At 65.1% G+C, this 115343-nt stretch carries 100 protein-coding genes and 1 riboswitch (2 of these 101 running past the window's edge); of the genes, 42 read left to right on the forward strand and 58 right to left on the reverse strand.

Annotation, left to right across the window (positions count from 1 at the left end; all coding sequences use genetic code 11):
• Positions 1-177, forward strand: the end of a protein-coding gene (locus Q0030_RS11820; RefSeq protein ID WP_298366779.1) for an adenylate/guanylate cyclase domain-containing protein. Its footprint begins 1611 nt before the window's first position; only the last 177 of its 1788 coding nucleotides appear in the window; its start codon lies beyond the left edge, outside the window; its stop codon occupies positions 175-177.
• 91 nt (positions 178-268) lie between these two features.
• Here Q0030_RS11820 and Q0030_RS11825 read toward each other — a convergent pair whose 3' ends face one another.
• Positions 269-1819, reverse strand: coding sequence for a glycosyltransferase family 39 protein (locus Q0030_RS11825; protein ID WP_298367309.1), 1551 nt, complete (start codon positions 1817-1819; stop codon positions 269-271).
• Between the two features lie 226 nt (positions 1820-2045).
• Here Q0030_RS11825 and Q0030_RS11830 point away from each other — a divergent pair, with 226 nt between their 5' ends.
• The 5 genes from Q0030_RS11830 (at position 2046) to Q0030_RS11850 (ending at position 6390) form a co-directional block, all read left to right on the forward strand.
• A complete protein-coding gene (locus Q0030_RS11830; RefSeq protein WP_298366781.1) occupies positions 2046-3782 on the forward strand; it encodes an adenylate/guanylate cyclase domain-containing protein in 1737 nt (578 codons plus the stop codon).
• 162 nt (positions 3783-3944) lie between these two features.
• A complete protein-coding gene (locus Q0030_RS11835; RefSeq protein WP_176529489.1) occupies positions 3945-4172 on the forward strand; it encodes a hypothetical protein in 228 nt (75 codons plus the stop codon).
• A 210-nt stretch (positions 4173-4382) separates the two neighbouring features.
• Complete coding sequence (locus Q0030_RS11840; protein WP_298366787.1) at positions 4383-5582, forward strand: molybdopterin-dependent oxidoreductase; 1200 nt, start codon at positions 4383-4385, stop codon at positions 5580-5582.
• Between the two features lie 11 nt (positions 5583-5593).
• A complete protein-coding gene (locus tag Q0030_RS11845; RefSeq protein WP_298366789.1) occupies positions 5594-5905 on the forward strand; it encodes a cytochrome c in 312 nt (103 codons plus the stop codon).
• Positions 5906-6189: 284 nt separating this feature from the next.
• The gene (locus Q0030_RS11850; protein ID WP_021079749.1) at positions 6190-6390 is read left to right on the forward strand and encodes a cold-shock protein; all 201 of its coding nucleotides are present in this window, start codon (positions 6190-6192) and stop codon (positions 6388-6390) included.
• Between the two features lie 316 nt (positions 6391-6706).
• Here Q0030_RS11850 and Q0030_RS11855 read toward each other — a convergent pair whose 3' ends face one another.
• Both Q0030_RS11855 and Q0030_RS11860 read right to left on the reverse strand, forming a co-directional pair.
• Complete coding sequence (locus Q0030_RS11855; RefSeq protein ID WP_298366792.1) at positions 6707-7357, reverse strand: hypothetical protein; 651 nt, start codon at positions 7355-7357, stop codon at positions 6707-6709.
• Positions 7358-7448: 91 nt separating this feature from the next.
• Positions 7449-7913 (reverse strand): Lrp/AsnC ligand binding domain-containing protein, encoded by a 465-nt coding sequence (locus Q0030_RS11860; protein WP_223977468.1) that lies wholly within the window; start codon positions 7911-7913, stop codon positions 7449-7451.
• A gap of 125 nt (positions 7914-8038) precedes the next feature.
• Between Q0030_RS11860 and putA the strand changes: the two genes are divergently transcribed.
• From putA to Q0030_RS11875, 3 genes are all read left to right on the forward strand, one after another.
• On the forward strand, positions 8039-11050 hold the full coding sequence (gene putA / locus Q0030_RS11865; protein ID WP_298366796.1) for a bifunctional proline dehydrogenase/L-glutamate gamma-semialdehyde dehydrogenase PutA: 3012 nt from the start codon (positions 8039-8041) through the stop codon (positions 11048-11050).
• A 300-nt stretch (positions 11051-11350) separates the two neighbouring features.
• On the forward strand, positions 11351-12556 hold the full coding sequence (locus Q0030_RS11870; protein WP_298366798.1) for a CoA transferase: 1206 nt from the start codon (positions 11351-11353) through the stop codon (positions 12554-12556).
• A 188-nt stretch (positions 12557-12744) separates the two neighbouring features.
• Positions 12745-13389 carry a glutathione S-transferase family protein gene (locus Q0030_RS11875; RefSeq protein ID WP_298366801.1) on the forward strand — a complete coding sequence of 215 codons (645 nt, stop codon included), beginning with the start codon at positions 12745-12747 and terminating at the stop codon, positions 13387-13389.
• 61 nt (positions 13390-13450) lie between these two features.
• On the opposite strand, the gene Q0030_RS11880 is transcribed toward Q0030_RS11875, so the two are convergent.
• The 3 genes from Q0030_RS11880 to Q0030_RS11890 all read right to left on the reverse strand — a co-directional run bounded on the left by Q0030_RS11880 (position 13451) and on the right by Q0030_RS11890 (position 16409).
• Positions 13451-13615: a hypothetical protein gene (locus tag Q0030_RS11880; RefSeq protein WP_223977455.1), complete on the reverse strand. Its 165-nt coding sequence runs from the start codon at positions 13613-13615 to the stop codon at positions 13451-13453.
• A gap of 100 nt (positions 13616-13715) precedes the next feature.
• Positions 13716-15263 carry a hypothetical protein gene (locus Q0030_RS11885; RefSeq protein WP_298366804.1) on the reverse strand — a complete coding sequence of 516 codons (1548 nt, stop codon included), beginning with the start codon at positions 15261-15263 and terminating at the stop codon, positions 13716-13718.
• Between the two features lie 90 nt (positions 15264-15353).
• The gene (locus tag Q0030_RS11890; RefSeq protein ID WP_298366807.1) at positions 15354-16409 is read right to left on the reverse strand and encodes a hypothetical protein; all 1056 of its coding nucleotides are present in this window, start codon (positions 16407-16409) and stop codon (positions 15354-15356) included.
• A gap of 204 nt (positions 16410-16613) precedes the next feature.
• Here Q0030_RS11890 and Q0030_RS11895 point away from each other — a divergent pair, with 204 nt between their 5' ends.
• From Q0030_RS11895 to Q0030_RS11910, 4 genes are all read left to right on the forward strand, one after another.
• The gene (locus Q0030_RS11895) at positions 16614-16988 is read left to right on the forward strand and encodes a cyclic nucleotide-binding domain-containing protein (protein WP_298366808.1); all 375 of its coding nucleotides are present in this window, start codon (positions 16614-16616) and stop codon (positions 16986-16988) included.
• The gene (locus Q0030_RS11900) at positions 16985-17794 is read left to right on the forward strand and encodes an MBL fold metallo-hydrolase (protein ID WP_298366811.1); all 810 of its coding nucleotides are present in this window, start codon (positions 16985-16987) and stop codon (positions 17792-17794) included. The genes Q0030_RS11895 and Q0030_RS11900 overlap by 4 nt, the downstream gene beginning before the upstream one ends.
• Before the next feature lie 125 nt (positions 17795-17919).
• Positions 17920-19233, forward strand: a complete 1314-nt coding sequence (locus Q0030_RS11905) for an MFS transporter (protein WP_298366813.1) — start codon at positions 17920-17922, stop codon at positions 19231-19233.
• A 165-nt stretch (positions 19234-19398) separates the two neighbouring features.
• Positions 19399-20013 carry a glutathione S-transferase family protein gene (locus tag Q0030_RS11910; protein ID WP_298366814.1) on the forward strand — a complete coding sequence of 205 codons (615 nt, stop codon included), beginning with the start codon at positions 19399-19401 and terminating at the stop codon, positions 20011-20013.
• 206 nt (positions 20014-20219) lie between these two features.
• Here Q0030_RS11910 and Q0030_RS11915 read toward each other — a convergent pair whose 3' ends face one another.
• Genes Q0030_RS11915 through Q0030_RS11925 form a run of 3 tightly spaced genes read right to left on the reverse strand, consistent with a single transcriptional unit; the run spans position 20220 to position 22262 of the window.
• Positions 20220-20717, reverse strand: a complete 498-nt coding sequence (locus Q0030_RS11915; protein WP_298366816.1) for a TPM domain-containing protein — start codon at positions 20715-20717, stop codon at positions 20220-20222.
• 4 nt (positions 20718-20721) lie between these two features.
• The gene (locus tag Q0030_RS11920; RefSeq protein WP_298366818.1) at positions 20722-21624 is read right to left on the reverse strand and encodes a YgcG family protein; all 903 of its coding nucleotides are present in this window, start codon (positions 21622-21624) and stop codon (positions 20722-20724) included.
• 23 nt (positions 21625-21647) lie between these two features.
• Positions 21648-22262, reverse strand: coding sequence for a LemA family protein (locus Q0030_RS11925; RefSeq protein ID WP_229169276.1), 615 nt, complete (start codon positions 22260-22262; stop codon positions 21648-21650).
• A gap of 158 nt (positions 22263-22420) precedes the next feature.
• Between Q0030_RS11925 and Q0030_RS11930 the strand changes: the two genes are divergently transcribed.
• Genes Q0030_RS11930 through Q0030_RS11940 form a run of 3 tightly spaced genes read left to right on the forward strand, consistent with a single transcriptional unit; the run spans position 22421 to position 25638 of the window.
• The gene (locus tag Q0030_RS11930) at positions 22421-23278 is read left to right on the forward strand and encodes an enoyl-CoA hydratase (protein WP_298366824.1); all 858 of its coding nucleotides are present in this window, start codon (positions 22421-22423) and stop codon (positions 23276-23278) included.
• Positions 23279-23282: 4 nt separating this feature from the next.
• On the forward strand, positions 23283-24428 hold the full coding sequence (locus Q0030_RS11935) for an acyl-CoA dehydrogenase (RefSeq protein ID WP_298366827.1): 1146 nt from the start codon (positions 23283-23285) through the stop codon (positions 24426-24428).
• Positions 24429-24441: 13 nt separating this feature from the next.
• Entirely contained in the window at positions 24442-25638 is a 1197-nt protein-coding gene (locus Q0030_RS11940) for an acyl-CoA dehydrogenase family protein (RefSeq protein ID WP_298366830.1), read from the forward strand.
• Positions 25639-25839: 201 nt separating this feature from the next.
• Here Q0030_RS11940 and Q0030_RS11945 read toward each other — a convergent pair whose 3' ends face one another.
• The 6 genes from Q0030_RS11945 to Q0030_RS11970 form a co-directional block, all read right to left on the reverse strand.
• Positions 25840-28164 (reverse strand): xanthine dehydrogenase family protein molybdopterin-binding subunit, encoded by a 2325-nt coding sequence (locus Q0030_RS11945; RefSeq protein ID WP_298366832.1) that lies wholly within the window; start codon positions 28162-28164, stop codon positions 25840-25842.
• Positions 28165-28274: 110 nt separating this feature from the next.
• Positions 28275-29150, reverse strand: a complete 876-nt coding sequence (locus Q0030_RS11950; protein ID WP_298366835.1) for a dihydrodipicolinate synthase family protein — start codon at positions 29148-29150, stop codon at positions 28275-28277.
• On the reverse strand, positions 29143-30099 hold the full coding sequence (locus Q0030_RS11955; RefSeq protein ID WP_298366838.1) for an NAD(P)-dependent oxidoreductase: 957 nt from the start codon (positions 30097-30099) through the stop codon (positions 29143-29145). The genes Q0030_RS11950 and Q0030_RS11955 overlap by 8 nt, the downstream gene beginning before the upstream one ends.
• Positions 30100-30123: 24 nt before the next feature.
• Positions 30124-31764 carry a phosphoglucomutase (alpha-D-glucose-1,6-bisphosphate-dependent) gene (gene pgm, locus Q0030_RS11960; protein ID WP_298366840.1) on the reverse strand — a complete coding sequence of 547 codons (1641 nt, stop codon included), beginning with the start codon at positions 31762-31764 and terminating at the stop codon, positions 30124-30126.
• 137 nt (positions 31765-31901) lie between these two features.
• Positions 31902-33554 carry an acetolactate synthase large subunit gene (locus Q0030_RS11965; protein WP_298366842.1) on the reverse strand — a complete coding sequence of 551 codons (1653 nt, stop codon included), beginning with the start codon at positions 33552-33554 and terminating at the stop codon, positions 31902-31904.
• Between the two features lie 78 nt (positions 33555-33632).
• A complete protein-coding gene (locus Q0030_RS11970; protein WP_298366844.1) occupies positions 33633-36299 on the reverse strand; it encodes a M1 family metallopeptidase in 2667 nt (888 codons plus the stop codon).
• A gap of 238 nt (positions 36300-36537) precedes the next feature.
• On the opposite strand from Q0030_RS11970, the gene Q0030_RS11975 reads away from it, so the two are divergent.
• On the forward strand, positions 36538-37992 hold the full coding sequence (locus tag Q0030_RS11975) for a GH1 family beta-glucosidase (protein WP_298366846.1): 1455 nt from the start codon (positions 36538-36540) through the stop codon (positions 37990-37992).
• Between the two features lies 1 nt (position 37993).
• Here Q0030_RS11975 and Q0030_RS11980 read toward each other — a convergent pair whose 3' ends face one another.
• A complete protein-coding gene (locus tag Q0030_RS11980; protein WP_298366849.1) occupies positions 37994-39061 on the reverse strand; it encodes a maleylacetate reductase in 1068 nt (355 codons plus the stop codon).
• 21 nt (positions 39062-39082) lie between these two features.
• Positions 39083-40063 carry a helix-turn-helix domain-containing protein gene (locus Q0030_RS11985; RefSeq protein WP_298366850.1) on the reverse strand — a complete coding sequence of 327 codons (981 nt, stop codon included), beginning with the start codon at positions 40061-40063 and terminating at the stop codon, positions 39083-39085.
• Positions 40064-40228: 165 nt separating this feature from the next.
• Here Q0030_RS11985 and Q0030_RS11990 point away from each other — a divergent pair, with 165 nt between their 5' ends.
• Positions 40229-40954 (forward strand): alpha/beta hydrolase, encoded by a 726-nt coding sequence (locus Q0030_RS11990; RefSeq protein ID WP_298366852.1) that lies wholly within the window; start codon positions 40229-40231, stop codon positions 40952-40954.
• Here Q0030_RS11990 and Q0030_RS11995 read toward each other — a convergent pair.
• Together Q0030_RS11995 and Q0030_RS12000 are read right to left on the reverse strand one after the other, a co-directional pair.
• The gene (locus Q0030_RS11995; protein ID WP_298366854.1) at positions 40951-42444 is read right to left on the reverse strand and encodes an NAD(P)/FAD-dependent oxidoreductase; all 1494 of its coding nucleotides are present in this window, start codon (positions 42442-42444) and stop codon (positions 40951-40953) included. The genes Q0030_RS11990 and Q0030_RS11995 overlap by 4 nt on opposite strands.
• Before the next feature lie 216 nt (positions 42445-42660).
• Entirely contained in the window at positions 42661-43110 is a 450-nt protein-coding gene (locus Q0030_RS12000) for a cupin domain-containing protein (protein WP_298366857.1), read from the reverse strand.
• A 264-nt stretch (positions 43111-43374) separates the two neighbouring features.
• On the opposite strand from Q0030_RS12000, the gene Q0030_RS12005 reads away from it, so the two are divergent.
• From Q0030_RS12005 to Q0030_RS12020, 4 genes are all read left to right on the forward strand, one after another.
• The gene (locus Q0030_RS12005; protein WP_298366858.1) at positions 43375-44397 is read left to right on the forward strand and encodes an AraC family transcriptional regulator; all 1023 of its coding nucleotides are present in this window, start codon (positions 43375-43377) and stop codon (positions 44395-44397) included.
• 97 nt (positions 44398-44494) lie between these two features.
• Positions 44495-45361: a S1C family serine protease gene (locus Q0030_RS12010; RefSeq protein ID WP_298366860.1), complete on the forward strand. Its 867-nt coding sequence runs from the start codon at positions 44495-44497 to the stop codon at positions 45359-45361.
• Positions 45358-45732: a helix-turn-helix transcriptional regulator gene (locus Q0030_RS12015; protein WP_298366861.1), complete on the forward strand. Its 375-nt coding sequence runs from the start codon at positions 45358-45360 to the stop codon at positions 45730-45732. Before Q0030_RS12010 ends, Q0030_RS12015 begins: the two co-directional genes overlap by 4 nt.
• A gap of 365 nt (positions 45733-46097) precedes the next feature.
• Positions 46098-46310: a hypothetical protein gene (locus Q0030_RS12020; RefSeq protein WP_298366862.1), complete on the forward strand. Its 213-nt coding sequence runs from the start codon at positions 46098-46100 to the stop codon at positions 46308-46310.
• Positions 46311-46389: 79 nt separating this feature from the next.
• Here the strand turns inward: Q0030_RS12020 and Q0030_RS12025 are convergent, their stop codons facing one another.
• The gene (locus Q0030_RS12025) at positions 46390-47751 is read right to left on the reverse strand and encodes a metallophosphoesterase (protein WP_298366864.1); all 1362 of its coding nucleotides are present in this window, start codon (positions 47749-47751) and stop codon (positions 46390-46392) included.
• 315 nt (positions 47752-48066) lie between these two features.
• Here Q0030_RS12025 and Q0030_RS12030 point away from each other — a divergent pair, with 315 nt between their 5' ends.
• The 6 genes from Q0030_RS12030 to Q0030_RS12055 all read left to right on the forward strand — a co-directional run bounded on the left by Q0030_RS12030 (position 48067) and on the right by Q0030_RS12055 (position 55715).
• Positions 48067-49485: a M20 family metallopeptidase gene (locus Q0030_RS12030; RefSeq protein WP_298366865.1), complete on the forward strand. Its 1419-nt coding sequence runs from the start codon at positions 48067-48069 to the stop codon at positions 49483-49485.
• Positions 49486-49894: 409 nt separating this feature from the next.
• Positions 49895-51685 carry a peptide ABC transporter substrate-binding protein gene (locus Q0030_RS12035; protein WP_298366867.1) on the forward strand — a complete coding sequence of 597 codons (1791 nt, stop codon included), beginning with the start codon at positions 49895-49897 and terminating at the stop codon, positions 51683-51685.
• Positions 51686-51933: 248 nt separating this feature from the next.
• Positions 51934-52890, forward strand: coding sequence for an ABC transporter permease (locus Q0030_RS12040; RefSeq protein WP_298366868.1), 957 nt, complete (start codon positions 51934-51936; stop codon positions 52888-52890).
• On the forward strand, positions 52856-53773 hold the full coding sequence (locus Q0030_RS12045) for an ABC transporter permease (RefSeq protein WP_298366870.1): 918 nt from the start codon (positions 52856-52858) through the stop codon (positions 53771-53773). The genes Q0030_RS12040 and Q0030_RS12045 overlap by 35 nt, the downstream gene beginning before the upstream one ends.
• Entirely contained in the window at positions 53770-54750 is a 981-nt protein-coding gene (locus Q0030_RS12050; protein WP_298367311.1) for an ABC transporter ATP-binding protein, read from the forward strand. Before Q0030_RS12045 ends, Q0030_RS12050 begins: the two co-directional genes overlap by 4 nt.
• Entirely contained in the window at positions 54747-55715 is a 969-nt protein-coding gene (locus Q0030_RS12055) for a dipeptide ABC transporter ATP-binding protein (protein ID WP_298366871.1), read from the forward strand. Before Q0030_RS12050 ends, Q0030_RS12055 begins: the two co-directional genes overlap by 4 nt.
• A 188-nt stretch (positions 55716-55903) precedes the next feature.
• On the opposite strand, the gene Q0030_RS12060 is transcribed toward Q0030_RS12055, so the two are convergent.
• A complete protein-coding gene (locus tag Q0030_RS12060) occupies positions 55904-56866 on the reverse strand; it encodes a LysR family transcriptional regulator (RefSeq protein WP_298366872.1) in 963 nt (320 codons plus the stop codon).
• 99 nt (positions 56867-56965) lie between these two features.
• On the opposite strand from Q0030_RS12060, the gene bla reads away from it, so the two are divergent.
• The 3 genes from bla (at position 56966) to glyA (ending at position 60396) form a co-directional block, all read left to right on the forward strand.
• Complete coding sequence (bla, locus tag Q0030_RS12065) at positions 56966-57865, forward strand: class A beta-lactamase (protein ID WP_298366874.1); 900 nt, start codon at positions 56966-56968, stop codon at positions 57863-57865.
• Positions 57866-58000: 135 nt separating this feature from the next.
• Positions 58001-58915, forward strand: coding sequence for an ankyrin repeat domain-containing protein (locus tag Q0030_RS12070; protein WP_298366876.1), 915 nt, complete (start codon positions 58001-58003; stop codon positions 58913-58915).
• An 83-nt stretch (positions 58916-58998) separates the two neighbouring features.
• Positions 58999-59084, forward strand: a riboswitch (ZMP/ZTP riboswitch).
• Positions 59085-59118: 34 nt separating this feature from the next.
• Positions 59119-60396 (forward strand): serine hydroxymethyltransferase, encoded by a 1278-nt coding sequence (gene glyA / locus Q0030_RS12075; RefSeq protein ID WP_298366878.1) that lies wholly within the window; start codon positions 59119-59121, stop codon positions 60394-60396.
• Between the two features lie 132 nt (positions 60397-60528).
• Here the strand turns inward: glyA and Q0030_RS12080 are convergent, their stop codons facing one another.
• The 17 genes from Q0030_RS12080 to Q0030_RS12160 all read right to left on the reverse strand — a co-directional run bounded on the left by Q0030_RS12080 (position 60529) and on the right by Q0030_RS12160 (position 79985).
• Positions 60529-61095, reverse strand: coding sequence for a c-type cytochrome (locus Q0030_RS12080; RefSeq protein ID WP_298366881.1), 567 nt, complete (start codon positions 61093-61095; stop codon positions 60529-60531).
• A gap of 218 nt (positions 61096-61313) precedes the next feature.
• Positions 61314-63023 carry a PQQ-binding-like beta-propeller repeat protein gene (locus Q0030_RS12085; protein WP_298366883.1) on the reverse strand — a complete coding sequence of 570 codons (1710 nt, stop codon included), beginning with the start codon at positions 63021-63023 and terminating at the stop codon, positions 61314-61316.
• 448 nt (positions 63024-63471) lie between these two features.
• Positions 63472-64962 (reverse strand): ABC transporter substrate-binding protein, encoded by a 1491-nt coding sequence (locus tag Q0030_RS12090; RefSeq protein ID WP_298366884.1) that lies wholly within the window; start codon positions 64960-64962, stop codon positions 63472-63474.
• Between the two features lie 56 nt (positions 64963-65018).
• Positions 65019-66053, reverse strand: coding sequence for an oligopeptide/dipeptide ABC transporter ATP-binding protein (locus tag Q0030_RS12095; protein ID WP_298366887.1), 1035 nt, complete (start codon positions 66051-66053; stop codon positions 65019-65021).
• A complete protein-coding gene (locus Q0030_RS12100; protein ID WP_298366889.1) occupies positions 66050-67054 on the reverse strand; it encodes an ABC transporter ATP-binding protein in 1005 nt (334 codons plus the stop codon). Before Q0030_RS12100 ends, Q0030_RS12095 begins: the two co-directional genes overlap by 4 nt.
• A 2-nt stretch (positions 67055-67056) precedes the next feature.
• The gene (locus tag Q0030_RS12105; RefSeq protein WP_298366892.1) at positions 67057-67953 is read right to left on the reverse strand and encodes an ABC transporter permease; all 897 of its coding nucleotides are present in this window, start codon (positions 67951-67953) and stop codon (positions 67057-67059) included.
• Complete coding sequence (locus Q0030_RS12110; protein ID WP_298366895.1) at positions 67950-68900, reverse strand: ABC transporter permease; 951 nt, start codon at positions 68898-68900, stop codon at positions 67950-67952. Before Q0030_RS12110 ends, Q0030_RS12105 begins: the two co-directional genes overlap by 4 nt.
• Before the next feature lie 76 nt (positions 68901-68976).
• A complete protein-coding gene (locus Q0030_RS12115) occupies positions 68977-70407 on the reverse strand; it encodes an amidase (RefSeq protein ID WP_298366897.1) in 1431 nt (476 codons plus the stop codon).
• Positions 70408-70525: 118 nt separating this feature from the next.
• Entirely contained in the window at positions 70526-71464 is a 939-nt protein-coding gene (locus Q0030_RS12120) for a carbohydrate kinase (RefSeq protein WP_298366900.1), read from the reverse strand.
• A gap of 14 nt (positions 71465-71478) precedes the next feature.
• Positions 71479-73131: an FGGY-family carbohydrate kinase gene (locus tag Q0030_RS12125; RefSeq protein WP_298366902.1), complete on the reverse strand. Its 1653-nt coding sequence runs from the start codon at positions 73129-73131 to the stop codon at positions 71479-71481.
• 27 nt (positions 73132-73158) lie between these two features.
• The gene (locus Q0030_RS12130; protein ID WP_298366904.1) at positions 73159-73932 is read right to left on the reverse strand and encodes an SDR family oxidoreductase; all 774 of its coding nucleotides are present in this window, start codon (positions 73930-73932) and stop codon (positions 73159-73161) included.
• A gap of 84 nt (positions 73933-74016) precedes the next feature.
• Positions 74017-75024 (reverse strand): ABC transporter ATP-binding protein, encoded by a 1008-nt coding sequence (locus Q0030_RS12135; protein ID WP_298366906.1) that lies wholly within the window; start codon positions 75022-75024, stop codon positions 74017-74019.
• 16 nt (positions 75025-75040) lie between these two features.
• A complete protein-coding gene (locus Q0030_RS12140) occupies positions 75041-75871 on the reverse strand; it encodes a carbohydrate ABC transporter permease (RefSeq protein ID WP_298366909.1) in 831 nt (276 codons plus the stop codon).
• Positions 75872-75875: 4 nt separating this feature from the next.
• Positions 75876-76748, reverse strand: a complete 873-nt coding sequence (locus tag Q0030_RS12145) for a sugar ABC transporter permease (RefSeq protein WP_024583852.1) — start codon at positions 76746-76748, stop codon at positions 75876-75878.
• A gap of 136 nt (positions 76749-76884) precedes the next feature.
• A complete protein-coding gene (locus Q0030_RS12150; RefSeq protein WP_298366912.1) occupies positions 76885-78198 on the reverse strand; it encodes a sugar ABC transporter substrate-binding protein in 1314 nt (437 codons plus the stop codon).
• 158 nt (positions 78199-78356) lie between these two features.
• Positions 78357-79310 carry a sugar-binding transcriptional regulator gene (locus Q0030_RS12155; protein ID WP_298366915.1) on the reverse strand — a complete coding sequence of 318 codons (954 nt, stop codon included), beginning with the start codon at positions 79308-79310 and terminating at the stop codon, positions 78357-78359.
• A gap of 9 nt (positions 79311-79319) precedes the next feature.
• A complete protein-coding gene (locus Q0030_RS12160) occupies positions 79320-79985 on the reverse strand; it encodes an HAD family hydrolase (protein WP_298366917.1) in 666 nt (221 codons plus the stop codon).
• Positions 79986-80100: 115 nt separating this feature from the next.
• Between Q0030_RS12160 and ybaL the strand changes: the two genes are divergently transcribed.
• Positions 80101-81834: a YbaL family putative K(+) efflux transporter gene (gene ybaL / locus Q0030_RS12165; protein ID WP_298366919.1), complete on the forward strand. Its 1734-nt coding sequence runs from the start codon at positions 80101-80103 to the stop codon at positions 81832-81834.
• Between the two features lie 39 nt (positions 81835-81873).
• Entirely contained in the window at positions 81874-82107 is a 234-nt protein-coding gene (locus Q0030_RS12170; protein WP_298366921.1) for a hypothetical protein, read from the forward strand.
• A gap of 4 nt (positions 82108-82111) precedes the next feature.
• Here the strand turns inward: Q0030_RS12170 and Q0030_RS12175 are convergent, their stop codons facing one another.
• From Q0030_RS12175 to Q0030_RS12195, 5 genes are all read right to left on the reverse strand, one after another.
• Entirely contained in the window at positions 82112-82336 is a 225-nt protein-coding gene (locus Q0030_RS12175; protein WP_016843345.1) for a hypothetical protein, read from the reverse strand.
• Between the two features lie 28 nt (positions 82337-82364).
• On the reverse strand, positions 82365-82640 hold the full coding sequence (locus tag Q0030_RS12180; RefSeq protein ID WP_176529426.1) for a chaperone modulator CbpM: 276 nt from the start codon (positions 82638-82640) through the stop codon (positions 82365-82367).
• Positions 82637-83539: a J domain-containing protein gene (locus tag Q0030_RS12185; RefSeq protein ID WP_298366929.1), complete on the reverse strand. Its 903-nt coding sequence runs from the start codon at positions 83537-83539 to the stop codon at positions 82637-82639. Before Q0030_RS12185 ends, Q0030_RS12180 begins: the two co-directional genes overlap by 4 nt.
• Positions 83540-83663: 124 nt before the next feature.
• The gene (locus tag Q0030_RS12190) at positions 83664-83846 is read right to left on the reverse strand and encodes a hypothetical protein (RefSeq protein WP_298366931.1); all 183 of its coding nucleotides are present in this window, start codon (positions 83844-83846) and stop codon (positions 83664-83666) included.
• Positions 83847-83933: 87 nt separating this feature from the next.
• Complete coding sequence (locus Q0030_RS12195) at positions 83934-85325, reverse strand: hypothetical protein (protein WP_298366933.1); 1392 nt, start codon at positions 85323-85325, stop codon at positions 83934-83936.
• Positions 85326-85981: 656 nt separating this feature from the next.
• Here Q0030_RS12195 and clpB point away from each other — a divergent pair.
• The 5 genes from clpB to Q0030_RS12220 all read left to right on the forward strand — a co-directional run bounded on the left by clpB (position 85982) and on the right by Q0030_RS12220 (position 91234).
• Positions 85982-88594 (forward strand): ATP-dependent chaperone ClpB, encoded by a 2613-nt coding sequence (gene clpB, locus Q0030_RS12200; protein ID WP_298366935.1) that lies wholly within the window; start codon positions 85982-85984, stop codon positions 88592-88594.
• Positions 88595-88696: 102 nt separating this feature from the next.
• The gene (locus tag Q0030_RS12205; protein WP_021077122.1) at positions 88697-88963 is read left to right on the forward strand and encodes a DUF2171 domain-containing protein; all 267 of its coding nucleotides are present in this window, start codon (positions 88697-88699) and stop codon (positions 88961-88963) included.
• Positions 88964-89083: 120 nt separating this feature from the next.
• The gene (locus Q0030_RS12210) at positions 89084-90145 is read left to right on the forward strand and encodes a Dyp-type peroxidase (RefSeq protein ID WP_298366937.1); all 1062 of its coding nucleotides are present in this window, start codon (positions 89084-89086) and stop codon (positions 90143-90145) included.
• Positions 90138-90953 carry a family 1 encapsulin nanocompartment shell protein gene (locus tag Q0030_RS12215; RefSeq protein WP_298366940.1) on the forward strand — a complete coding sequence of 272 codons (816 nt, stop codon included), beginning with the start codon at positions 90138-90140 and terminating at the stop codon, positions 90951-90953. Before Q0030_RS12210 ends, Q0030_RS12215 begins: the two co-directional genes overlap by 8 nt.
• Before the next feature lie 86 nt (positions 90954-91039).
• Positions 91040-91234, forward strand: coding sequence for a hypothetical protein (locus Q0030_RS12220; RefSeq protein WP_298366943.1), 195 nt, complete (start codon positions 91040-91042; stop codon positions 91232-91234).
• 9 nt (positions 91235-91243) lie between these two features.
• On the opposite strand, the gene Q0030_RS12225 is transcribed toward Q0030_RS12220, so the two are convergent.
• From Q0030_RS12225 to Q0030_RS12240, 4 genes are all read right to left on the reverse strand, one after another.
• Positions 91244-92533: an MFS transporter gene (locus Q0030_RS12225; protein ID WP_298366945.1), complete on the reverse strand. Its 1290-nt coding sequence runs from the start codon at positions 92531-92533 to the stop codon at positions 91244-91246.
• Positions 92534-92650: 117 nt separating this feature from the next.
• A complete protein-coding gene (locus tag Q0030_RS12230) occupies positions 92651-93727 on the reverse strand; it encodes a cellulase family glycosylhydrolase (RefSeq protein ID WP_298366948.1) in 1077 nt (358 codons plus the stop codon).
• A complete protein-coding gene (locus tag Q0030_RS12235; RefSeq protein WP_298366950.1) occupies positions 93673-94962 on the reverse strand; it encodes an O-antigen ligase family protein in 1290 nt (429 codons plus the stop codon). Before Q0030_RS12235 ends, Q0030_RS12230 begins: the two co-directional genes overlap by 55 nt.
• 74 nt (positions 94963-95036) lie before the next feature.
• Complete coding sequence (locus tag Q0030_RS12240) at positions 95037-95861, reverse strand: WecB/TagA/CpsF family glycosyltransferase (RefSeq protein WP_298366952.1); 825 nt, start codon at positions 95859-95861, stop codon at positions 95037-95039.
• A 486-nt stretch (positions 95862-96347) separates the two neighbouring features.
• Between Q0030_RS12240 and Q0030_RS12245 the strand changes: the two genes are divergently transcribed.
• Positions 96348-97478 (forward strand): GNAT family N-acetyltransferase, encoded by a 1131-nt coding sequence (locus Q0030_RS12245; protein WP_298366954.1) that lies wholly within the window; start codon positions 96348-96350, stop codon positions 97476-97478.
• A 28-nt stretch (positions 97479-97506) separates the two neighbouring features.
• On the opposite strand, the gene Q0030_RS12250 is transcribed toward Q0030_RS12245, so the two are convergent.
• Positions 97507-98727, reverse strand: a complete 1221-nt coding sequence (locus Q0030_RS12250) for an FAD-dependent monooxygenase (protein ID WP_298366956.1) — start codon at positions 98725-98727, stop codon at positions 97507-97509.
• Between the two features lie 499 nt (positions 98728-99226).
• On the opposite strand from Q0030_RS12250, the gene Q0030_RS12255 reads away from it, so the two are divergent.
• Positions 99227-100573 carry a polysaccharide biosynthesis C-terminal domain-containing protein gene (locus Q0030_RS12255; protein WP_298366958.1) on the forward strand — a complete coding sequence of 449 codons (1347 nt, stop codon included), beginning with the start codon at positions 99227-99229 and terminating at the stop codon, positions 100571-100573.
• 90 nt (positions 100574-100663) lie between these two features.
• Here Q0030_RS12255 and Q0030_RS12260 read toward each other — a convergent pair whose 3' ends face one another.
• On the reverse strand, positions 100664-102787 hold the full coding sequence (locus tag Q0030_RS12260) for a GumC family protein (protein WP_298366960.1): 2124 nt from the start codon (positions 102785-102787) through the stop codon (positions 100664-100666).
• Between the two features lie 277 nt (positions 102788-103064).
• On the opposite strand from Q0030_RS12260, the gene Q0030_RS12265 reads away from it, so the two are divergent.
• Both Q0030_RS12265 and Q0030_RS12270 read left to right on the forward strand, forming a co-directional pair.
• Positions 103065-104255: a glycosyltransferase family 4 protein gene (locus tag Q0030_RS12265; protein ID WP_298366963.1), complete on the forward strand. Its 1191-nt coding sequence runs from the start codon at positions 103065-103067 to the stop codon at positions 104253-104255.
• A 15-nt stretch (positions 104256-104270) separates the two neighbouring features.
• A complete protein-coding gene (locus tag Q0030_RS12270) occupies positions 104271-105827 on the forward strand; it encodes a hypothetical protein (RefSeq protein ID WP_298366965.1) in 1557 nt (518 codons plus the stop codon).
• Between the two features lie 123 nt (positions 105828-105950).
• Here the strand turns inward: Q0030_RS12270 and Q0030_RS12275 are convergent, their stop codons facing one another.
• From Q0030_RS12275 to Q0030_RS12315, 9 genes are all read right to left on the reverse strand, one after another.
• On the reverse strand, positions 105951-107153 hold the full coding sequence (locus Q0030_RS12275) for an ABC transporter substrate-binding protein (RefSeq protein WP_298366967.1): 1203 nt from the start codon (positions 107151-107153) through the stop codon (positions 105951-105953).
• Positions 107154-107208: 55 nt separating this feature from the next.
• On the reverse strand, positions 107209-107910 hold the full coding sequence (locus Q0030_RS12280; RefSeq protein ID WP_298366970.1) for an SDR family NAD(P)-dependent oxidoreductase: 702 nt from the start codon (positions 107908-107910) through the stop codon (positions 107209-107211).
• 39 nt (positions 107911-107949) lie between these two features.
• A complete protein-coding gene (locus tag Q0030_RS12285; RefSeq protein WP_298366972.1) occupies positions 107950-108756 on the reverse strand; it encodes a glutathione S-transferase in 807 nt (268 codons plus the stop codon).
• Between the two features lie 24 nt (positions 108757-108780).
• Positions 108781-109941: an iron-containing alcohol dehydrogenase gene (locus Q0030_RS12290; protein ID WP_298366975.1), complete on the reverse strand. Its 1161-nt coding sequence runs from the start codon at positions 109939-109941 to the stop codon at positions 108781-108783.
• 41 nt (positions 109942-109982) lie between these two features.
• Positions 109983-110756: an enoyl-CoA hydratase-related protein gene (locus tag Q0030_RS12295; RefSeq protein WP_298366977.1), complete on the reverse strand. Its 774-nt coding sequence runs from the start codon at positions 110754-110756 to the stop codon at positions 109983-109985.
• A 12-nt stretch (positions 110757-110768) separates the two neighbouring features.
• Positions 110769-111779, reverse strand: coding sequence for a nitronate monooxygenase family protein (locus Q0030_RS12300; protein ID WP_298366980.1), 1011 nt, complete (start codon positions 111777-111779; stop codon positions 110769-110771).
• 21 nt (positions 111780-111800) lie between these two features.
• A complete protein-coding gene (locus tag Q0030_RS12305) occupies positions 111801-112988 on the reverse strand; it encodes an acetyl-CoA C-acyltransferase (protein ID WP_298366982.1) in 1188 nt (395 codons plus the stop codon).
• Positions 112989-113003: 15 nt separating this feature from the next.
• The gene (locus tag Q0030_RS12310; protein WP_298366985.1) at positions 113004-114134 is read right to left on the reverse strand and encodes an acyl-CoA dehydrogenase family protein; all 1131 of its coding nucleotides are present in this window, start codon (positions 114132-114134) and stop codon (positions 113004-113006) included.
• A gap of 71 nt (positions 114135-114205) precedes the next feature.
• Positions 114206-115343, reverse strand: partial view of an acyl-CoA dehydrogenase family protein gene (locus Q0030_RS12315; protein ID WP_298366987.1) — the 3' portion only. 44 nt of this gene lie beyond the right edge of the window; only the last 1138 of its 1182 coding nucleotides appear in the window; its start codon lies beyond the right edge, outside the window — the gene reads right to left on this strand; its stop codon occupies positions 114206-114208.

A 115343-nucleotide genomic window follows, 5' to 3' on the forward strand; every position in this document is an offset into this window, starting at 1 on the left:
CTAGCCCTCGCCGGATCTCTGGAGGAAGCACAAGCCGCTGCGCGCGCGGGATTTGCATTCGATCCGGATTTTGCGATTCGCCGAACGAAGGGGCTTTTCTTGAGTACTGACCCGACCTTTCGTGCCGGAAGCAAGCGCATCCGCGACGGAATGCTGATGGCCGGGATTCCTGCATAGTCATCGCGTTCTGGCTCGGAAGCAGTCGTCACGAACTCGCTTGGGTGAGGGATATCCATCCACGCGCACCTCGCCCGCGGAGACATACCCCTCATCCGGCAGCCTTCGGCTGCCACCTTCTCCCACAAGGGGAGAAGGTGATCTCGCAAGATCCCCTCAGCATCGCCAGCACACGCCAGCGGAAGAACGTGGTGTCCGGCGGCGGCGACAGATCAGGTGTCCAGCCGCTGATCTTGTCCAGCGAATAAGTATCCATCATCATGCCGCGCCAGCTCCGCGGCACGCGTTCCAGCGGCTGGCGCACCGCTGAGGTCTCGTTCCATAGCGGCAGGTTGTTCTCGGGCTCGCGCCCGACATAGATGCCGACGTGATCCCTGATCATGCCGATGCCGGGATCGGCAAAGCCCTGGAAGCGGCCGCGCTCGTTGACCTCGACGACCGGCACGCGCCCGCGCAGCATCCAGCGCAGCATCGCATAGGTGCGGTAATCCGTGGTCGCGACCCAGGTCGCGCCGGTCGCCTGCACCTGCGCCAGGGTATGCGCAGCCACCACGTCGTAGCCCGATTCAGTGCCGATCGGATCGGTGCGGCCGATCAGATTCCACGGCGCGAACATGTAATAGAGGAACACGCAGACCACGAAGGCGATGCCCGATGTGATCGCGGTCCGCGCCCAGGACACGGTCGATTTGACGAGCCCGACCGACCAGCCCTCGAACGGCATCCGCGTGACATTGATGGCGACCGCCGCAAATCCCGCCGGCCACAGGAACATCGGCCAGGTGTCGCCGACCCGCAAGGTCAGCGACTTCCAGAGGAAATAGACGAACGGCACCAGCACCGCGGTTGCCAGCAGGATCGCGACCGGCTCGCGCCTGGCATAACCGCGCCACGCCGTCAGCACTGTGCCGAACAGCGTCACCGGCAGCAGCACGAAACCGACCAGGCCGAATTGCATGCCGATGAACTCGCCGAGCGTGCGGAACGTAAGATCGCGCTCGACGGTGGCGCGCACCGCCTGGAAGCGGAACGAAGCCCAGTCATGCTCCGCGTTCCAGATCAAGACCGGCGAGAACGCGACGATCGCGATCAGCGCAGCCAAGTACGGATACGGACTGCGCAGCCAGCGCCAGCGCCAGTCCGGCACCAGCGCGAAGGCGAGCACCGCCGGCGCGAACATGATCGCGGTGAATTTCGACAGCAGCGATAGCCCGGCGAACAGCCCCGCGGCGAGCCACCAGCGCCCGTCATTGCTCTGCGCGAGCCGCACCAGCGACCACAGCATCGCGACCGAAAACGGGATCAGCGCGGTGTCGGGCGCGACCTTGGCCATTAATAATCCGTAATAGAGCGCTGCCTCCGGCAGCAGCAGCGCCAACATCACGGCACGGACATTGTTTGATGTCACGCGGCGGACGATGTCCGCGAGCAGGAGCTGGGTGGCCAGCATCGCCACGATGCCACCGAGGCGGACGCCGAGATTGGTGTCGCCGAGGATCGCGGTGCCGAAGCGGATGAACCAGGCGACCATCGGCGGATGGTCGAGGAACGACAGCACGTTTTCCTTCGACCAGGTCCAGTAATAGGCCTCGTCGGTGCGCAGATCGAGCGCATGGGCATAGACCAGCCGCATCGCGGTCATGGCAACGATAACGGCGATGGCGCCACGCCAATCCGGCGCGCGCGCACGGGCCGGCTTAACGCTGATGTTATCGGCTCCGGATTGGGCTTGGGCTATCGTCACGGCACCTTTTGTTCGACTCTTAACGGAGTGTCAACGTGCCGCACGGCCCGCTACCGCGGCCCGTCCGGACTCGCGGCGGTGTTCAGCGCGGGAATTAAGCACTAGAATTGCCGATATGAATCACATGGCCTCCCCCTCGCGCGAACATTTGCAGGAAATGGCCCGCGGCATCGGCCAGCGGCAGGTTCGCCTGGTCACGGGGGCGATCATGTTCGCCTACCTGATCAGCCATTTCCTCAACCACGCGCTCGGCAATATCTCGACGGACGCAATGGCCATCGGGGTGCACTACCACACCGAATTCTGGCAGTTCCTGCCGGTCGCGATCGTGTTCTACGGCGCCTGCCTGGTGCACACCGGCCTCGGCGTCTGGGCGCTGTATCAGCGCCGCGAGTTCCGCTGGAAGGCGATCGAGCCGCTGCAGCTGGTGCTCGGCCTGAGCATCCCGGTCTTCATCATCATCCACATCCTCGGCGTGCGGCTCGGCCAGACCCTGTACGGGCACGAAAAGCTCTACCCGCAGGAGCTCTACACCTTCTTCATCGCCTCGCCGGTCCGGCTCTGGCTGATGTTCGCGGTGCTGCTGATTGCCTGGGTGCATGGCTGCATCGGGCTGTATTTCTGGCTGCGGCTGCGCGCGTTCTTCCAGTGGGCCGCGCCGTTCCTGCTGGCCACAGCCGTGCTGATCCCGACGCTGGCAATGCTCGGCATCTATCAGGGCGGCCGCGCCACCATCGAGGACTATCAGGATCCCGACTGGCGGCGCGAGGAGCTCTCGGTGCAGAAGCTCGGCACGGCGGCCCAGGCTGCCACGCTCGGGAAGATCACGGATGATCTGACGATCGGCTATCTCGGCCTGCTCGGCCTTGTGCTGCTGGCGCGCGGCGCGCGTGCCCTGCTTGAGCGCCGCGGCGGCACGATCGCGCTGTCCTATGGCAACGGCCGCACGCTCCGGGTGCCGAAGGGACTGAGCGTGCTGGAAGCGAGCCTGCGCTACAACGTTCCGCATGCGAGCGTCTGCGGCGGCCGTGCGCGCTGCTCGACCTGCCGCATCCGGATCATCGGCGATCACGCCCAACTGCCCGAGCCCTCGCCGCGCGAAGCCTTCGTGCTGCACCGGGTCGGCACCGACGATCCGTCGATCCGGCTGGCCTGCCAGCTGCGGCCGACCGGCGACCTGACCTTCTTCCAGTTGTTCCTGCCGCACACGATGTCGGCGAACGCACAGGCCGCCAATCCGACACGGGTCGGCCAGGAGCGTTACCTCGTCAGCATGTTCGTCGACATGCGCGGCTCGACGCAGCTTGCCGAGAAGCGGCTGCCGTTCGACACCGTGTTCATCGTCAACCGCTTCCTCGGCGCGGTGTCGCAGGCGGTGCTGGAAGCCGGCGGACGGCCCAACCAGTTCATCGGCGACGGCATGCTGGCGCTGTTCGGGCTCAGCACCGACCGGCAGGTGGCCTGCCGCCAGGCGCTGCGCGCAGCAGGGCTGATCGCAGCCAATATCGACGAGCTGAACCAGTTTCTGAGCCACGATTTGCGCGAGCCGATCCGCTTCGGCATCGGCATCCATGGCGGCGAGGTGATCGTCGGCGACATCGGCTATCGCGATCACATGGTGTTCACCGCGCTCGGCGACGCCGTCAACGTCGCGGCACGGCTGCAGGACATGACGAAGGCGCTGGCCTGCGAGGCGGTCATCTCCGACGAGGTGCGTGCCACCGCAGGGCTCGCCGACGATGCCCTGCCGGCACAGGAGGTCGCGATCCGCGGCCGCAACGAGCCGATGACCGTGCGCACCGTCGAGGCGACGCGCGTCCTGTCCGCGCTGGTCGACGACCGGCGTGCCGTCGCGGCCTGACCGGTTCATCTCCCCCTTTACCGAATGTGACCTGCCGCACATCCGAAGCTGCGTTCAGCAGAGATGCTCGAACGCGCCCGGTGCCGGATGCGACTGACTGGCGATGGGTAACACTGCAACCGCGCCGCGACAGCGTTCAACGCGCATCTGAAGGAGACGACCATGCTTCGCAAAGTCACGCTTGCTCTCGCGACTGCCGCAACGCTCGCTGCCGCCGCGCTGGCGCCGACCTCGGCTTCGGCCAAACCGTTCTTCTGGCATCCGTATCACCATCACTTCTGGGGCGGCCCGGGCATCTCCGTCGGCTTCGTCGACTCCGGCTGCTACGTCACCCGCCTGGTGATGACGCCCTACGGCTATCGCTATCGCACCGTGAACGTCTGCTACTGATCGAGCCTTCTGCCTGGATGGAAATGCCCCGGTCGCCAAATGCGACCGGGGCTTCTCGTTGTTGCGACGCAACGCTGCGAAAGCTCAATTGACTTGCAGTTGTCAGGTGCGACATTTGTCGCCGCGCGCATTCCATGATGCGAAGGCGCGCAAGGCAAGGTGAGCCTGGTGATGACCAGCTCACGACAGAACAGCTTCGGAGGAAGCGGAATGCTCGATCGACGAGACTTGATGAAGCGCGCCGGGTTGGCCGCTTTGGTGACGGGGCTGGGATCAAGGGGCGCATTGGCCCTCGACACCGTGACGCTGCCCTTCGGCAATGGCGAACGGCCGCTGGTGCGCTACCCGCAGAAGCGCCCGATGATCGGCCTGACCGCCCGGCCGCCGCAGCTGGAAACGCCGTTTGCGGTCTTCAACGACGGGCCGCTCACACCCAACAACGCGTTCTTCGTCCGCTATCACCTCGCTGGCATCCCCTACGATCTCGATCCGGACAAGTTCACGCTGGAGATCAAGGGCAAGGTCGACAAACCGCTGAAGCTATCGCTGAAGGATATCCGGAAGCTGAAGGCGACCGAGCTCGTCGCCGTCAACCAGTGTTCCGGCAACAGCCGCGGCTTCTTCAATCCGCGCGTCGCCGGCGGCCAACTCGGCAACGGCGCGATGGGCTGTGCACGCTGGCACGGCGTACCTCTGAAGACCGTGCTCGACATGGCCGGTGTGCAGGCCGGCGCCAAGCAGGTCACCTTCAATGGCATGGATGGCCCCGTGATGGAGACGACGCCTGACTTCGTGAAGGCGCTCGACATCGACCATGCGCGCGACGGCGAGGTGATGCTGGCCTGGGGCATGAACGGCGAGGACCTGCCGTTCCTCAACGGCTTCCCGCTCCGCCTCGTGGTGCCCGGCTATTACGGCACCTATTGGGTGAAGCACCTCAACGAGATCACCGTGATCGACAACGTCTTCGACGGCTTCTGGATGAAATCCGCCTACCGGATTCCGGATACGCCGAACAACGCGGTCGAGCCCGGCACCGCGCCGAAGGCGACGATCCCGATCAATCGATTCACGGTGCGCTCGTTCATCACCAGCGTTGCCGACGGCGCCAAGCTGAAGGCCGGCCGCACCACGCTGCGCGGCATCGCCTTCGACGGCGGCAAGGGCATCAAGGAGGTCGTGGTCTCGACTGACGGCGGCAAGAGCTGGACACCGGCCAAGCTCGGCAAGGATCTCGGCAAGTATGCCTTCCGGGAATGGAAGCTGAAGGTCGCGCTCCCGGCCGGCCCCTCGGACCTGAAGGTGCGCGCCACCAACAATGCCGGCGACACCCAGCCGATGGATCCGTTGTGGAATCCCGCCGGCTATCTGCGCAACGTCGTCGAAACCGTGCGCGTCACCGCGGCGTGAGGAGAAGCATCATGACCAGCAAGCTGCTTCCCTGCCTCGCCGCGATCGCCATGCTGTCGATCGGGGCTACGATGGCCGCACCCGTCAACTACACGCTTCCAGAGGAGACCGCGGCCTTCAAACCGGGTCCCAACCTCGACGTGGTGCAGAACAACTGCACCGCCTGCCACTCGGCCGACTACATCAAGACCCAGCCGCAGGGCGAGAAGTTCAAGAAGGACTTCTGGCAGGCCGAGGTGACCAAGATGATCAAGGTCTACGGCGCGCCGATCGACCAGGCCGACGTCGGCAAGATCGTCGAGTATCTCTCCGCGACCTATTGAAGCGCGATTGGTTCATCCCCGCGCGCCGGCCGAAGGCCCGCGCGCGGGGCCACCGATCCAATTCGGTTCAGGGGAACCGATCTCTTTTTTGCAGCGCATCAATTGACCACGAAACAGGCAATCCGGCGCCTAAACCCTGCAAAGCGGGTTGTTTCCGGGCAAAAACACACCGTGGTTTGATCTACCCAGCTTTTTTCAAACTGCTATCCTGTGAGGTACGGACAAGCCGGTTTGTGCGGGGACCGACTGGTCTGTTTTCGATTGATTCCGCGGAGACGACTGGAATGCCCAAAGGTACAGTGAAGTGGTTCAACCCGACCAAGGGTTATGGATTCATCCAGCCCGCTACAGGCGGCAAGGACATTTTCGTTCATATTTCAGCAGTTCAGAAGGCCGGTCTTCAGAGCCTCAACGAAGGCCAGTCTGTTGAATACGAAGAGATTGCCAATCGCGGCAAGACATCAGCCGAGAACCTCAAGGTCTAGCGCATCGCGCGAGATCCAGCGGCGCACTCTCGGACACGATCCGGGAGTGAGGGCCGATCCAACATCACACGACGTGACGTTCGGCGGAGCGGGCACGGCGCCCGCGCGCCACGGCGTTGAATTTTTTCGGCCGCCATCGATCGCGTGCCGCTATTGGCCATTTGACCGTCACATCCGGTACCGCCCAATTGCTGTGGCCCGCTGCGCGTGAGCCTCACCGACAATCGCGGGATGTGTCTTTCTCCGTCATGCCCTGGGCTTTGACGAAAAATGCTGCGCCGTGAACGGAACGCGTGCGGCAGGAACGTTCAACCGTTCAGTCTTCCGTCACCCACTTGGCGACGGTCATGACGTCAGGCGGTTGCAGATAGCCGCGGGGCCAGAGATCGACGGCCCATTCCACCTTGGTTGCGCGCTCGAGCAGAACCGCGGTGTTATGCGGCGTTTGCCCCAACGAAAATCCGCGGTAGTGGGGATCTCCGACGTCGTGGAACTTGAACAGATTCCACGACTGCATCACCAGCATCAGGCTGGTCGTGTTGCGCGTGGTGTCCCAGCAATCGTAATTGTGCTTGTCGTCGTTGGCGCGGAAGTCCGCTTTCGCCACGCGCTTGTCGGTGCCGAGGATCGGCCCCATCCGGCGGTCGAACCAGATCACGGCCTTCTGCACGGCCGCGCGTTCGGCGGCTGCGTTGGCGCGGCCCGTGGCCATGATCCTAGCCAGGGCCGCCCTGTCGGCCGCGCCGAAGTCGAGCATCTCGCGGCGCCGGCAGACGAAGCCGTAACACACCGTCATCGTCGAGGCCGACGGCGGATAGATCGAGACCGACGTATAGAGCTGCATGATGCCGGAGCTGAGCTCGGCCGCGCGGGACGGCGCCATCGCGGACAGCGACAAGATGGCTGCGCATAACGCGCCGGCAAGCTCGGTTCGCTTCGCACGTATCGGCTGATTGGCATCGTCCATGTCGCGGCCCCCAATTGGGGGGAGAATTATCGCGGGCGCGTCACGATGCCAAGACATCCTGCGCATGGCTGTGGATCAGATCCGGAGCATATCAGCCGACCGGCAGCGGGGCGTCGCGCTTGACTTCCTCCATCACCGCGTAGGTTCGCGTCTCGCGCACACCCGGCAGCGCCAGCAGGGTCTCGCCGAGAAACCTGCGATAGGCGGTCATGTTGGCGACGCGCGCCTTGACCAGATAGTCGAAGCCGCCGGCCACCATGTGACACTCCAGCACTTCCGGCGCGGTCTGAACCGCCTTGGCGAAGCGCTCGAACACATCGGGCGTGGTCTTGTCGAGCAGCACCTCGACGAACACCAACAGACCGAGCCCGAGCCGGTGCGGATTGAGCCGCGCCCCATAGCCCTCGACGAAGCCGTCGCGCTGCAGCCGCTTCAGCCGTTCGCCGACCGAGGTCGGCGACAGACCGATCCTCTCGGCCAGTTCCACATTGGCAATCCGGCCATCCCCTTGCAGGATCGAGAGGATTTTGCGGTCTATCTTGTCTATCTCTGTCATATTCACGGCAATAATTGAATTGATCCTTATTTTCTAAGGCAAATCTGCTAATTTGTCTATCGAACTACGGTGCGACCGCGCGTAGGTGTTCCCGTGCAGCCTCAAGGAACCGCCAAGGAACCATCATGCCAGACCCGTCCCCGCTCCCGCCGTCATTCAGCGCGTCCTACGTCCCCGATGACACCGCGATCGCCGGCCGCCTGCGCCAGGATGCCAGGCTCGGCGCAGACCAGGAGGCCAGGGTCGACCGCACTGCGCGGCGCCTGATCGAGGCGATCAGAGCCAACGACGATCCACTCGGCGGGGTCGAGGACATGCTGCGCGAGTTCGCGCTGTCGACCAAGGAGGGCCTGGCGCTGATGGTGCTGGCGGAGGCGCTGCTCCGGGTGCCCGACGCGCGCACCGCCGACCAGTTCATCGAGGACAAGCTCGCCCAGGGCGACTTCGTCAACCACGAGACCAGATCGAGCGCGTTCATGGTCAATGCCTCGGCCTGGGCGCTCGGCATGTCGGCCCGCGTGATCCAACCCGGCGAGACGCCGCAGGGCACGATCGGGCGGCTGACCAAGCGGCTCGGCGCGCCGGCGGTGCGCGCCGCGACGCGGCAGGCGATGCGGCTGATGGGCAGCCATTTCGTGCTCGGCGAGACCATCGAGGCGGCGCTGTCGCGGGCGCAAGCACACACGGCGCGCGGCTCGCGCTATTCCTTCGACATGCTTGGCGAGGGCGCCCGCACCGCCGACGATGCCCGCCGCTATTTCGAATCCTACGCCCGCGCGATCGACGCAATCGGCAAGGCGGCCGGCGATCAGGCCCTGCCCGACCGGCCCGGCATCTCGGTCAAGCTCTCCGCGCTGCATCCGCGCTTCGAGGCGGTCAGTCACGCCCGGGTGATGACCGAGCTGGTGCCGCAACTGATCGATCTTGCGCGCCGCGCCAAGGCGTTCGACCTCAACTTCACCGTCGATGCCGAGGAAGCCGACCGGCTGGAGTTGTCGCTCGACGTCATCGCCGCCGCGTTCGCCGATCCGTCGTTCGCCGGCTGGAGCGGCTTTGGGCTTGCGATCCAGGCCTATCAGAAGCGAGCGGCTGAGGTGATCGACTATATCGATGCGCTGACGCGCGCGCTCGACCGCAGGATGATGGTGCGCCTGGTCAAGGGCGCCTATTGGGACACCGAGATCAAGCGTGCGCAGGAGCGCGGGCTCGACGGCTATCCGGTGTTCACCCGCAAGGCGATGACCGATCTGAACTATGTCGCCTGCGCGCGAAAGCTGCTGGCGCTGCGGCCGCGACTGTTTCCGCAATTCGCCACCCACAACGCGCTGACGGTCGCGACCATCCTTGAACTGTCAGACGATCCCGCGAGTTTCGAATTCCAGCGGCTGCACGGCATGGGCGAAGCGCTCTACGCCCAGCTCGGCGACGACAGGCCGGAGATCGCCCATCGCACCTATGCCCCGGTCGGCAGTCACCGCGACCTGCTCGCCTATCTGGTGCGCCGGCTGCTCGAGAACGGTGCCAACTCGTCGTTCGTGGCGCTGGCGGCGGACAATCGCGTATCCATCGTGGACCTGCTGCGCCGCCCGGCCGAGATCATCGGCGCCGACGACTACGCGGCCCACTCGGGAATTCCGCTGCCGGCCGATCTCTATCGGCCGCAGCGCGAGAATTCGCACGGCATCGAATTCGGCGAGCGAAAGGCGCTCGACGCACTGACGTCTTCGATTGCCGTCGAACCCAAGGCGGCGTCAGGCATGGTCGCGACATCGACGGTCGAACAGGCGAATGCCGCGGTCGCTGCCGCCCGCGGTGGCTTCAAGGCGTGGGATGGCACGCCGGCCGCCCAACGTGCGGCGATCCTCGACAAGGCCGCGGACCTGCTCGAGCAACGCCGCGCGCACTTCCTCGCCTTGCTGCAGAGCGAAGGCGGCAAGACGCTCGACGACGCACTCTCAGAGGTGCGCGAGGCGATCGACTTTTGCCGCTACTACGCAGCGCTCGGCCGGAAGCTGTTCGGGCAGGGCGAGGCGATGCCCGGACCGACCGGCGAAAGCAACATGCTGGAATTGCGCGGCCGCGGCGCCTTCGTCGCGATCTCGCCGTGGAATTTCCCGCTCGCGATCTTCCTCGGCCAGGTGACGGCGGCGCTGATGGCCGGCAATGCGGTGATCGCAAAGCCGGCCGAGCAGACCCCGCGCATCGCAGCCGAGGCCGTCGCCCTGCTGCATCAGGCCGGCGTGCCTGAAACGGCGTTGCATCTGGTCCAGGGCGACGGCACGGCCGGCGCCGCGCTGGTCAGCCATCCCGCCATTGCCGGCGTGGTCTTCACCGGCTCGACGGAGGTGGCGCGATCGATCAACCGGACGCTTGCGGCCAAGGACGGCCCGATCGTGCCGCTGATCGCCGAGACCGGCGGCATCAATGCGATGATCGTCGATGCCACCGCGCTGCCCGAGCAGGTTGCCGATGACGTTGTCACCTCCGCGTTCCGTTCCGCCGGTCAGCGCTGCTCGGCGCTGCGGCTGCTGTTCGTGCAGGATGACGTCGCCGACCGTATGATCGAGATGATCGCGGGCGCCGCACGCGAACTGAAGATCGGCGATCCCACGCAACCGTCGACGCACATCGGACCGGTGATCGATGCGGAAGCCAAGCAGCGGCTCGACGCGCATATCGCGCGGATGAAGCAGGAAGCACGGGTGCATCTCGCCGGCGAGGCGCCGGCCGGCAATTTCGTCGCCCCGCATATCTTCGAACTGTCGGCGGCAAGTCAGCTGCGTGAGGAGGTTTTCGGCCCGATCCTGCATGTCGTGCGCTACCGCGCCGAGCGGCTCGGCGACGTGCTGGCTGCGATCGAGATAACTGGATTTGGGCTGACGCTCGGCATCCATTCGCGCATCGACGACACGATCGAGCACGTGATCGACCGTCTCCAGGTCGGCAACATCTATGTCAACCGCAACATGATCGGTGCAGTCGTCGGCGTGCAGCCGTTCGGGGGCAGCGGCCTCTCCGGCACCGGCCCGAAGGCCGGCGGCCCGCACTACCTGACGCGCTTCGCCACCGAGCAGACGATCACAATCAACACCGCCGCCGCGGGCGGCAATGCCGCGCTGATGGCGGGCGTGGAGTGAGAGGCGCACCCTCCCCTGGAGGGGGAGGGTCGGATCACAATGAGCGAAGCGAATGTGAGACGGGGTGGGGTGATCTCTCAACACGGACACTGTTCACGTGGAGAGACCGTCACCCCACCCCGCCGCTCATTTCATTCGCGTCGACCCTCCCCCTCCAGGGGAGGGTGAAAAAGAGGGTAAGAAAGTGCCGTTGCATCGTGCCCCCGAGATGGGTCAAATGGCGATCCGATCGGGATCATCGCACACGATAATTCCAGCTACCGGAAAAACACCAACAAGCGCCACGGGAGCGACGGCACGATGGAAAAAGGCATTTTTGACGGGCTCAAGGTCCTGGATTGCGCGAGCTTCATCGCGGCGCCCGCGGCCGCCACCGTGCTGTCCGACTTCGGCGCCGACGTCATCAAGATCGAGCCGCCCGGCGCCGGCGACCCCTACCGCAATCTGCCCAACCTGCCCGGCTATCCCGCGAGCGAGCACAATTTCGCGTGGATGCTCGAGGCCCGCAACAAGAAGAGCCTCGCGCTCGACCTCACCAAATCAGACGCCCAGCAAGTGCTCTACAAGCTCGTCGCCGAAGCCGACGTGTTCATCACCAACATGCCGCCGCAGGTGCGCCAGAAGCTCGGCATCACCTACGATCATCTTGCCCATCTCAACGACCGGCTGATCTATGCTTCCTTCACCGGTTACGGCGAGAAGGGCGAAGAGGCCAACAAGCCCGGATTCGACTCCAACGCCTATTGGGCCCGCTCCGGCCTGATGGATCTGGTACGCGCCGACGAGGACACCACGCCGGCCCGCTCGGTCGCCGGCATGGGCGATCACCCCTGCGCGATGGCGTTCTACGGCGCGATCGTCACCGCGCTGTTCCAGCGCGAGAAGACCGGCAAGGGCTCGCATGTCTCGACCAATTTGATGGCCAACGGCATCTGGGCCAACGGCGTACTGGCGCAGGCCAAGCTCGTCGGCGCCAAGTTCAAGAAGCGCAAGCCGCGCGAAGAGGCGCTGAACGCGGTCACCAACCACTACAAATGCAAGGACGGTCGCTGGCTGATCCTGTCGCTGCTCAACGAGGACCGGCAGTGGCCGACCTTGGCGCGCTGCATGGGCCGCGAGGACCTCGTCGCCGATGCGCGCTTCGCCACCAAGGCGGACCGCCATGCGCGCTCGGTCGAGCTGATCAAGATCTTCGACGAGGTGTTCGCCGGCAAGGACCTCGCCGAATGGCGCAAGATCCTCGACGGCAACGGCCTGGTGTTCGGCGTCGTCGGCATCCTCGACGACATCCCAAACGACAAGCAGATGATCGAGAACGAAGTGCTGGTGCGCTTCGAGAACGACACCATGCTGACCGTCAACAGTCCGATCTTCATCGACGGCGCCAGGAAGGTGCAGCCGCGCAAGCCGCCCGAGGTCGGCGAGCACTCCGACGAGATCCTGCGCCAGGCCGGCTACGACGAAGCCACGATCCAGAAGCTGCGCGCGTCCGGCGCGGTGGCGTAGCCACATCAACCTCGGTCGTCATTGCGAGTGATGCGCGCGATCGCTCCGCACAACGACATCTGTAGCCCGGATGCAGCGAAGCGAAATCCGGGGCCCGCCTTGCAACCAGATCGAGCCGTCCCGGATTGCGCTGCGCTCCATCCGGGCTACGTAGTCCGCGAGTTTTCCTTCATCGGAAGGCGCCCAACATGCCCCGCTATCGCCTGCACTACTTCCCGGAATCCGGCAACAGCTACAAGCTCGCGCTGATGCTCACGCTGTGCGGCGAGACGTTCGAGCCGGTGTGGACCGATTTCGGCGGCGGCGTGACCCGGACCGCGCAATGGCGCGCCACCGTGAACGAGATGGGTGAGATCCCGGTGCTCGAGGTCGACGGCGAACGGCGCACCCAGACCGCGCCGATCCTGCTGCAGCTTGCCGAGCAATACGGAAAATTCGGAGGCGAAACGCCGGCGGAGACATTCGAGCTGTTGCGCTGGCTGTTCTGGGACAACCAGAAACTCTCCGGCTACATGGCGACCTACCGCTTCATGCGCACCTTCACGCCGTCAGCCGATCCGAAGGTGCTGAAATATTTTCGCGCGCGGCTCGACGATTTCCTCGGCATCCTCGACCAGCATGTCGGCGACAACGCCTTCATGATCGGGGCGCGGCCGACGGTGTCGGATTTCTCGATGATGGCCTATCTGCATTATCCCGGCGACGAGACCGGCTACGATTTCGCGACCAGCCATCCCAACATCAGCGCCTGGCTCGGCCGCATCGCCGCCCTGCCCGGCTGGAAGTCGGCCTATGACCTGCTGCCCGGCCCGCGCCTGAAGCACTATGCTTGAGTCTTGACGCGTTTTCTTCACGCGAACCGGTGCCCACCTCGCTTGAAAACGCTATGGCGAATCAGCGCTTCAGCCAGGACCAGACAACGGCCACAACGATGATGCCGATGATGACCGCAAGCCCGATCGCCCAGCTGCTGACGCGGACGGCGCTGACCGCCTGACGCTCGGCCTCGTTGGCCGCGATCTCGCGGTTGCGCTGCTTGTCCTGCTCGGGAGCACTCATCGGCCGGTCTCCGCTGAAGGGCTGGGCTGTTCGGGTCGTGGTCGCGAACCGCAATGTAGCATCAAATAATGACGCGCAGCCGCTTCGGCTCCGGCTGGAATTACCGCCCCTTCACGAAGCACATCCCCATGCGTGAGGTCTTCCCCGCGACCTGGCACGCGAGGCCTTCGGCGCAGGTCCAGCCGCGAAAGCTGCGGTCGGTCTCGGCCGGCCTGGCGCCCGGCAGATAGCAATGCGCGCCCCAGCCATCGCTGTATTCGGTGCCGGCGAGCTCGGCGCTGGCGCGCAGTTGCGGCCGGTTGGAGAAGCCGCGCGAGAAGTCCGGCGCCTTGCCGTCGCGGAAGCTTGCGAGGATGTCGCGGCGGCGGACCTGATCGCCGAAGAAATGCGGCGAGGCCGGCACCACGGTGGAGTTCGATGGCTTTGCCGCCATCCAGTCGACGCCGGGGAAATGGAAGCCGCCAATGCCGCGGGTCTGGTGGCAGCCGGCGCAGGTGACATCGTTGAGGCGCCGCTCGAAGCCGGCCAGCGACTGGATGTTTTGCAGCTTCGTCCCGTTGGCCGCGGCCTTCTGCAACGCGCCGACAACGTCACCTTCCGAGAACACCGCCGGGCCGGCCGTCCCCTCGCCCTGCACCATCCCGAACTCCGGCTCCAGCTCACTGACGTCGAAACCGGTCGGGGTCGGCGCAACCGCGCCGCGCGCGAGGAATTTGTCGGGAATCAGCAAGATGCCGCGATCGAGCTCGGCAAAATGCCTGGGATCGAGCAGCCACGCCTTGAAGGCGCGCTTCAGCGCCTCGTCAGCCAGAATGCGATCGCGGTCGATCTGGTTCTCCAGCGGCGCCTCGGCAAAGCGTTTTGCCGCGCCGTCATAGTCGAACACTTTCAGGAGATAGTCGGTACGGAAGTCGCGCACCGCGGATTTCGGCGCGTGCGCGATCTGCAGATTGGTCTCGATGCGATCGATATTCCGCGCATCGACCAGGTCGAGCGGCCCGTCCTTGCCGAACAGGCTGTCCATCGCCGGCGGCGCGCTGGCGGTCGCGAGCCAGCGCCGCGCGATGTCGCGGCAGCTGAGCGAGGCATCGTTGCCGTCGCCCTTCGCCTTCAGCACCAGGTTCAGCGTCATCGGCAGCCGCTGCGACACCGCGTTCTCGCCGATCAGTGGGACGTCGGTGCGGGTCAGCCGATAGATCAGCCGGATCTCGCCGCAATCTTTCGGCGCCACATAGGCGCGGTCCATGCGGTTGACGATGCCTGACAGCACGAAGCGAACATCAGGGGATTCAAACAGCGCACGGTCGAACAGCTGGAATGCAAAGCCATCGCCGACGCCGATGCTCTCGTTCGGCAAGCCTGCCTTGTGCTTCGCGATATAGCGATCGAACTCGCGGTCGAGCGCCTCGCGCACCGGCACCATCGCAGGCAACCCGAACAGATCGCGGTTCGACAGCGGCGCATCGGCGGAACGTTCCGGCGCGAGCATCCGGCCGAGACCGAAGCGGCCATGATCGAGCTCGCGCAGGATCGCGGGATCGATCACCGCCGTGCCGCGCTCGAGCGCGCGATCCTCGGCGGCACGCGCCGGCACGGCGCCACCGAGCAGAACGGACATCACGAGGAGGCATTTCAGCGCGCGGCTCATGCCCCACTAACACCGCACGGCAAACCCTATTCAAGAAAAAAGGCGCTTCACATCGCGGTGAAGCGCCTTGGTATCGTCGCGTTTAGTCGATCAGCGGGAGACGATCAGGCCCTTGCTGGTGACGACCACCCAACGGCCGTCCTGCTTGCGGATGGCGTCGACGCGGCCGAGGCCGGGGACGGGATCGCCGGCATAAACCTCATAGATGCCGCCGCGGCCCTCGATCAGGGCGCCGCCATTGCCGACGTCGCGCAGCGCCCAGCCGTCAACCACCGGCATACGGCCGACTTCCGGCCTGGGGGCGGCCGGTGCTGCCGCGGCAGTCGCCGGGGTGATCGAGCCCGTGACCTCGCGGGCGGGCGTCGCCGCGGCAACGGTCGTCTGCGGGGCGCGGAGCTTGTCGACGGTCTCGCTGAGCTTGTTGAGCCTGGCGATCGGCTCGGCCTGCGCCTTCTCGACCTTCTCGATCCGGTCGCTGGCCTTGCTGAACTGGGCCTGGCCGGATTTGGCAGTCTGCTCCACGCTGGCCTTCAGCGCGGCGATTTCGGATTCGATCCGGGCGAGCGCAGCGTCGGCCGCTTCCTTGGCGGCGGCGTCCTTGGCGGCCACATCCCTGATGGAGGCAGCGGCGGGGGCGGCGAGATGGCCAAGGCCGGCGGTCGCGAGCGCGCCGCCGATGGCCCCGGCCACGGTCGCCAGCGTAATCACCGCGGCCATCGCCCCGAACCGGCGCGTGCCGGCCGGCTTGCCTGCTGTCTTGGCGCCCTGCTCGGCGCCCTGCTTGGAGGCGGTCGCCTCATGGTCCCAGGTCCGGTCGCCGGGCGCCATGATCATCAGCTTGCCCGGGAAACGCGGCTCTTCCCGCTTGCCGGTCTCGACCTTGGGCACCTCCATGTTGGTCGGCTCGATCTTCGCGTCGATCTTGGCCTCGATCATGGGATCGAGCCGGGAGGGCTCAACCTTGGGGGATTCAACCTTCGGCGCGTCCATCCTGGGCGCGTCGGCCTTTGGCGAGGTCTCTTCCTGCTCGGGCGCAAGCCTGACAGCCTCGACACCGGCCGCGGCCATCGCGGGCTCGCTCTTCGCCGCCATCTCGGCGCCGGCTTGACCGCTGACCGGCTCGCTCTGCTGCTCACTCACGTTCAAAGTCTCCAGACTGGGTTGACAATTCGGTAACTTTTATTGCTTGCGAAATGGTTACCCCGCTCCGCCATTACCTAAATTTTAGGGAGTTTTCCGGGCCGGATTTGGGCGATGTTGCCATGCGGCAATCTGCGTCAGCTCCGTTTGCGCGCGGCGCTTTCCCGATTAACATACCGCCATCTTCCAGCCAGAAGGCAGGAGAGCGCCATGACGATCGAGAAATGCATCAATGAATTTGGTGTCGATGACGTCATTTTTGAGGAAGGCTCGACCGGTCGCGAGCTGTTTGTCGTGCTCGACGGCACCGTCGACATCGCCAAGATCGATGGCGGACACAAGACGGTCATCGTCAGCCTCGGCAAGGGTGAGTTCTTCGGCGAGATGGCCGTGATCGACGGTTCGGCGCGCTCCGCAACCGCGATCGCCTCCGCGCCCGCGACGCGGGTGATGCGGATCAATCACGCCCGCTTCGTCTATCTGGTCAGCCAGCAGCCGGCCTTCGCGCTGATGGTGATGGATGCGCTCTCGAAACGCCTGCGCGCGTCCAACGCAGTCACTTACCGAGCGGCGGCTTCCCCATGAGCGAGCGCAAACCGAGCCCCTTCAAGACGCTGTTCGAGGCCGACGTCGCCACGCTGATCCAGGCGGCCGACGACGTCTACCAGATCCGCTTCAAGAACCGTGCGGCGAACGCCTATCTCGTGCGCGGCAGCAAGCGGACCATCATGATCGACGTCGGCCTGTCGACCAATTATCCGTCGCTGGTCGCGTGCCTCAACCATCTCGGGGTGACGCCCGACATGATCGACATGGTGGTGCTGAGCCACGAGCATCTCGATCACATCGGTGCGGCCTATCATTTCCACGGCAGCGCCTACATCGCCGCGCACCGGCTCGCCGCCAACAAGATCATGTTGCGCGACGACTTCTCGATGCTGCGCAAGATGTTCAACGAGCCGAACGTGCCGATCGACATCGACATCTGGCTCGAGGAAGGCAACCTGATCGACCTCGGCAATTTCCGCCTCAACGTGATGTACACGCCAGGCCATACCTCGGCCTGCATCTCGCTGTTCGATCCGGACAAGGGGCTGTTGTTCGCCGCCGACACGCTGATGCCCGGCGGCGTGATGGGCGGCGTGTTCGGCTCCGGTTCGATCGCCGACTACATCCAATCGCTGGAGCGGCTGAAGGGCCTCGATTCGAAGATCCTGCTGTCGGGTCACGGCCGGCTCTCCGACACGCCACAGGACGACGTGCGGATCGCACTGCAACGCTCGCATGCGCTGCTTGAGGACACTGCGCAACTGTTCGATGCGCTGGATGCGCGGTCGAATTTCGAGCCGATCATGCAGTCGGTGCGCGACCTCAACAAGCTTGACGATTGACGCCCGGACCCAGGCAGGGCCACCCGTTGTGGCCCGCCATGACTTTGCATTAGGATCGGCTCGCAACGATAAGAATCATGGGCAAGGCGATGCAGCCCTTGCCGGCAGCGGGGGAGACGAAACCAATGCAGGCTGACACGATGGCGCAGATGCGCCGCCGGGTGGTGATCTCCTCCACGATCGGCAATGCGCTGGAATGGTTCGACTTCACTGTCTTTGGCCTGTTCGCCGGCATCCTGAGCAAGCTGTTCTTTCCGGCGGACAATCCGCATTCCTCGCTGCTGCTGACCTTCGCGACATTCGGGATCGCCTTTGCGGCCCGGCCGTTGGGTGGCCTGGTGTTCGGGCTCTATTCCGACAAGCACGGCCGCAAGAAGGCGCTGGTCGTGATGATATCGCTGATGGCTGTCGGCACCGGCCTGCTCGGCTTGCTGCCGACCTATGGCGCGATCGGAATCGCGGCGCCGCTGTTGCTGCTGCTGGCGCGGCTGATCCAGGGTTTTTCCGCCGGCGGCGAGTTCGGCAGCGCCAGCGCGATGCTGATCGAATTCGCGCCACCCGGCCGGCGTGGCTTCTACGGCTCATTCCAGATGGTGTCGCAATCGCTGGCATTTGGCCTCGGTGCCGCGATGGCGATCGGTCTCAATCTCGGCCTGTCGCCCGACGCCTTCGCGAGTTGGGGTTGGCGCGTGCCGTTCATCCTCGGCATTCTGATCGGGCCGACCGGATGGTACCTGCGCCAAAGGTGCGACGAGTCGCCCGAATTCAAGGCGTATCTCGCCGAGAAGGCCGCGACGGCGCAGCCGAGCAGGCAGACCACGCTCGGCCAATTGTTCTCCGAACATCCACGCGAGTTGATCGCCTCGTTCTGCCTGATCGCGGCCGGCACGGCGATCAACTATGTCAATGCGATCTTTCTGCCGACCTATGCGGTCGCCGAGCTGAAGCTGCCGATCCTGAATGCGCAGCTCGGCCTGCTCGTCGTCAGCCTCATCAATGCGGCGGTGGCGGTGGCCTGCGGTGCCCTCTCCGACCGCATCGGTCGTCGCGCGGTCCTCGTTCCGGCGCTGATCGTCTACAGCCTGCTGTTCTATGTGATCTTGCAGCGGCTCGTCGCCGCCCCGACCACCGCCAACCTCTGGCAGTTGCAGATCGTTGCGGTCCTGCTCGGAGCCTTGGCCGGCCCGATGCCGGCCTTCATGACCGAGATATTTCCCGTCGGCGTACGCTCGACCGGAGCATCGCTGATGTACAATCTCGCCGTGATGCTGTTCGGCGGCCTGGCGCCGTTCATCAACACCTGGCTGGTCCAGGTGACGGGCGACAAGGCGGCTCCCGTCTACTACATCCTGTTCGCCGCGGCCGTGGGTCTCGTGGGTCTGGCGGTCTATCGCGGGCGGCCGTCCGTGCCGGGGATCGCAACTCAACCAGCGCAATGACCTCTGTCGGCAGATGACAGGCAGACCATGCGGTCGGCGCACGACCGGTGCGACGACTGACGCCGGCGCGTGCGCGACCGGACATATGACGCTTCATTTGACAAATCCGCGCGTGGCCTGTTCAACAACGGCAAGAACAACGCTGAAGAACAGGGAGCGAGGACCATGAAGCTTTACGACTCGATCGGACCCAATCCGCGCATCGTGCGCATGTTCATGGCGGAGAAGGGCATCGAGATACCCAAAGAGACCGTCGACCTGCGCAAGGGCGAGAACCGCGAGGCAGCGCATCTGAAGCGCAATCCGCACGGCCAGATGCCGGCGCTCGAGCTCGACTGCGGCAACTACCTCTCGGAGATCACGGCGATCTGCGAATATCTCGAGGAGAAGCACCCCTCGCCCGCGATGATCGGCACCACGCCGGAAGAGCGCGCGGAATGCCGGATGTGGACGCGCCGCGTCGATCTCAACATCGCCGAGCCGCTCGCCAATGGCTACCGCTTCGGCGAGGCGCTGAAGTTCTTCGAGAAGCGCATTCCGGTCGCGCCCGAGGCCTCGCCCGGGCTGAAGATGATCGCCGCCAACCGCATCAAATGGCTTGATAACCAGATGGCCGACGGCCGCGACTACATCTGCGGCAAGCGCTTCACCCTCGCCGACATGCTGCTCTACTGCTGGCTCGATTTCGGCAACCAGGTCGGCCAGCCGCTGGACCAGTCGAACGCCAACATCGTGGCCTGGTTCAACCGCGTCGGCGCGCGGCCGTCGGTGAAGGCGTAGGCCTCAAGCACCCTCCCCTGGAGGGGGAGGGTCGGCTCACATTGAGCGAGAGCGAAATGTGAGACGGGGTGGGGTGAAGGTCTCTCATAGCGCGCGGTGCCCGAGTGGAGAGATCACCCCACCCCGTTTTGCATTGCGCTTCGCTTCATGCAAAACGACCCTCCCCCTCCAGGGGAGGGTGTAGAGACCTCGACAACGCCTCGCCCTTAAATCACCACGGGCTTATCCGGCAGCTCGTTCGGGCCTCCGGCGACATGCGGAAAAAACTGCGCCAGCTCCCGCGAGACCGCCTCAATCCCCCTGATCACGCCCTGCTCGAACCGGCCTGCCCGAAAGTCCGTTTCCATCGCGCGGCAAATCGCTTCCCAGCCGGCGCGACCGACCTTCGCATCGATGCCACGATCGGCGACGATCTCGACGTCGCGGTCGGCGAGCAAAAGATAAATCAGAACGCCGTTGTTGTGATGGGTGTCCCAGATCCGCAGATGCGCGAATACGTCGAGCGCCCGCTCCCGCGCCGGCTGGTCGCGGAACAGTGGCACGCCGTCGAGCGCGCCCTCGACGACGAAGCGGATCTGGCCGGAATGGGTGGCCTCGCCGGCCTTGATCGCCTGCTCGATGGCATCGAGCACGCGCGGCGGAAACTCGCGCCGCACGCGCCAGCGATGCTCGAGCAGATGCTTGCCGATGCGCTTGATGCTCATATGCCTACCAGCTCCCCGAAGCGCCGCCGCCGCCGAAGCTGCCGCCTCCACCGCTAAAGCCGCCGCTGTCGCTCGAGCTCGAGCCGCTGCTCCAGCCCCCGCCGCCGCCGCCCGACCAGCCGCCGGAATAACCGCCTCCACGCCGGTACGGTCCCGAGCCGGCCGCCGGACCGCCGAAATTCAATCCACCAAAGATCAATGCCGCCACGGCCGCGAACAACCCGATCACCAGGGCGGTGGCGAGCGAGCCGGCGACCATCCAGGTGAAGACACCAACGATGCCGCCTGTCGCGGCCGAGCCCAATAGCCGCCCCAGCATCGCGCGCAACACGCTTGCCACGATGATGACGACAAAGATCGTCACCGGATTGGCGAGATCGACGAGATTGGGGCCTTGCCAATGCTCGGGCTCAGGCGCCGGCAGGTGCTCGCCATTGATCAGGCGGATCATGCGGTCGACGCCGGCCGAGATGCCGCCGGCGAAATCGCCGGCCTTGAATTTCGGCGTGATGTCCTCGTCGATGATCCGGTGGGCGACGACGTCGCTCAGCACGCCTTCGAGGCCATAGCCGACCTCGATGCGCAGATGCCGGTCGTTCTTGGCGACGACGAACAGCGCGCCGTCGTCGATCTTCTTGCGCCCGATCTTCCAGGCCTCGGCAACACGGATCGAGAACTGCTCGATCGTTTCCTCGCCCGTGGTCGGCACGATTAGGACCGCGATCTGGCTGCCCTTGCGGGTCTGCAGATCCTTCAGCCTGTCGTTCAACGACGCCACGTCGCTCGCCGAGAGCGTCCCGGTCTGATCGACGATGCGGCCGGTGAGCTGAGGCACCGCGACCTCGGCCCACGCCGGGCACACGAAGCCCAGCAGCAAAGCGAGCAGAATGACGCGTGCGGCGGTCATCGCGGTAAGCGCTCCCGCCGACGCTATTTCGACGGCGCGGGCGCCGGCGCCGGATTGAAATCGACCTTCGGCGCGGTCGAGATCTCCTTCTCGTTGTCGACCGTGAAGTTGGGCTTCTCCTTGTAGCCGAACGCCATCGCGGTCAGATTGTTCGGAAAGGTGCGGATGCCGACGTTATAGTCCTGCACCGCCTTGATGTAGCGATTGCGCGCCACCGTGATGCGGTTCTCAGTGCCTTCAAGCTGCGCCATCAGATCGCGGAACAGCGCATCCGATTTCAGCTGCGGGTAATTCTCCGTCACGACCAGGAGCCGCGACAGCGCGCTCGTGAGCTCACCCTGCGCCTGCGTGAACTTCTGGAACGCGGCCGGATCGTTCAGCACCTCGGGCGTCGCCTGGATGCTGCCGACCTTGGCGCGCGCGTTGGTGACACCGAGCAGCACGTCCTTCTCCTGCTGCGCAAAGCCCTTCACCGAGTTGACCAGGTTCGGCACCAGATCGGCGCGCCGCTGGTACTGATTCACCACCTCCGACCAGCTCGACTTGACCGTCTCGTCATTGGTCTGGATCGCGTTGTAGCCGCAGTTGGTCAGGCTCAATGTCGCCAGCGCTGCCAGCACGGTCCAAAGCTTGCGCATGAAGATGGTCCTCCCGGTGGATTCTCAATCAGAGTAACAGATTTTCGCCCGACAATCCCGCGTGGCGGGATTCGCGGCCGGTTTTGCCGATGATGGCCCTTGCCTATCCCTCCCCGCGCCGTTCATCATGCCAAGAAAATTGATCCTGGGAGGATCCATTGGCGTCTGAACAATTCGAGACGATTGTCGTCGAACGGCCCGATCCTGCGATTGCGCGGATCGTGATGAACCGCCCCGAGGCCCGCAACGCCCAAAACCTGCAGATGACCTACGACCTCAACACCGCTTTCGACCAGGCGGTGCAGGACGACACCGTCAAGGTCATCATCCTCGCCGGCAACGGCCCGCATTTCTCGGCGGGTCACGATCTCAGGCCAGCGGGGAAGAACCAGGCGGGCGTCGATTTCCCGCCAGTCGGAAATTGGGGCGGCTTCGCCGAACCCAACGCGCATGGTCGCTTCGCGCGCGAGCAGGAGATCTACCTGCAGATCACAAGGCGCTGGCGCAATTTGGCAAAACCGACGATCGCGGAGGTGCATGGCAAGTGCATCGCCGGCGGGCTGATGCTGGCCTGGGCCTGCGACCTGATCGTCGCGAGCAGCGATGCCGAGTTCTGCGATCCCGTGGTGACGATGGGCGTCTGCGGCGTCGAGTGGTTCGTACATCCCTGGGAACTCGGCGCGCGCAAGGCCAAGGAGATGCTGTTCACCGCCGACGTCTGGAGCGCCGACGAGGCGCATCGCCTCGGCATGGTCAATCACGTGGTGCCGCGCGGCGATCTCTCCTCCTTCGCGCTGGCGCTGGCGCGGCGGATCGCAGCAAAGCCGGCCTTTGCGCTGAAGCTCTCCAAGGAGGCGGTGAACCGCTCGATCGACATCATGGGACAACCGGCTGCGATCGATCAGGCCTTCGCGCTGCATCAGCTCTGCCACGCGCATAATCTCCAGGAATTCGGAATGGTGGTGGACCCCGCGGGTCTGCATCCCTCCGTCAAGAAAACCGCCAACGTGAAGTGAACAGATGGACCTCACCCTCAGCGACGAGCAGCGCCTGCTGCGCGAAAGTGCCGACCGCTTCGTGGCGGAAACGTTCACATCAGAGCATCGCAAGAAGGCCGCGAACGATCCGCTGGGTTATTCACCCGCGATCTGGAAGCAATTCGCCGAGCTCGGCTGGCTGGCGCTGCCGATCAGCGAAGCCCATGGCGGGCTAGGCGGCGGGGCGATCGAGATCGGGCTGTTGATGGAGGCATTCGGGCGCGGACTGGTGTCCGAGCCATTCCTCTCCACCGTTGTGATCGGCGCTGCGCTGGTCGCCGAATGCGGCACCGAGGCGCAGCAGCAGGCGATCCTGCCCAAGGTCGCCGAGGGCGCGCTCACGCTCGCCTTCGCGCATGCGGAGCGCGCCGCGCGTTTCGACCTCGCCCATGTCGACACGACGGCGACGAAAACCGCCGACGGCTGGCGGCTGAACGGCAGCAAGATCGCCGTGCTCGACGGCGCTGCCGCCAGCCAGATCATCGTCTCCGCCTGCATTGCCAATGCCGACGGCGCATCCGGCAAGCTCGGCCTGTTCCTGGCGCCCGCCGGTACGCCGGGTCTTACCTTGCGCGACTACGCGCGGCTCGGCGGCGGGCGCGGCTGCAACCTCGATCTCAGGGATGTGCAACTGCCCGCCGGCGCGCTGCTCGGCGACGGGCAGGATGCGCTGCCCGCGATCGAGACCGTGGTCGACCGCGCGATGGCCGCGCTCGGCGCCGAGGCGGTCGGCATCATGCAGACGCTGCTCGACACCACGCTCGAATACACCAAGATTCGAAAACAGTTCGGCCGGCCGCTATCGGCCAACCAGGTGATCCGCCATCGCCTTGCCGATGTCGCGATGCAGGTCGACGAGGCGCGCTCGATGGCGCTGCGGGCGGCGCTGATGGCCAACGCCGAGCCCGTGGCGCGGAGCCGCGCGGCGTCCGGCGCCAAGGCGAAGATCGGCAAATGCGCGCGCTTCGTCGCCGAACAGGCGGTGCAGCTGCATGGCGCCATGGGCGTCACGGAAGAACTCGACATCGGCGCCTATTTCAAGCGGCTGCTCGCCTTCGACACGCTGTTCGGCGGCAGCGCCCATCATTATCGCCGCCACGCCGCGCTGAGCGGCCGCGCCCACGCCTAACGGAGAGCGCACCATGGATCTCACCTTCAGTGCCGAGGAACGCGCTTTCGAAAAGGAAGTCCGCGACTACATCGCCAGTAGCCTGACGCCGGAAATGAAGCGCGCCACCGCGCTGACGCCGTCGGTGTTCTCCGATCCCGATATCGGCATGGCCTGGCAGCGCGCGCTGCACAGGAAGGGCTGGGGCGCGCCGGGCTGGCCAGTCGACCATGGCGGGCCGGACTGGACGCCGGCGCAACGCTGGATCTTCGAGGCCGAATGCGCCCGCGCCGGCGTGCCGAATGTCAACGTGATGGGCGTGAAGATGGTCGGCCCCGTCATCATCGGCTTCGGCTCGCCCGAGCAGAAGAACTTTTACCTCCCGCGAATCCTCTCGGGTGAAGACTACTGGTGCCAAGGCTATTCCGAGCCGGGTTCGGGCTCCGATCTTTCGTCGCTGAAGACCCGCGCGGTGCGCGACGGCGACGACTACATCATCAACGGCACCAAGATCTGGACCACGCATGCGCATCACGCCAACCGCATGTTCGCGCTGGTGCGCACCAGTGACGGCGAGCGGCAGCAGGACGGCATCAGCTTCATCCTGATCGACATGAAGACGCCGGGCATCACCACGCGCCCGATCCTGACCATCGGCGGCGACCACGAGGTCAACCAGGTGTTCTTCGACGACGTGCGCGTGCCCGTCGCCAATCGCGTCGGCGAGGAAGGCAAGGGCTGGACCTATGGCAAATATCTGCTCGAATTCGAGCGCGGCTCCGGCATCGCGTCGGCCAAGCTGCGTGAGGCGCTGAAGACGATCTCCGATCTCGCCGCCTCCGAAGTCACCGGCCGTGCCATCGAGGACCCCGACATCGCGATGCGGATGTCGGAGGTCGAGGTCGATATCGATGCGCTCGAAATGACTGAGCTCAGGGTACTGTCGGCGCTGCAGACCGGGCAGAATCCCGGCGCGGTGTCGTCGCTGATCAAGCTCAGGGTCAGCGAGATCCGCCAGGCGGTAACGCGGCTCGGCGTCGACGTGATCGGCCAGGACGGCCTTGCCGTCGAACCGGCGCGCCCGTTCTACCGGCTCAACCACGAGCCGGCGATCCCTGAGGAACTGCTGCCGGTGGTGCCGGAATATCTCAACGGGCGGGCGTACACGATCTTCGGCGGATCGTCGGAGATCCAGCGCGACATCATCGCGAAGATGGTGCTGGGGCTGTAGGCCGCGTTTGGGCGAATTCGCCGTTCCCCGTACCCTCCCCTGGAGGGGGAGGGTCGACGCGACTGAAAGGAGCGGCGGGGTGGGGTGAAAGTCCCTCCTCGCGAGCACTGCCTCAGTTGAGAGATCACCCCACCTCGTCACGCATCCGACGATGCGTGACGACCCTCCCCCTCCAGGGGGAGGGAGAAGACATCGGCGTGCTTAGGTCCCCGCCTTCGCGTCCTGGATCGCCTGCCAGATCTTCACCGGCGTCAGCGGCGTATTGAGCTGGGTGATGCCGACCTCGCTCAAAGCATCCATCACGCCGTTGGTGATGCAGGGCGGCCCGCCGATGGCGCCCGACTCGCCGCAACCCTTGGCGCCAAGCGGATTGGTCTTGCACGGCGCGGAGGGATCGAGCGTCACCGTGATCGGCGGAACGTCCGAGGCGCGCGGAATGCAATAGTCCTGATAGCTTGCGGTCAGAAGCTGACCTTCCTCGCTGTAGGCCACGCCTTCGTACAGGGCCTGGCCGATGCCCTGGACGACGCCGCCATGCACCTGCCCCGTCACCAGCATCGGATTGACCGCAACCCCGACGTCGTCGACCGTGGTGTAGCGCACCACCCGCGTGACGCCGGTCTCGGGATCGATCTCGACCTCGCAGATGTGGGTGCCGTTCGGCCAGCTCGGACCGTCGACGTTGCCCTCGCTCTCGACCGAGAGCTTGGCGCCGCTTTCCTTCTTCGCGATCTCGAACAGGCTGATGCGCCGGTCGGTGCCGACCACGGTGAGGAAGCCGTCGCGATATTCGATGTCGCCGACGGACGCTTCGAGCAGGTGGGAGGCCTTGTCGCGCGCCTTGTCGATCATGTCGTTGGTGGAGACCGCAACCGCGGTGCCGCCGACGAACAGCGAGCGCGAGCCGACGCTGCCGAAACCGGTGGCAAGATCGGTGTCGCCCTGGATGACGTCGATCTTGTCCATGGCAATGCCGAGCGTATCGGCAATCATCTGGGTGTAGGTGGTGGCGAGGCCCTGCCCCATCGCCATGGTGCCGGAATGCAGGATGACGCGGCCTTCGGCGGTCGCATGCAGCGAGACGTTTTCGGTGTGGGCGCGGCCGCCGGTCCATTCGATGTAGCTGGTCAGGCCACGGCCGTAGAGCAGGCCCTTCTTCTTCGCCGCCTTCTTGCGCGCGGCAAAGCCGTTCCAGTCGGCCAAGTCAGACGCGCGCTCCAGCATGTGGGCGAAGGCGCCGGAGTCGTACACCTGCCCGACCGCGTTGGTGTAGGGCAGCTGCGCCGGCTTGATGTAGTTGACCTTGCGGATGGTGCGCGGGTCCATGCCGATCTGACGTGCGGCGGCATCGAACAGCCGCTCCACGATGAACACCGCCTCCGGCCTGCCGGCGCCGCGATAAGCGCCAACCGGCGCGGTGTTGGTCATCACCGACTTCACCTCGAAATGCACCAGCGGCAGATCGTAGACGCCGGTCTGCACGAACGGGCCGAGCACCAGCGGAATGATGTTGGCGGTGCCCGACGAATACGCGCCGGTGCCGCCGATCGAGCGCACGCGGTAGGCCAGCACGCGGCCCTTGGCGTCGAGCGCGAACTCGCCGGTCGAGGTGAGGTCGCGGCCGTGGGTGCCGCCGACGAACTCGTCGGTGCGGTCGCCGCGCCAGCGGATCTTCTCATTGAGCTTGGTCGCGGCATAGGCGACGATACCGTCTTCGGGATAGAGGCTGGTCTTCTGGCCGAAGCCGCCGCCGATATCGCCGACCAGCACGCGCACGCTGTCCTTCGGCCGCTTCAGGATCGATTCCGCCAGGAGATCGCGGGTCGAGCCCGGGGTCTGCGACTGCACGTGGAGAATGAGCCGGCCGGTCTTTTTCTCGATCTCGGCAATGGTCGAGCGCGGCTCCATCGCCGACGGCACCAGGCGCTGGCTGACCAGGTCGAGCGACACCTTGTGCGCGGCGCTGGCAAAGGCCGCCTCGACCTTGGCGGCGTCGCCATAGCTCATCGCGGCCACGATGTTGTCGGGCGCCTCCGGCCAGACCGCCGGCGCGCCCGGCTTGATCGCCTCGACCGGATCGACCACCGAAGGCAGCACCTCGTAATCGACCTCGATCGCCTCCGCCGCGGTTTGCGCCAGCACCCGCGAGATCGCGACCACAGCGGCGACACCTTCGCCGGCGTAGCGCACGACTTCGTGCGCCAGCAGGCGCCGCGGCGGCACGGTCATCGGCGAGCCATCGGGCCGCTTGAAGATCGCGAGCGTCGGCAGCGTGCCGATATCGTCCTTCACGAGGTCGGCACCGGTATAGACCGCCTTGACGCCCGGCATCTCCAGCGCCGCCTTGGCGTCGATCGACTTGATATTGGCATGGGCATGCGGCGAGCGCAGCACGTGTAGCCAGAGCGCGCCGTCCTGCGGCTTGTCGTCGATGAAATGCCCCTTCCCGGTGAGCAGCCGCTGGTCTTCCAGACGCTTGACCGGCTGGCCCGCACCAAAACGCATATTGCCGGGAAGAATGTTCATCGGAGGGTCCTTGATTTCAGAAATTTCGGCGGGTTTTAACGGATTTTCGGCGCGAGACAACACGCCCGGAAACGACGACGTAATGCGCTTTATGCAACGCGCAAGCCAGCTTAACCGAGATCGCGCAATGCTGCCTCGACCACCTTGCGCTGCTCGGCGGTCAGCGGCGCCTGTGGCGGCACGGGGTCGCCGACATCGTAGCCCTGGATCGCGAGCCCGGCCTTGATGCAGGCGGCGAGGTTGAAGCGGGCGAACGCCTCGTTGATGCGCCAGAGCTTGCGCTGCAGGGCCATCGCCTCATCCCAGCGGTTGCGGCGGCAGAGATTGTAGAGCTCGACGCTCTGGCGCGGGATGATGCAGGCCGGGCCCGCCATCCAGCCATGGCCGCCGATCAGCATCACCGCGACCGGAATATGGGCGGAGGCCGAGAACACTTTCAGGCTGTCGCCGCAGCGGTTCATGATCGACAGCAGCCGGCCGGTGTTGGTTGAGGCGTCCTTGATGTAGCCGATCCGCGGATGCTCGGCGAGGCGCGCGATGACGTCGAGCGTGAGGTCGGAGCGCTGGAAGTTCGGATTGGTGTAGATCACGACCGGAATGTCGACCGCGTCGGCGATGGCGCGGAAATAGGCCTCCACCTGCGCGTCACTGAGCGGAAAATACGCCTCCATGATTGCGAGAATGCCGGCAGCACCGCGCTTCTGATAGGCCTTGGCCTGCGCCACCGCATCCGCCGTCGAGGTCGAGGCGACGCCGGCGACAACAGGCACGCGGCCCTGCGCGGCCTCGATCGTGGTCGCCACCACCTGCATGCGCTGCGCATTGTTGAGATAGGCAAATTCGCCGGTCGAGCCGAGCGGCGTCAACCCGTGGACACCGGCCTTGATGAGGTCGTCGCAGAGCCGGCCCAGCACCTCGGTGCGGACATGGCCGGCGGGATCGACCGGGGACACCAGATACGGAAAGACGCCGTGGAAATCAGCCATTTGCGAGCCTCGTTGACGGCGAGACATAATCGGGATCGTGCGCAAAGGGAAGCGGCTCGCCGCTGCGCAGGGCGCTGAGCACCGCTGCAAAGTCGGTTACCGCGCGGAAACCGAGCAGCCGTTCGGCCTTGCTCGCGTCGTAGATCCGGCCGATCGATTTCGGCAAATGCCAGCCTTGGCGCTCGAACAGCGCCGGCGCATCTGGGAACGTGCGCGCGATCACGCCGGCCGCATCCGTCTTCAGGTCAGCGACGTCGCTGCGCGCAAACGGCGTCGGCGCGCTGATCACAAAGAGCTCGAAGCCGCGGATCTTCTCCAGTGCCACGACATGCGCATCGGCGGCGTCCTCGACCGTGAGGCGGCGATACAGCAGCTCGACCGCCTTCAGGTTCTCGCCGTGGATATCGCGGATCGTGTCGTCGTCCTCGGGGAAGAAGCGGCTGGTGCGCAGCACCGCGCAGTTCAGCCCATGCTCGCGGCTGTACAGCCGGCACAGCCCCTCGGCAGCGAGTTTCGTCACTCCGTAGATGTTGCGCGGCTCGAGCGGCCCTGTCGTCTCGTCGAGCCACACCGCCGCATGGCCTTCCTCGTCGCGGATCGCTTGCGAGATCATCAGCGAGGTCGTCGAGGTGAAGACGAAGCGGTCGTGGCCGGCGGCGGTGGCCGCCTGCAGCAGATTGAGCGTACCTGACACATTGACGTCAACAAAGGCCTGCGGCGCGAACCGCGCGATATCAGGCTTGTGCAGCGCGCCGCCATGGATCACGGCCTCGATGCCGTGATCGGCAAACACGCTATCGACCACCGACCGGTCGGCCACCGAGCCGACCACATCGGTCGCCGCGCCCGGGACGACGTCGAGGCCGGTCACATCATGGCCGGCCTGTCGAAGCCGCGGCGCAAGGAAGCGGCCGAGCCAGCCGGAGGAGCCGGTCAACAATACGCGCATGAATTCCGCCCGGCCCCGGCCCTCTCAGAACACCTTGGCGATCGCGGCCTGCGCGTCGCCCTGGATCTGTTTCAGATGATCCGGCCCGCGGAAGCTTTCGGCGTAGATCTTGTAGACATCCTCGGTGCCGGAGGGGCGCGCGGCAAACCAACCGGCCTCGCTTTCGACCTTGATGCCGCCGAACGGCTGATCGTTGCCCGGCGCCCTGGTCCTGACCGCGCGCACGGCATCGCCGGCGAGCTCGGTCATATTGAGCTGCTCGGGCCCGAGCGCCTTCAGCGCGTTCTTCTGCTTCGGCGTCGCCGCGACATCGATGCGCTCGTAATAGGGAACGCCGAGTTCGGCGGTCAGCTCCTTGAACAATTCGCTGGGATCACGACCGGTCTTGGCGATGATCTCCGCCGCCAGCAGGCCGAGGATGATGCCGTCCTTGTCGGTGGTCCACGCCGAGCCGTCGCGCTTCAGGAACGATGCGCCGGCGCTCTCCTCGCCGGCGAAGCCGAAGCCGCCGCTGCCGAGCCCTTCGACGAACCATTTGAAACCGACCGGCGTCTCCACGAGCTTGCGGTTCAGCTTCTTCGCCACGCGATCGATGATCGAGCTCGACACGATGGTCTTGCCGATCGCGGCGTCCTTGCTCCATTGCGGCCGGTGCGCGAACAAATAGGCGATCGCGGTGGCGAGGAAATGGTTCGGGTTCATCAGCCCGTTCGAGCGCGTCACGATGCCATGGCGGTCGGCATCGGTATCGTTGGCAAAGGCGACGTCGAACCGGTCGCGCATCCCGATCAGGCTCGCCATCGCATAAGGCGACGAGCAGTCCATCCGGATCTTGCCGTCCCAGTCCGCGGTCATGAAGCGGAAGGTCGGATCGACCGCCTCGTTGACCACTGACGCGTTGATGCCATAGCGCGCGATGATCGGCTGCCAGTAATGCACCGCCGCGCCGCCGAGCGGATCGATGCCGATCCTGACGCCGGCGGACTTGATCAGCGCGAGATCGACGGTGTTGCCGAGGTCGGCGACGTAAGGCGTGATGAAGTCGTGCAGATGCGTGGTCGCCGCCTTGCGCGCGCGATCATACGGCATCCGCGCAACGCCCTTGAGGCCGGCTTCGATGTAGCGGTTGGCGTTCTTCTCGACCACGGCGGTGACATCGGTGTCGGCCGGGCCGCCATGCGGCGGATTGTATTTGTAGCCGCCGTCCTCCGGCGGATTGTGTGACGGGGTGATGACGACACCATCGGCAAGGCCCGTGCTGCGGCCCTTGTTGTAGCTCAGGATCGCGTGCGAGATCACCGGCGTCGGAGTGTAGCCACCCTGCGCATCGATCATGATCTCGACGCCGTTCGCCGCGAACACCTCGACCGCGCTGGCCAGCGCCGGCTCGGCCAGCGCATGGGTGTCGATGCCGATGAACAGCGGCCCGGTAAGCCTCTTCTCGCGGCGGTAATCGCAGATCGCCTGCGTGGTGGCGAGGATGTGGTCCTCGTTGAACGAATTCTTCAGCGACGAGCCGCGATGGCCCGAGGTACCGAAAGCAACCCGCTGGGTGGGATCGCCGGCGTCGGGCTTGCCGGCAAAATAGGCAGTGACCAGCCGCGGCACATTGGCAAGCGCGGCGGGATCGATGGGTTTGCCGGCGGCAGGATTTGGTGCAGTCACGTGACCTCTCAGATCTGGTATCGCCGACCATCAGCACAACGAGTGATCTCATTGCGTGACATCCTGGCGTGCTACCATGGCGGCTTACGTTCAATCAAGCCGCGGGCATTTCGTTCCTTGCGAAACGCAGCAATGCGTTACGACACATCAATCTGCTGTACCTTCTCGCGCAGCTCGTCGACCAGGACCCGCTTGTTCTCGGTATAGTCGATCGGCACCACGACGAGATGCACGCCGCCGCCGGAGAAGGCGCGCTCCAGGGTCGGGACGATCGCCTCCGTGCTCTCGATCCGCGAGCCCTTGGCGCCGTAGCTCTCGGCGTATTTGACGAAATCCGGATTGCCGAAGGTGAGGCCGAAATCCGGGAAGTTGTCGACCGCCTGCTTCCAGCGGATCATGCCGTAGGCGGAATCCTCCAGGATCAGGATCACCAGGTTGAGCTTGAGGCGGACCGCGGTCTCCATCTCCTGCGAATTCATCATGAAGCCACCGTCGCCGCAGACCGCGAGCACGCGGTTCTTCGGATACAGCATCGCCGCCATCATCGCCGACGGAAGGCCGGCGCCCATGGTGGCGAGCGCGTTGTCCAGCAGCAGCGAGTTCGCGAGCAGCGTGCGGTAGTTGCGCGCGAACCAGATCTTGTACATGCCGTTGTCGAGCGCGACGATGCCGTCCTCGGGAATGACCTGCCGCACATCGTGCACGATGCGCTGCGGCGTCGGCGGCCAACGGCCCTCGGTGGCGCGATCGGTGATCTTCGCCAGAATGCCTTCGCGCAGGCTGAGCAGCGCGCTGGCATGCGGCAGCTTGCCCGCGACACGGTCGGCCAGCAGTTCGAGGCTCGGCCCGACATCGCCGATCACCTCGCATTGCGGGAAGTAGACCTGCTCGACATTCGCCGCCGTGTAGCTGACATGGATCACCTGCGGCCCCTTCGGCCCCATGATGAAGGGCGGCTTCTCGATCGTATCGTGACCGATCGCGATGATCAGGTCGGCGCGGTCGATCGCCTCATGCACATAGTCGCGCTCGCTCAGCGCGGCTGTTCCCATGTACTGATTGGTACCGCCGGAGACCGTGCCCTTGCCCATCTGTGTCGTGAAGAACGGGATCTTGGTGCGCCGCACGAAGTCGCCGATCCCGGCGGTCGAGCGCGGGCGCGAGGCCGCCGCGCCGAGCATGATCAGCGGGCGCTGCGCCTTCAAAATCATGTCGGCGGCGCGGTCGAGCGCGGCCGCATGCGCGATCGGAATCTCGATCGGGTGCGGCGGCACGATCTCGACCGGCGCAATCTCCTCGCGCGCGATATCCTCCGGCAGTTCGAGCAGCACCGGCCCCGGCCGTTCCTGCGTCGCGATCCGGAAGGCGTCGCGGACCAACGTCGGAATGGTGGCGCCGCTGACGATCTGCAACGACAGCTTGGTCAGCGGACGGAACGTGTTGACGATGTCGACGATCTGGAACTTGGCCTGCCGGCTGCTCAAGATGCCCTTCTGGCCCGTGAGCATCACCATCGGCATCGCGCCGAGCAGCGCATAGGCCGCACCGGTGGTCAGATTGAGCGCGCCGGGGCCGAGCGTCGTCATGCACACGCCGGGCTTTCCGGTCAGGCGGCCATAGGTCGCCGCCATGAACGCCGCGGCCTGCTCGTGGCGGGTCACGATCAGCTTGATCGAGGATTTGCGCAGGCTCTCGACGACGTCGAGGTTCTCCTCGCCGGGAACGCCGAACACCCGTTCCACACCCTCATTCTCGAGGGCCGCGACCAGCAAATCGGAACCTTTGACCATCTCAGCCTCGCATCGTTGATTGCATGCCGCGCACGGAGCATAGCCGCATCGCGCGCCGCCGGAAACTCTCTTGCGATCTCACGGCTTGTGCGCCTTGATCCAGGCATCGGCCACGGGGAGCACACGCGCCGCGAGATCGGCCGAGATCGCGATCGCCTGCAAGGAGCGCGCCACCGTCACCCGCCCGCCGCTGGTCGATTGCGACGGGGCAAACGCGGCGAGCTGCGCCGCGTGGTCCTGATCGGTAAAATTGATCATGAAGTTCGGCACGAACTGGTCGCGGAAGTTCGGCCCTTGCCTGGCCAGCAACGTATCGAAATTCGCCTGGACGAAGTCCCAGGCGAGCTGCGGATGCTCGCCTGCGGACGCAACCGCATTGATCATCCCCGTGACAATCGTGTCGGGCAACTCATTGGTCAGCGTCAGCGCCAGCGTCGCGCGCGCCAGCTCCGTATCGCGGGCGCTGGCGGCGGCGAAATAATAGCGCAGCCGCTCATTGGTCGCGGTGCTGTTGCGCGCGAGCGCCAACAGTCTGTCATAGGTTGCCCGATCGGCCGTGATGCCGACGACATGGGTGACGGCATCACGCAGCGTGGTCGGTAGCGATTTGGGATCATCGAGGAACGCCGCAAAGCGCCGCTTCGCCTCGGCGACGATTGCGGCGTCACCGAGGTCGCCGAGCGTCGAGATCAGGCTCGCGCGTAGCAGCGCGGTGTCATCGTCGCCCGAGCCGCCGCCATCCCATCCGATCCGGTCGAACACCGGACGCAGCCTGGCGCGGGCGTAGGCCTGGATCACCGGCCGTTCGCTGCGGTCGCGCGACAGGCGGTTGAGCGTGGCAAATGTGGAAATCACCTGATCCCACACCGCGCGATGGTCGCCGGTATCGAGCGCATCGAGCAACGCGAGATAGGATGGCGCTTCAGCGCGGCCGGCCTGCACCAACGCCCAGCTGTCAGTGACGACATTGAGCCGGTCAACGACCTGCATCTGCGGGAAGGCGTTCAGTAATGCGGCGCGATTCTTGGGGCCGTATTCGACCCTGAAGTAGCCGACATCGCCAAGATTGACCTTGATCGCATCACCGCATGCGCCGGCCGGAATTTCTGTACTGCCCTTCAGCAGGATCTCGTCAAACGGCTTGCCCTGCGCAGGTCCAGCCGCAACCGGAATCTGCCAGTCGCGGGCCGGCAGCGGCGGATCGCTGGCCGGCGCGATCACGAAGCGATCCTGCCGCAATGTCAGGCGCTGCGCCGTGCCATCGCAGGCCGTCTCGGCCACCACCAGCGGCACGCCATCCTGCTCGGTGAAGGAGGCGGCAATGCCGGTGATCGTCTTGCCACCGGACGTCTCGAGCGCTTGCCAGAGATCGGCGGTGGTGGAATTGCTGAAGGCATGCGCGGCCATGTATTTGCGGATGCCGTCGCGGAACACCTGCTCGCCGAGATAGGTCTCGAGCATGCGGATCAGCGCCTGGCCCTTGTTGTAGGTGATGGCGTCGAACGCCGTGACCGCTTCGCTGTGGTCCGCGATCGGCTGCTGCACCGGATGTGAGGTTCGGCGCGCATCGAGCACCATGGCGAACTGCTTCGCGCTGGTGCCGTTCAGCCAGCTCCTCCATTGCGGATAGAACTGCTCGGAGGCCTTGGTCGCCATCCAGCTGGCAAAGCCCTCGTTGAGCCAGAGATTGTCCCACCACGCCATGGTGACGAGATCGCCGAACCACATATGCGCCATCTCATGCGCGATGATGCCGAAGATGCCGCGCCGCGCGGTCTCCGCATTGGTTGCAGGATCGAACAGCAGCCGGCTCTCGAAAAAGGTGATGCCGCCCCAGTTCTCCATCGCCCCGCCGAATCCGCCGGGGACGGCGATCAGATCGAGCTTCGGCAGCGGATATTTGACGCCGAAATAGTCGTTGTAATAGGCGAGCAGTTTCACCGCGCTGTCGAGCGCAAAGCGGCCCTGCCCGCTCTTGCCCTCCGTCGTCACCACGCCGACCGTGACGCCGCCGGCATCCGCCGTGGCCCGCTCGAGCTCGCCGACCGTGAGCACGAACAGATAGCTCGACATCTTCGGCGTCGGCGCGAACGCGATCTTCTTGAGATCGCCGGCTGCCGGCTCCTCGCTCGCCACAGGCATGTTGCCGACCGCGAGCAGATTGCGCGGGATCACGACGGTCAGCGCGAAGCTCGCCTTGAACGACGGCTCGTCCCAGCACGGAAAGATCCGCCTTGCATCGGCCGGCTCCAGCTTGCTGGAGATCAACCGCTTGATCCCGGCCGGGGTCGGGTAATCGACCACAAACAGCCCGGTGCCGAATTTGTTGATCTGCGCCGTGAAGGCAATGCGCAGCTTGTGGCGGCCCGCCGCAAGCGGCTTGGCGAAGGTCAGTGTCGCGGTCTGCGCGGCGGCGTCGGTCACGACCTCCGCGCGCTGTGCACCGTCATCGATCGTGGCCTCGGCAAACGTCGTGTTGATCGCGTTCAGCGTCAGTTGCGCCGTTGGCTCGCGCACCTCGATGTCGACGGTCTCGACACCAGGCAGCGCCAGGCTGGTGATATCGGGCGTCAGCTCGATCGCGTAGCTCAATGGGACGACCGTCTTCGGCAGCTTGCCGGGTGTGCCGTCGAACGAAAATGTCTGCTCGGCCAGCGCTGCAGTGGCCGTCGCCAGCAGCAAGCCGATTGCCGTGGCAAGACGACGCAGCAGCGCGGTTCGGACATGGGTTGCAGGCTTGTTCATCGCGCAGCTCACCGGGATTTCGGGATTTTCGGATGTCATTGCGGAAGGACGTAGCAGGCAATCTGGTAGAGATCATGTCGCCACAAAACTGACAACTCCGCGACATTGACATCGCAATGACTCACATCGATCGACGCGCACTCGCATCGGCCTACCGGCCCTTGTTGCTCAACCGCGGGATGGAAGGCTAACCTGCGGCTGGCATTCCAGCCGCAGCGTCCGGCCACGGGAGACAACAATGTTCGGAAAGTTCTCGCGCCGGCAGTTTGCGGGCCTTGCAGGCCTCTCGGCGCTCGGCCTGTCGGCCCCGGGTGAGGCCGCGAACCACGCTCCGCGGCCTGACGGCGCAAACTTTCCCGCCGGCTTCGTCTGGGGCACCGCGACCTCGTCCTACCAGGTCGAAGGCGCGGTCAATGAGGACGGCCGCGGCCCGTCGATCTGGGACACATTCACCCACACATCGGGCAAGATCGAGGACGGCTCTACCGGCGATCGCGCCAACGACCACTATCACCGCTACAAGGAAGATGTCGGCCTCATCAAAAATCTCGGCGCCAGGGCCTATCGTTTCTCGATCGCCTGGCCGCGGGTGTTTCCGGACGGCGCCGGCGCGCCGAACCCAAAGGGCCTCGACTTCTACAACCGCCTGGTCGACGAGCTGCTCGCGAACGGCATCGAGCCCTATGCCACGCTCTATCACTGGGACCTGCCGCAGGCATTGCAGGACCGGGTCGGTGGCTGGCGCTCGCGCGACACATCGAAGGCCTTTGGCGACTACGCCGGCTATGTGGCGCAGCGGTTGACCGACCGGGTCAAGAACATCTTCACCCTCAACGAGGTCGGACGTTTCCTCCCCTTCGGCTATGCGCTTGGCGTCGACGCGCCGGGACTGAAACTGCCACCGGCCGAGGTGAACCAGGCGCGCCACCACGTCGCGCTGGCGCATGGGCTCGCGGTGCAGGCGATCCGCGCCAAGGGCCGCCCCGGCACGCGGGTCGGTCCGGCCGAGAACATCACCGCCTGCGTGCCCGCGGTCAACACGCCGGAGAACATCCGCGCCACCGAGATCGCGACACGCGAGCTGAATGCGGGCTTCCTCGGCGTCATCCTCGAAGGCAAGTACACCGAGGGCTTCCTGCAATATGCCGGCGCGGACGCACCCAAGTTCACCGCCGAGGAGCTGAAGATCATCGCGCAACCCAACGATTTCGTCGGACTCAACATCTACGCGCCGCACTGCTATGTCCTCGCCACCGACTCGGCGCCCGGGTGGAAGCCGCTGCCGATGCCGGCCTCGTTCCCGCATATGAGTTCGGATTGGCTGCGGATCGCGCCGGAGACGATCTACTGGGCGCCGCGGATCGCCGCCAAGCTCTGGAACATCAAGAGCATCTATATCAGCGAGAACGGCACCTCCGGCGAGGACAAGGTGCAGCCGGACGGGCAAATCTACGACCTCGACCGCATCATGTTCCTGCGCAACTATCTCGCTCAATTGCAGCGCGCGACCGCCGACGGCGTCCCGATCCACGGCTATTTCCTGTGGAGCCTGATGGACAATTTCGAATGGATCTTCGGCTACGCGAAGCGCTTCGGCCTGTATCGCGTCGATTTCGAGACCCAGGCGCGGGTGCCGAAACTGAGCGCGGCATTCTATCGCGACGTGATCGCGCGCAACGCCATCGGCGTATGATCTATCCCGCCTGCGGCCGCGCGCCCGACCACGCGCGCCGGAGCAGGTCGCAGATCGCGCGCTCTTCGATCGGCCGCGGGTTCCAGTAAGGATTCCTGGTGGCGAGTGCGGCCGCCTTTGCGATGCCGTCTTCGGGCATGCCGATCTCGGCGAGCGAACGCGGCGCGCCAAGCCTTGCCGACAGATCGAACAGGCCATCGGCTGCATCAGCGGTCCCAAGCGCCCGTGCGACGCGGCCGATCGCATCGCGCGCGGCCGGCGTGTTGTAGGCGATGGTGTGCGGCAGCAACACCGCATGGGTTTCGGCATGCGGCAGGTCGAACAGCGCGCCCACCGTATGGCAGAGCTTATGATGCAGCGCCATGCCGACCGTGCCGAGACAGACCGCGCACAGCCACGCGCCGTAGAGCGCGTTCGAGCGCGCGTCGAGATCGTGCGGCCGTGCGATCACGTCCGGCAACGACGACGCAAGCTTTGCGATCGCCTCTTCCGCCATCAGCGAGGTGATCGGGTTGCCGTCGCGCGCATACAGCGCCTCGGCCGCATGCGCGACCGCGTTGAGGCCGGAGATCGCCGAGAACTTTGCCGGCATCGAGAGGGTCAGATTGACGTCGTAGATCACGGCTTCGGGCAATATCTTCGGCGAGGACTGCGTGGTCTTGACGCCGTCGACGGTCTCGCCGAGCACCGGCGTCATCTCGGAGCCGGCATAGCTGGTCGGCACGACCAGTTGCGGCAGGTCGGTGCGCAGCGCGATCGCCTTGCTGAGGCCGGTCGCGGCACCCGCGCCGATCGCAACGACGCCGTCGGGCTTCAACTCGCGGACCATCTGCATCGCACGTTCGGTGACCGCGACCGGGGTGTGCACGACGGCGCCGTCGAACGCGCCAGCCATGCGGCCGCCGGTCAAGCCTCGGAGATCGCCGAGCTCGGCCTGCTGCCGCCGGCTCGCCAGCACCAGCGCGCGCCTGATGCCGAGCCGGTCGAGCTCATCAGCCAGCTGCGCGATCGTGCCGACCCCGAACACGACTCGCATCGGGCTGACTTGATAGGTGAACGGCTGTGGCATGATGAGTTCCAAAAACGTTGGTCAGCCGCGGCGCCAGTCGCGCGGCGTGCAACCGAAGCGATGCCGGAAGCGCCGCGTGAAGTGCGACAGATCGGAGAAGCCCCAGTCGAACGCGATGTCTCCGATGGCGCGCCCGTCGATCGCGGGATCCTTCAGATCGCGCGCCGCGCCGTCGAGGCGGCGGTCCATCACATAGCTGGCGAATGTCGTGCCGGCCCGCTTGAACAGTTTGTGGACGTAACGCTCGCTGATGCCGACCGCGGCGGCGATAGCGGCCACGCCAAGCCCGGGCTCGCGCAACCTGCGGTCAACGGCGCGGCGCAGCGCGAGCCACGTTGCATCGGCAAGACCCGCGCTCTCAATAACGCCCGCCCGACCGGTCCGCGACAGGCTGAGCGCGACCAGATCGAGCAGCACGCCGAACAGGCGCGCGTTGTCGGTGTCAGAAGCGCGGAGCGCCGAATTGTTCAGCACCTGCGCCGTCTCCGCGATGAGATGGCCGACGAACGGATCGTCCGATACCCGCGCCGGGGCGGCCTCCGGCGCCGACGGCAGCCGCTCATCGAGCGCCTCGGCCGGCACCCAGAATGATGCCACCTGCAGCGCGGGACCGCGGTCGTGCAGCAGCGAGAAGCGCTGCCCGCTGTCGAAGATTCCGACCTGGCCGGGCGACAGGCTGATCTCGCGCCCGGCCTGCTGGATGCGGCAGCGGCCGGCCAGCTTGAGATTGAGATAGTAGCAGCGCCGGCTGGACACCGCGATGTCGGCGGCCGAGCGCCGCACGATATGCTCAGGGAAACTGACCCGGTTGACCGCACCGTCGCCGAGCCCAACGGTCTCGACCCGCGCGACGAAACCCGGCGTCGCCGGCGGCTCCGGCGTCAGGTTCATGAAGGCCTGGCAGATCGCCTCGCGATAATAGGCGAACTGCTCGCCCGGCCTGGTGTCCGCGGTATTCCAACTCAGCCTGCGCGAGCGATCCGCGGCGGCGATTTGCTGCATCAGTTCACTCCGAGCCCAATCCGGTTCGGTTACAGCCAAGCGCGTTCCGTGGCCCCGGGTCAATATCCATCAGGAACCGTTTGAAACTGGGGCGTATCCTTGGGCGTATCCCGGGCCGTCCCGGACGTCGCAATCGATCTCAGTGAACCAAACAGGAGGTACAACATGTCGACCTATGTTCTCGTCCATGGCGCCTGGCATACCGGTGCCGAGTTTGAACCGGTTGCTGCCGCGATCCGCAAGGCCGGCCATGTGGTCCATACCCCGACCATCAAGGGCAACCGGCCCGGCGACCGGAAGGACTCGGGCCTTGCCGAGGCCATCCAGTCGATCGTCGACTATCTCGCCGAGCACAATCTGAACGACATCGTGCTGGTCGGCCACAGCTATGGCGGCATGGTCATCACTGGCGTTGCCGACGCCTCCGCGAACCGCATTCGCCGCCTCGTCTACTGGAACGCCTTCGTGCCCAACAATGGCGAAAGCCTCAACGACATGGTGCCGCCGCACTATGTCGGCCTGTTCGACGCCATTTATGCCGAGCGCGGCGACGGCTCGGTGGTGCTGCCGTTCCCGGTCTGGCGCGAGGCCTTCATCAACGACGCCGACCTCGAGACGGCGCAGCGGGCCTATGACAAGCTCAACCCGCATCCGCTCAAGACCTTCCAGGACAAGATCGCGCTGCGGACCAATCCGGCCGAGATGCAAATCGCAAAATCCTACGTCAACTGCACCGAGGATACGGCGATGCCGCACGGCCTGCCCTGGCACCCGCGGCTGTCGGAGAAGCTCGGGCTGTTCCGCCTGGTCCAGGTGCCGGGCAGCCACGAGCTGTGCTTCTCCAATCCGGAGCGCCTGGCGCAGGCCTTCCTCGACGCCGGCCGCGATTAGGCCACGGCCTCGTACACAGGCGCGGTCGCAAGGAAGCGCGCATAGGCGTCCGCGTCCGGCGGCGTGAATTTTTCGACGAGCGGGTTGCGGCGCGACGCCTTGGTGCCGATGTCCGCCAGCAGCTCGTCGAAATGCTTGAAGTGGTAGGGCGCGACGCACAGCCCGCCATAGACGCCCGCCGCCGGGCGCTCGACCCGTTTGAAGTTCAGCATCATCGCGATGTTGTCGTGCATCTCGGCCGCGCTCGGCTGCCGCGCGAGCTGCCCGTCGGCATAGCGCACCAGCCAGTTCGCGGCGAGATCGGCGCACAGCACGGTGCAGAAGCTCGAGTTGAAGCCGACAAAGCCCATGTCGGGCAGATCGGGGTTCGCGATCAGACGATAGAGTCGGTACTGCCCGTCGGGCTCGACCAGCTTGTTCTGATACTCCTGAGGGAGGAACGGCACACCGAGCTTGTAGCCGATCGCGAGCACCGCGACGTCGGCCGCGACACGCTGGCCGCCGCTCATCACGATGGCCTTGCCGTCGTAATGATCGAAGGTGCCCTGCACCGCCTTGATCCGGCCGTCGGCAACCATCGGATAAAAGCCGGGGGTCGCGATCGGCACCGAGCAGTTGACGCCGTCCTCGATCCGCTCCTTCGGCACCATGCCGCATTGCTTGAGCTTGAGCTGCATCTTCAGCATGCTCTCGAGCCCCCGCCAATTCGCCCAGACGAACGGCTTGGCAACGGCATGCGCGAGGCGTGCCATCGGACCGATGCCCCAGCTCGCGAACATCTGCTCCTGCGCGCGGATGTAGAGGATGCGCTTGAAGTTGACGAGGCCGCCGACGAAATAGGGGATCCGCCAGACCGGCTCGCGAAACACGATGGCAACCTCGCTGGCGCCGGAATTGACCGCATTCACCGCGATGTCGGTCGCCGATTTGGAGCCGCCGAGCACGACCACCTTGCGCCCCTTGGCGAGATCGGGATCGCTGTATTGCGACGAATGCAGGATGTGGCCGCCCTGCGCCTTGAAGCCGTCCTCGCCAGGCAGCGGTAGCGTCTGCGGTTCGTTGAATTGTCCGGTGCAAACCGCGACGAAATCGAAATCCTCGTGGCCGGCAGCGCCGTCGGTCGAGCGCAGTTCGACCGTCCAGCCCGGTCTGCCGTCGGCGCGACGCTTCATGCCTTCGACCCTGGTGTCGAACCGCATCGCGCCGTCGAGCCCATGGCTGCGGGCATAGTCACGCAGATAGGCATGGACCTGCGGACCCTTCGGCCATTCCGGATAGGACTCCGGCATCGCCTTGTCGGTGTAGCGATAGAGCTCCTTCGGGCTCTGGGTCTGGACGTCGGGATAGGAGCGCGCCGGCTCCCAGACCCCGCCGAGATCGCCGCTGCGCTCGATGATGGTCACTCTGTGACCGCGATCGGCAAAGGCCTTGCCGGCGGCGAGCCCGGAAATGCCGGCGCCGATGACGCACACATGCTTCTGCTTGACCATGAAACGTCTCCGCGATGAATGAACAAGCCCATTTCCCTGAGCGCACGTGTCCCGTCATCGCCGGAGCCAACTCCGGCGATGGCCGCCTCACATGCGCGTCGTGTCCTTGTCGTCCGCCTGGAGTCCCCGTTCCGACAAGATCGGAACGGGGCTCCAGATTCTTGTTTTGACGCGTTTTCTTTACGCGAACCGGTATCCACTTCGCTCGAAAACGCCCTACTCGTTGGCTTCCGGCGGCAGGAAGTCCACCTCGTGCTCGGCGGAAATGCGCACCACTTCGACCGGGTCCTGCAGATTGTGCAGCTTGTCGAACAGCGCCTCGAGCTTCTGCATCGGCGACACCCAGAACAGCGCCCGCGCCGGCTTGTCGGACTTGTTGAAATAGCCGTGCGGGATGCCGCGCGGCATGCGCACGAGATCGCCCGCCTTGGCCTGCACCCAGACGCCGTCGAGCTTGAGGTCGAGCACGCCTTCCTGCACCAGGATGAACTCGTCCTGGGTCGGGTGGACGTGCACCGGCACGAACTGGCCGGGATCGCTGTTGGTCTCGAACGCGAAGGTCGAGTCGGTGACCGCCTTCGGATAGTAGACCTGGCCGAGGATATTCCAGGTCTTGCCGCCGTAGCCGGTGCCGGTTCGGGTAATGCCTTTCTCGAGCGTGCCCATGTCAGCCTCTCCAGTTTTTGATGCGTATTGCCGACACGGAGCCTGTCGCCAGCCGGTAAGGCTGTCTAGCCGATAAACGAATCCGCAGCTGGCGCGACCATGCTGCAATGCGGGAGCGTCGAGGCCTACGGCGTCTGCCCAATGCCGCCGCATCCGCCTGCGCGCCGCTCGGGCAGATTGCGCGACGAAACGGCGTTCCCCTTTGCCCGCGGATGCACTAGGCTGCACGATGTTTTAGACCTCAAACAACTCCGGACGGCCGGCGTGACTGCTGTTGGCAACGAGGTTTCGGCAAGGGCAAGTTCGGTAAGGCTCAAGGATTTCGCGCGCGTCGCGACGGCGCGCGTCGACGACGCGGCTGAAGCGATCGGCCGCATCTTCTGTCCGCACGATCTGACGCCGGTCGATCATTCGGAGCGCGATTTTTCCGCGCACCACAATTGCGCTGGGTTCAACGGGTTCTCTGTCAACTATGTCGCCTATGGCGGATCGGTCGCGATCAACCCCGGTTGCCTCGACCGCTTCTTCCTATTGCAGATGCCGCTGTCCGGCTCGGCCGCGGTGCGGACCGCCGCGCGCGAACTCACCACCGGGCCGCAACACAGCGCCTCGCTGCTGTCGCCGACGATTCCGACCGAGATGACCTGGCGCGACGACTGCGCCCAGCTCATCCTGCTGCTCGACCGCAAGCTGGTCGAGCATCGCGCCGCTGCGCTTGGCGGCGTGGCGGTCCAACCGGTCGAGTTCGATCCGGCCGTCGCCTTGGGCGGGCCGCTCGGGCAGACGCTCTCGGCCAGGATCGAGCAGCTCGTGACGACAGCCGAGCAGCTCGGGCCAAGCAAATCGTTGTCCGCGGTCGCGGCGGCCGATTGGCGCGAGTCGTTTCTCAATGTTCTGCTCAACGATCAGCGACACAGCCTGAGTTCGGCGATCGACGTCTTCAACGGCCGCACCGAGGCCCAGCCGGCGGCGCTGAAGCGCGTGCGGGCTTACCTCGAGACCCGCGCGACCGAGCCGTTGGATCTCGCCGAGCTCGCGGAGATCGCCGGCACCGGCATCCGCGCGCTGCAACTCGGCTTCCGCCGTCACTTCGGCACCACCGTCTCAGAGATGCTGCTCGACATCCGCCTCGCCCATCTCAACGCCCGTCTCAAGACGACGCGGCCGGGCGAACGCATCGTCGATATTGCATTCGACCTCGGCTTTACCCATCTGAGCCGGATGGCGAGCGCCTACCGCGCCAAGTTCGGCGAGAGCCCGAAGGCGACCCTGCAGCGGCTGAGCTGAGCGGCGGTTCCGATCGGCGCGGCCGCGCCCTGCCCATCCGGCCAGTATCGCCGTCCGCCGCAGCATCCCAGATTGAGGGAAGCCAACGGAGTTTCCCATGACCGAACCGACCACCCTCGCCTCGCTGTCGTCAGCCCTTTCCGAGACCATTGCGCGCGCGGCGCCTGCGATCGTCTCCGTACATTCGCACCGCGCGCGCGCCTCCGGCTTCGTCTGGAAGGCCGGCCTGATCGTGACCGCCGACGAAGCGCTCGCCGACGAGGGCGAAGTCGAAATCCAGTTTGCCGACGGCAGCCGCAGGCAAGCCGCCGTCGCCGGACGCGACCACACCACCGACATCGCGCTGCTGCGCGTCGATGGCGACGTCGCGCCGATCAAGCTGTCGACCGAAATCCCCGCGCTCGGATCGCTCGCGGTGATCGTCGCAGCCGACCGCGGCGCGCCGATCGCGCGACTCGGCATGGTCTCCCGGTCCGGCGCCGCCTGGCGCAGCCTGCGCGGCGGCGAGATCGACGCGCGGATCGAGCTCGACGTCCGGCTGCGGCAAAGCCAGCAGGGTGGATTGGCGCTGAATGCCGCGGGCGTGCCGTTCGGCATGGCGGTGCTCGGCCCGCGCCGCGTGCTGACGATCCCCGCCGCGACCATCGAGCGGGTCGCAGCCCAGCTCGAGAAGAGCGGCCGTATCGCGCGCGGATATCTCGGCGTCGGGCTGCAACCGGTCCGTCTCGACGACGGCCTCGGCGCCATGGTGATGGATGTCGACAAGGCCGGCCCCTCGGCCGCCGCCGGCATCCGCCAGGGCGACGTGATCGTTGCCGTCAACGGCGAGAAGCTGTCGGGCGTGCGGGCGCTGTCGCGCGGCCTCGGGCCGCAGAGCGTCGGCACCGTCGTTGAGCTCACCGTGCATCGCGGCGGCGAGCCGCTAAACTTCAAGGTGACGGTCGGCGAAAGGCCCGAGACGTGAGCAGTGAGCCCACTTCCGACATCGTTATCGCACTCGAGGTCGACGATCCCGCCCTCGCCGACCGGCTGGCGACGTTGCTCGGCAGCGTCGCCGGCCTGCGGCTTGCCGCGCCGGGCGAACAGGCGACGGCGACGATCGTCGCACGCAACCGGGAGACCGCAGGCGGCGGCGACTTCGAGCTGACGCCGCGCGAGCTCGACGTGCTGGCGCTGCTGGCCGAAGGCGCATCCAACAAAATGATCGCGCAGCGGCTCGGAATTTCCGTCCACACCGCCAAGTTTCACGTCGGCTCCCTGCTCGACAAGCTCGACGCCACCGGCCGCACCGACGCCGTCGCGCATGCGGCGCGGCGCGGGGTGATCAATTTGTGAGGGTAGAGACACGGCGCTGATGCCGGCGGATCGGAACCTATCCCTTCGTCGTCCCTGCGAAAGCAGGGACCCATACTCCGCGGCCGTCGTTGTTGAGGGGGACTCGTCGTTCCGACATTCGTCCACAATAACCATTCGTGGTTATGGGTCCCTGCTTTCGCAGGGACGACACCGAGTGTGTGACACGGCTGTCATGCAGCGACATTCTCGCGACATGATTTGCCCGAGCTTTGCTCTTCGTCTCGCCGCTCTTGCGAAAATTCCGCCGCGCGAACCAGGCTTAGACCAATTGTGCAAGTAGTCGTCCGGATACAGACGCCTCCTCGATCTGGTTATGCAATCTTCAGCCAACAAGAAGAAACGGCATGAAGAAGCTGATCGATCGTCATCGGGACATTCAATACACGCTCACCAACATCGAACCCGACCTCTGGAGTTGGTCATTCGAAATCAACGGCAAGATCAGGCAGGGCACCACGCGCGCGCGGCTCGGCCTGCTGGCGCAGCGGCGGGTCTGCATGCTGATCGATCGCGAATTGAAAAGCGCGGAACGCGACAAGCCGAAGAAGCCTGACTAGGCCACCCGCGTCCTGGCTCCGCTTCTCAGCCGGGCGGTCGCCGCCGACCGAGCCCAAGACTTTGGCTCAAGACCTTGGCTCATGACAATGCGAACACGGCCGCAGCGACGGCGAGCCGTAGTCCGGCATATCGCCTGTCGTCCGGTCCATGCTGTCCGCACCCGACGCTCCAGAGCGCGGGCCACGAGAACCGCTCGAGCCCCGTCGCCGATATCGCCGCGAACGACGTCCAGCTGGTGTCACCTCTGTGCCGCCACAGCACGCCGCCCGGTCCCATATCCGGATAGAAGGCGATGTCGAGGTCGAAATCCCGCTCATCGCCGAGATCCGGACCGACCCAGTAGTGCGGACTACGCCCGCGCTCGCGCCCGAGGATCAAGGTGAGCGTCTGGTTCGGGCCGCGCAGGCCAAGCCAGAGCGGCGCGATCATGTCCGGCACGGGCGTACAGAGCAGCGTTTGCGGCGCGGCGCTTCCCGCGGCGGTGCGGCCCGACAATTTCAGGGCGACCACCGTTGCGGGCGGCGGCGTCCCGGACAATGGCGCAGGGCTGGTCCCGTGCGGCAATGGCGACCACGTGGCGTGGTCGAGAGATGGCAGCGGCCATGCGAGCTGCTCGCGCACGGCGCCTTCGGTGTCGAGCACCTGATAGCGAAGACCGTCCTGATCGAGCACCGCCTGCACGCAATGAAGATACTCGACGCCTTCGGGCATCCGGTGCGCGGTGCCCGCACCCGCCGTGCAGATCTGCAGCACACCGCGATGGACCTGAACATCGAATGCGAGGATGTGGCTGCACAGATAGGCGGTCACGCCGGCGCGGACCAGGATATCCCAGAAGCGCGCGCTGTATTCGTGACCGATCTCGCGCTGATAGCTGCCGCTGAAGCCATTGATCGGGTACACGGGATGATGACCCAGCACCAGTTTGTGTCTGGCGTCCTTGTGCCGTTCGAGCACCTCTTCCAGCCAATCGGTCTCGACGTGCCCCTCGCCGCCCAACCCGCTCCACAGCGTGTGCACGAACACCATCAACAGATTGTCGCGGCGGACCCAGTAGGACAGGCCCTCCTGACCCGGCGGACCATTGCGCGGCAGCTTGAGCACCTCGCGAAACACCGTCTCGCTCATCTCATCATAGGTGGTGTGGTTGCCGGTCGTGTGCCACAGCGGCACCGTGCGTCGGTCGAGCCAGGCCATTTCGGTGTCGAGCCAATGCCGCCACTGCGCGCGCAACGCGTCGGCATCGGCGGTGAGGCCGATGATCTCGTCGCCGGGGAAGAGAATGAATTCGGGCGCAGGATTGAGCCGGCGGACCACATTGTTCACCGACGCGAAGGTGCGCTCATGCAGCGCGCCTGCTACCCCCGAGCAGGCGTCGGCATAGATCACGAACTGGTGGCCCGGATTTCTCGGCAACAGAGACGGAATTGCATCCTGCATGGTCGGACCACGTCCTCGCGAGCCACATCATAGATGTAGGCAGGCCGATCGCTCAAGGCAGACACTTGCGCGCAAGGTCGTGGCCGGCCAGCGCTTCTCTGACCGGGCACACCAAGACGTGACGCTGCGGAAAAGCTGGTCTGCCGGCATACGCTAGGCGGCGTCGCGCCAAGCTGCTAGCCTTTTGCGCTTCAGATTGGCCAAAGCGCGATGAAAAGTCATCGCACTTTAGCTCATTGTTTGAGCATGATCTTTTCGGAAAACCGCTTCACACTTTTCCGGATCATGCTCTGGCGAACTAAGGAACCGAAGCAAATGGACAACCGTAATGATGTTTGGCGCGGCGTCGACACGATCAAGCCGCGTTTCATCGAATTGAGCGACCGGGTCTGGGCGATGCCCGAGGTCTGCTACACCGAGGCGCGCTCATCCGCCGAACATCTGGCCGAACTGCGCCACCAGGGTTTTCGCATCACCGAGAACCTCGCCGACATTCCGACCGCGGTCATGGGCGAATGGGGCGAGGGCGGCCCGGTCATTGCTTTCCTCGGCGAATATGACGCCCTGCCCGGCCTCAGCCAGGAGGCCGGAATTGCCGAACCTCGTCCGGTCGAGAGCGGCGGCCACGGCCATGGCTGCGGCCATAATCTGCTCGGCTCCTCCGCGCTGCTTGCCGCGACCGCGGTGAAGGACTGGCTCGTTGCCAACAAGGTGCCGGGCCGGGTGCGCTATTACGGCTGTCCCGCCGAGGAAGGCGGCGCGGCAAAGGCCTTCATGGTGCGCTGTGGCGCGTTCGAGGACGCCGACATCGCCATCACCTGGCATCCGCATAGTTTCTGGGAGGTGGCGGTGACGCCGTCGCTTGCCAACACCCGTGCCGATTTCATCTTCACCGGCCGGACCTCGCATGCAGCCGCCTCGCCGCATCTCGGCCGCAGCGCGCTCGATGCGGTGGAATTGATGAATGTCGGCGTCAACTACATGCGCGAGCACATGCCGAGCGATGCCCGCGTGCACTATGCGCTGCTCGACACCGGCGGGATCGCGCCCAACGTGGTGCAGGCCCATGCCCGCGTGCGCTATTCGATCCGCGCCCGCGACCTGCCCGGCATGAACGAACTGGTCGAGCGCGTGCACAAGATCGCGCAGGGTGCGGCGCTGATGACCGAGACCAAGGTCGAGATGAAGATCATCTCCGCGGTCTCCAACATCCTGCCCAACACGCCGCTGGAGCAGACCCTGCACCAGATCATGGAAGATCTCGGCCCGCCGCATTTCGATGATGCCGACAAGGATTTCGCCGGCAAGATCCGCGCGACCCTGACCGACAAGGACATCGCCTCGGTCTATTACGCGATCGGCATGGATCCGACCGACCGGCCATTGGCCGATTTCCTGGTGCCGATCGACGCCAAGCGCAATCCGCTGATCGGCTCGACCGATGTCGGCGACGTCAGCTGGGTGGTGCCGACGGTGCAGGTCCATGCACCGACGGTTGCAATCGGTACGCCGTTTCACACCTGGCAGGTTGTGGCGCAGGGCAAGACGCCGGCCGCGCATAAGGCGATGGTGCAGGCCGCCAAGGCGATGGCCGGCCTCGGGGTCAAGGCGCTGATGGAGCCGGAGCTGATCGCGGCCGCCAAGGCCGACCTCAAGAAGCGGACCACCCGGACGCCCTATGTCAGTCCGCTGCCGGCGAATGTTGCACCGCCGTTGGACATGTCGGTCGCCTGAGCGCCGCATCTGCCGCCGGGCCTGCGCTTCAATGCCGGGCCCGGCGAGCGCCTATTCTGATCCGATTGGATTGGAACGGGCTCTGGATTCTTGCTTTGACGCGTTTTCCTCACGCGAACCAGCGTCCACTTCGCTCGAAAACGAGCGCGCGTGACAAAAAAGCATCTCGGAACAAAGGATAACGAACAAATTTTCCGCACTGCGAGGCGCGCGCAGGCGCGCTTTGGCACCGAAATGCCGAACCGATGTGCGGCGCGGAGCGGTTCTGCACAAGCGATAGCCAAAAGACCTAGGCGCTGAACTGCGGCAGGCGTTGACCTGCGCGGTCATTCGGTGTGCCATCTGCCGCCAGCACGGCGGCCGGTTCCAAGGCCCGCCGCAATCTCACGTGAGCCGGACCGAGGGGACAATGTTCGACAACAATCTGCGGGGCATGATCGACGAGGTAAAAGGCGGACGGATGGACCGCCGCGCCTTCGTCAAGCGAATGATTGCCGTCGGCCTCACCGCGCCGATGGCCAACCAGATTCTGGCGATCGGCGGCGTCGCGATGGCGCAGAGCCCCAACCCCTACAAGCCGACCAAGCGCGGCGGCGGCGGTCCGCTGAAGCTGTTGTGGTGGCAGGGCCCGACCCTGCTCAATCCGCATTTCGCCACCGGCACCAAGGACCAGGACGGCTCGCGCATCTTCTACGAGCCGCTGGCCAGCTGGGACGTCGACGGCCATCTCAACCCGATCCTCGCCGCCGAGATTCCCTCGATCCAGAACGGCGGACTCGCCGCCGACGCCAAATCGGTGGTCTGGAAACTCAAACCCGGCGTCAAATGGCACGACGGCAAGCCGGTGACCGCCGATGATCTCGTGTTCAACTGGGAATATGCCAGCGATCCCGCGACCGCGGCCGTATCGATTGAGACCTATAGCGGCCTCACCGTCGAAAAGGTCGACGACCTCACGGTCCGTATCAATTTCAAGAAGCCGACACCGTTCTGGGCCAACGCCTTTGTCGGCGCTTATGGCTGCATCATTCCGAAGCATCTGTTCGCGGAGTACAAAGGCGGCAAATCCCGCGAAGCGCCGAACAATCTGAAGCCGGTCGGCACCGGCCCCTACAAATTCGTCGAATTCAAACCGGGCGATCTGATCCGCGGCGAGATCAACCCCGACTACCACATGGCCAACCGGCCATCCTTCGACACGATCGAGATGAAGGGCGGCGGCGATGCCGTCTCGGCGGCGCGTGCGGTGATCCAGACCGGCGAATATGACTTCGCCTGGAACATCCAGGTCGAGGACGAGGTGCTGTTGCGCCTGGAAAAGGGCGGCAAGGGCAAGTCGCTGTTCGCGGTCGGCGGCGACATCGAGTTCATCGCGGTCAACTTCACCGACCCGAACACCGAGGTCGACGGCGAGCGCTCGTCGATCAAGACCAAGCATCCGATCCTGTCCGACCCGCGCGTGCGCCAGGCGCTCGCGCTGCTGGTCGACCGCGAGTCCATCAAGAAGGTGATCTACGGCCGCGCCGGCCGCGCCACCGCCAACTATCTCAACGGCCCCGAGGAGTTCGTCTCCAAGAACACCAAATGGGAGTTCTCGATCGAGAAGGCGAGCGCGCTGCTCGAGCAGGCCGGCTGGAAGGCGGGCTCCGACGGCATCCGCGAGAAAGACGGCAAGAAGCTGAAGTTCCTTTACCAGACCTCGATCAACGGCCCGCGCCAGAAGACCCAGGCGATCGTCAAGCAGGCCTGCCAGAAGGCCGGCATCGACGTCGAGCTCAAATCGGTGGTCGCCTCGGTGTTCTTCTCCTCCGACGTCGCCAACCCCGACACCTATTCCCACTTCTATGCGGACATCGAGATGTTCCAGATCCCGATGACCCAACCCGATCCCGCCCTGCACATGCGCCGCTATCATTCGCGCAACGTCGCCACCAAGGAGAACAAGTGGCAGGGACCGAACTTCCCGCGCTGGGTCAACAAGGATTTCGACGCCGCGATCGACGCGGCGGAGATCGAGACCGATCCGCTCAAGCGGGCAGACCTCTATATCAAGGGCAATGATTTGATGTGGCAGGACACGGTGATGATCCCCGTGATGCATCGCCTCGCGGTCGAAGCCTGCTCCAACACGCTGCGGCCCGCGCTGTCCGGCTGGGCCAACCAGACCGACAATCTGCAAGACTGGTATCGTGAAACCTGAGACGTGACGTGCTCAGAATCGAACGGGCACTCTCCCTCTCCCCGCTCTTACGGGAAGCGGGTCGGGGGTGAGGGCTCTGTCCGCAAATGCGTTGGAAGGTGAGTTCGTAGAGCATCCCCCTCACCCGGAATTCAAGCTGCGCTTGAATTCCGACCTCTCCCCGCACGCGGGGCGAGGTGAAGCTCGCCTTTCGACTGGAAGCAAGATCAACGTGCTCAAGGTGCGAGCGTTAGTTAGATGATCTCCCGATGAGCCAATATATCCTGCGCCGTCTGATGATCGCGATCCCGAGCCTGCTCGGGATCTCGCTCGTGCTGTTCGTCGTGCTGGCGCTCGCGCCGGGCGATCCGTTCAGCGAGCTCGCGACCAATCCGAACGTGCCGCCCGAGGTGCAGGCCGCGCTGCGCGCCAAGTTCGGCCTCGACGACCCGATCTATCTGCGCTACCTGCACTGGCTATCGGCGATGGCGCAGGGCGACTGGGGCTTCTCCTTTGTCAGCCGGATCAATGTCGACACGCTGATCCTGCAACGGCTGCCGACCACGCTCTACGTGATCGGCTCGGCGCAGCTCTTGGCGCTCTTGATCGCAATCCCGGTCGGCGTCTATGCCGCGACTCGGCCCTATTCGCTGTTCGACCAGCTCGCCAACACCTTCGCCTTCATCGGCTTCTCGCTGCCGACCTTCTTCACCGGCATCCTGTTCATCCTGGTGTTCTCGGTGAAGCTCGACTGGCTGCCCTTCGTCTACACCGACGTGCCCGGCAGCGGCATTCCCTGGCTGCTGGAAATGATCCGGCAGGCCATCATGCCGGTGATGGTGCTCGGCCTGTTCCAGGCGGCGTCGATGACCCGCTTCGTGCGCTCGGCGATGCTCGATGTGATCCGGCTCGACTATGTCACCACGGCACGCGCCAAGGGGCTCGGGCAGGCCAAGGTGATCGTCAAGCATGTGATGCGCAATGCGATGATCCCGGTCGTCACGCTGATCGCACTGCAGATGCCTGCGGTGTTCGGCGGCGCCATCGTCACCGAGCAGATATTCCGGATTCCCGGCATCGGCTCGCTCCTGATTTCCTCCATCCTCGCCAACGATACGCCGGTCGTGATGGCCGTGACCTTCGTGTTCGCGTGTCTCGTGGTGCTCTTCAACCTGATTGCAGATGTCCTCTATGGCTGGCTTGACCCTCGCATCTCCTTCCGCTGAGCGGCGCGGCTACTCGCCCTGGCGCGAAACCTGGCGGCGCTACCGCCGGCACAGGCCCGCCGTGCTCAGCGCCGTGCTGCTGCTGCTGCTGATCGCGGCCGTGGTGATCGGCCCGTTCATCTGGCGCGTCTCGATCAGCGACATCGACGTGGTGGCGGGCCTGCAGGGACCCTCGCTGGCGCATCCGTTCGGCACCGACGATCTCGGCCAGGACCTGCTCGCCCGCATGATCTATGGCGGCCGCATCTCGCTCGCGGTCGGCCTCGCCGCGATGCTGGTCTCGGTGTTCGTCGGCACGCTGATCGGTGCGCTCGCCGGCATGTCGCGCGGCCCGCTCGGCTATGCGCTGATGTGGCTGACCGACCTGTTCCTGTCGCTGCCGCAACTGCCGCTGCTCTTGATGCTGATCTATTTGTTCCGCGACGGGCTCAAGGCCATGTTCGGCCCGGAGGGCGGCATCTTCATCCTGATCGTGCTTGTGATCGGCGGCCTGCGCTGGATGCCGGTCGCCCGCCTGGTGCGCGCCCAGTTCCTGTCGCTGCGCGAAAAGGAATTCGTCGAGGCGGCGCGCGCGCTGGGCGCGAGCCCGACGCGGCAAGTGGTGCGCCACATCCTGCCCAATGCGCTCGGACCCGTGATCATCGCCGGCACGATCGATGTCGCCGCCGCGATCATCGCGGAATCGACGCTTTCGTTCCTCGGCCTGGGCTTTCCGCCCGACACGCCGACCTGGGGCCGCATCCTCTATGACGCCAAGGACTTTCTCGACATCGGGCCGCACTGGGCGTTGTTTCCGGGCGGCGCGATCTTCATCGCGGTGGTCGCCATCAACTTCATCGGCGACGGGCTGCGCGACGCGCTCGACGCCCGCAAGGTGATCTGATGGCGCTGCTCGACATCAAGGGCCTGAAAACCCATTTCACCACCGACGACGGCATCGTCCAGGCGGTCGATGGCGTCGACATCAGCATCAACCGCGGCGAGACGCTCTGCGTGGTCGGCGAATCCGGCTGCGGCAAGACCGTCACCGCGATGTCGATCCTGAAATTGATCGCGATGCCGCCGGGCAAGATCGTCGCCGGCGAGATCATGTTCGAGGGCCGCGATCTGGCGCCGCTGACTAGCCACGAGCTCGACGACATTAGGGCCAAGGAGATCGGCTTCATCTTTCAGGAGCCGATGACCTCGCTCAACCCGGTGCTGACGATCGGCGAGCAGATCGCCGAGAGCCTGCGCCGCCACGAGGCGGTGACCAGGAAGCAGGCGCTCGAGCGCACCGTCGAGATGCTGAAGCTGGTGCAAATCCCCAATGCCGCGGGCCGCGTGCATCACTATCCGCACCAGTTCTCCGGCGGCATGCGCCAGCGTGTGATGATCGCGATGGCGCTGGCCTGCCGGCCCAAGCTCGTGATCGCGGACGAGCCGACCACCGCGCTCGACGTCACCATCCAGGCGCAGATCCTCGACCTCCTGCAGGACATGAAGGAACGCCTCGGCATGGCGGTGATGCTGATCACCCATGCGATGGGCGTGGTCGCGGAGACCGCGCAGCGCGTCGTCGTGATGTATGCCGGCAAGGTGGTGGAAGAGGCGCCGGTCGACGAATTGTTCGGCAATCCGAGCCATCCCTACACCCAGGGCCTGATCCGTTCGATCCCGCGCATCGATCTCGACGCCGCGCACAAGACCCGGCTGGAAGCGATCGGCGGCTCGGTGCCGATCCTGATCAACCCGCCGCCCGGTTGCCGGTTTGCTTCCCGCTGCAAACACGCCATGAGCATCTGCACCGAGCAGGAGCCGCGGCTGCGCGAGATCGCGCCCGGCCATCGCATGGCCTGCCACCTCGGAGACGCGTCATGAGCGAACCGCTGCTGCGCGTCAGCAATCTGAAGAAGCACTTTCCGGTGCTCGGCGGCCTCTTGTCGCGCGAGGTCGGCCAGGTCTACGCGGTCGATGGCGTGTCGTTTGCGGTCAACCGCGGTGAGACGCTGGGACTGGTCGGCGAATCCGGTTGCGGCAAATCGACCACCGGGCGCTGCGTGCTGCGGCTGATCGAGCCGACCTCGGGCGAGATCGTGTTCGACGGCCAGAACGTGATCGGGCTCGGCGGCGGCGATCTGCGCGCCATGCGGCGCAACATGCAGCTCGTCTTCCAGGACCCGTTCGCCTCGCTCAATCCGCGCATGACGGTCGGCGCGATCCTCGCCGAGCCCTTCATCATCCATAATCTCGTGACCTCGGCCAGCGAGCGCGAGGACCGCGTCGCGCGCCTTTTGGTCAAGGTCGGGCTGAAGGCCGAGCACATGCGGCGCTATCCGCATGAATTCTCCGGCGGCCAGCGCCAGCGCATCGCGATCGCCCGCGCGCTGACCTTGGAGCCGAAGCTGATCGTGTGCGACGAGCCGGTCTCGGCGCTCGACGTCTCGATCCAGGCCCAGGTCATCAACCTGCTGGAGGATCTGCAGGCCGAGCTGAACCTCACCTACCTGTTCGTGGCCCACGACCTCTCTGTGGTCGAACACATCTCCGACCGCGTCGCCGTGATGTATCTCGGCCGCATCGTCGAGCTCGCCAAGGCCAGCGATCTCTATCGCAACCCGCAGCATCCCTACACCAAGGCGCTGCTCTCCGCGGTGCCGGTGGCCGATCCCAAGGCGAAAAAGCTGCGCATCCGCCTGAAGGGCGACGTGCCGAGCCCGATGAACCCGCCGAAGGGCTGCCACTTCCACACCCGCTGCCCGATCGCCGAAGAGCGCTGCCGCCAGACCGCGCCGGAGCTGCGCGAAGGCAGCAACGGGCACTTTGTGGCGTGCCATCTGGCGTAGGTGGCGCGCCAGATGCGATAGCCAGCCGTCGCGGGGGCGCACCGCCAAAAATATCGAAAACAACCCCATGCAAAGTAGCCGGCAGCTGCGGGCGTTCGACACGGTACTTGACATGTCGGGCAAATCAGCGGCATTATTCGATAATTCAGAAATGGTGGCAACGATAATTGGAATCACGTCGTCACAAGTTAACGCCGCTTGGTCTTGGTCCGTGGCTTCGGTCTGGCCCTTGCCTTGATCTTCCGCCGCGGTGCAGGCGCTACAGCGTCCTCCGCCTCACTCGTCTCCGTCCGTAGCGTGTCGAGCAACCAGTCGCGGAAGGCGCGCATGCCGGGCGTCACTTCCCGCGACTTCAGCCAGGTCAGCCAATAGGACCCCGCCGGCACCTCGGCTGCGAACGGCCGCAGCAGCCGGCCGGACGCCAACTCATTGTTGAACATTGCGATCGGCACCAGGCCGACGCCGACGCCTCGCGCAGCCGCCTCGGCCATCGCCACCGAACTGTCGAAGATCGGTCCTTGGATCTTTGGACACGGCGCGCCGGCGACCGCAAACCACAGCGGCCATTCCTCGGCGCGGTAGGAGCGCAGCAGGAACTCCTGCGCGAGATCGGACGGCTTGCGCAGCCGGCCCGCGACGTCAGCGCAGCACACCGGCGAGAGCGGTGCGGACAGCAGGTGGATCGCCTCGGTACCATGCCACGAGCCGTCGCCGAAGCGCAGCGCGAGGTCGAGCCCGTCGCCAGCAATGTCGACGCGGTTGTTGTTGGTGAGCAGACGCAGGTCGATATAGGGATGCGCGCGCTTGAAGCCGTCGACCCGTTGCAGCAGCCATCCGGTCGCAAATGTGGCGACGCAGCCGACGGTGACAACCTCGCGCGTGCCCTTGGCCTCGATGCGGTCGATCGCGGCGCCGATCCGGTCGAGCGCGTCGGTCAGCACCGGCAGCAGCGCCAGCCCCTCGTCGGTGAGCACAAGCCCGCGCGGCAGGCGGCGGAACAGGCTCGCACCGAGCAACTCCTCGAGCTGCTTGACCTGATGGCTGATCGCGGTCTGCGTCACGCGCAGCTCCAGCCCCGCGCGGGTGAAGCTCAACAGCCGCGCGGAGGCCTCGAAGGCACGTAATGCGTTCAGCGGGAGATGCCGGCGCACGGCGTCATGACCAAGTTTTTCTCATGTCTCGTTGTATAAATGATTGTTTGTGCTTCGTCACGCCGCCCGGCAGGTTCGCGCCGCCAACGGAGACGAGAGATGCTGACGAGACGGACATTTGGATTGCGCGCGCTGGGCCTTGCGGTTTCCTGCACCCTGCCGCGGCAAGGTGCAGCGGCGGGACCAGGCGGGCCGGCGCAGCGGCTGCAGGAGGAGTTTGCACGCATTGAGCTCGCGACCAGCGGCCGGCTCGGCGTCGCCGCGCTCGACATGGAGACGGGATTGCGCGCGAGCCGACGCGGTGACGAGCGGTTCCCGATGTGCAGCACCTTCAAGGCGCTGGCCTCGGCCGCGGTGCTGCACCGGGTCGACCGCGGCGAATCAAGCCTCGACCAGCGCGTGCAGGTTGAGGCCAAGGATATCTTGGCCTACGCGCCCGTGGCCAAGCAACACGTCGGATCGAGCATGACGCTATCCGAACTCTGCGAGGCCGCCATCACCCTAAGCGACAATACCGCCGCCAACCTGATGCTGCGCGAGATCGGCGGGCCTGCCGGCTTCACCAGCTTCTTCCGCACCATTGGCGACAATGTCAGCCGGCTCGATCGCTGGGAGGTGGCGCTGAATGAAGCCGTGCCGGGCGATCCGCGCGACACCACGAGCCCGGTCGCGATGCTGAAGAGCCTGCAGCGCGTGGTGCTCGGCGACGTCCTGCAGCCCGCCTCGCGCCAGAAACTCGTCGACTGGATGGTCGCCAACAAGACCGGCGACACGAGGCTGCGCGCCGGCGTGCCGCGGGATTGGCGGGTTGGCGACAAAACCGGCAGCGGCGATCGCGGCACCTATAACGATATCGGGGTGTTCTGGCCGCCCGGCCGCAAGCCGATCGTGGTGACGGTCTACCTGACCGGGGCAAGTGCTCCCATGGAGAAGTGCAACGAGGTGATCGCCAATGTCGCGCGCGCCGTTGCGAATGCGAGCACCGGGCAGTCCGGCTAGAGCGGCAGGACAACGCCGCGCGGCATCCCATCGCTGCGCGGCACGACAGCGCTGCGCGGCTTGGCAGCAACGAAGGATCATGCGACGCTCCATCCGAATGGCGATGCTGATAGCAGGCCATATGGAGGACACGTCTTGTATCGCCGCATCGCCCTCGCCGCGCTGTTTGTTGCAAGCCACGTTCACAGCAGCCTCGCGGCGACCGATCCGGCACGGTGCCGCGAGCTGATCCGCAAATACGAAACCGACAAGGCGCAACTCAGCGCGGTCGAGATTTCGCTGACCTTGTTCGCGGCCGCCAATGCCGATTGCATCAATCTTGCCACCGAGCTGCTCAATGGCGGCGCCTCGGTCGACGCACGGGATCGGCTGGGCGCAAGGCCGCTGAGCCACGCCGCCCGCTCCGGCCATCTCGACATGGTCGATCTGCTGCTAGCCCGTGGCGCGCCGGTCGATGCCCGCAACCTCGCGGGATCGACCGCACTGTATCTCGCCGCCGAGCGCGGCCATGTCGCGATCGTGCAGCGCCTGATCGACCGGGGCGCCGACGTCAATCTCACCGGGCGCAGCGGCGCCTCGGCGGTCGCGGCCGCCGCCTATGCCGGCCGGGACATGGTGGTGCGCATGCTGCTGGCGCACGGCGCCGACGGCCGCAGGGCTGACGACACCGGCAAGCCGCCGGTCGTGTACGCCGCCGCCGGCGGTCAGTTCGGCATCGTCAAACAGCTGCTCGCGCTCGATATCGACATCAATGCGCGCTACGCCAACGATCTGACGCTGCTGATGTGGGCGGCCGGACCGGATGAGACCGTGCCGGAGGCGCAGGCGCTCGAGGTCGTCTCGCATCTGCTGGACGCAGGCGCCAGGGTCGACGAACGCGACGCCCGCGGACGCACGGCGCTGATGATCGCCGCCGAGGGCAACCACCCGGCGATCGCGAAAGCGCTACTCGCCCATGGCGCCAACGCGGCGCTGGCCGACAAGGCCGGCAGGCACGCCGCCGACCTCACCATCCTCTCGGCGCTGCGCGAGGAACTGACGCCGCGCTGAAGCTTGACGCGATGGACTCATTAGTTGCGGAAGGTCCGCAGGTCGGCTAAATTCTCCCTTACGAAGAGTCTCCGTGCTCATTCGTCCTATCGCGCGACTGGCGAGCTAACGTGGAATCGACCACGGGGAAGCGCGAAGGGTTCCAACGCCGATCGCCTGGGCAACCAATCTGCTGGAAAAACAGCGTGTTGAGGAGCCCGAGCATGCCGTCATTTCGCAACGAACTGTCCATCAACGATCAAGAGATCGCCGCCGCCCTTATGGGGGAAGAGCGCCGTCAACAGGACGGCGTAGAACTGATTCCGTCCGAGAATTACACCTACCCGGAGGTGCTTGAACTGCTCGGATCGGTCTTCACCAATAAATACTCCGAGGGATATCCGGGACGCAGATACTACGGCGGCCAGCAGTATACGGACGACGTCGAGAACCTCGCACGCCAGCGGGCCTGCTCGCTTTTTCGTGCCGAGCACGCCAACGTTCAGCCGCTTTCCGGATCACCGATGAATCAGGCCGTCTATCTCGGCCTATTGCAGCCCGGCGACACTATTCTCGCCATGGACCTGTCCCACGGCGGTCATCTCACCCACGGCGCGCCGGTGTCCCACATGGGGCGTTTGTTCAACTTCATTCGCTACAAGACGGCACCGTCAAACGGCGCGATAGATTTCGATGAATTGCGCGCGATTGCGCGTGAGGCGCGTCCGAAGATGGTGTTGTGCGGCTACAGCTCCTATCCGCGCGACCTGGACTATGTGGCGTTCAAGAATATCGCCGATGAAGTTGGCGCGCTCACGATGGCTGACGTGAGCCACTATGGCGGATTGGTTGCCGCGAATGTCATGCGCAATCCGCTTGATGCCGGCTTCGACGTCATGACGACGACATCCCACAAGACACTGCGCGGCCCCCGCGGCGGGATCATCCTGTGCCGAAAGGAAAATGCCGGTCGGATCGATGCTTCCGTCTTTCCCGGGTTGCAGGGCGGACCTCATATGAACGTCGTGGCCGGGACTGCTGTGACGCTCAAGAAGGCGGCGACCTCGGATTTCCAGGTTTACGCGCGGCAGGTTCTGCGCAACGCGAAGGTTCTTGCCGGCGCGCTGATGGAACGCGGGATGAAGCTGGTCACGGACGGGACGGACAATCACATGATGGTCGTCGATACGATAGCGTCCATCGGACTGGACGGGCGAGCAGCCGAGGACGTGCTCGATGCCATCGCCATCACCACAAACAAGCAAGTTATTCCAGACGATCCGCGTCCGCCGCTCAGGCCAAGCGGTATTCGCCTTGGGACACCGGCAGCGACCACGCGTGGCATGGGAGATTCCGAAATGCGCCGTATCGGCGAGTTCATTGCGGGGGCTCTGCAGGCGAACGGAGACGATGCGGTCCTTGCGCGTCTCAGGTCGGAGTGCATCGAGATGTGCCGAGCCTTTCCTGTTCCAGGCGTGGTGTCCAGGTCTCGACCGAACTGATCGGCTCTACACCAGCAACCGCAACTTGGCGCGCAGACGTACAGAACGAGGTCGGGCGCCGGCACCCAACCTCGACCGCCAAAAACGCATATGCGACAGCCCGGCGCTCGCTGAAGGTCAACCTGCCGGCCGCTACAGCCCCGCCAGATACTCCACCAGCGCGGCAAGGTCGTCGGGCGACGTCGCCAGCATCAGGTCGGACATGCCGGGATTGTTGCCGCGCGCGCGGGTGCGGAAATCGGCGATGGTTTTGGCGAGATAATCACGTCCCATCCCGGCGAGCCGTGGCACCGTGCCGTCGCCCTGGAAGCGATCGAGATGGCAGGCCGGGCAGCCGACCGAAGCGCTGGCACTGAGCGCCTTCGCTGCGACGTCCTTGGGCGCGCGCGGCTGGCCGAGGTCCGGCCATGGCTTCTGCGAGAAATATTCCGCGATCGCCAACATGTCGTCGCGCTCGAACTCGGTCGCGATCGGCTGCATGATCTCGCTCTTGCGATCGCCGCGCTTGAAATCGCGCAGCTGGATGTAGAGATAGCCGGCCTGCTGGCCCCAGATCGTCGGAATGGTCTTGTCGACGGGCTTGCCGTTCTCCCCGTGGCAACCGGTGCAGACCTGCACCTTGTCCTCGATCGTCTCCGCGCGCGCCTGCCCCGCCATCAGCAGCAGCGCGGCGCCGCAGATCAATAATTTACCAAGCATCTGCTCATCCTGAGGCGCAGTATCCGTCCACCTTCGTCATTGCGAGGAGCGATAGCGACGAAGCAATCCATGCTTCCGCATAAGCGACACGATGGATTGCTTCGCTTCGCTCGCAATGACGCGGTTAGAACTTTCATCCAAACAAAGCGGAGGCGGGACCGGACCGGTCCCGCCTCGCCGTCAATGCTTGCACGCGCGATTATGCATCCCGCCCCGGCTCAGTCGAGCGTGAAGGCGATGATGTTGTTGCCACGCTTGTAATCGATTTGGGTGTTACCACCCGCGCCGACCACGACATATTGCTTGCCGCCGATCATGTAGCTCGACGGCGGCGCGTTGACGCCGGCGCCGGCGCGGAAGCTCCACAGCTCCTTGCCACTCGACGAATTATAGGCCGCGAACTTGCCGTTGCCTTCGCCGGTGAACACGAGGCCTCCGGCCGTGGCGAGGATGCCACCGATCATCGGCTCGGGTGTCTTGACCTGCCACTTGATCTTGCCGGTGTTGTAGTTCACCGCGGTGATGTTGCCCGACTGCTTCTCGCTCGGGATCACCTTGAAGGCGCCGCCCAGCCACAGCTTGCCGTTCGGATAGGCCGAGTTTTCGACGTGGTAGGTCATCGGCTGGTGCAGATTGATGGCGTAAGCCAGCTCCTGTCCCGGATCGGTCGCGATCGGCGACCATTCGACGCCGCCATTGGCGCCGGGCAGCATGCGCGCACCTTCCTTGGTCGGCAGCACCCACATGTTCTCCTGCGGCACCATCGCCTCGGAGAAGCGGATCAGGCTGCAGTCCTTGCGATCGTGCACATAGATGTGCCCGGTCTTGCCGGCATGGATGACGCCGGGAATCGTCTTGCCGTCCTTGTCCTTGACGTTGACCAGCACCGTCGGGCTGACCGCGTCGAGATCCCAGACGTCATGGGCGATGTACTGGAAGTGGCAGACATACTTGCCGGTATCGAGATCGAGCGAGACCAGCGAGTTGGTGTAGAGGTTGTCGCCGGGCCGGTTCGAGCCGTCGAGGTCGGGCGACGGATTGCCGACGACGAAGTAGATCCGGTTGGTCGCGAGATCGACCGACGGATTCTGCCATACGCCGCCACCGAGCTTGGCATAGGGATCGCCGATCTTGGCGAGCATGTCCTTCTCGGCCTGGATATTGCGATGCATGTCGCGGCCGGTGGCGTCCTTGGTCGCCCAGACCCCGACGGAGTTCTCCGGAATGGTGTTGAAATTCCAGAGCTGCTTGCCGGTCTTGGCGTCATAGGCACGCACGAAACCGCGGATGCCGTATTCGCCGCCATTGGTGCCGATCAGCACCTTGTCCTTGACCACGGTCGGCGCCATCGTCTCGCTGTAGCCGAGTTCGGGATCGGCGATGTTGGTGGTCCAGACCACCTCGCCGGTCTTGGCGTTCAGCGCCATCAGCTTGGAATCCAGCGTCGCCAGATAGACCCGGTCGCCGAGCACCTGGACGCCGCGATTGTTGGGACCGCAGCAATAGATCGTGATCGGCCCCATCTTGTGGGCGTAGTGCCAGAGCTGCTGGCCGGTCTTGGCGTCGAGCGCATAGACGTGGCTGAACGACGTCGTGACATACATCACGCCGTCAACCACGATCGGCGATGTCTCGAGCGACTCCTTGACGTCGGTCTGGAAAATCCAGGCAACGTGCAGGTTCTTCACATTGTCCCGGCTGATCTGCTTGCCCGGATAAAACCGCGTCTGGGCGTAATTTCCATTGGTGAGCAGGAAGTCCTTGGCGTTCTTGTCGGCGGCGTTGAGCTGCTCCTGGGTCACCGGAGGCACATTGGCGTTCCCCAGGACCGACTGCTTCTCCTGCTTGACTTCTTGTGCGATGGCAGCACCGGACAACAGGCCAACGCCGATCGCTGCGGCGAATGCCGCAAGCCCTTTCACGTACATAGTCTCCCCCGTTATTTCTTGGTTGCAGTATCAGGGATGGTGTTTGCTACTTCCCCCTCGAGGCCTGGCGTAGCGAGCGCGCACCGTGGTGGCTTTGGTTGCGCTGCAATAGATGATCAAAAAAAGACAACGACAGGTATCGATGGACGGGTTCCATGTTAGCGCTGTCGTTCACAAAGACAACCGATGCGCTCAATGCGAAGCCGGAACCGCATGCGTTCGCGCGCCCGAAGTGCTGCGACCGCGGGCTTGCATCAACCTGAGCAATATCGGTGGCTTCCGACGCCTTCGCGCATCGCCGGACGCATTCGCCTTCGCAGGCGCAGCACGCAAAATGAGACTAAGCGTCAAGCGACGGCGGCGCACGAGGTGCGGCGCCGGCTGAGGCCATTGGTCTTGGCCGGCGCGAACACCTGCTCCCGGGTTACTTCCGAGTTACTCCCAAAAATTACTCCCAAGACAAGGTCGAGAAATCATTTTCGAACTGCGGCACGTCCTTCCACACGCCCTTCAGCTTCTTGCTGGCGATCGTGATCAATTGCGGCTGGAACAGGAAGCCGGCGACCGCATCGGTTGCCAGCATCCGCTGCGCGTCGCCGAGCAGCTTTGCCCGGCCGGCCTCGTCAGGCGTCGCCATGATCTGCTGATAGAGCGCGTTGAACGCCTCGGACTTGTAGCCGAGATAGTAATCCGGCTCGGTCATCTTCACGAGGTCGAACGGCTCGACATGCGCGACGATGGTGAGGTCGTAATTGTGCGGGCCGGTGAAGACCTGCGACAGCCACTGCGCCCATTCGACGTTCTCGATCTTGGCAACGATGCCGACCTTTGCGAGCTGAGCCGCGAGGACCTCGCCGCCCTGCCGCGCGTAGGACGGCGGCGGCAGTTTCAGGCTGAGCTCGAGCGGCGTCTTGACGCCGGCCTCGGCCAGCAGCTTTTTGGCGAGTTCAGGATCGTAGGGGTTGATGCCGGTGGTATCGACATAGCCGAGCGATCCCGGCGTGTAGAAGCTGCCGATCGGCGTGCCGAAGCCGTCGACCGCGCCGTCGATCATCGCCTTGCGGTCGATCGCGGCCAGGATGGCGCGGCGAACCCGGACGTCGTCGAGCGGCTTCTTGCGCTCGTTGATGCCGACGATGGTTTTTGTTCGCGAGCCGCCGATCAGCACATTGAAGCGCGGATCGGCCTTGAACTGCGCCAAGCTGCGCGCCGCCGCAACCCGTGGAAACGCGTCGACGTCGCCCGACAACAGCGCCGCGACCTGCGCGGCGGGATCGCCGACGAAGCGGATCGTCACCTTGGCGAGCTTGATCGCGGTGGCGTTGCGGTACTCCGGCCATTTGACCAGCGTGATCGACGAGCCCTTGGCCCAGCTGCCGAGCGTGTAGGGTCCGGTGCCGACCGGTTGGGTCACATCGGTCGGCGCGCTCTTCGGCTCGACGATCGAGCCCGATGCCTGGCCGAGCAGAAACGGCAGGTTCGGCTCGGAATACTTCAACGCAACGACGATCGTCTCCGGATCGGGCGCCGTCACCGACGCGAACGCCTGGTACAGGCTCCTGTCCTTGTTGGTCGAGGTCGGCGCCGCGGCACGGTCGAACGTGAACTTGACCGCCGCGGAATCGAACGGCTCGCCGTTGTGGAATTTGACGCCCCTGCGGAGCTTGAAGGTGTAGGTCCTGAGATCCGGCGAGGCTTGCCAGCTCTCGGCGAGCAGCGGCGACACCGAGCCGTCCTCGTTGATCTTGGTCAGCGTCTCGTAGACGTTGTAGAGCGTGACTTCGGCGATCGCCGCGGCCGCCGCGTTGGTGGGATCGAGTCCCGGCGGCTCCAGCGTCATGCCCATCACGACGCTGTCCTTCTTGCCCTGCGCGAGGCTCGGCAGCGGCGCTGCGGCGAGCGCGGCAGTGGCCGCAATGACGCACAATTTCCTCAACATTGGTCTGCTCCCCGGACGTGCTCTTTGACCAGCCTAGGTCAACCTCACACAAAAGACTAACCGGCCTCGGCGACCACTGGCGGCAGCGCCATCACGGCTTCGGCGTAATGGCAGGCCGCCAGATGGGCGTCTCCCACGTTGCGTAGCGCAGGCGCGGTCTCGCGACAATGCTGGTCGGCGAGAGGGCAGCGCGGCGCGTAGGGACAGCCGGCCACAGCCGACGCCTGCGAGCCGATCGCCTGCGCGCCGCGGCGCCGCCGAACGCCACCGGCCCGCGCCCGCGGAACCGCATCGAGCAGCGCGCGCGTGTAGGGATGGGCGCTGTGGGCGAACAGATCGGCGGGACGCCCCTGCTCGACGATCCGCCCGAGATACATCACCGCGATCTCGTCGCAGAGCAGATCGACCACCGCGAGATCATGGCTGATCAGGATGTAGCTGAGCCCGAATTCGTCCTGCAGATCCTGCATCAGATTGAGCACCTGCGCCTGCACGGAGACGTCGAGCGCCGAGACCGGCTCGTCGGCGACGATCAGCTTCGGCTGGGTGATCAGCGCGCGCGCAATCGCAATGCGCTGACGCTGACCGCCGGAGAATTCGTGCGGGAACTTGTCCATGTCGGCATCGCGCAACCCGACCTGCCGCAGCACCGTGGCGACGCGCTCGCGCAGGCTGCCGCGATCGATCCGCCCGAGCGCAGTCAGCGGCTCGGCCACGATGCGCGCGATGGTCTGTCGCGGATCGAGCGAGCCGTAGGGATCCTGGAATACCATCTGGAAATCGCGGCGCGCGCGGCGCAGCTCGTCCGGCGGCATCCGGTTGAGGTCGCGGCCCAGCAACGACACCGTGCCCGATGACGGCCGCTCCAGCGCCATCACCAGTCGCGCAAAGGTCGATTTGCCCGACCCGGACTCGCCGACGACGCCGAGGCTCTTGCCCGGCATCACTCGCACCGTGACGCCATTGAGCGCGTGCACTTGCGCTGCGGGCTTGAACAGGCTTTCACGCGGCAGGGTGTAACGTTGCGCGAGGTCTGTCACCTCGAGCAACGGCGTCGCGGGGTCGGGCTGGGGCTGATCAAGCACCGTCATGTGCCGACGCCTCCGGCGGCCATCGAGACGTCGGTCCTGATGCAGCGCACGCCATGCGCCGCGCCGACATCGACCACAGCCGGCAGCGCCGCGCGGCAACGCGCCTCGACGATCGCGCAACGGTCGGCGAAGGTGCAACCCGCGGGCAGGTCAGCCAGCTCCGGCACCGTGCCGGCGATGGTCTTGAGCCGCGTGCCCTTGCGTGCGCCGAGCCGCGGCCGGGCGCGGAACAGGCCCTGCGTATAGGGATGGCCCATCCGCGTGAACACGGCATCCGTGGCGCCGCTTTCGACGACGGTGCCGCCATACATCACCATCATGCGCTCGACATTCTCGGCGATCACGCCGAGATCGTGCGAGATCAGGATCATCGACATGCCGCGCTCCGCGACGAGATCGGCGATCAGATCGAGGATCTGGCCCTGGATCGTGACGTCGAGCGCCGTGGTCGGCTCGTCGGCGATCAGCACATCGGGCTGGCAGGCCAGCGCCATCGCGATCGTGATGCGCTGGCGCTGGCCACCGGAAAACTGGTGCGGATAGGCATCGACCCGCTTCGCCGCATCCGGCAGCCCGACGCGATCGAGCAAGGCAATCGCTTCGCCGCGCGCCTCGGCCGCCGAGACACCGGTATGACGCCGCAGCGGCTCGGCGACCTGGTGCCCGATCGTGTGCATCGGATTGAGCGCGGTCATCGGCTCCTGGAAGATCATGCTGATGCGGTTGCCGCGCAGCTTACAATAGGCCGCATCCGGCAGGCCGACGAGCTCCGCGCCATCGAGCCGGATGCTGCCGCTGATCACGGCGCTATCGGGCAGCAGCCCCATCAGGGCCAGTGCCGTGACCGACTTGCCGCAGCCGGATTCGCCGACCAGCCCGAGCGTCTCGCCGCGGCGAAGCGCGAAGCTGACGCCGCGGACCGCCTGGGCCGGGCCGCGGCTGGTGTTGAGCCGGACGCCCAGGTCCTTCACCTCGATCAGCGGCGCACCTGTGTCAGCCATGCTCAACGCTCCCGCGCCAGACGCGGATCGAGCAGATCGCGAAGGCCGTCACCGAGGAGATTGAGCCCGAGCACCGCGATCGCGATCGCAACACCGGGATAGACCGCGAGCATCGGCGACTGGAACAGCAGGGTCTGCGCATCATTGAGCATGCGGCCCCAGGACGGCTGCGGCGGCTGCGTGCCGAGCCCGAGATAGGACAGCGCGGCCTCGGCGAGGATCGCCAGCGCGAACTGGATCGTCGCCTGCACGATCAGGATCGACAGGATGTTCGGCAGCACGTGCTCGATCGTGATGCGGAATGAGCCCTTGCCCGCGGCGCGCGCGGCCAGCACGAATTCGCGGGCCCAGATCGCATTGGCCGAGCCGCGGGTGACGCGGACGAAGGTAGGGATCTGGAAGATGCCGATCGCGGTGATCGACGTCACCATGCCGGGGCCCGCGACGGCGGCGAGCATGATGGCCGACAGCACCGCCGGGAAAGCGAAGGTGAAGTCGCTCATCCGCATGATGAACTCCTCGGTCCAGCCCTTGCGGGCCGCTGCGATCAGGCCGAGGCCAACGCCGAAGGTCAGGCCGATGCCGACGGCGATGACGCCGACCATGATGGTGGAGCGCGCGCCGACCAGCAGCAGCGAGACGATGTCGCGGCCGAGCACGTCGGTGCCGAGCCAATGCGCCGCCGACGGCGGGTGCAGTTTCGAGGCGACGTCGATGTCATAGGCGGACCACGGCGTCCAGACCAGCGACAGCAGCGCCGCGCCGAGGACGGACAGGCTGAGTACGGCGCCAAGCACGAAGCTGCGATGGCGCAGGGCACGGCGCCAGAAGCCGATCGCAGGCCTTGCGCCGGGTGCGAGTGCCGGCGCGCCGACGGATGCGGTCAGCGGCGCGCTCACAGGTTAGCGACCTTGATGCGCGGATCGATGAAGGCATAGAGCACATCGACCACGAAATTGACTGTCACGACCATTGCAGCCAGCAGCATCACGCAGTTGCGCACCACGATCAGGTCGCGGTTGGCGATCGATTGGAAGATTAGCCGGCCGAGGCCCGGCAGATAGAACACGTTCTCGATCACGATGGTGCCGGCCAGGAGATTGGCGAATTGCAGGCCCATGACCGTCATGACCGGGATCATGGCGTTGCGCAACACATGGCGCCACAGCACCTCGCGCTTGCCGAGCCCCTTGGCGCGCGCGGTGCGGACGAAATCCTCGCGCAGCACCTCCAGCACCGCGGAACGCGTGACACGGGCCAGGATCGCGGCCTGCACCATGGCGAGCGAGATCGCGGGCAGCAGCAACGAGCGCATCCCGGCCCAGATACCGTCATCCCAGCCGGCAAATCCACCGGCGGACAGCAATTGCAGCTTCACCGAGAACAGCAGGATCAAGAGGATCGCGAACCAGAAATTCGGCAGCGCGATGCCAATTTGAGTCAGCGACATCACGCCGACATCGCCGAGCTTGTTGTGGTTGGCCGCCGTGTAGATGCCGGCGGCGAGCGCCAGCACCACCGTGATCAGCATCGACATGATCGCGAGCGGAATCGTCAGCACCAGCCGCTCCGCGATCAGGCCGGCCACCGGCGTGCCATAGACATAGCTGTTGCCGAGATCGCCGACCGCCATGCCCTTGAGCCAGAGCAGATAGCGAACCGTGAGCGGCTGATCGAGGCCGAGCTTGACCGTGAGCGCGCGCACCGCATCGGGGGAGGCGTCGGCGCCCATCAGCATCTGCGCGGCATTGCCCGGCAGCGCGTCGAGCACCAGGAAAATGATCAGCGAGGCCGCGAACAGCGTCGCCACCAGGGTCAGGATCCGCCGCAGGAAGAATACGCTCATGCCCGCCCGAAGGATTGGGAATAGGCCGCAGGTTTCAACATGTTCGCGAGCGAATGCAAGCCCTTCGCCGCACCATTCATGATTTCAGCGCGGGCCAACGGCCGAGCAGATCGCTCGCCTCTTCGAACAGCGCTGCAACCCGCAGCAGTTCCGCATCGGCCCGGAAGCGGCCGACCAGATGCAGGCCGATCGGCAAGCCGTCACGGCCGAAGCCCGAAGGAATGCTGACCGCGGGATGCCCGGTCATGTTGAACAGCATGGTCCAGGGAAACCAGTGCGGCCGCACGCTGTCAAAGCTCTGGCCGTCGATGTCGACGGTGCCGAACAGATCCTGATCGATCGGCAGCGCCGTGCGGGTCAGCGTCGGCATCGCGAGCAGATCGCCACGCGCGAACAGCGACTGCACGCGGCGGAACAGCGCGGTGCGGTCGAACATCGCCTGCTGGTAGTCGACGCCGCTTACTTTCGCGGCAAGCGCGAGCTGCTTCAGGAAGGTCGGGCTGAGGTCATCGGGATGATCGGCCGCGAGCTTCTCGAATCGGGTGCGCCAGACCGTGTGATTGATGGCGCGCCAGATCGGCTCGATGTCGAATCCCTCGCCGGAGAATTCCTCGAGTTCCGCGCCGAGGCCGGCCAGCCGGTCGAGGCTCGCCTTGAAGTCAGCGGCGACGTCAGCGGTCACCGGGCGGCCCGGCGGCGACAGGCAGAACAGCACCCGCCTGCCCTTGAGATCGCCACGCGGTGCCGCGCGATCGAGATAATCAGGCACCGGCACCCCGATCGACCACGGATCTGACGGGTCCTCGCCGGCCATCGCCTGCATCATCAGCGCGGTATCGGCGACGGTGCGCGTGGTCGGCGTGACATAGGTCTGGTTGCCGAAGGCGTCCTGCACCTGGCTGTGCGGGATCACGCCGTTGCTCTGCTTGATCCCGACCACGCCGTTGCAGGCGGCGGGAATCCGGGTCGAGCCGCCGCCGTCGGTCGCAACCGCCAACGGCGCGATGCCGCTTGCGACCGCCACCGCCGCGCCGCCGCTGGAGCCGCCGCTGGAGCGCTCGGCGCTCCAGGCATTGCGGGTGCGGCCGAACAGCGGCGAGTCGGTTAGGCACTTGCTGCCGAACTCCGGCGTCGTGGTCTTGCCGAGCAATATTCCGCCCCGCGCACGGAGCCGGGCCACCGCCACAGCATCATGGTCGGGCACATTGTTCCGGTACGGCACCGCGCCGAAGGTCGTGCGCACACCTTTGGTGCTGACGATGTCTTTCACCGTGAAGGGGATGCCGTGCAGCAGGCCGAGCGGCTCGCCGGCCATGACCTGCCGCTCCGCGGCCTTCGCCTGCGCCATCGCCTCGTCGCCGCACAGCGTGATGAAGCAGTTTAGCTCCGGCTGCAGCCGCTCGGCACGGGCGAGCACCGCGGCCGTGACCTCGACGGGAGAGACCTCCTTGCGGGCGATGCGCGCACGGAGCTCAACGGCGGGCAGCAGACAGAGATCATCGCTCATCAGGACAAATGCTCGCATCAGAGGTGGTCGACCGTCGCGCATCGTGCCGCGCGTCATCCGCCAAGTCCATCGCCTCGTGCGCATGGCGGCACGCGGCGCGACCGCGATGGCGCATGGCCTACCAGGTCTCCGCAGGCAACTCCCGGCTGCGCGGCGGATCGGCGCCGGCGCGCGTGCAGGTGAAGGCGGCGCACTTGCAGGCAAAGGACAGCGCGCGTGTGAGCTCGGCCGCGGAAATGTCGCGCAGCCGCTGCCGCGCGATCCGGTCCAGCCGATGCAATGCGGCGAGCAGCGCAGCCTGACAACTGTCGCCGGCGCCGATCGTATCGATGACGTTCACCACCGGCGACGCGGCCTCGATCGCTCCGGCCTTGCGATGCCAGGCCGAGGCACCATCATTGCCGCGCGTGATGACGACGAGCGAAGTGCCGCCCGAGAGCAGCGCTTCGGCCCTCGCCGCATAGGCCTGATCGCCGAACAGATAGGCGAAGTCGACGTCGGACATTTTTACGATGTCGGCCTTGCCGCAGAACGCCAGCATGCGGGCGCGATAGGCATCCTTGTCCTTGACGAGATTCGGCCGGCAATTCGGATCGAGCGAGATCGTCACCTTCGCCCGCGCATGTTCGATGAAGGCCAGCGTCTCGGCCGCGCCCTTGTCATGGACCAGCGTGGTCGAGCCGGTGTGCAGGCATGTGACGCCGTCGAGCGCGATCGCGTCACGTCGATAGGTCCAGTTCCGCGATGCCGTGTCGGCGTCATAGAAGGCGTATTGCGTTTCGGTGCCGGTGACGCGCGCAAAGGCGAGCGTGGCCTGGCGGTCGCTGCGCGTCGCGCGGCTGAGATCGACGCCTGAGGCTGTGGCGTGATCGGCGATCATCCTGCCGAAGGTGTCGGTCGAGATGCCACCGACAAAGCCGGTGGGAACGTCGAGCCGAGCGCTGCCGATCGCGATGTTGAGACAGGAACCGCCGACCGCGGGCGTCAGCGCCTCGCGTCCGTCCGCCGTCCGCGACGGCAGGAAATCGATCAGCGCATCTCCGCAACTCAGCAGCATGGCACAAGCAATCCCTAAGTCGGCGCCGCGCCGGGCGCCCGCTTCATCGCCTCGCGGCTGTCGCGATCAAGCTGGCGCAGCATCTTGTGCACGCCGCGCTTCTGGCGATGGAAATCGGCCAGCTCGGGCCTGGTCGGCTCGCTCAACCGCCCGAGCGCCGACATGCCGGCCATCGCGGCATTGATCGAGCTATGCGCACCGCTGGCGACCGCGCCCAGCATCGCGGCGCCGAGCAACACCGGCTCCTGGGTCTGCGGCAGCGCCACGGTGTAGCCGGTGGTGTCGGCCATGATCTGGCGCACCAGCGGGCTGCGGCTCGCGCCGCCGCCGATCACGATGGTCTTGCCGCTGACGCCATGGGCCTGCAGCGCCTCGATGACGTCGGCGAGGCCATAGGCCAGCCCGCACAGGCCGGCGATGAACAACCGCTCCAGCGCCGACACATCGGTGTCGAGATCGAGCCCCGCGATCACGGCGCGCGAGCCCGGATCGGCATAGGGCGAACGGTTGCCGAGGAATTCCGGCAGAACGTGAACGTTGCGTGCGAGCAGCGCGGCCGCGCCGGCATTGCCGCTGCGCGCCAGGATGCGTTTTTCGAGGTACTCGATGACGTCGACGCCGTCATGCTTAGCGGCCAGCAAAACCTCGGCATGCGCCGGATGCGATTTGAGCAGATGATCGATCGCGGCACCCGCTGCCGATTGGCCGCCCTCGTTCAGCCAGAAGCCCGGCACCATCCCTTCGAAATACGGGCCCCAGACGCCGGGCACGAAACACGGATCGACCGTCGTCGCCATGATGCAGGCCGACGTTCCCATGATGTAGGCCAATCGCTGGCAGACATCGACGTCGGCGCCTGAGCCATCACTGCCGCCGATCGCGCCGACGCCGCCGGCATGGGCATCGATCAGCGAGGCGCCGACCGCGGTTCCCGGCAGCAGGCCGAGATCGCGCGCGGCATCCTCCGACAAGCCGCGGCCGAGCGGCGAGCCCGGGGGCACGATCTCGTTGCCGATACGGGCAAAGCGATCCGCCGCGAGCGCCTCGAGCCCGACGCGCCTCAGGAAAGATTCGCTCCAGCCGCCCTCACCGGCCACATAGGTCCATTTGCAGGTGACCGTGCAGGTCGAGCGCGCCAGCGAGCCGGAGGCGCGGAACGAAAGATAATCGGCGAGATCGAAGAAATGCCCGGCGGCCTCGAAGGTCGCTGGCAGATGCCGCTTCAGCCAGAGGATCTTCGGGATCTCCATCTCCGGCGAGATGGCGCCGCCGACATAGCGCAGCACGCGGTCGCCGGTCGCGTTGACGAATTCGGTCTCATCCATCGCGCGGTGGTCCATCCAGACCACGACGTTGCGCGCGGGATCGCCGGACGGGCTGACGGTGAGCGGCCGGCCTGCTTGGTCGAGCACGACCAGCGAGCAGGTCGCGTCAAAGCCGATGCCCTTGACCTGCTCGGCCGCGACCGCGGCCTCGCGCATCGCGTTACGCGCGGACGTCACGCAGGCCGCCCAGATGTCATCGGACGATTGCTCGACGATATCGCCGGGCTCGTGCCAGACCCGGATCGGATGCCGGGCCGAACCCAACAGCTTCCCGGTCTCGTCGAAAACCCCCGCGCGGGCGCTGGTGCTCCCGACGTCCACCCCGATATAGGCTTGCCGCATGGCCGCTCCGTTATTTCCGGCGCGAGCTTACCAGCAAGTGTAGCCGCCATCGACCAGAACGATGCTTCCGGTCATCAGGCTTGCCGCCTCGGAGGCCAGGAACAGCACCACGGAGGCGATCTCGTCGACCTGGCCCATCCGCGCCATCGGGGTTCCACCGATCCAGGCGTCATACATCCGCGGGCTGTTCTTCACGAACGCGTTCAGCGGGGTCTCGATATAGGTCGGCGCCACGGCGTTGACGCGGACCCCGCGCGCGCCCCATTCGGCCGCCAGCGACTTGGTGAGGTGATGCACCGCGGCCTTGGAGGCGTTGTAGAAGCACTGCTCCTGCGGCTTGTTGACAATGAAGCCGGACATCGAGCCGACATTGACGATGGTGCCGGACTTCGCCTTCAGCATGTGATTGCCGAACGCGCGGCAGCACCAGAACGTGCCGTTCAGATTGACGTCGATGACGTTGAGCCAGTGCTCGTCGGTCACGGTCTCGGCCGGCGTCTCGCTGCGCGCGATGCCGGCATTGTTGACGAGAATGTCGACCTTGCCGTACTTGCGGACCAGTTCGTCGGCGACCGCCGAGACGCGCCCGGAATCCGTCACGTCCATCAGCGCGATATCGGCGTCGAAGCCCTTGGCCTTCAGCGCCGCCTGCGCGTCATGGGCCGCCTTGGCGTCACGGTCGCCGATGACGACCTTGGCGCCGGCTTCCGCCAGCGCCTCGGCACACGCCAGTCCGATGCCCTGGCCGGCGCCGGTGATGATGGCGGTCTTGCCGCCGAGCCTGAATTTCTCGAGATACATTTTCTTCTTCCTTTGCCTAGAGCCCGCATTTTCGCGGGCGTGCCGCCCCGGCCAGAGCGAGATCAACTGCGGCCACCGATCGCCTTATGGGCGGATCGATTTTCCGCTGTCGTCGAAACGATGGATGCGTGCGGGATCCGGGATCAGCGACACGCGATCGCCGGGATGCAGGTCGAGCTCGCCGACATAGCGTGCGGTCAGCGTTCCCAATGCCGCAGCGTCGACATAGAGAAAGGTGTCGCTGCCGAGATGCTCGGCGACCGCGACCGTGCCGTGCCAGCCGCCCTGCCCGTCGCGCTCGACCTTCAGATGCTCGGGCCGCACGCCGATGGTCGCAGCGCCCTGCTGCCTGGCGAGCTCGCCGGTGACGAAATTCATCTTCGGCGAGCCGATGAAGCCGGCGACGAACAGGTTGTTAGGCTTCTCATAGAGCTCGAGCGGCGAGCCGTATTGCTCGATCTTGCCGCCGTTCAGCACCACGATCTTGTCGGCCATGGTCATGGCCTCGACCTGGTCGTGGGTGACGTAGATCGCCGTGGTGCCGAGCTGTTTCTGCAATCGCGTCACCTCGAGCCGCATTTGCACCCGCAGCGCGGCGTCGAGGTTCGACAGCGGCTCGTCGAACAGGAACGCCTTCGGCTCGCGTACGATGGCGCGCCCGATCGCGACCCGCTGGCGCTGGCCGCCGGAGAGCTCGCGCGGCTTGCGCTCGAGATAGGGCGTCAGATTGAGGGTGGCCGCGGCGGCTTCGACCTTGCGATTGATCTCGTCCTTGGCGATGCCGGCCATTTTCAGGCCGAATGCGATGTTGCCGCGCACACTCATATGCGGATAGAGCGCGTAGGACTGGAACACCATCGACAGCCCGCGCTTGGCCGGCGGCACGTCGACCACGTTGCGGCCGTCAATCAGGATGGCGCCGCCGGTGACATCCTCGAGCCCCGCGATCAGCCGCAGCAGCGTGGTCTTGCCGCAGCCGGACGGACCGACGAAAACGACGAAGGAGCCGTCGGTGATCTCGAGGTCGGCGCCCTTGATGATGTGGACCGGCCCGAACGATTTTTGCACACCCTGCAGCGTAATCTGACCCATGGGACAAGCCTTTCTGCTACTTGACCGCGCCGAAGGTCAGGCCGCGGACGAGTTGCCGCTGACTGAACCAGCCGAGCACGAGAATGGGCGCGATCGCGAGCGTCGACGCCGCCGACAATTTCGCCCAGAACAATCCTTCCGGGCTGGAATAGGACGCGATGAACACGGTGAGCGGCGCGGCTTCCAGCGTCGACAAATTGAGGGTCCAGAACGCCTCGTTCCACGCCAGGATCAGATTGAGCAGCAGGGTCGAGGCGAGCCCCGGCACCGCCATCGGTGTCAGCACATAGATCAGCTCACGGCCGATCGTGGCGCCGTCCATCCGCGCCGCCTCGAGAATGTCCTTCGGGATCTCCTTGAAATAGGTGAACAGCATCCAGATCACGATCGGCAGATTGCCGAGGCACAGGATGAAGATCAGACCACTTCTTGTGTCGAGCAGGCCGAAATTCCGGAAGATCAGGTAGATCGGCACCAGCACGCCGACCGGCGGCATCATCTTGGTGGAGAGCATCCAGAGCAGCACATCCTTGGTCCGCTTGGTCGGCGAGAACGCCATCGACCATGCCGCCGGAATTGCGATCAGCATCGCGATCAATGTCGACCCGCCGGCGATGATGATCGAGTTGAGCGCGTGGTGGAGGTAGTCGCTGCGCTCCTGCACCGTGACGTAGTTCTCCGTCGTCCAATGGAAGAACAGGAACGATGGCGGGATCGCGAAAGCCTCAAGCTCGGTCTTGAAGCTCGCCAGCACCATCCAGAGGATCGGGAAGAAGATCAGGAAGCCGATCAGCCAGGCCGCCGCCGTCGAGATCACCTTATTCCGTGTCGTGACCATCCGCGCCATGACGCTACGCCTCCAGATTCCGGCCGACGATACGAACGAGGAAGAACGCAACGATGTTGGCGAGCACCACCGCGACCAGGCCGCCCGCCGAGGCGCTGCCGACGTCGTACTGGATCAGCGCCTGCGAATAGATCAGGAAGGCGATGTTGGTGGTCTGCAGGCCGGGGCCGCCGCCGGTGGTGACGAAAATCTCCGCGAACACCGTGAGCAGGAAGATGGTCTCGATCAGGATCACCACCGTGATCGGGCGCGCCAGATGCGGCAGCGTGATGTAGATGAAGGTCGAGATCGCGCTCGCGCCGTCCATCTCGGCCGCTTCCTTCTGCTCCTCGTCGAGCGATTGCAGCGCGGTGAGCAGGATTAACGTCGCGAACGGCAGCCACTGCCAGGAGATGATCAGGATCACCGAGAACAGCGGCGCATCGTTGAACCAGTCGATCGCCGGCAGTCCGAACAGATGGGCGATCCAGGCGAACAGGCCCGACACCGGATGCATCAACAGGTTCTTCCAGACCAGCGCACTCACCGTCGGCATTACAAAGAACGGCGCGATCACCATCAGCCGGACGATCGAGAGCCCGACCACCTGCTGATCAAGCAACAGCGCCAGCGGGACGCCAAGGATGATCGTGATCGCCAGCACCGAGCCGACCAGCACCAGCGTGTTCTGCAGCGAGGCGAGGAAGGCCGGATCGGTCAGGAAGTAGCGGAAGTTCTCCAGCCCGACGAAGGATTCGGAGCCGGGATCCAGCAGATTGTAGTGCAGGGTCGCGAAGTAGATCGTGAGCGCGAGCGGCACGATCATCCAGATGAACAGCAGCGCCACGGCGGGCGTGAGCAGCGTGCGTGCGAGCAGTTGGGTCTGCTGGGTCGCCATCCCCGCCTCCTTCTGTCGAAAGGAGCGACCATCCCGCTGCGGGACAGGATGGTCGCAAGTAGCCCAGCTCGGGAGGTCTAAGCTGGTCGGGCGGCCAAGGCGCTCGTCACGCCTTGGCTATCGGGTCGTGTGTGGTTTATTTGATGTAGCCCGCGCGCTTCATCTCGCGCTCGGTCGCGGACTGCGCGGCGGCGAGCGCCGCGTCGACGGTGGTCGAACCGGACAACGCCGCCGAGAACTGCTGGCCCACCTGGGTGCCGATGCCCTGGAATTCAGGGATCGCCGCATACTGCACGCCGACGTACGGCACCGGCTTGACCGTCGGCTTGTTCGGATCGGCCGCATCGATCGAGGCCAGCGTCAGCTTGGCGAAGGGCGCGACCTTCAGATAGTCGGGGTTCTTGTACAGCGAGGTGCGCGTGCCGGGCGGCACGTTGGACCAGCCTTCCTTCGACGCGACGAGCTTGGTGTAATCCTTGCTGGTGGCCCAGGCGATGAACTTCTCGGCCGCATCGACCTTCTTCGAGCCGGCGGGGATCGCGAGGCTCCATGCCCACAGCCAGTTGGCGTTCTTGCCGAGCCCGGTGTTCGGGGCCAGCGCGAAGCCGACCTTGTCGGCAACCTTGGAGTCCTTCGGGTTGGTCACCATGGACGCCGCCACCGTGGCGTCGATCCACATCGCGCATTTGCCGGCGCTGAACAGCGCGAGGTTCTCGTTAAAGCCGTTGGAAGAGGCGCCGGGAGGTCCGGCCTGCCTCATCAGGTCGACATAGGTCGTCAGCGTCTTCTTCCATTCCGGCGAATTGAACTGCGGCTCCCACTTCTCGTCGAACCAACGCGCGCCGAACGAGTTGGACATCGCGGTCAGGAACGCCATGTTCTCGCCCCAGCCGGCCTTGCCGCGCAGGCAGATGCCGTAGACGCCGCCCGACTTGTCGGTCAGCTTCTTGGCCGCGTCGACCACGAAATCCCAGGTCGGGCTTTCCGGCATCTTCAGGCCGGCCTTGTCGAACAGGTCGGTGCGGTACATCACCATCGAGCTCTCGCCGTAGAACGGCGCGGCGTAGAGCTTGCCGTCGACCGAGACCGCATCCTTGATCTTCGGCAGCAGGTCGTTGACGTCGTAGTCAGCGCCGAGCTTGTCGAGCGGCACCAGCCAGCTCTTCTTGGCCCAAATCGGCACCTCGTAGGTGCCGATGGTGAGCACGTCGAACTGGCCGCCCTTGGTGGCGATGTCGGTGGTCACGCGCTGGCGCAGCACGTTCTCCTCGAGCGTCACCCATTTGACTGTGATGTCGGGGTTCTTCGCGGTGAATTCGCTGGTGAGCCCCTGCATGCGGATCATATCGCTGTTGTTGACGGTCGCCACCGTCAACGTGGTCTGGGCGATCGAGGGGGCAGAGATCAAAAGAGCAGCCGCGCCCGCAACGGCGCAAAGGACGTTTTTCAAGGTGACCTCCCTTATGTCACGTTGAGCATATGCCCACGTGTTGGGCGTATGTTCATCCCGTCGTTAAAATTTGTCAAGCACGCGGGTGCGCCGTCCCGCGCGATTGCGGGTTCCATCACAGCCTGGAATGGAGGTTTTTGCGGAAGCGAAGAGCGCGCCTAGCGATCCAAAACGGCGCGTGCGGTGGCCTCATCCGTAATGAGGCCGTTGATCACCCGGCCCGCCAGCGCGGCCTTGATCGACGGCACCTTGGCGGCGCCGACCGCCGCCGCGATCGTGGTCGACGCCGCAGGGATCTGCGGCGGAATGCTGGTCAGCCGCTTGTTGGTGCCGCCCTTGATCAGGCGGCCTTTGGCGTCATAGGCCCAGCCCGTCACCTCGCCGACCGCCCCGAGCCGCATCATCTCCAACAGCTCTTCGCGGGTGACGAAGCCGTCGACATGGACCTGGGCCTTCTGGTCCATCTGGCCGATGCCGATCAGGCGCAGATCGGCCCTGGCGGCGACCGCCCTCACCCGCGCGATCGGGTCGATGCGGATCATGCGGTTGCGCTCGTCCTCGCTCGACATCAGGAACGGCAACGGCATCGGGTAATGCCGCGCACCGGTGCGGTCGGCGAGCCGTCCGACCGTGTCGTAGAAGCTCGCCGAGCCGTCGGCGGAGATGTTGCCGACCAGCGAGACGATCTGATGATCCGGCCGCTCGATCGGCGAGACCCGCTCGACCGCGGCGCGCACCGCGCGACCGGTGCCGAGCGCCACGATGACCGGCGTCTCCGAGCGCAGCGTCAGCTCCAGCAGATTGGCGCTGCGTTCGGCGATCCCGGCATTCGACAGCGGCGCCGCCGGATCTGATGGCACGACGTCGCAATGCACCAGATCGAACCGCTCCTTCAGCCGGGACGCGAGCTCCATGCAGGCCGCAATGGGGTGCTCGAGACGAAACGTGATCAGCCGCTCCGCAAGACACAGCGACACCAGGCGCTGCGCCGAGGCACGCGACACCTGCAGCATTTTCGCAATTTCGTCCTGGGTGTGGCCCGCGATGAAGTACAGCCAGCCGGCGCGCGCCGCATCGTCGAGGCGAGACTTTTCGTTGTCGGGCGCAGCCATGATCTTGCGTCAGCCTTCGTTCCAGAAATCCGTCATCGCGGCGAAGATTCGATCCGCCCCGACCTGCTTCAGCAGAGCACTGCCATCCGTCAACCGATAGTGGGCGCCGCCGACAAATCCCCACACTTTCATCCCCGCGGCCTTCGCCGCCATCACCCCGCTGACGCTGTCCTCGATGACCAGCGTGCGGCGCGGCTCGGCTCCCATTTTGCCGGCGGCAAACAGAAATAGATCCGGCGCCGGCTTGCCATGCTCGACCATCTGCGCGGTGAAGAGCCGCTGTCCGAAGCTCGCCGCAAGACCGGTCAGCTCCAGCGAAAACTTCACCCGCTCGAGATCGCTTGACGAAGCAACACAATACGGCAGCTGCAATTCCGCGAGCACGGCGGCGATGCCGGCAATCGGCTTGAGCTGCGAGCGGAAGGTCTCGCGCACCTGATGCGCCAATTCGGGCAGGAACGTCGCCGGCAACGGCTTGCCCACACTCCGGCAATACTCCACCAGGGCCGTGGTGCTACGCCCGAGGAAGAGTTCGAGCGCCCGCTCGGTGCTCATCTCGATGCCGGTCTTCGCCATCGCCTCGGCGAGGCACCGGCAGCTCAATTCCTCGCTGTCGACGAGCACGCCGTCACAGTCGAAGATGACCAGATCGGTCTTGGGCAGCCGCGGATCCATCCCGGCATGAGATCATATGCTCACGCCATGAGCAATAGATCACAGTTCCGCGCGCGGAATGCCGCGCCTCAAATGGTCGCGGTGCACCGCCAACCATGCTGTGCGACAAGGCGAAATGCCGCATGACACACCTCTGATCGCGACCGTCGTCGCGGGCCTTGGACTCGCCTTCGTCTTCGGAACCATCGCCCAGCGCTTTCGGGTTCCGCCACTGGTCGGTTATCTGCTCGCGGGCGTCGCCGTGGGTCCGTTCACGCCAGGCTTCGTCGCCGATCAGGCGCTGGCCACCGAGCTCGCGGAGCTCGGTATCATTCTGCTGATGTTCGGCGTCGGCCTGCATTTCTCGCTGAACGACCTGCTGTCGGTGCGCGCGATCGCGGTGCCCGGCGCCATCGCGCAGATTGCCGTCGCCACACTGCTCGGCCTCGGCCTCGCGCTGTTGATGGGCTGGACCGTCGGCGCCGGCCTGGTGTTCGGGCTCGCGCTGTCGGTCGCAAGTACCGTGGTGCTGTTGCGCGCGCTGCAGGAGCGCCGCCTGATGGACACCGAACGCGGCAAGATCGCCGTCGGCTGGCTGATCGTCGAGGACCTCGCCATGGTGCTCGCGCTGGTGCTGTTCCCCGCGGTGGCGAGCTTCCAGGGCGGCGATGGCGCGGCAATCACCTCCGATCCGCTCGCCACCCGCTTCGGGCTCGGGCTGACCGGCGTGCTGGTGCTGACGCTGGTCAAGATCGCCGTGTTCATCGCGCTGATGCTGGTGGTCGGACGCCGGCTGATCCCATGGGCCCTGCACTACATCGCGCATACCGGGTCGCGCGAGCTGTTCCGGCTGGCCGTGCTCGCGATCGCGCTCTGCATCGCGTTCGGCGCGACCAAGCTGTTCGGGGTTTCGCTGGCGCTCGGCGCCTTCTTCGCCGGGATGATGCTGCGGGAATCGCCGCTCAGCCAGCGCGCCGCCCAGGAGACCCTGCCGCTGCGCGACGCATTCGCGGTGCTGTTCTTCGTCTCGGTCGGCATGCTGTTCGATCCGCTCAGCGTGGTGCGCGAGCCCTGGCCGTTCGCAGCGACCTTGTTCGTCATCGTGGTCGGCAAGTCGCTCGCCGCGCTTTTGATCGTCGTGCTGTTCCGTCACCCGATGGCGACCGCCCTGATGATCTCGGCGAGCCTTGCCCAGATCGGCGAATTCTCCTTTATCCTGGCCGAACTCGGCGTTGCGCTCAATCTGCTGCCGAAGGCCGGCCGCGACCTGATCCTGGCCGGCGCGATCTTCTCGATCATGCTCAACCCGCTGGTGTTCGCGGTGGTCGACTGGCTGACCTCGCGGCTCGGGAAACCGCAGACTTCCTCGCCAACTGTTGCAACCGCCGAGGCGATCCCGGTCACCGACTTGCGGGATCACACCATCCTCGTCGGCTACGGCCGGGTCGGCAGCATCGTGGGTGATGCCCTGCATCAGCGCAACGCGGCGTTCCTCGCGGTCGAGGCGTCCGACGACATGGTCGCAAAGCTCAGGCAGCGCGGCATCGAAGCCCTGATGGGCAATGCCGCGCGTGCCAGCGTTCTGCGCGCGACCAATCCGGCCGGCGCGCGATCGCTGGTCATCGCCATTCCCGAAGCCTTCGAGGCCGGACAGATCGTCGAGCAGGCGCGCGCGGCCAATGCCGGCATCCAGATCATCGCGCGCGCGCATTCCGACGCCGAGGTCGATCATCTGAAGGGCCTCGGGGCCGACATCGTGATCATGGGCGAGCGCGAGATTGCCCGTGGCATGATCGAAGAGCTCGACCGCAGACACTCAGGTGCCGCCACGCAGGATGCGGCAACCGCGAGGGAAGATTCCGCGGCGTGAGGTAACGGCGCCCACTATGCGACGAAAGGAGATCAAGACATGGCATTCAAGAGCCCGCACGTTTCACTGGTGTCGTTCTCGATCGAGATCGACGCCGATGCCGCGACCAATGTGATGCAGATCGAGACCGACCTGCATCTGAACCCGCGTCATCCAAGCTACGATGCGGCCGCGGTGGAGCGGCTGGTGCGCGATGCGCGATCCTATCTTGCCGGCAGTGCCGACCAGATCACGCAAATCCGGCTGGTCTCCAACCGCAGCGGCCAGACCTGAGAAATCAGCCGCCGAGGAATGCCGGCGCCAGGTCTTCCTGCACGATGATGTTGGCGGCTTCCGTCGTCAGCTCGCTGCCGACAAGGTCAAGATTTTTCGCGGCCTCGAACAGCATCGAACGGACGTCGTCCGGCGTCAGTACGCCCTTTGCGATCAGCTTGCGCACCAGCGCCTGCAGAATCAGAACGTCGATCTCTCCATGGGCCAGCGGCGTCGGCTTGTCCGTCATGATCGTCTCCCGGGACTGAGGTTCGCAGCTAGCGCGGCGATGACGCGATATCCTTGTGCAACTCCTCGAACGCACGGCGCAGGCCGTGCAGCTGGTCGACCAGATGCAGGATGACGTCGATCCCCTCGTCATTGACGCCGAAATCGCCCTTCAGATCCCGGATCAGATGCGCGCGCGCCACGTCGGTGTCGGAAAAGCTGATCTCGTGCGTGGTCTCGTCCGGAACGAGCCATTGCTGCTCGATCCAGAACTCCAGGGTCTGCACCTCGAGACCCGCATCGATGAGGAACTGCTGCTTGTTCATGATGCACCATCATCGCGTGGATTGAATGCTTTGCGATCCCAGTTCGACACGAACGCCTCGAGCGCGGGATCGGGTCCCTTGGGCAGGACCACCTTGAGCTTGACGAACTCATCACCGTGACCGCCGCCGACCTTGGGCGCACCCTTGCCGCGCAGGCGCATCGTCGTGCCGGTGTTCGCGCCCTTCGGAACCGTCATGGTGACCGCGCCGGTCGGCGTCGGAACGTTGACCTTGCCGCCGAGCACAGCCTCTGACAGCGAGATCGGCAATTCCAGCGTGATGTCGTCGCCCTCTCGGGTGAAGCGCGGATCGGGGCGAACCTCGACCTCGATCAGCGCGTCGCCGGGACCGCCCTTGCCGCTGCCCGGCATGCCCTTGCCGCGCAAACGAATGACCTGGCCGTCGATGAGTCCCGGCGGGATCGTCACGTCGAGCGTGCCGCCGTCGGGAAGCGTCAGCCGCTTGCTGCCGCCGGTGATCGATTCCGCGAAATCGATCGCAAGGCTGTAGTGCAAATCGCGGCCGCGCCGGTTGGCGCGTGCCTGCTCGCTGCGCCGGAGCAATTCGGCGAACGCGTCGTCCTGGTCCATGTAGTCGGCGTAGCCGGAACTGTCGGCGTAGGGATGTCCCCCGTCCGCGGTGGCGAAATCCCGGTAGTAGCGATGCTGTGGCCGCTCGGCGCCATCAGCGTCGATCTCGCCGGCGTCGAAGCGCTTGCGCTTGTCGGCATCCGAGAGCAGGTCGTTCGCCGCGGCGACTTCCTTGAACTTTTCTTCGGCCGCCTTGTCGCCCGGATTGAGATCCGGATGCAGCTTCTTCGCCAGCTTTCGATAGGCCTTCTGGATATCGGCCGAGGACGCCGTCGGGGCAACGCCAAGAACCTCGTACGGATTTCTCACAACCTGCTCCGCAACACCGTGAGTGCACCTGCAATCATGAGGGCGCAAAAGCAGGCGATTTGCAAGTGCGCTCGCCCATCGTCCGGCCATGGGCGACGCAGCATGTGCTCACGCCATAGTCGAGTTAGGACGTATGCCCGGGGTCCAGATATTTCGGCATGTTCTTTTCCTGCTGCGGCGTCATCTTGGCGGTGTCCGGCTTGCCCGGCACACCCCTCGGACCGAGCAGGGCCCGCTGCATGTCGTCCTCGCTCAGGCGCGGCTTGCCGTCGTCAAGCTGTCCGCTGCCACCGTGACTCTGTGCCATGACCGATCTCCAGTGATGATCGCTTGCGCGCGGGAAGATAGAGAGTGCGCGCTCCGCCGGAACGAGCCGGCGGAGCGCGATCTTACCTCAGCGTTGCTCCTGCCGCTTCTCCTCTGCGGGGTGACCTGCGGCCGGCGCAGCATGCGGCGGCGCCTGAACGTGGGGCGCGGCCTGAACGTGCGGCTCCGGCCGTGCCGCCGGCTGCGGATGCGCCTCAGGGCGAGCCATCGTCTCCGGTCGTGCTTCGGGCCGTGCTACCTGCTCCGGCCGCGCGACGGGCTTTGCGGCAGGCTCCGGCCGCGGCTCCTCTTTGCGTACCTCCTCAGGCCGCCTCTCCGGTGCGGCAGGCCGCGCCGCTTCCGTTGCAGGCCGCGGCTCAACCTTGGGCTCGGCGGCAGGCGCAGCGCGCTTCTCCTCGACCGCAGGCCTGTTCACCTCGGCGGGCGGATGCGCCGCAATTCCCTTCTCGGGGACCGGAAGCGCATGCGACCCGGCAGCCGCCGGCGCAGCAGGGTGCGGCTCAACCTTGGTCTCGGGAGCGGGAGCTGCGCGCTTCTCCTCGGCTGCGGGCTTGGTCTCTTGGGCGGCAGGACGCGCCGCCGGAAGCTCCTTGCCCGGCACCGGGAGCGCGTGGGACTCGGCAGGTGCTGTTGCGGGCGCAGCCGCAGTCCCCGGCCGCGCCGGCTCCCCGGCCGGCGGCTTTGCGGCGGTGGCAGGCACCGCCTCGCCGGCTGGCCGCGCGCGGACCACGCCCGGTCCCTTCAACTCGCCGGGGCGCGCCGTTGCGGCGACAGCGGGCACGCCATTGTTGGCGCGCTTGAACAGGCTCGGATCCTGGCTTGCGGTCTCGACCTGCTTGCGCTGCAACGGCGTCGCCGCGAAGTGCTGCTCCTTGGCGATCGTACGTTCGGCGGGTGTCGGCCGCACCTCGATGCCGCCGCGGCCGCCATTGTAGCTGACGTTGTTGATGGTGGTCTGATTGATCGTGACGTTCTTCTCGTAGACGTTGGTGATCCGCGCGCCTTCCAGATTGTTCACGGTGCGATTGTAGAAGAAGTTGCCGCGATCCCAGCGGCCGCCTTCATAGCCTGAACCGCCGTAGCCGAAGCCGTAATTGATGCCGCCGTAGAAGCCGACGCGATCACCCCAATAGCCCTGATGGAAAATGAAGCCGCCGCCGAATGCGCCCCAGTATCCGGGAGTCCACAGCAGACCGACCCGCGGCGGCTGCACCCAGGTGCCCGGCACCCAATAGTAATCGCCGCGATCCTCATCCCACGACCAATTGCCCGGTGACCACATGTAACCGGGCCCAGGCACCGGCGGCTGATCGTAGGTCGGCAGCGGCGGCGGCGCGGTATCGACGGCAGAGACCGGCGCGCATGCCGCATCCTGCGCGATTGCCGGCACGGCCGTCGCAGAGAACAGCGCCGCAGCCAGCGCGGCACACGACGCGGTCGAAAGGAAACGAGTGATCATTGGGAGCCTCTTCGATGAACACGTTCAACGTGAGAACCGGAGCAAAAGTTCCGTGCGTCGGCAATGCGCCGACACACTTCATCGCTAGCGCCTCGACCTTACATCAACCTGAAACAGGCGGAAACGCATCACGCAGCTATTCATCGACGGTTCAGAGTGTACAGTGAACTCATCATCGCGCGATTCAGTGGAACATTGCGCAACGCACGTCTGCATCATCGCGTGCACTGCGCGAGGCGCGAGATCATCGTATTGAAATCGCGAACATGACTTCGGCTCTCGCACGATTGCAACGATCCGGGTTCGTAGTGCCGCTCGCTTCGCAAGCACCACGATCAGCCGAGCCACCATCGGCGTGATGCGGACCCGGATTTGTCGGCGGCGTCCGTGGCAGTGCCTCCGGATGAGTGCCAGCAGCGAACACCGGCAGTCGAGACACCTCAAAAGCGGTATCCCGGCGGCCGCGCTCCGCGATTGACACACCCCTGAAACGACCACACGATACGACCTGTGGCAGCGCCAGGCCCGCGGTTTTCCGCCGGCGCGATTGCACTGGGCTGTCGCTTGATGGATGTCATCGTTCCGCCATCTGTCGCCGGCGGCAATGCATGGCATGACTTGATCTCGACGAGCCTGTGCTGCCTTGAGGTGCCACCATGAACATTGAAAAATATACCGATCGCCTCCGCGGCTTCATTCAATCGGCACAATCGCTCGCGATGCGCGAGGGACACCAGCAGTTCTCGACGCTCCACATCCTGAAGGTGCTGCTCGATGACAATGAAGGCCTCGCGGCCGGCCTGATCGACCGGGCCGGCGGCAATTCGCGCGCGATCCTCAAGGCGACCGAAGACGCCCTGGCGAAGGTGCCGAAGGTCAGCGGCGCCGGCTCCGGACAGATTTATATGGCGCCCGAGACCGCACGCGCGTTCGCTGCGGCGGAACAGGCCGCCGACAAGGCCGGCGACAGCTTTGTCTCGGTCGAACGCATGCTGCAGGCGCTGGCAGCCGACAAGGACGGCGAGGCCGGCAGACTGCTCGCCAAGGGCGGCGTCAATCCGCAGAACCTGAACGCGGCCATCAACGCCCTGCGCAAGGGCCGCACCGCCGACAGCGCGTCGGCCGAGAATGCGTATGACGCGCTGAAGAAATACGCCCGCGATCTCACCCAGGCCGCGCGCGACGGCAAGCTCGATCCGGTGATCGGCCGCGACGAGGAGATCCGCCGCACGATTCAAGTTCTGTCACGTCGCACCAAGAACAATCCCGTCCTGATCGGCGAGCCCGGCGTCGGCAAGACCGCGATCGTCGAGGGCCTGGCGCTGCGCATCGTCAATGGCGACGTGCCGGAGAGCCTGCAGGACAAGGCGCTGCTCGCGCTCGACCTCGGCGCGCTGATTGCCGGTGCAAAGTATCGCGGCGAGTTCGAGGAACGACTCAAGGCGGTGCTGCAGGAGGTGACGTCGGCCGAGGGCGGCATCATCCTGTTCATCGACGAGATGCATACGCTGATCGGCGCCGGCAAGGGCGACGGCGCGATGGACGCATCGAACCTGCTGAAACCGGCGCTCGCCCGCGGCGAGTTGCACTGCATCGGTGCCACCACGCTCGACGAATACCGCAAGCATGTCGAGAAGGACGCGGCGCTGGCGCGGCGATTCCAGCCGGTGTTCGTCTCGGAACCTACGGTCGAGGACACCATCTCGATCCTGCGCGGTCTCAAGGACAAATACGAGCAGCATCACGGCGTGCGCATCGCGGATTCGGCGCTGGTCGCCGCCGCTACGCTGTCGAACCGCTACATCACCGACCGTTTCCTGCCCGACAAGGCCATCGATTTGATGGACGAGGCGGCGGCACGGCTGAAGATGCAGGTCGATTCCAAGCCTGAAGAGCTCGACTCGCTCGACCGCGAGATCATCCGCCTTAAGATCGAGCAGGAGGCACTGAAGAAGGAGACCGATCTCGGCTCCAGGAGCCGCTTGCAGACGCTCGAAAAGGATCTCGTCGAACTCGAGAAGAAGTCCGCGGACATGACGTCGAGATGGCGGTCGGAGAAGAGCAAGCTCTCCGACGCGCAGAAGATGAAGGGCGAGCTCGAGCAGTTGCGCACCGAGCTTGCCAACGCGCAGCGCAAGGGCGAATTCCAGAAGGCCGGCGAGCTGGCCTATGGCCGCATTCCCGAGCTCGAGAAGAAGCTCGCTTCGGTCGAGGCCAGCGAGACCTCGTCCGCCAGCGAGACCGTGACCGCCGATAATATCGCGCAGGTGGTCTCGCGCTGGACCGGCGTCCCCGTCGACAAGATGCTGGAAGGCGAGAAGGACAAGCTGCTGCGCATGGAGGAGATGCTCGGCAAGCGCGTCGTCGGCCAGGCCGAGGCCGTGCGTGCGGTGTCGACCGCGGTGCGCCGCGCTCGCGCCGGCCTGCAAGACCCGAACCGGCCGATCGGCTCGTTCATGTTCTTGGGGCCCACCGGCGTCGGCAAGACCGAGCTCGCAAAAGCGCTCGCCGAATATCTGTTCGACGACGGGACCGCGATGATCCGGCTCGACATGTCCGAATACATGGAGAAGCACTCGGTCTCGCGGCTGATCGGCGCGCCGCCCGGCTATGTCGGCTACGATGAGGGCGGCGCGCTGACCGAAGCCGTTCGACGCCGGCCTTACCAGGTCGTGCTGTTCGACGAGATCGAGAAGGCACACCCTGATGTCTTCAACGTGCTGCTGCAAGTGCTCGACGACGGCCGTCTCACCGACGGTCAGGGCCGCACCGTCGATTTCCGCAACACGCTGATCATCATGACCTCGAACATCGGCGCGGAGTATCTCGTCAACCAGCCGGAGGGACAGCCGACCAGCGCGGTGCGCGAGCAGGTGATGAACATGGTGCGGGCCCACTTCCGCCCCGAATTCCTCAACCGCATCGATGAGATCATCCTGTTCCACCGGCTGCAGAAGAGCGACATGGGCCGCATCGTCGAGATTCAATTCTCGCGCCTGCGCAAGCTGCTCGAGGATCGCAAGATCGATCTCGAGCTCGACCCGAAGGCGCGCGACTGGCTGGCAGAGAAAGGCTGGGATCCGGCCTATGGCGCCCGGCCGCTGAAACGGGTGATCCAACGCAGCGTGCAGGATCCGCTCGCCGAGATGATCCTCGCCGGCGACGTGCGCGACGGCTCGCAGGTGAAGCTCTCCGCCACCAAGGCCGGCCTCACCTTCAACGGCAAGAAGCCGGAGAACGCTGCCGCGGACGAATTCGAACCGGTGTGAGACAAGCCGCGATTGCCAACGACGCGCCGTCATCGCCGCGTCGTCCAAGCGCATCATATGCAAGCCGAATATGCAGGCCGACCTTCAACCAGGGAGAGCGCCATGACGCAGAACATCAAGGACAACATGGAGGTCATCGGCGCCGATGGCGTGCATGTCGGCACCGTCGATCGCGTGGAAGGCAACCGCATCAAGCTCAAGAAAAGTGAGAGCGACGGCTTCCACAAGGGCCATCACCACTATATCGAGCTCGGCTTCGTTGCCGGTGTCGAAGGCTCCAAGGTGCGGCTCTCCGCCAACGCCGCCATTGCCGTGACCCTCGAGGAGGAAAAGTCCGGCAAGCCGGTTGGTCCGTCCGCGGAAGCCTAGCAATCCGGGCTCTTGTAAAGGCTCCGGTGGCATGCTCCTCTCCCCGGTATCTGGACGTCAATCCGGCGTCCGGCCCGTCTTCTTGTCGTCGTGGAAGTGCCGTTAGTTAAGGAGAGATGCGTGCCATCAGCCGTTCCGCAACCGGTCGCTGCGAAGCTGACGCGCGCGGCCATCTTCCTTGCGGTCACGATCAAGCCCAATCCGGAATATGATACAGTGGTGCGGTCGCTGTGCGCCGATCTGGCCGCGCTGGTGCGCGCGGTCGGCTTCCGCGATCTCGAAGGCCGGCTGTCCTGCGTCATGGGCATCGGCTCGGATGCGTGGGACCGGCTGTTCGGTGCGCCGAAGCCGCAAGGCTTGCATCCGTTCCGCGAGATCAACGGCGTCCACCACGCCGTCGCTACACCGGGCGACCTGCTGTTTCACATCCGCGCCGTGCCGATGGACCTGTGCTTCGAGCTTGCGACGCAGATCATGTCACGGCTCGGCGATGCGGTCGCCACCTCGGATGAGGTGCACGGCTTCAAATATTTCGATGAGCGCGACCTGCTCGGCTTCGTCGACGGAACGGAAAATCCGGAGGATCAGGCGGCGACTGAGGCCACCATCATCGGCGACGAGGACGCAGCCTTCGCCGGCGGCAGCTATGTGATCGTGCAAAAATACCTGCACGATCTGAAGAAGTGGAACGAGCTGCCGGTCGAGATGCAGGAGAAGATCATCGGCCGCACCAAGCTGTCCGACATCGAGCTCGACGATGCGGTGAAGCCGAGCTACGCGCACAATGCCCTGACGACGATCGTCGAGAACGGCGAGGAGCTCGATATCGTCCGCGACAACATGCCGTTCGGCAACATCAGCAAAGGCGAGTTCGGCACCTATTTCATCGGCTATGCCAAGTCCCCGCACCGAATCGAGCAGATGCTGGAGAACATGTTCGTCGGCAAGCCGCCGGGCAATTACGACCGCCTGCTCGACTTCAGCCGCGCCGTGACCGGCACACTGTTCTTCATCCCGTCGGCGACCTTCCTGGAGGATGTCGCCAGCGAGGCGCCCGTAGCCGCGCCGGCTGAGCCGTCGCTGGATGACGCCGGGGCTGACGAGGCACCTGCACAACGAATACCGCCGTCCGACGGCTCGCTCGGGATCGGCTCACTCAAAGGAGAGGCTGGACATGAATAACCTTCATCGGGGACTAGCCCCCATCTCGGACGCGGCATGGGCCCAGATCGAAGAGGAAGCCTCGCGTACGTTGAAGCGCCATCTGGCGGCGCGCCGTGTCGTCGACGTCGATGGCCCCAAGGGAATCGATTTCTCCGCCGTCGGCACCGGCCATCTCAAGAAAATTGCGACGCCCGGCGATGGGGTCGAGGCGACGCAGCGCGATGTCCGCGCGCTGGTCGAGCTGCGCGTGCCGTTCGAGCTGTCGCGCCAGGCGATCGACGATGTCGAACGCGGCTCCAATGATTCCGACTGGGATCCGCTCAAGGAAGCCGCGCGCAAGATCGCCTTCGCCGAGGATCGCGCGGTGTTCGATGGCTACAACGCCGCCGGGATTCAAGGCATCCGTCAGGGCACCAGCAACCCGGTGCTGACGCTGCCGTCGAGCATCAAGAATTACCCTGGTGTGGTCGCGCAAGCGGTCAGCCAGTTGCGGCTCGCCGGCGTCAACGGTCCTTATACGCTCCTGCTCGGCACCGAGCCCTACACCGCGATCGGCGGCGCGACCGACGACGGCTATCCTGTGCTGCAGCACATCCAGCGCCTGATCGACGGCAAGATCATCTGGGCGCCTGCGATCGAGGGCGGCGTCCTGCTCACCACCCGCGGCGGCGACTTCCAGCTCTCGATCGGCCAGGACCTTTCGATCGGCTATCTCAGCCACTCCGCGACCTCGGTCCAGCTCTACTTCCAGGAGACCATCACCTTCTTGATGCTCACGAGCGAAGCGTCGGTGGTGCTTGCGCCGGTGGCGAAGAAGCCGGCCTAGCCCCATCGGCGTTCACTCTTCCAGGAAGCCTGCGGCCGAACTGTGCCGGAGGCTTCCGTTGAATTTCAACGGAGAGGAGGCGCGCAATGCCGGACTACGATCTCTACATCAACCCGAAGAAGGCATCGGTCGGACTCTACGTCCGCAAGGGCGCCGGCCTCCCCGATCTCGGCGACGCAAAGGACTGGGTGTTCGACGGCACCTCGGCGCAAGCCAACCTGCCGCCGCAGCTCGTGAAAGAGATCGAGGCCAACGGCCACGCCTTTCGCGACATGGACTGAGCTCTGCGGTTACTTCTCGCCGACCTTCACCGGGGCCGTCTCGGGCATCAGGCTCATGGCCACGATGCCGACCGCCGCCGCGAGCAGCAGATACCAGGACGGCGCCAGCGGATCTCCCGTCACGTGCAGCAGCCATGTGACCACGAGTTGCGCGGTGCCGCCGAACGTCGCGATCGCGACCGCGTAGATCGTCGCGAACACGCCGCCGCGGATGTTCTGCGGCAGCGCTTCGGTGAAGGCGGCGTAGAACGCGGTAAACGGCAGCGATCCGATGAACGACAGGATGCCGAAGCCGAACAGCAGCGACCACGCGCCGGGGTCCCGGACGATCCACAAGAACGCCGGATAGGTCAGCACCAGCACGACCAGCTGCGGCCAGATCATGATCGGCTTGCGTCCGAGCCGGTCGGCAAGCCAGCCGCCCAGCACCGCGCCGATGATCTGAAGTCCGTTGCTCACCAGCGATACGGTGAACGCGAGCGACGGCGACACATGCAGCGTATTCTTGGCGTAGGTCGTCATGTATTGCGTCACGTAGGTCGAGATCGTGCCGCTGGCCAGGATCATCACGGCCAGCAGGATCACCCGAAGATGCCGGCGCGCCAGCGTGACATGGTTCGAACGCTCAACGCCCGCCGCAGCGCGTTCGCCGCGAGGCACCGTTTCCGGCAACGTCCGGCGCATCCATATGCCGAACGGCAGGCAGACGGCCCCGAGCAGGAATGCGACCCGCCATCCGTAAGCCTGCAGCATGTCGGGCGCCATCGTGCTGCTCAGGATGACGCCGACCAGAGCACCGACGGTCGCCGCGATCTCCTGGCTGGCCGGCTGCCATGCCACCACCAGGCCGCGATTCCTGGGTGCCGCGATCTCGATGAGATAGGCCGTGGTCGGTCCCACTTCGCCGCCAAGCGCAAATCCCTGCACCATCCGCGCCAGGATCACGATGATCGGAGCCACGATTCCGATCGTGGCATAGGACGGCGTCAGCGCGATGGTCAGGATCGCGCCGCCCATCAGCGCGAAGCTCAGCAACATCGCCGGCCGCCGGCCGACCCGGTCGGAGAAGATACCGAGCACGATGCCGCCGATCGGCCGCGTCAGGAAGCCGGCGCCGAAGGTCGCAAGCGACAGCATGAGGCTGCCGTATTCGCTGTGCGCGGGGAAGAAGGTGCGCCCGATCTCGGTTGCAAAGAAGCTGTAGGTGATGAAGTCGTAGAACTCCAGCATGTTGCCGATGGTCGCGGCAAAGGCTGCGCGCTTGACATCGAACTCTTCCCTGCTCGCAATGTCCGGCAACGCTTTCGATTCCTTAAGCTTGGCTGTCCGGAGCGAGTATTATTCCTCAGGCCATGCAAGGCAAGGCATGGCGTACCGCGCGATCCTGGATCAGCGCCGCGCACAGGCCGCAAGGGTTCATCGAACCGGAGGAATGATCGCGCGGAGAATATCCCTGTTCCAGCGTTGCCGGGCGCCGTCGAATGCCGCGAAGTCGTGATCGAATTGCCAATAGGCCCACGCCCAGCCGAAGCTTTCAGCGCGCCTTGCCACGAACGACAGGTACTTCGCCCGGCTCTCCGCCGGCGCGCGTTCGTAGACGCCGAACTCACCGAGATAGATCGGGCGCTGCTCCCTCTCCGACCAGGACCTGACCTTGTCGAAATCGGCGGCGGCCCTGGCTTCGTCGTCCGCGGAGCCCCAACTCAACGGGCCGATCTTCGAGAAGGTCGCCGACCACGGCGCGCCTTGATGGGTGAATTGCAGCGGCAAATAATAGTGGAACGTGACGATGAGATTCCTGTCGGCGGCCGGCAGCGTCAAATCCTCAACCGGCAGCGCCTCGGTGTTCAGGACGGCGGCAACCACATTTCGCTTCGGATTGGTGTCCCTGACGATGGCGAGGCACTCGCCGAGCAGCCCGTTCCACTCGGCCGACGTCATGTTCCCGCCGGGCTCGTTCAGGATCTCGAACACCAGCGCCGGATATTTGCCGGCGTAGCGCGACGCGATCTGGCGCCAGAACGCCTTGAGCTTCGCCGTGCATTCCGGCACGTCGCGTTGGCAGAGATCGGTGTCGTGCTCATCGAGGATCGGGATCAGTCTGCTCGCCAGCACCCGCTCGATCACGGCGTCGAGGCGCCGCAAGACGGCTTCATCCAGGATGTTGCCGGAATCCATGTGCTTGAAGCCGAAGAAGTTGATCCGGACGTGTGAAAAGCCCGCCTTGCGGATGGCGGTGAGGTTTTCCAGCCGAAAGGGCGCGTTCTGGTAACCCTCCCAGATGCCGTCATAGCCAAGAATGTTGATGCCGCGCCCTAACGCCGCGACGTCCGGGGACGGCCCCTGCCCGACCGCACGCGCGGGCGAGAGCAACACGGCGGAAAGCACTGCCGCCAGCAGCGCGCTCAACACTCTTTGCGGAAGACATCGGAACCCGGTCATGTTTGCTCCAGCTCGCGCAGCTGCAGGCGCGACGACGGCAACGACCGGCAAGCGGCGAGGAAAAAGGCGATCAGCAGCACCGATGTGAACATCGTCGAACGCAGGAAGACCGTTTCGGTAAAATTGGTCTGGCAGTTGAGGAAAACGAACCCGACGATCAGCGCACAATGCAAACGGTCGATCGCCCGCTCAGCGATCAAGCAGAGCATCTTGTAGGAAAACAGAAAGACGCTCGCCATGAACAGGACATAGCCCAGAAATCCGGTTTCGACGAGAATGGCGATGTAGCCGTTGTGGTAGTTGTCGAGCACCCAGCCATGGTTCTGGTTGAAATAGTCGTAGATCTCGGGTCTGGTCCAGAACCCGTTGATGCCAAATCCGAACAGCGGCGCATCATCGAAATGGCTGATGGCGTACTGCCAGATGAAGGTTCTCTCGGTGAAATTGATCGTCGTGTCGAACACGTGGATCGAGTCGTACCCGGTCGTGTAGAAGTACAGCATCAGCAACGCGGCCGCGACGCACATGGCACATGGCAGCACCGCGTAGACTTGCATGCACCTGACTGACCACAGGGAGGTCAGCAGCAGCGCACAGGCGACCAGCGACAAGGCGCCGGCGCCGCGCGACTCCGAAAAGACGACGCAAGTCGAGGCGAGCGCGAACGTCACGAGGAACGGCAGCCATCCCTGTCCGGTTACCTTTCGATAACAGGCAAAGAACATGAGATAGGCGCCAGCGAAGCCCAGCGTCTGTTTCGACTCGAAGACGCCCTGCCATTGCCCATTGTGCATCCAGGTCTGGTCCACGCCGATGTCCGGGAGCGCGACCGCACAAAACGCCGAGCCCGCGATCAGGACGAAGAGGCCGCGGGTGGTCGATTTCACGATGTCGTCGATGTCGACGCGACTGACCATGCAGAACGCGCCCAGCGTCGTGACCGCGAGCGCCGCGGCCTTCATCAGGGCCGCCACGTCCAAATTTGTCCAGAGCACCGAAATCGCGGCGAACGCATAGAATCCGACGATCACGAGCGTGTCGAGATTGAAGGCCAGCCGCAGGCAGGGACGTATGAACAGGCTCGCATAGATCAGCACGCCCCACATCAGCAGGGCGACGGCCTGCTGAACCAGCGTCACCTCGGTCGGAAGCAGCGCGGGGTGGAACGTCCCCATCGACATGATCACGTTGACGGTGATCGACCAATTGACGACGGTCCGAGCGAAATTTTCCGCATCAACGCCCGGCGCCTGCCAGACCGAGCTATCGACTGCTCGACCGTCCATATCAGTTGTACTCCGCTCATTGAAGAGCTCGCCGCTCCGGTGGATCGGAGCGGCACATTGCACTCAGTACGGATTCAGTCCTTGGTCGCCGAGGACCGGGTCCGGTTGAACAGCAGATAGAGGGCGTGTGGATTGGTCGTCAGGTAGCGCCAGAACAGCCGGCGCGGCTCGAGCCAAAGACGCCAGGCCCATTCGAGCCCGACGATCTGCATCCATCTCGGCGCGCGCGGCCGCGATCCGGACAGGAAGTTGAACAATCCGCCCGACGTCTTGATGACGCCGACATTACCAAGCCGCGACATGAATTCGTCGACGAAGGCCTGCTCGTAGGGCACGCCAAGCGCGACCCAGAGAAAGTCCGGCGCCAGAGCGTTGATCTCATCCACCTTGGCCCGAAGCGCGGCGCCGCGCAGATAGCCGTGCGAATAACCGACGATCTTGAGAGCCGGATAGGCCCGGCGGACGTTGGCGATTGCTGCCTTGTTCTCGGCCTCGTTGGCGCCAAACAGGTAGAAGGTCAGCCCGAGCTCTTCCGCCTTGCGCGCGACGTCGTGGAACAAATCCGTGGTCGCGACGCGCTCGGGAAGCGGGTTCGGCGACCGCAGCTTCGACACCATGACCAGCGGCTGCCCGTCGGCATTGATCAGGTCGGCGGCACGGAACAGCCGGTCGGTCATCGGCTCGGTGGAGCAGCGCGACAACACCTCGCCATTGGCTGACGTCAGATACAGCGGCCGATTGATGCGCCGGTTCGGATACACCGCCTCGACCATGAAGTCCGCGGTCTGCTCGCGATCGAGCACGGCGAGCCGCAGCCCGCCGATGGTCGCCCGGGCAACGCTGGCGGTCGCAGCCCTGCCGACAGGATTGATCCGACGCTCCAGTACGCCGTTCGGCATCGATGATCCGGCTGGCATATCCGCGGAGGAAACCGGTTGCCCAGCGCTCAAACTGTTGCAACTCCGGACAGATGGAGCAGCCGTATCCGAATTGAGACGCCGAGGCCGTTCGCGATCGGCCTGCGCAGGCGAAATTGCGTCGGAAACGCGGGCTTTTTGGCTGTTCGTCAACATTTCAGCAGAACTCCAGGACTTACGTGCCCATAACTGCAATATCCGGTCCAGACCACATGCGATATCGCCGCAGCAGTCCGATTCGACATAGGCCGTAAAGGAATTGTTAACGATGCCGGCCGCCGGGCACGGCGACAGCATCACGCTGGATTCCGCGAGGCCGGCGACGTTCGCGCAGCAACACTGCGCAAAGGTCCACGCTCTACATTAATACAAATCGTATTCTACCAGTGCCCGAGGTCATCAGCCTTGCTATAACGGCGACGCGCTGGCTTGACCGGCGCTTTTTAAACGCAGTTTGTTTGGTTTCACATGAATAAGAATGATGACACGTTCGATGTCTGCATCGACGACGCATTCGACTTCCTGTCTGAAGAATACGCGACATTGTTTGAAGGCTCGGACGCGACCGCCTTCCAACATCCGTTATGGCTGGACACGCTCTATCGCAAGCTCGCTCCCGCCGCGGCAGCGAAGCCGTTGGTCGTCGTCGTCCGTCATCGCACGAACAGCGCGCTTGCGGCCGTGCTGCCGCTGCTGCGCGTGCGGCGCGGCCCGATGCGCACGGTCGAATTCGCGGACCTTCGCGTGTCCGACTATTTGTCGCCGGTCTGCACGGCGGAGACATTCGCCGACCTGCTGCAGGACCGACAGGCCTGCGAGAAGCTTCGCAAACTGGTCCGGCCGTTCGACCTGCTGCGCATTCCCAAGCTGCTCGATGCGAAGATGCCGATCGAGAATTTGCTCGGGGCGCCTCACCGCAGCCTGATGGACACCAATGCCTATGCGACGGTCCTGGTCGCGCCGTTCGAGCAATGGCAGATCAACGCGCTGGGAAAATCCTATCAAAAGGAACTGGCAAAGAAATGGCGCCAGATCCACAAGAAGGGCACGCTTACCTTCTCATGCTGCAACGACGGCGCTTCCATCGGCGAGGCCATGGACGTGATGAGGAAGTTTCGCGGTCCGCGTTTCCAGGCACACGGCGACGGTGACCTGCTGCAGCGTCCGGAATATTTCGATTTCTACTCGAGCGTGGCGCTTCGCGGCATGGGCTGCTTTACCCGGCTCTATGCCATGAAGATGGATGGCGAGGTCATCGCCACTGCCCTTGGGCTGGCTCACCGCGGCAGCCTGCTCGTCGTCATGACGGCTTTCGACATCGAAGGATACAAGAGCCAGTCGATCGGCGCGCTGACCTTCGAAAGTGTTGCCAAGGACTGCATCGCGCGCGGCGACCGGGTGCTGGATTTCACCATCGGTGACGAGCCCTACAAGATGCAGTTCGGAGGCCAGCCCACGCCGATGTCGGGCGTGACGCAGGCCGGCAGCGCGGCCGGATCGCTTGCACTGTTTGCGCTGAAGCAGGCGCCCTGGATCAAGCAGGCCGCCAAGCGGGTGACCGACCTCAGGCCGATCCGCACCTCGACCGGCACGCGGTAAGGCTGCCGGGAAGAGCCGTACCGTCGCTTTACCGAAGCGCGCTGCGGACGCGCATGACCCATCCCGGATGAATCCGGTCCACCTGATGCGTGATCATGCGACGCAGGAAGTGCAGCTTCCGCTGCATGGTCCAGCGCACATCGGTGTTGGAGGTCAAAGCCTCGCGGAAGCGCGCCAGTTGCAGCGAATGCCGATCGGCGGCGAGTTTGTCGCGATCGGAATAGAACTGCGCAATCTTCTCCGTGCCCATGCCGTCGGTCTCGAGCCAGCGCGGCACATATTCGGTGCAGAGACGCTCGACATCCACTAGCAGGCGGCTCACGCCGGTTCCGGCCGCAGGACAGTTGGTCTGGTAGGCATCGCCGATCAGCACGACGCCCGGCTGCAGATGGCCCTCGGTCACCGACAAATCCATGACCCAGTTGTGCACCTGGCCGACGATCTCGAAATCACCGAGGTAGGTCTGCAGTCCCGGCATCAGACGGAGCAGCGTTCGTCTTGTGTCGCGGCGCAGCTCGCGCATGATCGGATCAGTCGGATCGCGGAACATGAACAGGTTCGCGCGCATGCCGCCCGACATCGGGAACAGGCTGAGATAGTCGACGCCGTCAGCCGCCTGCTTGCCGTAGCAGGTCAGCGCGTCGAAGCCGAATGGCGCGTGATCCGGCCGCGCGATCGTGAAGCCGAATGTCACCGAATGGCGCGCGGCGATCGTGTTCCGGCGCATTCCGAGATTGTAGCCGAGCGCGCCCGCCATGCCGGTCGCCAGAACGACCAGGCGCGAGACGACGCGTTTTCCGGAGGCCAGCGTCAGTTGCTGACGATCCTCGCTGCAGCTGACATTGGTCACCTGGTCGAGCAGGAAGCTCGACGTATCAGGCGTCAGGCCGCGGGCCATGTCGACGAGGTTGGCATAGGAAACTCCATAGGATCGTCCGACGCCGATATCGACCAGCTTGCCGTTCCTGATGTTGAGCACCCGGTCATAGGACGAGGCGACGGCCTCGACGTCGTCGATGAAGCCCAGGCGGCGGAAGATATCGATCTGCCGCCCGGCGATCTTTTCGACGCGGAATTCATCCGGCGGGATCAAGCGCTTGTCGATCAGGACGACGCGATAGCCGGCACGCGTGAGGACGGCCCGCGCGAGCGAGCCCGCCAAGCCGGCGCCAACAATGGCGACGTCCGCTTCGATCGTCTCAGCCTCGCAGGTTGCGATCGGCTGGGTCATGCTTTCCTCGGCAATCATCTTGGTCCGCTCCGACGGCTAATTGGCCACGGAACTGCAATTTCCCTGCCTGCCCCTGCCGCCGCGCAGAACGAACACGACCAGCTCCATTATTGAGGTTAACGACAACGCCCCCGTCGCGATCAGCCCCTTCCCGGCACATGACTTGCAGCCGCAGCAGTCATGAAACTGGTGTTTTGGGCGCTCCACAGCAGGCTGGCGGGGCAATTGCGTGGCCGTGGAGCTTCGACAGGTGTCGTTGACGCGCTAACGCGGTTTCAACCAGCAGGGTCCACGCTGTCGAACCGGGCGGCGGGGAAAAATCCGATCTGCGCCGTTTGGACACAGCGAGGACGGCAGCGTTCCAGAATGGAGCAGCGCGACATATTGGCCAGGTTCACGACTACGTGGCGCGTGGAGGCCGGTTGGAAGGAACGGAATTTTAGCAAGAGAACATTAACACTCCTGACCTCACCGATTGCTAGGGTCAGCAGTCTGACAGGATATTGAGACGTCGCTTGTGATTGCCTCTGTTCTTCAAATGCTACGGCGCGATGTCACGCGCGGCGTTGCCGGGACCATCCTCCTCAAGGTTGGCAGCGGCGGGCTCGCGTTCGCCCTGTTCTCGCTGGCGGCGCGGACGATGACGCCTGACGCGTTCGGAGACTTCGCAACCTTGCTCTCCGTCGCCCAGATCGCCGCAGTCGTGGGCCTGGTCGGCCAGGAGCTGTTGCTGGTTCGCTTCCTCAATGAGTACGAGGTGCGCGGTCAGACCGAGCTCACCAAGGGCGTGCTGCTGTCGAGCCTGAAGTACTCGGTGATCGGGATGCTGATCTCGATCGCCGCGATCGCCGCCGCGGCAGCCATTCGCGGCGAATGGTGGCTCTTGATCCTCTCCGTCTCCGCGTTCACCGCCGTCAATGCCGGGCTGATGCTCGGCAGCCAGATCGCGCGATCACTGGTCAGCATCCTGATGGGCGAAGGCAATCGCGAATTCTTCTGGCGGGTTGCCGTCGTCCTGCTCCTGATCGCGGCGCTGTTCGGCCACCGCCAGCTCACCCCCGCCGAATTGTTCGCCGCGATGACGGTCGTGATGGCGTTGGGGCTGGTCGTGCAGATCGTGTCGATCATGCGCGTGCTGCCGAACCTGCGCACGGTCACGGCGCGCTTCGAGACGTCGCGCTGGAATCGCAGTGCGTTCCGCTTCTGGCTCGCCTCGATTCTCGAAGCGGCGAACCAGTACTTCGACGTCATCCTGGTCTACTGGATGCTGGATCCGGCCACTGCGGGCATCTATTTCGCCGCCTCGCGTCTGGCGAACATCTTCGCGATGCTTTCCGCTGCGCTCTACACGTTCGGCGCGCGCCGGCTGCCGTCGCTGTATTTCAGCAAAAATCACCGCGAGCTCGAACATACGCTTAAGCTGATGGCCGAGGTGACCGCGCTCTGTGTGCTCAGTGGGCTCGTCATCGTCTGGGTTGGCGCTCCCTACCTGCTCGGCCTGTTCGGACCGCATTTCGCCGCGCAGCAGTGGGTGTTGATCGTGCTCGCGATCGGAACGGCCTTCCAGGCGGCCGGCGGCCCGTCGGCCGCGGTCCTGCAACTGACGGGGCATGAGCGCGATTATGTGCCTGTCGTCGCCGCCAACGTGGCGTTGCGACTGGCCGGATTTGTCGTGTTGATCCCCTGGCTCGGCGTGCTCGGGGCGGCGATCTCGGCGACGGTTTCCCTCGTGCTCGCCACCATCGCGCTCAATGTGCTGTGCCGCCGGCGGACCGGCGTCGACCCGTCAATTCTGGTGCTGTCGCATCTCTCGTCGTCGAAGGCTGGCGCTTACGCAGTCCGTGTTGCGGATAGCAAGGACTAGAGCGCTTTCAAGCGAAAGCCTGTCCCGCACTTGATGCGGGGTGGACGCCGGCTCGCGTGAAGAAAGCGCGTCAAACACGAATCTAGAGCTTCAGCTCGCCAATCCCAGGGCTTCGCGCTGAGGGTTGCTCACCGCGGCATTGGCCGCCACGCGATTGACAACGAGCGCAATCGGGACCGAACCGAACCTGGACAGATCGGCCCGCGCCTTGCCGATCGCAGCCGTGTTGGCGGTGCCCTCGCGAACCACCAGGATCACCAGGTCGGCATGGGCGGCCAGCGCGACCGCGGCCGGCTGCATGGCAAGCGACGATGCATCGACGATGATCAGGCCGAAATCGGCGCGAATGTCGTCCTGCGGATAGGGCGGCGCCTTGCTGCTGGCGCCGAGCAGTTCGACGACTGACGGCAAATCGGCCTTGATGATCCCTGAGCCTTGCGGTGGCGCAGCTTCCGTGCGCCTGGTTTCCATCTCGATCAGGACGCTGAGCATCCCGTTCTTGACAGCGGACCGGTTGAGCGACCGCGCGACGGTGCTGCCGCCCGCACCGGTCTCGACCGACAGCAGCAGCGCCACCTTACCGTGCTCACCCGGAAGCTGCTCGATGTTCTCGATCAGCAACTGAAGATGCGGACTGAGATCGGGCTCGGCCGCCGTCGAAATCGGGGTCTGCCAGACACTCCTGACGGCATCCGGCGACGCCATGTTGGGAATGCGGGCCAGCACCGGCAAGCCCGGCGGCAATGCAGATTGCGGCGCGGCCGGGGTCGGTGCCGGTGCCGGTGCCGGTGCGGGCGCCTCGGCGCGGCGAAGTGGCGGAATGCTTTTGATCGGGAGCTGCTTCAGATCCAGGCCGGGAACGGCGACGATCGCCGTCGACGTCAGCAGCGAGACGATCGCGAGCGCGACGAGCAGCAGTGGCAGTGGCGGAAGCGTCGAACGAATCGGCGGCGTCGCCGGAGATGCGACCTTGGTCTGCGAGTTCTGAAGACCGCGCTGCTCGTCGGTCGTCCTGTAGCGCGACAGGAACTGCTCGTAGATATTCTTGTTGGCGTCGGCGTCGCGCTGCAATTCCTGCAACTTAACGAACGCCTGACCATCGACCAGGATCTGCTGCTCGGCCGCCTTCAGCTGGTCTTCGAGCGCCTTCTGCTGGTCTCGCTGCGCCTCGTATTCCGACTTCGCGGTGTCGATGTTCTTCTTGCGCTCGATCTCGATTTGCCGGTTGAGGTCGCTCAACTGGCTGAGCGCCATCACAAGGTCGGGATGACGATCGCCGAGCACCCCGCGCTTCTGCGCAATCTGGTCGTTGAGCGCGGAGCGCTGGGCCCGCAGCGCGCTCAGCAGGTCCTGCTTGACCGGCCCGTCGACATTGGCCTTCAGGTCGCGTTGCAACTGCTCATAGCGCGCCTTGGCTTCTTCAGTGCGGGCGCGCGCCGCGGCAACCTGCTGCGTCAGGTCGGTGACGCGCAGTTGCTGTGTGGTGGATTCCTTGCCGGCGTTGACGATCCGGTGCTCGAGCTTGAACTTGGCAACAGCATCTTCCGACGACCGAAGTCGGTCGTTCAAGGTCTTGAGCCGGCTCTTCAGCCAGTCGGCGGCCTCGTCGGTTGCCACGCTGCGCGTCCCGCGCTGGCTGGCGACGAACGCCTCGGCCACCGCATTGGCGTAGTACGCGGCGCGCTGCGGATTGTTGGACGTGAACTTGATGGCGATAACATAGGTTAACCCGCGCCTCGAGATATCGAGCCGGTTGCGAAACCGGTCGAGCAGGCGCGTGGCGTCGGTCCTGCCGCCGGCGATGTCGCTGTCCTCGGCGACCTTGAGCTGATCGATCAGCGGCCCGAGAAATCCATCAGATTTGGCGATCTCGACGTAGCTCTGCAGGGCTGCGGCATCTTGACCGATCCCGGGCAGGACGTCCTGGTCGGCGGTCACGCGCTGCTCGCGCGGGTCGACGACGACGAGCGCCGTCGCGGCGTAGCGCGCCGGGATCAACATCAACAAAATGATACCGACCGCGAAGATGACCGCGGCGAGCATCAGGATGCGTTGACCCTTCTCGCGAAAAAAGGCCAACACACCTGGAATGCTAAGCACGCCCTTGGTGGTTTCCGCGGAGGATTGGCCAGCCGGCACGCCGGCAGTTTCCCACGACGCTGCGGGTTCCGTGACTTCGGAACGTCTCGGGCCTATCCGGCTACCGAACTTCATGGGCTCTGACTCGAATTCAACTGACAGTACTGCTCCAACGTAAATATCTATGGTTAATCGCCGGTTACCCCCTCTCCGTGTTGCCGTAACCAATTAGTTAACGAGCCGGCTGTACCCTGTCTGTGAGATAATAGCTCTCGATTGCTGACACATGTCTGATTGCTAAATGAGCAGTAACCTCAACACGCGCTACTCGATGCACGAGCGCGCTTCGCGTGATAGCTACGCGCGCAAAAATGAAGGAGACGAATCCACTCCTTCGACGGGTGAGGAATCCGTGCTCCAACACACGCCAAGCACCGAATTGCGCGAGGCATCGACCGCATCACGCGATCGACCGAACGAGAGCAAGCGAAAGCTGCGCGTTATCCTGGTGCAGACCCAGGCCGAGAACGCCGGCGCGCAGGAGATCTCGCGGCTGCTCGGCGCCGGCCTCACCGCGCGCGGTTATGACGTCGCCAACCTGTTCTTCTTCCGCAAATCGGATTCCTTCGACGAGCCACCCAATACGTTCTATTGCGCGCAGACCCGCCCCGGAAACCCGGTGGCGCTGCTGCGCATGCTGTGGACGCTCGCCGGCCATCTCAGGACCATCAAGCCCGACGTCGTCCTGACCTTCCAGCACTTCGGCAATGTGATCGGCGCAGGCGTGTCGCGCCTCGTCAGCCGCGCTCCTGTGATCGCCAACCAGGTATCCTCGGCGCTGTCGATGAGCATGCCGGTGCGCGCTGCCGACATCATCATGGGCTCGACCGGTTTCTTCCAGTGCATCACGCTGAATTCGCGGGACATGGAGCGCGAATATGCGCGCTATCCCGCTCCGTATCGATCGCGCATGAAGCATGTCCCGCACGGCTTCGACGACAAGTCGCACAGCCTGCCGAAGGACGTGGCGCGGCAGCAGTTCAAGCTGCCGCCGGACTGTACCCTGCTCGGCTGCGCGGCACGGCTGCACCCGCACAAGCGGCTCGATGCGGCCATTCGCCTGCTGGCTGCCGATCCGTCCTGGCACCTTGCGCTCGCCGGCCAGGGCGCGGATGAGGGACGGCTGAGAGCCCTGGCGGACGAGCTGAAGGTATCGGACCGGCTGCACTTCATCGGCGAGATTCCACCGCGCCAGATGGCCGATTTTCTGGCCTGCCTCGACGTCTTCGTGTTCCCCACGCAGGCCGAAACTTTCGGCCTTGCCGCGGTCGAAGCCGCGAGCGCCGGCATTCCATGCGTCGTCAACGATCTCCCCGTGCTGCGCGAGGTGCTGTCCTACCAGGGACAGCCTGCGGCGGTCTTCGTTGACGCGGCGAACGAGGCCGAATTCTCGGGCGCCGTGTCGAGGGTCCTGACCGATCGTGTGTTGAGCGACGGGCTGCGGCAAAGCGCCGTGGGCCTGAAGTCGCGTTATTCGTTGGATGCCATGATAGAAGAATACGTCCGCATACTCGGCGACGCTGTGGGGGCGGACACGCACTAGGAAGTTGGGCTGGCCATGATTATCGAGTTTCGCTGCGATCGCGAGCAGCCGCGGCTCTGGATGTGCCGCGAGTCGCTGCGCATCAACGATCAGGATATTCCCGTTCAAATCACCTGGACCACGACGCCGGAGCCGCGACCTGCCGGCCTCGACATGCTGTTCGAGCTCGAACGCATCGTCCTGCGCAAGGGCAAGACCGGCGGCGCCGACCGCTTGACGACGTTCCCGGAGCGTCCGCGCGCAGGCGCCCCTGACGTGGTGGTGGACTTCACCAGCGCCACGCGGGATCCGAACTGCTCCGCCAGGCTCTATCTCCGTCCGCGGTTCAACGGGCACGCGGGAGAAAGCGCCGCATTGGCGGCGATTCTCGCCGGCGATCTGCCGGTGATCGAAATCGTCAACGAGCTCGACGGCTCGGTGATGGACCGCGGCCATCCCTCCGCGGAAATCGCGGCCGGCCTCAGCGGCGGGCTCGACACCGTGATGGCACGCACGCTGTCGATGCTGGCTGCGATTCTGTCAGGCGCTCCGCGGCTGGTGCCGCAATTGGCTGCTCCGATGAGCGGCGGTATAGCGCCAAATCCCGCGCCCTTTGTCGTGCGTGGCGTGGCGACGTCGATCGCGAAGGAAATCTATCGCCTGTGCTGCTATGCGCCGCATTGGCATGTCGGTTGGCGCTTCGCCGGGAACACGGATATCTGGCGTACCGGCGACCTGTCGGGACCTACCTGGAACGTGCTCGGCGATCCCGGCAACCGCTTCTATGCCGATCCGTTTCCGGTGAAATGGCAGGGCCGGACGTTCGTCTTCTTCGAAGACCTCGACCACCGGACCGGCAAGGGCATCATTTCGGCGATCGAGTTCGACGGCAGCGGGCCGATCGGCACGGTGATGCCCGTGCTCGAAGAACCCTGGCATCTGTCCTACCCGTTCCTGATCGAGGATAACGGCGAGCTCTGGATGATCCCGGAAAGCACTGCGCACCGGGACGTTCCCATCTACAAATGCATCCGCTTTCCGGACAAGTGGGAGCGGCACTCAACGCTGCTGTCCGGCCTCGAACTTGCCGACGTGACAATCACGCAGCATAACGGCCTTCACTACATGTTCGGGGCCTGGCGCGACGGCACCGGCGGCTATTCCGACACGCTGGCGATCTATTACGCCGGGCAGTTGCTCGGCCCCTGGCAACCGCATACGGCCAATCCGATCCTGATGGATCGTGCGACCACGCGGCCAGCCGGAAACTTCGTGACCGTCAATGGAAGACTGTGGCGGCCGGTGCAGGACTGCACCAACGGATACGGCGCGGCACTCGGACTTGCGGAAGTGCTCGAACTGTCGCCGACGACGTACAAGCAGGCCGTTCGACATCTGCTCAAGCCCGGGCCGCTATGGACCGGGCGCAAGCTCCACACGCTCAACCGGTGCGGCCAGCTCGAGGTGATCGACGGCTCGCGGGTACAGCCCAAGACCACGGCGCTTCTGGCGAGCCTGCGGTCAGGCGACCGATCGTCGCAATGGGACTGGCACAGCGCGCTGGCGAAGCCGATCGCACGGCGGCTCCACTAGAGCGGGATGACGCTTCTTCGAATCATCACCCGCTCTATCTCTTTTTCGAGCATGATCTTTTTGGAAAACCGCTGCACACTTCTCCGGATCATGCTCTAGCACTTGAGCAATCGATACGACGGCTCAGTTCGGCTCGGCGCTCAGCACGCCGCCGAACTGCTCCCAGGAGCTCCCTGTCCAGCGCTGCAGCTGAAGCTGCGTATAGGCCATGCTGTTGGCGGGGCCGGTGTTGATCGTGATGCCCGGCATCAGCGTCGGCAGCACAAGTCCCTTGATGTTGCGCGCCTGCTTGACGATGTTCTCGCGCGACAGGTCGTCGCCGCACTGCTTCAGCACCTGCTCCAGGATCTGGCCCTGCTGGGTCCCGAACAGATAGTTGCTGTCACCGATATCGGCACCCGGAAGATACTTCTCGAAGTGGGCGCGATACCATTTGACGCCGGGATCGTCGGCCCATCTCTTGTCGTTCGGATCCTTCGCGATGGTCGCCACGACGACGCCGACCGCCTTGTCCGCGCCGGCCGGCACGATGGTCGAGGACACCGAGCTCGACACGTAGTTCACGATGGTGAGCGGCGTCCAGCCGATTTCGCTTGCCTTCTTGATCGCTTGCGCGGCGAATTTCGGCGTGCCGGCGATCAGGAATGCCTGGGCGCCCGACGCCTTCAGCGTCACCACGCGGGATTCGATGGTGGGCTCGGTGACCTCATAGGGAGATGTAACCACCTTCCTGTCGAACTCGCCCTTCAGGGTTTCCTTGAACGCGGCCACGAAGTCACGGCCGAGATCGTCGTTCTGGTAGAGGATCGCGATCTTCGCGTCCGGCGCCGTCTGGGCAATGTATTTGGCGTAGACCTTTCCTTCGGTGTTGTAGCTCGGCAGCCCGGTGGTCGTCAGCGGAAACTCGGCGAAGTTTGCAAACTTGGTCACGCCGCTGACGACGAAGAGGTGCGGCACCTTCTTCGCGGTCACGTATTTGATGGTCGCACCGATGCCGGGCGTGCCCAGCGGGCTGAACAGGAACGCCACCTCGTCGCTCTCGATCAGCTTGCGGGTCTGCTCCACCGCCTTGGGCGGCGAATAGGCATCGTCATAGGTGATGAGGTTGATCTTGCGGCCGTTGATGCCGCCGCGATCATTGATGGAATGGACGTAGGCGATGAGGCCCTTGCCGGTATTACTGAGCGGGGATGCCGGACCGCTGAACGGGAATGTCGCCCCGATCCTGATTTCAGACTCCGAGACGCCGGGCGTTTCCGCGCGGACCGCAGTGGCGGCAACGGCCGCGAGCATCGCAATGGACACAGCAAACGTCTTCACCAACATGAACTCCCCCTGAACTCTTATGAACTGACCGGCTGTTCCGACCGCCGCGCCACGCCTACCAGGCTTCGCCGAACGGCCTGATCTCGACGTTGAACGACCACGCGCTGCGGTCCTGATGGGCGACGTGCCAGACCTCGTCGGCGATCGCTTTCGGCTTGATGAAGAAGTCGTCCGGCCGCTCCGGCCAGCGCTTGCGCGTCCATTCCAGATCGATCACCGCATCGATCACGAGATAGGCGACGTGGACGCCTTGCGGCCCGAGGTCGCGCGCCATCGCCTCGGCCAGAATGCGCTGCGCCGCCTTGGTCGGCGCGAACCCTGCGAAACCGGCCTTGCCGCGCAATGCCGAGGTGTTGCCGGTCGCAACGATGGCGCCCTTGCCGGCGCTGATCATCGCCGGAGCAAACCGCCGCGCCAGGTACAGCAGGCCCATCGTGTTGACCTGGAAGTTGCGGTTGAGAATCTGCGGATCGATCTCGCGGAAGGTGCCGAACGCCCCGCCGACGGCGTTGTGGATCACGACACTGGGATGGCCGAGATCGCGCTCCACGGTCGACGCCACCGTCTCGACCTGCACGGGGTCGGACACATCGCATCGATAGGCCTTTGCGCCCGGCAGCTGCTGCTCCAGCGCGGCGAGGCGCTCCTCGTTCCGGGCAAGAAGTGCGACCCGATAGCCGCCTTCAGCGAACCTCCGGGCAAGCGCCGAACCGGTGCCGGGCCCAACGCCGGATATCAGACAGACGGGTGCGGTCATGCAGTCAATCCTCCGCGTTGCGGCCAGTAGTTATCGAGATCAGGCGGCCGCCTTCGACCGCAGCTTCTCGACGTAGGGCTTGAGGTCCGGCCTGATGTGCTCGTGCTCGACCAGCCGGGCAAAATGAGCGAACATCAGCGGATACGCATCCTGCACCCCTGGATGCAGGATCTTGTCCAACCCCTGCTTCTGCAGTTGCTCGGTCCGCGCGTGCTCGTTCATGAACAGCGCAAGCTCGGCGGCAAGGCAGATGTCGGCAATCGAGATGCCGTTCCCGACCAGCGCCTCGCGCCGGGGCGACAGTGCTTGCTCAATGCCCGAGGCATAGATCGCGAACGCATCCTTGGCGCGGGCATGAATGGCCGCGTCGACCGTGCCGCCCGATAGCGCGAGCAGGTAGATTTGCGTGTCCCGCGCAAAGACCAGGCTGACGTCGAGGAAGCTGTCGATCCTCGACGCCTCGTAGGCGTCGCGTCCATAGAGAGGGAAGTTCGCCTCACCGAGCCGCGCCACCGCGCGCATGATGCTGTTCGATTCGAAAATCCCGACCTTGCCGTCGGCGCCGAACGCGGCCGGCACGTTGCCGAATGGCTGCGCTGCCATGAACGCATCGGTCTTGAAGAGCTGCGCGCCGGTCAGTCCGACCCGGCCGGTCCGTGCCAGCGACGACAGCGAGGCGCGTTCCTGCTCGGTGAGCGGATGAGCGTCGTAATCCCACAGCCAGTCGCGCAACTCCTTGCCGGAGGCGCCTCGCACCTCGACGTCGACGCCGCAGAACCGCGCTGCAATGGTTGCCTTCCAGACCCGCGGGTTCGGCAGATAGGAGAAGATGCGCAAGGCGGCCATGATGGCTCTCCGGGTACTCTTGCTTCAGGCGGCCAGCTTCAGGATCTTGACGACGTCGCCGGGCTCGCGGATCGGCTGCGGGTTCGCACGCGTGAAGATCGACAGCATGGCGTTCTTGCCGATCAGCTCGAAGCGGTCTTCGCCGACACCGACATCGGCCAGCCGCCGCGGCAGGCCGAGCTCCGCGATGAAGCCAGCGAAGGCTTCGCTGGCGTCACGGCCGGGCGCACCGAGCGCGGCGGCGATCGCTTGCTGGGCAGCTTCCGTCGCGGGGCGGTTGTAGCGAAGCACGCTCGGCATCATCACCGCCGTGCAGAAATAGTGCGGGACGTCGCAGGTGCCGCCGAGCACATGGCCGATGGCGTGGCTCGCGCCCATCGGCACCCGCGACTGCAATCCGAAGGCCGACAGCCATGAACCCAATTGGCAACTCAGCCGCGCCGCCTCGTCGTCGGGATTGGCCTTGGTACGCAGCAGGCCGTCATGCAGGTAGCGCAGCCCCTGCTGGCACACCGCATCGACCAGCACGTTGGGGCGACTGGAGCAGATCGCCTCGATGCCGTGGTCCATCGCGCGCGTGCCGGAGCCGAGCCAGAGTTTTTCCGGCGTGTATTTGGTGATGGCCGGATCGAGGATGATGCTGCGCGGCATCATCATCGGGTGATTGAAAATCTGCTTCAGCTTGCGGCTGGTGTCGGTGACCAGCGCCCCGGAATTGTACTCGCCGCCCGAAAGCGTGCTGGGGATCGCGATCATCCGGACTTTTGGGTTCCGGAACGGCCCGAACCGGCGGTCCGGCGTGGTCTCGAAGCCGTCGAGGCCATCAGGTTCGAAGATCTCGTGCTCCATGCACATCAGAACGATCTTCGCCGCATCGACCACCGAGCCGCCGCCGATGGCGACCACGAGGTCCGCCTTGGCTTCGCTGGCTTGCCGCGCGATCTGCGTCACCACATCCCGCGTCGTGTGCTGCGGTACGCCGTCGAAGGTCGCGGCATGGCGATCGCCGAGCGCCTTGCGGATCTTCTCGATCTCGTTGGTCGTGGTGTTCAACGTCCGGCTGACGATCAGATAGACGCGCTTGGCGCCCAGCCGTTCGGCCTCCTCGCGCAGCGCTTCGGCCGCCGGCTTGCCGTAGATCACGGATTCCATGCTGGGATATTGATGGCTGCCGACGACGCCCATGCTGTTTACTCCCTCGATGAATCCGTGAATTGCGCTGCCGGTCAGGCCGACAGCTTGGTGAAATCAGGCTGACGCCGTTCGGCGAAGGCAGCGAAGGCCTCGCGCGCTTCCGGTGTCGTCAGCCGCTCCTTGAACAACACGCCTTCCTCGGCGATCTGCGCCGCGATCCGTTGCTGCTCGCGCATCAGCTTTTTGGTCATGCTGAGCGAACCGGCCGGCCGCTTGGTCAGCGCGACCGCCGCGTCATGCGCCTTCTTGCGCAGATCGGCCTGCGGCACGACGGCATTGGCGAGGCCGGATGCCACCGCGCCCGCCGCATCCATCGGCTCGCCGAGCGCAAACATCGCATAGGCGCGTGCGTGCCCGATCCTTAAGGGAAGCAGCCAGCTGGATGCTGCCTCCGGAACCAGAGCCAAATTGACGAAGGGCGTGATCAGCCGCGCGTTCTCGGCGAGGTAGACCAGATCGCAATGCAGCAGCATGGTGGTGCCAACGCCGACCGCATTGCCCTGCACGGCCGCGACCAGCGGCTTGCCGACCTTGCTGATGGTCTCGATGAAGCGATGCGCGGGGCTGTCGACCGTGCTCTCGCCGCGCGCCTGGCTCGCGAAATCGGCGAGGTCGTTGCCTGCGGTGAAGCTGTCGCCGTCGCCCTGGAACAGGATCACGCGGACGGACGGATCCGTCTCGGCCTGCTTCAGCGCGTTCGACATCGCGTCATACATGGCGCCGGTCAGGGCATTCTTCTTCTCGGGCCGTTGCAAGGTCAGCGTCATGACGCCGGCGCTGACCTCCACTTTGACATGCTCGGTCATGGCACTCTCCCGTCAGGCGACCGCGCGGGCCGCCGTGGTTTCGAACTTGCCGTCGAGGAAGCCGGTCAGCCGCTGCCGGATGATCGCTTCGGCCTCGGTCATGATGCGGTCGATCAGCTCCTTCACCGTCGGAATGTCGTGGATCAGGCCGACCACCATGCCGCAGCTCCAGGCACCGGCATCCATCTCGCCGTCGATCATCACCTTCGGGTAGACGCCGGCGACCTGCTCGTGGATGTCCTCGATCTTCAGCCTGGCGCCCCTCTCGCGCTCGATCTCGAGCAGCTCATCGACGCCCTTGTTCTTCAGCACGCGCTCGGTGTTGCGCAGCGCGCGCATCACAAGGCGGGTATCGAGCTCGTCGGCATCGAGCAGCGCCTGCTTCACATTGGCATGGACCGGCGCTTCCTTGGTCGCGATGAAACGGGTGCCCATGTTCATGCCGGCGGCGCCCATCGACAGCGCAGCAACGAGGCTGCGTGCGTCCGCCATGCCGCCCGAGGCCACGAACGGGATCGTCAGCTCGTCCGCCGCGCGCGGCAGCAGGATCATGTTGGGGATGTCATCCTCGCCGGGATGGCCGCCGCACTCGAAGCCGTCGACGCTGACCGCGTCGCAGCCGATCTTCTCGGCCTTCAGCGAATGCCGCACCGAGGTGCATTTGTGGATCACCTTGATGCCGGCGGCCTTGAGCGCCGGCATATACTGCTCAGGGCTGCGGCCCGCGGTTTCCACCGCCTTAACCCCGCCCTCGCGGATCGCTGCGATATATTCGGGATAAGGCGGCGCGGTGAAGCTCGGCAGGAAGGTGAGGTTCACGCCGATCGGTTTGTCCGTCATGTCACGGCAGCGCGCGATCTCCTTCGCCAGCAGCTCCGGCGTCCGCTGGGTCAGGCCGGTGATGATGCCGAGGCCGCCGGCATTGGACACCGCAGCTGCCATCTCGGCGAAGCCGACATAATGCATGCCGCCCTGGATGATCGGATGCTGGATACCGAACAGTTCAGTGATTGCTGTCTTCACAAGTCTCTCCCGCGTTTCCGATCAGTGGACGATTTCGAACAGACCGGCCGCGCCCATGCCACCGCCGATGCACATGGTCACCACACCGTATTTCGCCTTGCGCCGCCGGCCCTCGATCAGGAGGTGGCCGGTGAGCCGCGCCCCGGTCATGCCATAGGGATGGCCGATCGCGATCGAGCCGCCGTTGACATTGAGCTTGTCCGGATCGATGCCGAGCTTGTCGCGGCAATAGATCACCTGTACCGCATAAGCTTCGTTGAGCTCCCAGAGATCGATGTCGTCGATCTTGAGGTTATGCCGCTTCAACAGCCGCGGGATCGCGGCGACCGGGCCGACCCCCATCTCGTCCGGCTCGACGCCGGCGGCGACAAAGCCGCGGAAGATACCGAGCGGCTTCAAGCCCTTCTGCGCGGCAATCCGATCGCTCATGATCACGCAGGCCGAGGCGCCATCCGAGAGCTGGCTGGCGTTGCCGGCGCTGATGGTCTTGCCCTCGAACACCGGCTTGATTTTTGCCAGGCCGTCCGCGGTGGTGTCGGGACGTGGACCTTCATCCTTGGACAGCGTCACCTGCTGGAAGCTGACCTCCTTGGTGTCCTTGTTGACCACGGCCATTTTGGTCGTGAATGGCACGATCTCGTCGTTGAAGCGGCCGCCCTGCAGCGCGGCGCCGACGCGGCGCTGGCATTCGAGGCTGTATTCATCCTGCCTGTCACGGCCGATCCCGTAGCGCTCGGCGACGACTTCGGCCGTCGCCAGCATCGACATGTACATTTCGGGCTTCATCGCCATCAGCTCGTCGTCGACGGCATGGAACCTGTTCATGTGCTCGTTCTGCACCAGGCTGATCGACTCGATGCCGCCACCGATCGCGATCTCCACACCGTCGAGCATGACCGAACGCGCGGCGACCGCGATCGCCTGGAGCCCGGAAGCGCACTGCCGGTCGATGGTGGTGCCGGCCACCGTGACCGGAAGTCCGGCGCGGATCGCGCCTTTGCGCGCGACATTCATCACCATGGTGCCCTGCTGCATGGCGCAGCCCATCACCACGTCCTCGACCTCGCCGGGCGCGATACCGGCGCGCTTGACGGCTTCGGCCATGACGTGGCCGGCCAAGGTCGGGCCGTCGGTGTTGTTGAGCGCGCCGCGATAGGCCTTGCCGACGCCGGTGCGCGCGGTGGAAACGATGACTGCATCCTGTGACATGCTTGCCTCTCTGGCTTAGGCGACCGCGTCGAGCTGCGCGAAGCGCAGCACGTGATAGGCGGGATCGCCGAACTGGATGTTGATGGAGGAAATCCGCTTGAAGTAGTGGCCGACATTGAGCTCGTCGGTCATGCCCATGCCGCCGTGCAGCTGCACCGCCTGGTCCGCCACGAACTTGCCGGCATAGCCGATCTTGGACTTGGCGCCCGATGCGAGCCGGGAGACGCCGGCCTCGTCGTCGCTGAGACTGAGGCTGAGATGCTGCATCAGGGACAACGCTTCCTGATGCGCGATGAACATGTCGACCATCCGGTGCTGCAGCACCTGGAAGCTGCCGATCGTGACGCCGAACTGCTTGCGCGTCTTGGAGTAGTCGAGTGTGGCGTCGTTGAGCTCGCCGATCGCGCCGACCGCCTCGGCACAGAGCGCGCCGATGGCGCGGTTGCGGCAGGCCTCCAGCGCGGCGACGCCCTCGCCTTCCCGGCCGAGCAGTTCGCCGCGTACGCCGCGCAGGCTGATCTCGGCCGCCCGGCGGCCATCGATGGTCTTGAAGCTCTGCAGATCGAGATTGGCGGCGCGGCGATCGACTACGAACAGGCTGACGCCGCCGCGATCGTGACGATGACCCGAGGTCCGGGCGGAGACGATCAGATAATCCGCCCAGGGCGCGGCCAGCACCGCCGTCTTCTCGCCGGTGAGGACATAGCCGTCGCCCTCCCGGCGCGCCGTGGTGGTGACGGTTGCAAGATCGAAGCGCGAGCCTCTCTCGGTCCAGGCCAATGCCCAAAGCTTCGATCCCGCGATAATATCTGCGATGAAGGCCTGCTTCTGCACGTCAGACCCGAGCTGCTCGATCAGGCCGCCGGCAACGACAACGGTCTCGACGAACGGCTCCACGACAAGATGGCGGCCGAACTCCTGCATGATGATCATGGTCGACAGCGGCCCGCCGCCGAGCCCGCCGACGGCTTCCGAGAATGGCGCGCCGAGCAGGCCGAGCTCGGCGAACTCGGCCCAATGCTTGCGGCTAAAGCCGTCCTCGCTTGCGACGATCTTGCGGCGCGCGTCGAAGTCATACCGGTCGCGCAGCAGCCGCTGCACGCTGGACCGCAACAATTCCTGCTCTTCCGTGAACTGGATATCCATCCGATCCTCTCGTGCCGCCACTGCTAGAGCGCGATGAGATGCGCTCTGGGTCCGTGTTTGAGCATCATGCTCTAGAGACCAAGCACCGCCTTCGCGATGATGTTGCGCTGGATCTCGTTCGATCCGCCGTAGATCGAGAGCTTGCGCGAGTTGAGATACTTCTCCGACGCCGTGTGGCCGTAGTCCGGGCCCGGCATGAAATGGTTGGCGCTGACCGGATGCTCGCGGATCGCAAGGCCATCATTGCCGATCGCCCGATGGGTCAGCTCGGTGATATCCTGGAAGATCTCGGTGCCGCGGATCTTGAACAGCGAGGCCGCCGGCCCCGGATCGATGCCGCGCGCCATCTGGGCGACGACCCGAAGCTCGGTCGCCTCCAGCGCCAGCACGTCGAGCTCGACGCGGGCGATATCCCTGATGAATTCGAGATGCGCCGGATCGTCTTCCGGGATCTCGGCTTTCACGATCTTCTTCAGTCGTGCGATGTAGCGCGTCGAGCGGCCGATGCCGGCCATGCTGGTGCGCTCATTGCCGAGCAGGAATTTGGCGTAGGTCCAGCCCTTGTTTTCCTCGCCGATCAGGTTCTCGGCGGGGACGCGGACGTTCTCCAGGAAGACGTCGTTGACCTCGTGCGAGCCGTCGATGGTGATGATCGGGCGCACCGTCACCCCTGGCGACTTCATGTCGATCAAGAGAAACGAGATGCCGGATTGCGGCTTGGCGGCCGGATCGGTGCGGACCAGACAGAAGATCCAGTCGGCATGCTGCGCCAGCGTGGTCCAGGTCTTGTGGCCGTTGACGATGTAGTGGTCGCCGTCGCGCACCGCCTTGGTGCGAACGGTCGCAAGGTCGGAGCCGGAGCCCGGCTCCGAATAGCCCTGGCACCACCAGTCTTCGCCGGACAGGATGCGCGGCAAGAACTTCGCCTTCTGTGCCGCGTTGCCGAAAGTGTAGATGACGGGACCGACCATGGTGACGCTGAACGCCAGTGGCGGCATGGTGCCGGCGCGCGTCGTCTCCTGCTCGAAGATGAAGCGGCGGGTGATCGACCAGCCGGGCCCGCCATATTCCTTGGGCCAGAGCGGCGCGATCCAGCCCTTCTTGTGCAGGATGCGATGCCACAGCAGCATCTGCTCCTTGGAGAGATCGGTCTCCGGATTGGGGACGCGCATCTCCGCCGGATAATTGTCCTTGATGAAGGCGCGGACG

The sequence above is a fragment of the uncultured Bradyrhizobium sp. genome (genome assembly GCF_947648125.1).
In the GTDB taxonomy this organism is placed as follows: domain Bacteria; phylum Pseudomonadota; class Alphaproteobacteria; order Rhizobiales; family Xanthobacteraceae; genus Bradyrhizobium.

Excerpts from the sequence above, each read along its gene's own strand:
- Q0030_RS12170 (WP_298366921.1), top strand. The coding sequence starts at position 81,874 with ATGGCATTCAAGAGCCCGCACGTTTCACTGGTGTCGTTCTCGATCGAG.
- Q0030_RS11900 (WP_298366811.1), top strand. The coding sequence starts at position 16,985 with ATGAGCGAGCGCAAACCGAGCCCCTTCAAGACGCTGTTCGAGGCCGAC.
- Q0030_RS12260 (WP_298366960.1), bottom strand. The coding sequence starts at position 102,787 with ATGAAGTTCGGTAGCCGGATAGGCCCGAGACGTTCCGAAGTCACGGAA.
- Q0030_RS11920 (WP_298366818.1), bottom strand. The coding sequence starts at position 21,624 with ATGACCGCCGCACGCGTCATTCTGCTCGCTTTGCTGCTGGGCTTCGTG.
- Q0030_RS11895 (WP_298366808.1), top strand. The coding sequence starts at position 16,614 with ATGACGATCGAGAAATGCATCAATGAATTTGGTGTCGATGACGTCATT.
- Q0030_RS12080 (WP_298366881.1), bottom strand. The coding sequence starts at position 61,095 with ATGCTTGGTAAATTATTGATCTGCGGCGCCGCGCTGCTGCTGATGGCG.
- Q0030_RS12115 (WP_298366897.1), bottom strand. The coding sequence starts at position 70,407 with ATGAGCGATGATCTCTGTCTGCTGCCCGCCGTTGAGCTCCGTGCGCGC.
- ybaL (WP_298366919.1), top strand. The coding sequence starts at position 80,101 with ATGCCGCATGACACACCTCTGATCGCGACCGTCGTCGCGGGCCTTGGA.
- Q0030_RS12195 (WP_298366933.1), bottom strand. The coding sequence starts at position 85,325 with ATGATCACTCGTTTCCTTTCGACCGCGTCGTGTGCCGCGCTGGCTGCG.
- Q0030_RS11990 (WP_298366852.1), top strand. The coding sequence starts at position 40,229 with ATGTCGACCTATGTTCTCGTCCATGGCGCCTGGCATACCGGTGCCGAG.
- Q0030_RS12025 (WP_298366864.1), bottom strand. The coding sequence starts at position 47,751 with ATGCAGGATGCAATTCCGTCTCTGTTGCCGAGAAATCCGGGCCACCAG.
- glyA (WP_298366878.1), top strand. The coding sequence starts at position 59,119 with ATGCCGTCATTTCGCAACGAACTGTCCATCAACGATCAAGAGATCGCC.
- Q0030_RS12045 (WP_298366870.1), top strand. The coding sequence starts at position 52,856 with ATGGCTGGCTTGACCCTCGCATCTCCTTCCGCTGAGCGGCGCGGCTAC.
- Q0030_RS11980 (WP_298366849.1), bottom strand. The coding sequence starts at position 39,061 with ATGCCACAGCCGTTCACCTATCAAGTCAGCCCGATGCGAGTCGTGTTC.
- Q0030_RS12190 (WP_298366931.1), bottom strand. The coding sequence starts at position 83,846 with ATGGCACAGAGTCACGGTGGCAGCGGACAGCTTGACGACGGCAAGCCG.
- Q0030_RS11925 (WP_229169276.1), bottom strand. The coding sequence starts at position 22,262 with ATGCGCAAGCTTTGGACCGTGCTGGCAGCGCTGGCGACATTGAGCCTG.
- Q0030_RS12000 (WP_298366857.1), bottom strand. The coding sequence starts at position 43,110 with ATGGGCACGCTCGAGAAAGGCATTACCCGAACCGGCACCGGCTACGGC.
- Q0030_RS12055 (WP_298366871.1), top strand. The coding sequence starts at position 54,747 with ATGAGCGAACCGCTGCTGCGCGTCAGCAATCTGAAGAAGCACTTTCCG.
- Q0030_RS12095 (WP_298366887.1), bottom strand. The coding sequence starts at position 66,053 with ATGACGGTGCTTGATCAGCCCCAGCCCGACCCCGCGACGCCGTTGCTC.
- Q0030_RS12275 (WP_298366967.1), bottom strand. The coding sequence starts at position 107,153 with ATGTTGGTGAAGACGTTTGCTGTGTCCATTGCGATGCTCGCGGCCGTT.
- Q0030_RS12290 (WP_298366975.1), bottom strand. The coding sequence starts at position 109,941 with ATGGGCGTCGTCGGCAGCCATCAATATCCCAGCATGGAATCCGTGATC.
- Q0030_RS11825 (WP_298367309.1), bottom strand. The coding sequence starts at position 1,819 with ATGACCGCGATGCGGCTGGTCTATGCCCATGCGCTCGATCTGCGCACC.
- Q0030_RS11880 (WP_223977455.1), bottom strand. The coding sequence starts at position 13,615 with ATGAGTGCTCCCGAGCAGGACAAGCAGCGCAACCGCGAGATCGCGGCC.
- Q0030_RS12130 (WP_298366904.1), bottom strand. The coding sequence starts at position 73,932 with ATGTATCTCGAGAAATTCAGGCTCGGCGGCAAGACCGCCATCATCACC.
- Q0030_RS11965 (WP_298366842.1), bottom strand. The coding sequence starts at position 33,554 with ATGGTCAAAGGTTCCGATTTGCTGGTCGCGGCCCTCGAGAATGAGGGT.
- Q0030_RS11850 (WP_021079749.1), top strand. The coding sequence starts at position 6,190 with ATGCCCAAAGGTACAGTGAAGTGGTTCAACCCGACCAAGGGTTATGGA.
- Q0030_RS12100 (WP_298366889.1), bottom strand. The coding sequence starts at position 67,054 with ATGGCTGACACAGGTGCGCCGCTGATCGAGGTGAAGGACCTGGGCGTC.
- Q0030_RS12085 (WP_298366883.1), bottom strand. The coding sequence starts at position 63,023 with ATGTACGTGAAAGGGCTTGCGGCATTCGCCGCAGCGATCGGCGTTGGC.
- Q0030_RS12295 (WP_298366977.1), bottom strand. The coding sequence starts at position 110,756 with ATGACCGAGCATGTCAAAGTGGAGGTCAGCGCCGGCGTCATGACGCTG.
- Q0030_RS12285 (WP_298366972.1), bottom strand. The coding sequence starts at position 108,756 with ATGGCCGCCTTGCGCATCTTCTCCTATCTGCCGAACCCGCGGGTCTGG.
- Q0030_RS12280 (WP_298366970.1), bottom strand. The coding sequence starts at position 107,910 with ATGACCGCACCCGTCTGTCTGATATCCGGCGTTGGGCCCGGCACCGGT.
- Q0030_RS12125 (WP_298366902.1), bottom strand. The coding sequence starts at position 73,131 with ATGCGGCAAGCCTATATCGGGGTGGACGTCGGGAGCACCAGCGCCCGC.
- Q0030_RS11950 (WP_298366835.1), bottom strand. The coding sequence starts at position 29,150 with ATGGCTGATTTCCACGGCGTCTTTCCGTATCTGGTGTCCCCGGTCGAT.
- Q0030_RS11945 (WP_298366832.1), bottom strand. The coding sequence starts at position 28,164 with ATGAACATTCTTCCCGGCAATATGCGTTTTGGTGCGGGCCAGCCGGTC.
- Q0030_RS11995 (WP_298366854.1), bottom strand. The coding sequence starts at position 42,444 with ATGGTCAAGCAGAAGCATGTGTGCGTCATCGGCGCCGGCATTTCCGGG.
- Q0030_RS11955 (WP_298366838.1), bottom strand. The coding sequence starts at position 30,099 with ATGCGCGTATTGTTGACCGGCTCCTCCGGCTGGCTCGGCCGCTTCCTT.
- Q0030_RS11935 (WP_298366827.1), top strand. The coding sequence starts at position 23,283 with ATGGACCTCACCCTCAGCGACGAGCAGCGCCTGCTGCGCGAAAGTGCC.
- Q0030_RS12270 (WP_298366965.1), top strand. The coding sequence starts at position 104,271 with ATGATTATCGAGTTTCGCTGCGATCGCGAGCAGCCGCGGCTCTGGATG.
- Q0030_RS12040 (WP_298366868.1), top strand. The coding sequence starts at position 51,934 with ATGAGCCAATATATCCTGCGCCGTCTGATGATCGCGATCCCGAGCCTG.
- Q0030_RS12250 (WP_298366956.1), bottom strand. The coding sequence starts at position 98,727 with ATGATTGCCGAGGAAAGCATGACCCAGCCGATCGCAACCTGCGAGGCT.
- Q0030_RS11905 (WP_298366813.1), top strand. The coding sequence starts at position 17,920 with ATGCAGGCTGACACGATGGCGCAGATGCGCCGCCGGGTGGTGATCTCC.
- Q0030_RS12305 (WP_298366982.1), bottom strand. The coding sequence starts at position 112,988 with ATGTCACAGGATGCAGTCATCGTTTCCACCGCGCGCACCGGCGTCGGC.
- Q0030_RS11870 (WP_298366798.1), top strand. The coding sequence starts at position 11,351 with ATGGAAAAAGGCATTTTTGACGGGCTCAAGGTCCTGGATTGCGCGAGC.
- Q0030_RS12020 (WP_298366862.1), top strand. The coding sequence starts at position 46,098 with ATGAAGAAGCTGATCGATCGTCATCGGGACATTCAATACACGCTCACC.
- Q0030_RS12245 (WP_298366954.1), top strand. The coding sequence starts at position 96,348 with ATGAATAAGAATGATGACACGTTCGATGTCTGCATCGACGACGCATTC.
- Q0030_RS11915 (WP_298366816.1), bottom strand. The coding sequence starts at position 20,717 with ATGAGCATCAAGCGCATCGGCAAGCATCTGCTCGAGCATCGCTGGCGC.
- Q0030_RS12110 (WP_298366895.1), bottom strand. The coding sequence starts at position 68,900 with ATGAGCGTATTCTTCCTGCGGCGGATCCTGACCCTGGTGGCGACGCTG.
- Q0030_RS12155 (WP_298366915.1), bottom strand. The coding sequence starts at position 79,310 with ATGGCTGCGCCCGACAACGAAAAGTCTCGCCTCGACGATGCGGCGCGC.
- Q0030_RS12220 (WP_298366943.1), top strand. The coding sequence starts at position 91,040 with ATGCCGGACTACGATCTCTACATCAACCCGAAGAAGGCATCGGTCGGA.
- Q0030_RS11830 (WP_298366781.1), top strand. The coding sequence starts at position 2,046 with ATGGCCTCCCCCTCGCGCGAACATTTGCAGGAAATGGCCCGCGGCATC.
- Q0030_RS12035 (WP_298366867.1), top strand. The coding sequence starts at position 49,895 with ATGTTCGACAACAATCTGCGGGGCATGATCGACGAGGTAAAAGGCGGA.
- Q0030_RS12140 (WP_298366909.1), bottom strand. The coding sequence starts at position 75,871 with ATGGCGCGGATGGTCACGACACGGAATAAGGTGATCTCGACGGCGGCG.
- Q0030_RS12160 (WP_298366917.1), bottom strand. The coding sequence starts at position 79,985 with ATGGATCCGCGGCTGCCCAAGACCGATCTGGTCATCTTCGACTGTGAC.
- Q0030_RS11875 (WP_298366801.1), top strand. The coding sequence starts at position 12,745 with ATGCCCCGCTATCGCCTGCACTACTTCCCGGAATCCGGCAACAGCTAC.
- clpB (WP_298366935.1), top strand. The coding sequence starts at position 85,982 with ATGAACATTGAAAAATATACCGATCGCCTCCGCGGCTTCATTCAATCG.
- Q0030_RS11885 (WP_298366804.1), bottom strand. The coding sequence starts at position 15,263 with ATGAGCCGCGCGCTGAAATGCCTCCTCGTGATGTCCGTTCTGCTCGGT.
- Q0030_RS11970 (WP_298366844.1), bottom strand. The coding sequence starts at position 36,299 with ATGAACAAGCCTGCAACCCATGTCCGAACCGCGCTGCTGCGTCGTCTT.
- Q0030_RS12090 (WP_298366884.1), bottom strand. The coding sequence starts at position 64,962 with ATGTTGAGGAAATTGTGCGTCATTGCGGCCACTGCCGCGCTCGCCGCA.
- Q0030_RS11975 (WP_298366846.1), top strand. The coding sequence starts at position 36,538 with ATGTTCGGAAAGTTCTCGCGCCGGCAGTTTGCGGGCCTTGCAGGCCTC.
- Q0030_RS12175 (WP_016843345.1), bottom strand. The coding sequence starts at position 82,336 with ATGACGGACAAGCCGACGCCGCTGGCCCATGGAGAGATCGACGTTCTG.
- Q0030_RS12205 (WP_021077122.1), top strand. The coding sequence starts at position 88,697 with ATGACGCAGAACATCAAGGACAACATGGAGGTCATCGGCGCCGATGGC.
- Q0030_RS12310 (WP_298366985.1), bottom strand. The coding sequence starts at position 114,134 with ATGGATATCCAGTTCACGGAAGAGCAGGAATTGTTGCGGTCCAGCGTG.
- Q0030_RS12235 (WP_298366950.1), bottom strand. The coding sequence starts at position 94,962 with ATGGACGGTCGAGCAGTCGATAGCTCGGTCTGGCAGGCGCCGGGCGTT.
- Q0030_RS11985 (WP_298366850.1), bottom strand. The coding sequence starts at position 40,063 with ATGCAGCAAATCGCCGCCGCGGATCGCTCGCGCAGGCTGAGTTGGAAT.
- putA (WP_298366796.1), top strand. The coding sequence starts at position 8,039 with ATGCCAGACCCGTCCCCGCTCCCGCCGTCATTCAGCGCGTCCTACGTC.
- Q0030_RS11940 (WP_298366830.1), top strand. The coding sequence starts at position 24,442 with ATGGATCTCACCTTCAGTGCCGAGGAACGCGCTTTCGAAAAGGAAGTC.
- Q0030_RS11910 (WP_298366814.1), top strand. The coding sequence starts at position 19,399 with ATGAAGCTTTACGACTCGATCGGACCCAATCCGCGCATCGTGCGCATG.
- Q0030_RS11835 (WP_176529489.1), top strand. The coding sequence starts at position 3,945 with ATGCTTCGCAAAGTCACGCTTGCTCTCGCGACTGCCGCAACGCTCGCT.
- Q0030_RS12135 (WP_298366906.1), bottom strand. The coding sequence starts at position 75,024 with ATGGGTCAGATTACGCTGCAGGGTGTGCAAAAATCGTTCGGGCCGGTC.
- Q0030_RS12010 (WP_298366860.1), top strand. The coding sequence starts at position 44,495 with ATGACCGAACCGACCACCCTCGCCTCGCTGTCGTCAGCCCTTTCCGAG.
- bla (WP_298366874.1), top strand. The coding sequence starts at position 56,966 with ATGCTGACGAGACGGACATTTGGATTGCGCGCGCTGGGCCTTGCGGTT.
- Q0030_RS12030 (WP_298366865.1), top strand. The coding sequence starts at position 48,067 with ATGGACAACCGTAATGATGTTTGGCGCGGCGTCGACACGATCAAGCCG.
- Q0030_RS12240 (WP_298366952.1), bottom strand. The coding sequence starts at position 95,861 with ATGCCGAACGGCGTACTGGAGCGTCGGATCAATCCTGTCGGCAGGGCT.
- Q0030_RS12120 (WP_298366900.1), bottom strand. The coding sequence starts at position 71,464 with ATGCTGCTGAGTTGCGGAGATGCGCTGATCGATTTCCTGCCGTCGCGG.
- Q0030_RS11855 (WP_298366792.1), bottom strand. The coding sequence starts at position 7,357 with ATGGACGATGCCAATCAGCCGATACGTGCGAAGCGAACCGAGCTTGCC.
- Q0030_RS12145 (WP_024583852.1), bottom strand. The coding sequence starts at position 76,748 with ATGGCGACCCAGCAGACCCAACTGCTCGCACGCACGCTGCTCACGCCC.
- Q0030_RS11840 (WP_298366787.1), top strand. The coding sequence starts at position 4,383 with ATGCTCGATCGACGAGACTTGATGAAGCGCGCCGGGTTGGCCGCTTTG.
- Q0030_RS11845 (WP_298366789.1), top strand. The coding sequence starts at position 5,594 with ATGACCAGCAAGCTGCTTCCCTGCCTCGCCGCGATCGCCATGCTGTCG.
- Q0030_RS12215 (WP_298366940.1), top strand. The coding sequence starts at position 90,138 with ATGAATAACCTTCATCGGGGACTAGCCCCCATCTCGGACGCGGCATGG.
- Q0030_RS12180 (WP_176529426.1), bottom strand. The coding sequence starts at position 82,640 with ATGAACAAGCAGCAGTTCCTCATCGATGCGGGTCTCGAGGTGCAGACC.
- Q0030_RS11860 (WP_223977468.1), bottom strand. The coding sequence starts at position 7,913 with ATGACAGAGATAGACAAGATAGACCGCAAAATCCTCTCGATCCTGCAA.